Source organism: Actinoallomurus iriomotensis, assembly GCF_030269445.1.
Classification (GTDB): Bacteria; Actinomycetota; Actinomycetes; order Streptosporangiales; family Streptosporangiaceae; genus Actinoallomurus; species Actinoallomurus iriomotensis.
In genome coordinates this window covers 1-113,320 of record NZ_BSTJ01000018.1, presented here as the reverse complement: position 1 = coordinate 113,320, position 113,320 = coordinate 1, and the positions used below count along the sequence as shown (strand labels likewise).

The 113,320-nt window shown below is 72.2% G+C and carries 104 protein-coding genes and 2 pseudogenes (1 of these 106 cut by a window edge); 59 read left to right on the top strand and 47 right to left on the bottom strand.

Annotation, left to right across the window (positions count from 1 at the left end; genetic code table 11):
- Positions 1 to 199, bottom strand: the 5' end (the start) of a protein-coding gene (locus tag QSK37_RS47615) for a hypothetical protein (protein WP_285635623.1). Its footprint begins 203 nt before the window's first position; the window shows 199 of its 402 coding nt (coding positions 1–199); the start codon lies at positions 197 to 199; its stop codon lies beyond the left edge, outside the window.
- 173 nt (positions 200 to 372) lie between these two features.
- Here QSK37_RS47615 and QSK37_RS47610 point away from each other — a divergent pair, with 173 nt between their 5' ends.
- Both QSK37_RS47610 and QSK37_RS47605 read left to right on the top strand, forming a co-directional pair.
- On the top strand, positions 373 to 924 hold the full coding sequence (locus tag QSK37_RS47610; protein ID WP_285635619.1) for a hypothetical protein: 552 nt from the start codon (positions 373 to 375) through the stop codon (positions 922 to 924).
- A gap of 129 nt (positions 925 to 1,053) precedes the next feature.
- Positions 1,054 to 2,346, top strand: a complete 1,293-nt coding sequence (locus tag QSK37_RS47605) for an MFS transporter (protein ID WP_285635616.1) — start codon at positions 1,054 to 1,056, stop codon at positions 2,344 to 2,346.
- On the opposite strand, the gene QSK37_RS47600 is transcribed toward QSK37_RS47605, so the two are convergent.
- Positions 2,297 to 2,737: a PaaI family thioesterase gene (locus QSK37_RS47600; RefSeq protein WP_285635613.1), complete on the bottom strand. Its 441-nt coding sequence runs from the start codon at positions 2,735 to 2,737 to the stop codon at positions 2,297 to 2,299. The two genes, QSK37_RS47605 and QSK37_RS47600, sit on opposite strands and share 50 nt — an antisense overlap.
- Positions 2,738 to 2,944: 207 nt before the next feature.
- Between QSK37_RS47600 and QSK37_RS47595 the strand changes: the two genes are divergently transcribed.
- From QSK37_RS47595 to QSK37_RS47585, 3 genes are read left to right on the top strand one after another with little or no spacing between them, the layout of a single operon-like run.
- On the top strand, positions 2,945 to 3,532 hold the full coding sequence (locus QSK37_RS47595) for a hemerythrin domain-containing protein (RefSeq protein WP_285635610.1): 588 nt from the start codon (positions 2,945 to 2,947) through the stop codon (positions 3,530 to 3,532).
- Between the two features lie 30 nt (positions 3,533 to 3,562).
- On the top strand, positions 3,563 to 4,927 hold the full coding sequence (locus QSK37_RS47590; RefSeq protein WP_285635607.1) for a cryptochrome/photolyase family protein: 1,365 nt from the start codon (positions 3,563 to 3,565) through the stop codon (positions 4,925 to 4,927).
- The gene (locus tag QSK37_RS47585; protein ID WP_285635605.1) at positions 4,924 to 6,384 is read left to right on the top strand and encodes an SDR family oxidoreductase; all 1,461 of its coding nucleotides are present in this window, start codon (positions 4,924 to 4,926) and stop codon (positions 6,382 to 6,384) included. The genes QSK37_RS47590 and QSK37_RS47585 overlap by 4 nt, the downstream gene beginning before the upstream one ends.
- Here QSK37_RS47585 and QSK37_RS51585 read toward each other — a convergent pair.
- Complete coding sequence (locus tag QSK37_RS51585) at positions 6,381 to 7,934, bottom strand: epoxide hydrolase family protein (protein WP_432705675.1); 1,554 nt, start codon at positions 7,932 to 7,934, stop codon at positions 6,381 to 6,383. The two genes, QSK37_RS47585 and QSK37_RS51585, sit on opposite strands and share 4 nt — an antisense overlap.
- Positions 7,935 to 8,266: 332 nt before the next feature.
- Between QSK37_RS51585 and QSK37_RS47565 the strand changes: the two genes are divergently transcribed.
- From QSK37_RS47565 to QSK37_RS47545, 5 genes are all read left to right on the top strand, one after another.
- Positions 8,267 to 9,049, top strand: coding sequence for an EI24 domain-containing protein (locus QSK37_RS47565; protein WP_285635602.1), 783 nt, complete (start codon positions 8,267 to 8,269; stop codon positions 9,047 to 9,049).
- Between the two features lie 102 nt (positions 9,050 to 9,151).
- Entirely contained in the window at positions 9,152 to 10,918 is a 1,767-nt protein-coding gene (locus QSK37_RS47560) for a hypothetical protein (RefSeq protein ID WP_285635599.1), read from the top strand.
- Positions 10,919 to 11,088: 170 nt separating this feature from the next.
- Positions 11,089 to 13,287 carry an acyl-CoA dehydrogenase family protein gene (locus QSK37_RS47555; protein WP_285635597.1) on the top strand — a complete coding sequence of 733 codons (2,199 nt, stop codon included), beginning with the start codon at positions 11,089 to 11,091 and terminating at the stop codon, positions 13,285 to 13,287.
- Between the two features lie 159 nt (positions 13,288 to 13,446).
- Complete coding sequence (locus tag QSK37_RS47550; protein WP_285635594.1) at positions 13,447 to 14,589, top strand: hypothetical protein; 1,143 nt, start codon at positions 13,447 to 13,449, stop codon at positions 14,587 to 14,589.
- Positions 14,590 to 14,904: 315 nt separating this feature from the next.
- A complete protein-coding gene (locus QSK37_RS47545; RefSeq protein ID WP_285635591.1) occupies positions 14,905 to 15,870 on the top strand; it encodes a hypothetical protein in 966 nt (321 codons plus the stop codon).
- Between the two features lie 18 nt (positions 15,871 to 15,888).
- Here the strand turns inward: QSK37_RS47545 and QSK37_RS47540 are convergent, their stop codons facing one another.
- From QSK37_RS47540 to QSK37_RS47530, 3 genes are read right to left on the bottom strand one after another with little or no spacing between them, the layout of a single operon-like run.
- A complete protein-coding gene (locus tag QSK37_RS47540) occupies positions 15,889 to 17,202 on the bottom strand; it encodes a serine/threonine-protein kinase (protein WP_285635588.1) in 1,314 nt (437 codons plus the stop codon).
- Positions 17,203 to 17,247: 45 nt separating this feature from the next.
- Complete coding sequence (locus tag QSK37_RS47535; protein ID WP_285635585.1) at positions 17,248 to 18,117, bottom strand: DMT family protein; 870 nt, start codon at positions 18,115 to 18,117, stop codon at positions 17,248 to 17,250.
- A complete protein-coding gene (locus QSK37_RS47530) occupies positions 18,114 to 18,839 on the bottom strand; it encodes a class I SAM-dependent methyltransferase (protein ID WP_285635582.1) in 726 nt (241 codons plus the stop codon). The genes QSK37_RS47535 and QSK37_RS47530 overlap by 4 nt, the downstream gene beginning before the upstream one ends.
- A 142-nt stretch (positions 18,840 to 18,981) precedes the next feature.
- Between QSK37_RS47530 and QSK37_RS47525 the strand changes: the two genes are divergently transcribed.
- The 10 genes and pseudogenes from QSK37_RS47525 to QSK37_RS47480 form a co-directional block, all read left to right on the top strand.
- Positions 18,982 to 19,746: a class I SAM-dependent methyltransferase gene (locus QSK37_RS47525; RefSeq protein ID WP_285635579.1), complete on the top strand. Its 765-nt coding sequence runs from the start codon at positions 18,982 to 18,984 to the stop codon at positions 19,744 to 19,746.
- Complete coding sequence (locus tag QSK37_RS47520) at positions 19,743 to 20,048, top strand: Trm112 family protein (RefSeq protein ID WP_285635577.1); 306 nt, start codon at positions 19,743 to 19,745, stop codon at positions 20,046 to 20,048. The genes QSK37_RS47525 and QSK37_RS47520 overlap by 4 nt, the downstream gene beginning before the upstream one ends.
- 41 nt (positions 20,049 to 20,089) lie before the next feature.
- Positions 20,090 to 21,262 (top strand): DUF5005 domain-containing protein, encoded by a 1,173-nt coding sequence (locus QSK37_RS47515; protein WP_285635575.1) that lies wholly within the window; start codon positions 20,090 to 20,092, stop codon positions 21,260 to 21,262.
- Positions 21,263 to 21,300: 38 nt separating this feature from the next.
- Entirely contained in the window at positions 21,301 to 23,478 is a 2,178-nt protein-coding gene (locus QSK37_RS47510; protein ID WP_285635573.1) for an acyl-CoA dehydrogenase family protein, read from the top strand.
- A gap of 90 nt (positions 23,479 to 23,568) precedes the next feature.
- Entirely contained in the window at positions 23,569 to 23,970 is a 402-nt protein-coding gene (locus QSK37_RS47505; RefSeq protein ID WP_285635571.1) for a T6SS immunity protein Tdi1 domain-containing protein, read from the top strand.
- Positions 23,919 to 25,598, top strand: a complete 1,680-nt coding sequence (locus QSK37_RS47500) for an MmpA family trehalose lipid delivery protein (protein WP_490246511.1) — start codon at positions 23,919 to 23,921, stop codon at positions 25,596 to 25,598. Before QSK37_RS47505 ends, QSK37_RS47500 begins: the two co-directional genes overlap by 52 nt.
- Complete coding sequence (locus tag QSK37_RS47495; protein ID WP_285583051.1) at positions 25,598 to 25,729, top strand: hypothetical protein; 132 nt, start codon at positions 25,598 to 25,600, stop codon at positions 25,727 to 25,729. Before QSK37_RS47500 ends, QSK37_RS47495 begins: the two co-directional genes overlap by 1 nt.
- 3 nt (positions 25,730 to 25,732) lie before the next feature.
- Positions 25,733 to 26,509: a glycosyltransferase gene (locus QSK37_RS47490; RefSeq protein WP_285635567.1), complete on the top strand. Its 777-nt coding sequence runs from the start codon at positions 25,733 to 25,735 to the stop codon at positions 26,507 to 26,509.
- A 32-nt stretch (positions 26,510 to 26,541) separates the two neighbouring features.
- Complete coding sequence (locus tag QSK37_RS47485) at positions 26,542 to 27,786, top strand: glycosyltransferase family 4 protein (RefSeq protein ID WP_285635564.1); 1,245 nt, start codon at positions 26,542 to 26,544, stop codon at positions 27,784 to 27,786.
- Positions 27,774 to 29,777 (top strand): annotated as a pseudogene (locus QSK37_RS47480) (alpha-(1->3)-arabinofuranosyltransferase domain-containing protein); the annotation flags it as partial. The gene QSK37_RS47485 and the pseudogene QSK37_RS47480, both read left to right, overlap by 13 nt.
- 1,983 nt (positions 29,778 to 31,760) lie before the next feature.
- On the opposite strand, the gene QSK37_RS47475 reads toward QSK37_RS47480, so the two are convergent.
- From QSK37_RS47475 to QSK37_RS47465, 3 genes are read right to left on the bottom strand one after another with little or no spacing between them, the layout of a single operon-like run.
- Positions 31,761 to 33,056, bottom strand: coding sequence for an acyltransferase family protein (locus QSK37_RS47475; RefSeq protein ID WP_285635561.1), 1,296 nt, complete (start codon positions 33,054 to 33,056; stop codon positions 31,761 to 31,763).
- A gap of 39 nt (positions 33,057 to 33,095) precedes the next feature.
- Positions 33,096 to 35,051, bottom strand: a complete 1,956-nt coding sequence (locus QSK37_RS47470) for a zinc ribbon domain-containing protein (protein ID WP_285635558.1) — start codon at positions 35,049 to 35,051, stop codon at positions 33,096 to 33,098.
- Positions 35,048 to 35,671: an IS607 family transposase gene (locus QSK37_RS47465; RefSeq protein WP_285635554.1), complete on the bottom strand. Its 624-nt coding sequence runs from the start codon at positions 35,669 to 35,671 to the stop codon at positions 35,048 to 35,050. Before QSK37_RS47465 ends, QSK37_RS47470 begins: the two co-directional genes overlap by 4 nt.
- A gap of 151 nt (positions 35,672 to 35,822) precedes the next feature.
- Here QSK37_RS47465 and pgfA point away from each other — a divergent pair, with 151 nt between their 5' ends.
- Positions 35,823 to 36,839: a cell envelope lipid trafficking protein PgfA gene (gene pgfA / locus QSK37_RS47460; RefSeq protein WP_285635551.1), complete on the top strand. Its 1,017-nt coding sequence runs from the start codon at positions 35,823 to 35,825 to the stop codon at positions 36,837 to 36,839.
- A gap of 3 nt (positions 36,840 to 36,842) precedes the next feature.
- Here the strand turns inward: pgfA and QSK37_RS47455 are convergent, their stop codons facing one another.
- From QSK37_RS47455 to QSK37_RS47445, 3 genes are all read right to left on the bottom strand, one after another.
- Positions 36,843 to 38,027 carry a HEAT repeat domain-containing protein gene (locus QSK37_RS47455; protein ID WP_285635548.1) on the bottom strand — a complete coding sequence of 395 codons (1,185 nt, stop codon included), beginning with the start codon at positions 38,025 to 38,027 and terminating at the stop codon, positions 36,843 to 36,845.
- A 65-nt stretch (positions 38,028 to 38,092) separates the two neighbouring features.
- Positions 38,093 to 39,466: a M1 family metallopeptidase gene (locus QSK37_RS47450; protein ID WP_285635546.1), complete on the bottom strand. Its 1,374-nt coding sequence runs from the start codon at positions 39,464 to 39,466 to the stop codon at positions 38,093 to 38,095.
- 548 nt (positions 39,467 to 40,014) lie between these two features.
- Positions 40,015 to 42,459, bottom strand: coding sequence for a M4 family metallopeptidase (locus tag QSK37_RS47445; protein ID WP_285635543.1), 2,445 nt, complete (start codon positions 42,457 to 42,459; stop codon positions 40,015 to 40,017).
- Between the two features lie 494 nt (positions 42,460 to 42,953).
- On the opposite strand from QSK37_RS47445, the gene QSK37_RS47440 reads away from it, so the two are divergent.
- From QSK37_RS47440 to QSK37_RS47430, 3 genes are all read left to right on the top strand, one after another.
- Positions 42,954 to 43,646, top strand: a complete 693-nt coding sequence (locus QSK37_RS47440; RefSeq protein ID WP_285635540.1) for a DUF429 domain-containing protein — start codon at positions 42,954 to 42,956, stop codon at positions 43,644 to 43,646.
- A gap of 84 nt (positions 43,647 to 43,730) precedes the next feature.
- Entirely contained in the window at positions 43,731 to 44,138 is a 408-nt protein-coding gene (locus QSK37_RS47435; RefSeq protein WP_285635537.1) for a DUF1801 domain-containing protein, read from the top strand.
- A gap of 39 nt (positions 44,139 to 44,177) precedes the next feature.
- Positions 44,178 to 44,981 carry a helix-turn-helix domain-containing protein gene (locus QSK37_RS47430; protein WP_285635534.1) on the top strand — a complete coding sequence of 268 codons (804 nt, stop codon included), beginning with the start codon at positions 44,178 to 44,180 and terminating at the stop codon, positions 44,979 to 44,981.
- Positions 44,982 to 45,300: 319 nt separating this feature from the next.
- On the opposite strand, the gene QSK37_RS47425 is transcribed toward QSK37_RS47430, so the two are convergent.
- A complete protein-coding gene (locus tag QSK37_RS47425; protein WP_285635532.1) occupies positions 45,301 to 48,129 on the bottom strand; it encodes a helix-turn-helix transcriptional regulator in 2,829 nt (942 codons plus the stop codon).
- A 205-nt stretch (positions 48,130 to 48,334) separates the two neighbouring features.
- Here QSK37_RS47425 and QSK37_RS47420 point away from each other — a divergent pair, with 205 nt between their 5' ends.
- The 4 genes from QSK37_RS47420 to QSK37_RS47405 all read left to right on the top strand — a co-directional run bounded on the left by QSK37_RS47420 (position 48,335) and on the right by QSK37_RS47405 (position 50,985).
- Positions 48,335 to 49,447 carry an NAD(P)H-dependent flavin oxidoreductase gene (locus tag QSK37_RS47420; RefSeq protein ID WP_285635530.1) on the top strand — a complete coding sequence of 371 codons (1,113 nt, stop codon included), beginning with the start codon at positions 48,335 to 48,337 and terminating at the stop codon, positions 49,445 to 49,447.
- 128 nt (positions 49,448 to 49,575) lie between these two features.
- Entirely contained in the window at positions 49,576 to 49,917 is a 342-nt protein-coding gene (locus QSK37_RS47415; protein ID WP_285635528.1) for a YbaB/EbfC family nucleoid-associated protein, read from the top strand.
- Positions 49,918 to 49,921: 4 nt separating this feature from the next.
- Positions 49,922 to 50,290 (top strand): hypothetical protein, encoded by a 369-nt coding sequence (locus QSK37_RS47410; protein ID WP_285635526.1) that lies wholly within the window; start codon positions 49,922 to 49,924, stop codon positions 50,288 to 50,290.
- A 20-nt stretch (positions 50,291 to 50,310) separates the two neighbouring features.
- Positions 50,311 to 50,985, top strand: coding sequence for a hypothetical protein (locus QSK37_RS47405; RefSeq protein ID WP_285635524.1), 675 nt, complete (start codon positions 50,311 to 50,313; stop codon positions 50,983 to 50,985).
- On the opposite strand, the gene QSK37_RS47400 is transcribed toward QSK37_RS47405, so the two are convergent.
- The 5 genes from QSK37_RS47400 to QSK37_RS47380 all read right to left on the bottom strand — a co-directional run bounded on the left by QSK37_RS47400 (position 50,982) and on the right by QSK37_RS47380 (position 54,157).
- Complete coding sequence (locus tag QSK37_RS47400) at positions 50,982 to 51,680, bottom strand: hypothetical protein (protein WP_285635521.1); 699 nt, start codon at positions 51,678 to 51,680, stop codon at positions 50,982 to 50,984. The two genes, QSK37_RS47405 and QSK37_RS47400, sit on opposite strands and share 4 nt — an antisense overlap.
- A 10-nt stretch (positions 51,681 to 51,690) precedes the next feature.
- A complete protein-coding gene (locus QSK37_RS47395; protein WP_285635518.1) occupies positions 51,691 to 52,077 on the bottom strand; it encodes a hypothetical protein in 387 nt (128 codons plus the stop codon).
- Positions 52,078 to 52,081: 4 nt separating this feature from the next.
- Positions 52,082 to 52,417, bottom strand: coding sequence for a YbaB/EbfC family nucleoid-associated protein (locus QSK37_RS47390; protein WP_285635516.1), 336 nt, complete (start codon positions 52,415 to 52,417; stop codon positions 52,082 to 52,084).
- Positions 52,418 to 52,526: 109 nt separating this feature from the next.
- Positions 52,527 to 53,594 carry an adenosine deaminase gene (add, locus tag QSK37_RS47385; RefSeq protein WP_285635513.1) on the bottom strand — a complete coding sequence of 356 codons (1,068 nt, stop codon included), beginning with the start codon at positions 53,592 to 53,594 and terminating at the stop codon, positions 52,527 to 52,529.
- A gap of 89 nt (positions 53,595 to 53,683) precedes the next feature.
- Positions 53,684 to 54,157, bottom strand: coding sequence for a MarR family transcriptional regulator (locus tag QSK37_RS47380; protein ID WP_285635510.1), 474 nt, complete (start codon positions 54,155 to 54,157; stop codon positions 53,684 to 53,686).
- A 205-nt stretch (positions 54,158 to 54,362) separates the two neighbouring features.
- Between QSK37_RS47380 and QSK37_RS47375 the strand changes: the two genes are divergently transcribed.
- On the top strand, positions 54,363 to 54,794 hold the full coding sequence (locus QSK37_RS47375) for a hypothetical protein (protein WP_285635507.1): 432 nt from the start codon (positions 54,363 to 54,365) through the stop codon (positions 54,792 to 54,794).
- Positions 54,795 to 54,809: 15 nt separating this feature from the next.
- Here the strand turns inward: QSK37_RS47375 and QSK37_RS47370 are convergent, their stop codons facing one another.
- The 6 genes from QSK37_RS47370 to QSK37_RS47345 are packed head-to-tail and all read right to left on the bottom strand — an operon-like array spanning position 54,810 to position 61,748.
- Positions 54,810 to 55,448, bottom strand: coding sequence for a hypothetical protein (locus QSK37_RS47370; RefSeq protein WP_285635504.1), 639 nt, complete (start codon positions 55,446 to 55,448; stop codon positions 54,810 to 54,812).
- A gap of 22 nt (positions 55,449 to 55,470) precedes the next feature.
- Positions 55,471 to 57,060 carry an acyl-CoA synthetase gene (locus QSK37_RS47365; RefSeq protein ID WP_285635502.1) on the bottom strand — a complete coding sequence of 530 codons (1,590 nt, stop codon included), beginning with the start codon at positions 57,058 to 57,060 and terminating at the stop codon, positions 55,471 to 55,473.
- A 19-nt stretch (positions 57,061 to 57,079) separates the two neighbouring features.
- Positions 57,080 to 58,237, bottom strand: a complete 1,158-nt coding sequence (locus QSK37_RS47360) for a thiolase domain-containing protein (protein ID WP_285635499.1) — start codon at positions 58,235 to 58,237, stop codon at positions 57,080 to 57,082.
- A complete protein-coding gene (locus QSK37_RS47355) occupies positions 58,230 to 59,285 on the bottom strand; it encodes a thiolase family protein (RefSeq protein ID WP_285635496.1) in 1,056 nt (351 codons plus the stop codon). Before QSK37_RS47355 ends, QSK37_RS47360 begins: the two co-directional genes overlap by 8 nt.
- Positions 59,282 to 60,220: a Zn-ribbon domain-containing OB-fold protein gene (locus QSK37_RS47350; RefSeq protein ID WP_285635490.1), complete on the bottom strand. Its 939-nt coding sequence runs from the start codon at positions 60,218 to 60,220 to the stop codon at positions 59,282 to 59,284. The genes QSK37_RS47355 and QSK37_RS47350 overlap by 4 nt, the downstream gene beginning before the upstream one ends.
- On the bottom strand, positions 60,207 to 61,748 hold the full coding sequence (locus QSK37_RS47345; protein ID WP_285635489.1) for an acyl-CoA synthetase: 1,542 nt from the start codon (positions 61,746 to 61,748) through the stop codon (positions 60,207 to 60,209). Before QSK37_RS47345 ends, QSK37_RS47350 begins: the two co-directional genes overlap by 14 nt.
- A gap of 134 nt (positions 61,749 to 61,882) precedes the next feature.
- On the opposite strand from QSK37_RS47345, the gene QSK37_RS47340 reads away from it, so the two are divergent.
- A complete protein-coding gene (locus tag QSK37_RS47340) occupies positions 61,883 to 62,695 on the top strand; it encodes a crotonase/enoyl-CoA hydratase family protein (protein ID WP_285635487.1) in 813 nt (270 codons plus the stop codon).
- A gap of 9 nt (positions 62,696 to 62,704) precedes the next feature.
- On the opposite strand, the gene QSK37_RS47335 is transcribed toward QSK37_RS47340, so the two are convergent.
- The 3 genes from QSK37_RS47335 to QSK37_RS47325 form a co-directional block, all read right to left on the bottom strand.
- On the bottom strand, positions 62,705 to 62,977 hold the full coding sequence (locus tag QSK37_RS47335) for a DUF6406 domain-containing protein (RefSeq protein ID WP_285582982.1): 273 nt from the start codon (positions 62,975 to 62,977) through the stop codon (positions 62,705 to 62,707).
- 6 nt (positions 62,978 to 62,983) lie between these two features.
- Positions 62,984 to 64,177: a calpain family cysteine peptidase gene (locus tag QSK37_RS47330; protein WP_285635485.1), complete on the bottom strand. Its 1,194-nt coding sequence runs from the start codon at positions 64,175 to 64,177 to the stop codon at positions 62,984 to 62,986.
- 78 nt (positions 64,178 to 64,255) lie between these two features.
- Entirely contained in the window at positions 64,256 to 65,242 is a 987-nt protein-coding gene (locus tag QSK37_RS47325; RefSeq protein WP_285635484.1) for a helix-turn-helix transcriptional regulator, read from the bottom strand.
- Positions 65,243 to 65,304: 62 nt separating this feature from the next.
- On the opposite strand from QSK37_RS47325, the gene QSK37_RS47320 reads away from it, so the two are divergent.
- The 4 genes from QSK37_RS47320 (at position 65,305) to QSK37_RS47305 (ending at position 68,479) form a co-directional block, all read left to right on the top strand.
- Positions 65,305 to 65,892, top strand: a complete 588-nt coding sequence (locus QSK37_RS47320; protein ID WP_285635481.1) for a DinB family protein — start codon at positions 65,305 to 65,307, stop codon at positions 65,890 to 65,892.
- Positions 65,893 to 65,908: 16 nt separating this feature from the next.
- A complete protein-coding gene (locus tag QSK37_RS47315; RefSeq protein ID WP_285635479.1) occupies positions 65,909 to 66,940 on the top strand; it encodes an aldo/keto reductase in 1,032 nt (343 codons plus the stop codon).
- Between the two features lie 187 nt (positions 66,941 to 67,127).
- A complete protein-coding gene (locus QSK37_RS47310; RefSeq protein WP_285635477.1) occupies positions 67,128 to 68,222 on the top strand; it encodes a winged helix DNA-binding domain-containing protein in 1,095 nt (364 codons plus the stop codon).
- Between the two features lie 134 nt (positions 68,223 to 68,356).
- On the top strand, positions 68,357 to 68,479 hold the full coding sequence (locus QSK37_RS47305; RefSeq protein ID WP_285635476.1) for a hypothetical protein: 123 nt from the start codon (positions 68,357 to 68,359) through the stop codon (positions 68,477 to 68,479).
- A gap of 3 nt (positions 68,480 to 68,482) precedes the next feature.
- Here QSK37_RS47305 and QSK37_RS47300 read toward each other — a convergent pair whose 3' ends face one another.
- Positions 68,483 to 69,082 (bottom strand): TetR/AcrR family transcriptional regulator, encoded by a 600-nt coding sequence (locus tag QSK37_RS47300; protein ID WP_285635473.1) that lies wholly within the window; start codon positions 69,080 to 69,082, stop codon positions 68,483 to 68,485.
- An 83-nt stretch (positions 69,083 to 69,165) separates the two neighbouring features.
- On the opposite strand from QSK37_RS47300, the gene QSK37_RS47295 reads away from it, so the two are divergent.
- Positions 69,166 to 70,215, top strand: coding sequence for an aldo/keto reductase (locus QSK37_RS47295; RefSeq protein WP_285635470.1), 1,050 nt, complete (start codon positions 69,166 to 69,168; stop codon positions 70,213 to 70,215).
- Positions 70,216 to 70,225: 10 nt separating this feature from the next.
- On the opposite strand, the gene QSK37_RS47290 is transcribed toward QSK37_RS47295, so the two are convergent.
- Positions 70,226 to 71,113 carry a LysR family transcriptional regulator gene (locus QSK37_RS47290; protein WP_285582963.1) on the bottom strand — a complete coding sequence of 296 codons (888 nt, stop codon included), beginning with the start codon at positions 71,111 to 71,113 and terminating at the stop codon, positions 70,226 to 70,228.
- Positions 71,114 to 71,215: 102 nt separating this feature from the next.
- On the opposite strand from QSK37_RS47290, the gene QSK37_RS47285 reads away from it, so the two are divergent.
- Positions 71,216 to 71,755, top strand: coding sequence for a cysteine dioxygenase family protein (locus QSK37_RS47285; RefSeq protein ID WP_285582962.1), 540 nt, complete (start codon positions 71,216 to 71,218; stop codon positions 71,753 to 71,755).
- Between the two features lie 13 nt (positions 71,756 to 71,768).
- Here the strand turns inward: QSK37_RS47285 and menC are convergent, their stop codons facing one another.
- The 5 genes and pseudogenes from menC to QSK37_RS47260 form a co-directional block, all read right to left on the bottom strand.
- Positions 71,769 to 72,872, bottom strand: coding sequence for an o-succinylbenzoate synthase (gene menC, locus QSK37_RS47280; protein WP_285635467.1), 1,104 nt, complete (start codon positions 72,870 to 72,872; stop codon positions 71,769 to 71,771).
- Complete coding sequence (locus QSK37_RS47275) at positions 72,869 to 73,630, bottom strand: GNAT family N-acetyltransferase (RefSeq protein WP_285635464.1); 762 nt, start codon at positions 73,628 to 73,630, stop codon at positions 72,869 to 72,871. The genes menC and QSK37_RS47275 overlap by 4 nt, the downstream gene beginning before the upstream one ends.
- A gap of 98 nt (positions 73,631 to 73,728) precedes the next feature.
- Positions 73,729 to 74,206, bottom strand: a pseudogene (locus QSK37_RS47270) (RNA-guided endonuclease InsQ/TnpB family protein); the annotation flags it as partial.
- Between the two features lie 147 nt (positions 74,207 to 74,353).
- Entirely contained in the window at positions 74,354 to 75,394 is a 1,041-nt protein-coding gene (locus tag QSK37_RS47265; protein ID WP_285635461.1) for an MCE family protein, read from the bottom strand.
- A gap of 224 nt (positions 75,395 to 75,618) precedes the next feature.
- On the bottom strand, positions 75,619 to 76,875 hold the full coding sequence (locus tag QSK37_RS47260; protein WP_285635458.1) for an MFS transporter: 1,257 nt from the start codon (positions 76,873 to 76,875) through the stop codon (positions 75,619 to 75,621).
- Between the two features lie 72 nt (positions 76,876 to 76,947).
- Here QSK37_RS47260 and QSK37_RS47255 point away from each other — a divergent pair, with 72 nt between their 5' ends.
- Positions 76,948 to 77,826, top strand: a complete 879-nt coding sequence (locus tag QSK37_RS47255; RefSeq protein ID WP_285635455.1) for a LysR family transcriptional regulator — start codon at positions 76,948 to 76,950, stop codon at positions 77,824 to 77,826.
- Here QSK37_RS47255 and QSK37_RS47250 read toward each other — a convergent pair.
- Together QSK37_RS47250 and QSK37_RS47245 are read right to left on the bottom strand one after the other, a co-directional pair.
- Positions 77,816 to 78,796 (bottom strand): phosphotriesterase family protein, encoded by a 981-nt coding sequence (locus QSK37_RS47250; protein ID WP_285635452.1) that lies wholly within the window; start codon positions 78,794 to 78,796, stop codon positions 77,816 to 77,818. The genes QSK37_RS47255 and QSK37_RS47250 overlap by 11 nt on opposite strands.
- Positions 78,797 to 78,816: 20 nt before the next feature.
- Positions 78,817 to 79,611 carry an SDR family oxidoreductase gene (locus tag QSK37_RS47245; RefSeq protein ID WP_285635449.1) on the bottom strand — a complete coding sequence of 265 codons (795 nt, stop codon included), beginning with the start codon at positions 79,609 to 79,611 and terminating at the stop codon, positions 78,817 to 78,819.
- Positions 79,612 to 79,691: 80 nt separating this feature from the next.
- Between QSK37_RS47245 and QSK37_RS47240 the strand changes: the two genes are divergently transcribed.
- From QSK37_RS47240 to QSK37_RS47215, 6 genes are all read left to right on the top strand, one after another.
- Positions 79,692 to 80,465: an SDR family oxidoreductase gene (locus tag QSK37_RS47240; protein ID WP_285582952.1), complete on the top strand. Its 774-nt coding sequence runs from the start codon at positions 79,692 to 79,694 to the stop codon at positions 80,463 to 80,465.
- Positions 80,466 to 80,476: 11 nt separating this feature from the next.
- Positions 80,477 to 81,427, top strand: coding sequence for an LLM class F420-dependent oxidoreductase (locus tag QSK37_RS47235; RefSeq protein WP_285635447.1), 951 nt, complete (start codon positions 80,477 to 80,479; stop codon positions 81,425 to 81,427).
- 120 nt (positions 81,428 to 81,547) lie between these two features.
- Positions 81,548 to 81,841 carry an iron-sulfur cluster biosynthesis family protein gene (locus QSK37_RS47230; RefSeq protein WP_285583159.1) on the top strand — a complete coding sequence of 98 codons (294 nt, stop codon included), beginning with the start codon at positions 81,548 to 81,550 and terminating at the stop codon, positions 81,839 to 81,841.
- Positions 81,842 to 81,993: 152 nt separating this feature from the next.
- Entirely contained in the window at positions 81,994 to 82,263 is a 270-nt protein-coding gene (locus tag QSK37_RS47225; RefSeq protein ID WP_285635444.1) for an Lrp/AsnC ligand binding domain-containing protein, read from the top strand.
- Positions 82,260 to 83,519: a diaminopimelate decarboxylase gene (lysA, locus tag QSK37_RS47220; protein ID WP_285635441.1), complete on the top strand. Its 1,260-nt coding sequence runs from the start codon at positions 82,260 to 82,262 to the stop codon at positions 83,517 to 83,519. Before QSK37_RS47225 ends, lysA begins: the two co-directional genes overlap by 4 nt.
- Positions 83,520 to 83,575: 56 nt before the next feature.
- Positions 83,576 to 84,211 carry an MBL fold metallo-hydrolase gene (locus QSK37_RS47215; protein WP_285635438.1) on the top strand — a complete coding sequence of 212 codons (636 nt, stop codon included), beginning with the start codon at positions 83,576 to 83,578 and terminating at the stop codon, positions 84,209 to 84,211.
- Between the two features lie 49 nt (positions 84,212 to 84,260).
- On the opposite strand, the gene QSK37_RS47210 is transcribed toward QSK37_RS47215, so the two are convergent.
- The 4 genes from QSK37_RS47210 to QSK37_RS47195 form a co-directional block, all read right to left on the bottom strand.
- Positions 84,261 to 85,250, bottom strand: a complete 990-nt coding sequence (locus QSK37_RS47210) for a quinone oxidoreductase family protein (RefSeq protein WP_285635435.1) — start codon at positions 85,248 to 85,250, stop codon at positions 84,261 to 84,263.
- 101 nt (positions 85,251 to 85,351) lie between these two features.
- Positions 85,352 to 85,936: a hypothetical protein gene (locus tag QSK37_RS47205; RefSeq protein WP_285635432.1), complete on the bottom strand. Its 585-nt coding sequence runs from the start codon at positions 85,934 to 85,936 to the stop codon at positions 85,352 to 85,354.
- Positions 85,937 to 86,129: 193 nt separating this feature from the next.
- On the bottom strand, positions 86,130 to 86,447 hold the full coding sequence (locus tag QSK37_RS47200; RefSeq protein WP_285635429.1) for an L-rhamnose mutarotase: 318 nt from the start codon (positions 86,445 to 86,447) through the stop codon (positions 86,130 to 86,132).
- A 10-nt stretch (positions 86,448 to 86,457) separates the two neighbouring features.
- On the bottom strand, positions 86,458 to 87,177 hold the full coding sequence (locus tag QSK37_RS47195) for a FadR/GntR family transcriptional regulator (RefSeq protein WP_285635425.1): 720 nt from the start codon (positions 87,175 to 87,177) through the stop codon (positions 86,458 to 86,460).
- Between the two features lie 190 nt (positions 87,178 to 87,367).
- Here QSK37_RS47195 and QSK37_RS47190 point away from each other — a divergent pair, with 190 nt between their 5' ends.
- From QSK37_RS47190 to QSK37_RS47140, 11 genes are read left to right on the top strand one after another with little or no spacing between them, the layout of a single operon-like run.
- Complete coding sequence (locus QSK37_RS47190; RefSeq protein WP_285635422.1) at positions 87,368 to 88,207, top strand: fumarylacetoacetate hydrolase family protein; 840 nt, start codon at positions 87,368 to 87,370, stop codon at positions 88,205 to 88,207.
- Positions 88,204 to 89,487: an enolase C-terminal domain-like protein gene (locus QSK37_RS47185; RefSeq protein WP_285635419.1), complete on the top strand. Its 1,284-nt coding sequence runs from the start codon at positions 88,204 to 88,206 to the stop codon at positions 89,485 to 89,487. Before QSK37_RS47190 ends, QSK37_RS47185 begins: the two co-directional genes overlap by 4 nt.
- A gap of 16 nt (positions 89,488 to 89,503) precedes the next feature.
- Positions 89,504 to 90,235, top strand: a complete 732-nt coding sequence (locus QSK37_RS47180; protein ID WP_285635416.1) for an SDR family NAD(P)-dependent oxidoreductase — start codon at positions 89,504 to 89,506, stop codon at positions 90,233 to 90,235.
- A gap of 11 nt (positions 90,236 to 90,246) precedes the next feature.
- Positions 90,247 to 91,293: a sugar ABC transporter substrate-binding protein gene (locus tag QSK37_RS47175; protein WP_285635413.1), complete on the top strand. Its 1,047-nt coding sequence runs from the start codon at positions 90,247 to 90,249 to the stop codon at positions 91,291 to 91,293.
- Positions 91,290 to 92,840: a sugar ABC transporter ATP-binding protein gene (locus QSK37_RS47170; RefSeq protein WP_285635410.1), complete on the top strand. Its 1,551-nt coding sequence runs from the start codon at positions 91,290 to 91,292 to the stop codon at positions 92,838 to 92,840. Before QSK37_RS47175 ends, QSK37_RS47170 begins: the two co-directional genes overlap by 4 nt.
- Positions 92,827 to 93,840, top strand: coding sequence for an ABC transporter permease (locus tag QSK37_RS47165; protein ID WP_285582935.1), 1,014 nt, complete (start codon positions 92,827 to 92,829; stop codon positions 93,838 to 93,840). The genes QSK37_RS47170 and QSK37_RS47165 overlap by 14 nt, the downstream gene beginning before the upstream one ends.
- A 2-nt stretch (positions 93,841 to 93,842) precedes the next feature.
- Positions 93,843 to 94,760, top strand: a complete 918-nt coding sequence (locus QSK37_RS47160) for an aldo/keto reductase (RefSeq protein ID WP_285635407.1) — start codon at positions 93,843 to 93,845, stop codon at positions 94,758 to 94,760.
- Between the two features lie 5 nt (positions 94,761 to 94,765).
- Complete coding sequence (locus QSK37_RS47155; protein WP_285635404.1) at positions 94,766 to 95,557, top strand: amidohydrolase family protein; 792 nt, start codon at positions 94,766 to 94,768, stop codon at positions 95,555 to 95,557.
- Positions 95,558 to 95,561: 4 nt separating this feature from the next.
- A complete protein-coding gene (locus tag QSK37_RS47150; protein ID WP_285635401.1) occupies positions 95,562 to 96,263 on the top strand; it encodes a (Fe-S)-binding protein in 702 nt (233 codons plus the stop codon).
- A gap of 14 nt (positions 96,264 to 96,277) precedes the next feature.
- Positions 96,278 to 97,657, top strand: coding sequence for a lactate utilization protein B (locus QSK37_RS47145; protein WP_285635744.1), 1,380 nt, complete (start codon positions 96,278 to 96,280; stop codon positions 97,655 to 97,657).
- The gene (locus QSK37_RS47140) at positions 97,654 to 98,268 is read left to right on the top strand and encodes a LutC/YkgG family protein (protein ID WP_285635398.1); all 615 of its coding nucleotides are present in this window, start codon (positions 97,654 to 97,656) and stop codon (positions 98,266 to 98,268) included. Before QSK37_RS47145 ends, QSK37_RS47140 begins: the two co-directional genes overlap by 4 nt.
- A 3-nt stretch (positions 98,269 to 98,271) precedes the next feature.
- Here QSK37_RS47140 and QSK37_RS47135 read toward each other — a convergent pair whose 3' ends face one another.
- The 4 genes from QSK37_RS47135 to QSK37_RS47120 all read right to left on the bottom strand — a co-directional run bounded on the left by QSK37_RS47135 (position 98,272) and on the right by QSK37_RS47120 (position 102,144).
- Positions 98,272 to 99,456: a hypothetical protein gene (locus tag QSK37_RS47135; protein ID WP_285635395.1), complete on the bottom strand. Its 1,185-nt coding sequence runs from the start codon at positions 99,454 to 99,456 to the stop codon at positions 98,272 to 98,274.
- Between the two features lie 70 nt (positions 99,457 to 99,526).
- Positions 99,527 to 100,387: a haloalkane dehalogenase gene (locus QSK37_RS47130; protein WP_285635392.1), complete on the bottom strand. Its 861-nt coding sequence runs from the start codon at positions 100,385 to 100,387 to the stop codon at positions 99,527 to 99,529.
- Positions 100,388 to 100,401: 14 nt separating this feature from the next.
- The gene (locus QSK37_RS47125) at positions 100,402 to 100,845 is read right to left on the bottom strand and encodes a MarR family winged helix-turn-helix transcriptional regulator (protein ID WP_285635390.1); all 444 of its coding nucleotides are present in this window, start codon (positions 100,843 to 100,845) and stop codon (positions 100,402 to 100,404) included.
- Positions 100,846 to 100,893: 48 nt separating this feature from the next.
- Complete coding sequence (locus tag QSK37_RS47120) at positions 100,894 to 102,144, bottom strand: TIGR02679 family protein (protein ID WP_285635387.1); 1,251 nt, start codon at positions 102,142 to 102,144, stop codon at positions 100,894 to 100,896.
- Here QSK37_RS47120 and QSK37_RS51990 point away from each other — a divergent pair.
- A complete protein-coding gene (locus tag QSK37_RS51990) occupies positions 102,104 to 103,123 on the top strand; it encodes a GNAT family N-acetyltransferase (RefSeq protein WP_432705674.1) in 1,020 nt (339 codons plus the stop codon). The genes QSK37_RS47120 and QSK37_RS51990 overlap by 41 nt on opposite strands.
- A 7-nt stretch (positions 103,124 to 103,130) precedes the next feature.
- On the opposite strand, the gene QSK37_RS47105 is transcribed toward QSK37_RS51990, so the two are convergent.
- Entirely contained in the window at positions 103,131 to 104,474 is a 1,344-nt protein-coding gene (locus QSK37_RS47105) for a chymotrypsin family serine protease (RefSeq protein ID WP_285635384.1), read from the bottom strand.
- 146 nt (positions 104,475 to 104,620) lie between these two features.
- Between QSK37_RS47105 and QSK37_RS47100 the strand changes: the two genes are divergently transcribed.
- Positions 104,621 to 105,097, top strand: coding sequence for a CocE/NonD family hydrolase C-terminal non-catalytic domain-containing protein (locus tag QSK37_RS47100; RefSeq protein WP_285635381.1), 477 nt, complete (start codon positions 104,621 to 104,623; stop codon positions 105,095 to 105,097).
- 18 nt (positions 105,098 to 105,115) lie between these two features.
- Here QSK37_RS47100 and QSK37_RS47095 read toward each other — a convergent pair whose 3' ends face one another.
- Together QSK37_RS47095 and lysX are read right to left on the bottom strand one after the other, a co-directional pair.
- Positions 105,116 to 105,778: a hypothetical protein gene (locus QSK37_RS47095; RefSeq protein ID WP_285635379.1), complete on the bottom strand. Its 663-nt coding sequence runs from the start codon at positions 105,776 to 105,778 to the stop codon at positions 105,116 to 105,118.
- Positions 105,779 to 105,826: 48 nt separating this feature from the next.
- Positions 105,827 to 109,099 carry a bifunctional lysylphosphatidylglycerol synthetase/lysine--tRNA ligase LysX gene (gene lysX, locus QSK37_RS47090; RefSeq protein ID WP_285635376.1) on the bottom strand — a complete coding sequence of 1,091 codons (3,273 nt, stop codon included), beginning with the start codon at positions 109,097 to 109,099 and terminating at the stop codon, positions 105,827 to 105,829.
- Between the two features lie 161 nt (positions 109,100 to 109,260).
- On the opposite strand from lysX, the gene QSK37_RS47085 reads away from it, so the two are divergent.
- From QSK37_RS47085 to QSK37_RS47075, 3 genes are all read left to right on the top strand, one after another.
- The gene (locus tag QSK37_RS47085) at positions 109,261 to 110,292 is read left to right on the top strand and encodes a serine/threonine-protein kinase (RefSeq protein WP_432705673.1); all 1,032 of its coding nucleotides are present in this window, start codon (positions 109,261 to 109,263) and stop codon (positions 110,290 to 110,292) included.
- Between the two features lie 54 nt (positions 110,293 to 110,346).
- Positions 110,347 to 111,948 (top strand): serine/threonine-protein kinase, encoded by a 1,602-nt coding sequence (locus QSK37_RS47080; protein ID WP_285635370.1) that lies wholly within the window; start codon positions 110,347 to 110,349, stop codon positions 111,946 to 111,948.
- A gap of 148 nt (positions 111,949 to 112,096) precedes the next feature.
- Positions 112,097 to 113,182, top strand: coding sequence for an ATP-binding SpoIIE family protein phosphatase (locus QSK37_RS47075; protein WP_285582915.1), 1,086 nt, complete (start codon positions 112,097 to 112,099; stop codon positions 113,180 to 113,182).
- Positions 113,183 to 113,320 lie beyond the last annotated feature (138 nt).

Below are 113,320 nucleotides of genomic sequence, written 5' to 3'. Positions count from 1 at the left end.
CACGGGCGACGAAGGAGAACATCAGCAGGGAGGTGAGGGCGACGATCGTGCCCCGCACCCAGACGGCGGCGTTCACGACGGAGTGGTGGTCGCGGAGCAGGACGATGGCCACGAGGGTGGCCAGGCTGAGGAGGAGATAGCCGCCGACGAGCAGCCTCACGGTGCGGAGGGCGGTACGGGTCTCCGGCTGGGTGTTCATGCGATGCCCTTCTCTCTTGGCCAGGTGACCGTCAGCGTCGCAAGAGCGAGCGTGAGCGCACATCGCCCGGCCTCATGGGCCGGCGGCTGAACTCACGGACCGGCCGTACGGCCGAGCCGATCCACCGATCGGTTGATCCGGGGCACCGGGAGACCGTCGTTAGACTCCGATACATGCGGCGGCTGAGCAGCACGGTGGTCGTGGTGGCGGGTGAGCGGTCCGGCGCGGTCGTCTCCGGGCTGGACGGGCTGCACAACGTCCGGGCGATCACCCGCGAGCAGCGCTCCCCGGCGGAGGTCGAGGAGGCGGTGCACCGGTCCACGGCGACGTACGTCGTGCACGACGCGGACCCGCTGGCGGCGGTCGGCGACGCGTGGGTCGATCTCTTCGACGGCGCGGCGCCGGTGGGCGGCCTGGAGGTCGCCATCGAGACGGCCCTGGCCGGGCTGCGGTCGGACCGTCTGGCGCTGCCCGACTACTACCTCGTGCTCGACCCCGACGACATGTCGGTCACCCGGCGGCACTGGTGGCTCGGCGCCCTGGCGGACAGCGCCCCGTCGCGCGTCGTACCGGCCCGCGCGTCGGCCGCCGCGGTCACGGACGCGCTGGGCCGGCTCTCGTCCGGTCGCTGGTGGCCGTCGGACCTGGAGGGCTGGCTCCGCGGCCTGACCCGGGTCGTTCCCGACCGGGTGGGCCTGCCGTCGAGCTCTGGCCCCCACCTCTGACGCGCGTGGGAGCGCTCCCCTGACACCCCGTTTACAAGGCACCTCCGACGAACGAACGTTGTCGGCATGGGGACGAAACGGGGCCTTCGCCGTCTTACCGGTCAACGACCACGGTTCCGGGCATCGCGTGTGCGCAGGCTGATCCCGCCGTTGCTCACCGAACCGCCCTTCCGGCGTTACTGGACGGGCCAGACGATCTCCCTGCTCGGCGACGAGGTGTCGATGATCGCCCTGCCGCTGACCGGTGTACTCGTCGTGCACGCGGGGCCGGCGCAGATGGGGTACCTCATGACGGCCTGGCTGGCGCCGAGCCTGCTGTTCTCGCTGCCCGCGGGGGTGCTGGTCGACCGGTACGGCCACCGCCGGCGCACCATGGTCGCCGCGGACCTGGGCCGGGCCGCCCTGATGGCGAGCATCCCCATCGCCTACGCGGCCGGGGGACTGACCAGCGTCCAGCTGTACACCGTCGCGTTCGCCGTCGGCACGCTCAGCGTGCTGTTCGCCGTCGCCGACAGCACACTCTTCGTCTCACTCGTGCCGCCCGAACGGTACGTCTCCGGCAACTCCCTCCTGCACAGCAGCTACGCTCTGGCGGACGCCGGCGGGCCCGGCCTCGGCGGCGCCCTCGTCCAGGCGCTGTCCGCGCCCGCCGCGCTCCTGGCCGACGGCCTGTCCTACCTGGCGTCCGCGTTCTTCCTGCACCGCGTCCGGCCCCGCGAGCCGGCCGTCGCGCCGGGCCGGGAGAGCTCACCGGTCGGCGGGTTCCGGTTCATCGCCGGCTCGCGGGTGGTCCGCGCCGCGCTCGGCGCGACAGCGACGATCAACTTCTTCACCTACATGTTCGCCGCGTTGTTCGTGCTGTACGCGACCACCACGCTGCACGTGCCGCCGGGGCTGCTCGGGACCGTGCTCAGCGCCGGCGCCGCCGGGGGCCTGCTCGGATCGGCGATCACGGGCCGGGTGGCGGCGCGGATCGGCATCGGGCCGGCGTTCATCGCCGGGTGCGTGGTGTACCCGGCCCCGCTGTTCCTCATCCCGGCCGCGGGCGGCGGCCGGCACACCGTGCTGGCGCTGCTCTTCCTGGCCGAGTTCGGCTCCGGGATCGGCGTCATGATGCTGGACATCTCGGTCGGGTCCATCTTCGCCGCGATCATCCCGGACCGGGTGCGGGCGCGGGTGTCGGGCGCCTACCGCGCCGTCAACTACGGTGCCCGCCCGCTCGGGTCGCTGGCCGCCGGCGTCCTCGGCACGACGGTCGGCCCGCGTCCGACCCTCCTGATCGCCGTGGCGGGCGCGGTCGCGGGCGCCGCCTGGCTGCTGCCCTCGCCGCTGCCGCACATGCGCACCCTGCCGAGCCTGCCGGCCGAGAACGTCACGGCGTCGATCGGGGCGTCCTCGGAAAGACGATCTGAATGCCCGTGACCGAACACATCAGCGCGCCGTCGGCGTCGGTGAAGTCGACCTGGACGTGAACGGCCTGACGGGTCTTGTGCGTCACTCTGCCGGTGATCCACAGCACGCCCGCGCGCACCGGGCGGTAGAACGTGACGTTCATCTGGACCGTGCGGAAGGCGTTCTCGTCCTCCAGCACCGACATCGCGGTGTGGCCCATGACCTGGTCGGCGAGGGCGCCCAGGTACCCGCCGAACAGCTGGCCGCCGGTCGTGAAGAAGTCCTCGTCGGTCTCCCACTTGGTGACGACCTGGCCGGGCCGCCACGAAACGATGTCGGGCAGCCGGAGAATCTCCACGACCCGTGGCTTGGCGGCCTGACCGGCCTGGATCTTGTCGAGGCGATCCGTCCAGATGGTCATCTGACTCCTCGCGGCGCGTGGTGTCCCGATCCGGAGGATCGCCCACATCGCCGGCGGCCGCAAGGCATGGGAGAGATCGCCGGCCGGCTCGGCACGAGTCGAAGATGGCTCTCACCTGCGGATTCGCGTCGCGCGACGTTTGCCGTGCGGCGCAGCGGGCAGGGCGGGAACCAACCTGAGCGGCCACGGCGGAGAGAACCGCACGTCATGAACCCACCCGAGGATCTGATCACCGTCCTGACGGAGGATCATCAAGAACTGAACCAGCTGTTCACAGAACTGGAGGTGCTCTCCGGCGGGGAAGCGCTGCGACGCTCGCTGGCCGACCAGATGATCATCGAGACGGTACGGCACTCGGTGGCCGAGGAGGCCTACCTCTACCCGGCCGTCCGCGAGTACCTCCCCGACGGTGACCTGATCGCGGACGAGGCCCACGGCGAGCACGAGCATGCCGAGCAGATCCTCAAACGGCTCGCACGGACCGACATGCCCGACGATCACTTCTCGCTCCAGCTGTCCTGGCTGATCACCGATGCGCGGCGGCACATGACCGACGAGGAGGAGCGGATCTTCCCGGTGCTGGCCGCGAACGTGAGCAGGGAGACACTCGTCTCCCTGGGGGAGAAGGCGAAGCACGCCAAGGCGGGCGCGCCGAGCCGGGCCACGTCCGGCGAAACGCAGGTGCCCTTGCTGCACACGATCGTCAAGAGCGGCATCGGGCTGGTCGAACGCGTGCGGGACCACCTCTGCGGGCCGGGCAGGGTCTACCCTCTGGCGAGCCGTGACCCGGAGTGATCTGGGCCGGGAGCGGAAAGGGTCTGAGTGATGACCGTAGCGATCGCTCTGTTCACGGCCGATCTGCGGACGCACGACAGCCCGGTGCTGCGCGGCGCGCTCGACGCCGCGGATCAGGTCGTTCCCCTGTTCGTGCTCGATGAGGGGATTCGCGCGGCCGGCTTCCGCACGCCCAACCGTGCGACGTTCCTCGCCGACTGTCTCGCTGACCTCGACGCCGCGCTGCGCGAGCGCGGCGGGCGGCTCGTGGTCCGTTCCGGCGACGTCGTACGCGAGGTCCGCCGCGTCGCCGAGGAGACCGGCGCGGGGCAGGTGCACGTGGCGGGCGACGTCAGCGCCTTCGCCCAGCGCCGCGAGGAACGCCTGCGTGCCGCGCTGACCGAGATGCGCCGAGACCTGTGCGTCCACGCGGACGCCGTCGTCGTGATCCCGCCCGGCACGATGTCGCCCGCGGGCAAGGACCACGCGGCGGTCTTCACCCCCTACTTCCGCAAGTGGAGCGCCGTGGGAACGCGCCGGCCGCTCGGAGCGCCGAGGAGGATCTCCGTGCCCGGCATCGGCTCCGAACCGCTGCCCGAGGCCGCCGGGCTCGCCGGCGGGCCGCCGTCGCCCGACCTGCCCCGCGGCGGGGAGACCGAGGCGCGGCGCCGCCTGAAGACCTGGCTGGCCGGCCCGATCGACCGGTACGAGGACCTGCACGACGACCTGGCGGGCGACGCCACCTCCCGGCTGTCGCCGTACCTGCACTTCGGCTGCCTGTCGCCGGTCGAGGTGGTGCACCGCGCCCGGCAGCGCGGCGGAGCGGGCGCGGAGGCGTTCGTCCGGCAGGTGGCCTGGCGGGACTTCAACCGGCAGATGCTCGCCGACCGCCCCGACGTGGCGCGGGAGGACTACCGGCACCGGAACGACCGGTGGCGGCCCGACGGCGACGACGCCGAGGCCTGGCGGGCGGGCCGTACCGGCTATCCCGTGGTCGACGCCGCGATGCGCCAGCTCGCCACGGAGGGCTGGATGCACAACCGCGGCCGGTTGATCACCGCGAGCTTCCTCGCGAAGACGCTGTACGTCGACTGGCGGGTGGGCGCACGGTACTTCCTCGACCGGCTCGTCGACGGTGACGTGGCCAACAACCAGCTCAACTGGCAGTGGGTGGCCGGCACGGGCGCGGCCACCCGCCCGAACGTCGTCCTCAACCCGCTCCTCCAGGCGAAACGCTTCGACCCGACGGGCGACTACGTACGCCGCTGGGTGCCCGAGCTGCGGGAGGTCGAGGGCTCGGCGGTCCACCGTCCCTGGCTGCTGCCCGACGACCGGCGCCGCCGCCTGGACTATCCGGACCCCATCGTGGACCTGGACGAGGGGCTGGCCCGCTTCCGCAAGGGGCGGGCGGCGTGACGCGCTGTCTCGTCACCGGGGCCACGGGCTACATCGGCGGACGCCTCGTACCGGAGCTGCTGTCGCGCGGCCACGCGGTGCGCTGCGCCGCCCGGTCCCCCGAACGGCTGCGCGACCACCCCTGGAGCGGGCGGGTGGAGACCGTCCGCGCCGACCTGACCGACCCCGAGGCCACGCGGCGGGCGCTGGACGGCGTCGACGTCGCGTACTACCTCATCCACGCCCTCGGCACCGGCCGCGACTTCGGCGCGACCGACCGACGCATGGCCCGTACGTTCGCGGCCGCCGCCAGGGACGCCGGCGTGCGCCGCATCGTCTACCTCGGCGGTCTCCCGCCGTCCGGGCCCGAACGGGCGTCGGAGCACCTGCGTTCCCGCGGCGAGGTGGGGGAGATCCTGCTCGCGTCCGGCGTGCCGACCGCGGTGCTGCGGGCCGCGGTGGTGATCGGGTCCGGCTCGCTGTCCTTCGAGCTGATGCGGTACCTCACCGAGCGGCTGCCGGTGATGGTCACCCCGCGGTGGGTGCGTTGCCGGATCCAGCCGATCGCGGTCCGCGACGCGCTGCGCTACCTCGCCGAGTGCGCCGCGTTGCCGCCGGAGGTCAGCCGGTCGTTCGACATCGGCGGCCCGGACGTGCTCACGTACGAGGAGATGATGCGGAGGTACGCCGCTATCACCGGCCTGCGCCCGCGCCGGATCCTGCCGGTCGCGGCGCTCACGCCGAGGCTGTCCAGCCTGTGGATCGGCCTGGTCACGCCGGTACCCGCCCCGGTCGCCCGGCCGCTCGTCGAGTCGCTGCGCCACGAGGTGGTCTGCCGCGAGCACGACATCGCCGCGTACGTGCCGGACCCGCCGGAGGGGCTGGTCGGCTTCGACGAGGCGGTCCGCCTCGCCGTCGAACACGTCGGCACGGCGGACGTGGCGACCCGCTGGTCGTCGGCGTCCGTGCCCGGCGCGCCGAGCGACCCCCTGCCGACCGACCCGGACTGGGCCGGCGGCAGCCTGTACGCCGACGTGCGCGAGTCGCCGGTGAACGCGTCACCCGACGCGCTGTGGCGGGTGATCGAGGGCATCGGCGGGGAGAACGGCTGGTACTCCTGGCCGCTCGCCTGGGCCGCGCGCGGCCTGTTCGACCGCCTGGCCGGCGGCGTCGGCCTGAGACGTGGCCGGCGCGATCCGAACCACCTGCGCGTCGGCGACTCGCTGGACTTCTGGCGCGTGGAGGAACTCGACCCGGGACGGCTGCTGCGGCTGCGGGCGGAGATGCGGCTGCCCGGCCTCGCCTGGCTCGACCTGTCGATCGACGAGCGGGACGGCCGCACGTGGTTCCGGCAGCGGGCGCTGTTCCATCCTCGCGGCCTGCCGGGCCAGCTCTACTGGTGGGCCGTGTGGCCGTTCCACGGGATCGTCTTCGGCCACATGCAACGCAACATCCGCCGCGCGGCCGAACGCGCCTAGTCGCCCAGCACCTGGTGGAGCCGTTCCGCGGTCGCGCGCGGGCGGAACCGGTATCCGTTGTGCCCGCCGGGGAACGTCTCGTAGGGGAGGCCCAGCTCCTCGGCGAACAACCGGGCGCACCTGTGCGGCCAGATGTGGCTCGAGTTCGCACCGACGCCGGGCACGATACGGGCGGGTGAGTCCTTGAGCCCGGTCAGGTCGAGAGCGTGGGTCCGTACGGCCGGCGTGTCGTACGTGAGGAAGAACTCCGCGTTCGGCAGGTGTTCCGGTCCCGGAGGGCGCATCTCGACGTCGGGCTCACGGTCGGTCGGGTCGATGTCGGCGAACACCGCGAACCTGCGCAGGGCGGGGAGGGAGCCCTCCGTCCTGAACGTCTCCTCGACGTCGAGCAGGTCCTGGACGGCGACGGCGCGCTCCGGTTCCGGCAACAGCTGGATGACGGGCGGTTCGTGCGCGACGACGACGCCGACCTGCTCCGGGTGGCCGGTGGTGAGCTCAAGCGAGATCATGGCGCCGATGCTGCTGCCGAAGACGTAGGCGGGTTCCGTGGTGAGGGCGGACAGCAGGTGGGAGACGTCGGCGGCGTGCGTGGCCAGGGTCGGGCCGGGGCCGTCGGTGGTGCTGCCCGACAGGCCCCGGCGGTCGTAGGTGAGCACGGTGTACCTGTCGGCGAGGTGGGCGGCGAGGGCGTCGTTCACGGCGGCGTCCCCATGGCCTCCGGCGATGAGCACGAGCAGGGGACCCGAGCCACGTACGAAATAGCGCAGCCGCGCGCCGGGCACTTCCAGTACGGATTCCATCATCGCCTGATCACCGCTCTTCCTCGTTCGGGCGGGGCCTCGGACGGCCACACCGGAACCATGCCTCAGCCGTCGACGGTCCAGGAACGGAGCGGTCTCCCTAGGATCGACCGTCCGAGGATGCGCTCGTCGAGCGGGGCTCACTGAACGCCTGGGCGGGCTCGACGGCGCGGAAGCGACGGAAGAAGCCGCGCAGGTCGTCGACCAGCAGGTCGGGGCGTCGTGGGCGGCCCAGTGACCACCCCGGCGGTCCATGAGTTCGGCCCACGCGTCGGTGGTACGGGCGGCGTTCCCGCCCTTCGTGCGGGTGTGACCGGAGAAGCCGAAGCCCGGAAGGGAGGGGATCACCACGTCGAAGGCGTCGGCCGGGTCGCCGCCGTGCGCGGCCGGGTCGGTCAGGGGGCCGATGAGGTCCAGGTACTCCACGAAGGTGTTGGGCCATCCGTGGGTGAGGATGAGCGGCGTGGCCTCCCGCTCGGCCGAACGGACGTGCACGAAGTGGATGGTCTGGCCGTCGATCTCGGTGGTGAACTGCGGGAAGGAGTTGATCTTCGCCTCCCGGGCCCGCCAGCCGAAGCCCTCGAGCCAGCGCGCCACCAGGTCGCGTACGAAAGAGAGGCCATGCCGTCGCGCCCGCGCGGCCGGATCGGCACGTTGCAGGCCGCCATGGTGGCCGTGCCCAGGGACCGCCCGGGACCGGTGGTGGACCCGGACGCCCTGACGGCCGTGGCAGCGGCCTGCCGCGCCCACGAGCGCCTCCGCTTCGACTACACCATCCCGGTGCCGCCACCCGCCGCGAGGTCGAGCCGTACCGCCTGGTCAACTGGGGTCGCCGTTGGTAGCTGCTGGCCTGGGATCTGGGCCGCGCCGACTGGCGTACGTTCCGCGTCGACCGCCTTCGGCCGCGCGTGCCCACCGGCCCCAGCTTCACCCCCCGCGACCTTCCCGAGGAGGTCGTCGCCGCCTACGTCAGCCGGCGCGTGTCCTCCGCCGCCTGGCGCTACACCGCCGCCACGCCGTGAGGGCCGGTACGGCGAGGAACGCGCCGGACGTGGCGGGCGATCTACGCCTACTCTTGGCGCGTGAGGGATTTCTTCGCCGGCGTGCGCTACTTCGCCCGCGGTCTCGGCTGGGTGGCGCGGCGGCCGGGGCAGTGGCTGTTCGGCCTGATTCCGGCGCTGATCGTCCTGGTGCTGTACGTCGTCGCGCTGACGTTCCTCGGCGTCTACCTCTCTGACCTGGTGAAGGCGGCCAGCCCGTTCGCCGACCACTGGTCGAGCGGGCTGCGCGACACCGTACGCCTGCTGATGGGCGTCCTCGTCTTCGCCGCCGCCGTGATGCTCTCGATCGTCACGTTCACCGGCGTCACGCTCCTGGTCGGCGAGCCGTTCTACGAGAGCATCTCCGGCCGGGTCGAGGAGTCGGCGGGCGGCCGGCCGGCCGAGGTGGACGTCCCGCTGTGGCGGCAGCTCCTGCGCGGTCTCGGGGACGCGGTCGTCGTCGGGCTGATCACGGGCCTGTTCGCGGTGCTCTTCTTCGCGCTCGGGTTCCTGCCGGTCGTCGGGCAGACGGTGGTGCCGGTCGTGGCGGCCCTCGTGTCGGGGTACTTCCTCACGCTGGAGCTGACCTCGATCCCGCTCGAACGGCGTGGCCTGGGCCGACGCGAGAAGTTCGCGCTGCTGCGGCGTGAACGCGCGCTTTCCGCCGGCTTCGGGGCCTCGGTTTTTGTGGTGTTCCTCATTCCGCTGGGCGCGGTGCTGGCGATGCCCGGTGCCGTGGCGGGAGGCACGCTACTCGCCCGGGAACGCCTCGCTCACCAGGACGTTCTCGCACGTCAGGGCGTTTCTTCGGTCGATGTCGGGTGAGACGGCCGTAACCTGAGGGGCACGCGGGGGCTAAGAAGCTGTGGCCTGAGCGTAATTAGTGACGTAAGCGAGAAATGTTGATCTTCACGTACCCTGTGCGGCATGTCGGATCAGGGGGACGCCGGGACGTGGCGCCCGGCCACCAGCCAGAACGACCAGAATTCCGCGCCTGAGGAGACGACCGGGCCGCTACCGAAGATCTCCGAAGACGAGTCCGGCGGCCAGGGCTTTCCGTCCGTGAAGGGTTCGTCGTCCGGAGGCGGCACCTCTCCGTCGTGGTCCGCCGCGGATGACGAGGCGTCGACCGGGGGCTTCCCGGCCGTCTCGCCGTCGGATGAGCCGCCGGCTCCGGCGTCGCGCTCATCGCGCTCGCCGTTCGAGCCCAGCGAGAGCCCGCGCGAGCCCGTGGAGGAGATCGAGGACCCCGGGCCGAACGGCCCGACGCCGAAGTTCGGCACCGAGGTGCCCGACCCGAGACCGGGTGCGCGGCCCTACGGATCGTTCGACTCCTCCTCCTCCTCCTACGGCGACACCTCCTCCTACGGCGACGCCTCTTTCCGGAACACCTCCTTCAGCGACGCGTCGTTCGGCGACACCTCCTTCGACAACAGCTCCTTCGGCTCCTTCGGGTCCGGGTCGTTCGGCCCGACGAGCTTCGACGACAAGCCCGGCGGCGCCGCCGGATCCTCGAACGAAGCTCCGTACGGGCGCGAGGCGTTCTCCGCGGAGTCCTCCAACGAGTCCCCGTACGGGCGCGAGACGTTCTCCGCGGAGTCCCCGAACGAAGCTCCGTACGGGCGGGAGAGCTTCTCCGCCGAGTCCGCCGCGTCCCCGGGCGCCGGGGCGCCGGAGGGCGTCTCCTCGTCCACCGGCTCCTTCTCCCTGCCGCGCGCCGAGAAGCGCCCGACCGCCGCGGACGAGGCGGCCGAGGAGGACTTCTTCGCCCCCGACGACCACCCGCCCATGTGGGACAAGGTCGTCGCGCCCTCCGGCCCGCCGCCCAAGCCCGGCAAGCCGAGCAGCGGCAACCTGCGGCTCCCGGAGTGGATGCGGGAGGAGGGCGCCGCCGGCGGCGGTGGCGGAGAAGCGGGCGGCGCGCTCATCTCCTCCTACGAGGACGAGGACGGCCACTCCCGGCGTCCGCTCCTCATCGGGGTCGGCATCCTGGTCGCCGGTCTCGTCGCGGTCGCGGGCGTGTACTTCCTGAAGAACAACGGAGACAGCAAGGCCTCCACCGCGGCGGCTCCCACGACGGCGAAGACGCCCTCGCAGGGCCCGTCCCAGCCGGCTCAGGAGCAGCAGCCGGCGCGCAAGGCGCTCCCGCGGTTCAGGGGCGTGCACACGAAGGCTCTCGGCCGGGTCACGGACGTGCGGTCCGGCCTGTCGTACGCCCGGCTCTCCAAGCCGTGGGCCGCTGCGGCGAAGAACAGCCCGATGAACGAACTGGGCTTCACCGCGAGCCAGTTCGCCGTGACCGAGAAGGCCAGCGGGCAGCCCAAGCACTGGGCGCGGCTGATGAGCGCCGAGCTCTCCGGGGCGGCCAAGGACGCCTACACCGGCCCCGGCACCGAGCAGGCCGCCGCGGCCGAGGCCGCGCGGGTGTACGAGGCGCGGATGTTCGGGTTCCAGCACAAGAAGCGGGTCCTGGCCAACCAGCCGCTGACCGTCGGCGGCCACAAGGGATGGCTGGTCAGCGACTACCTGACGTACCGCCGTCCGGGAGTGAAGGCCACCGGTGACATCGTGGCCGTGGCCCTGGTCGACACCGGGAAGAAGACTCCCGGGATCGTGTTCATGACGCTGCCCAACACCAACAAGAAGCTCTGGCCGGACCTCAACTTCGTGGTCCGCTCACTGCGGGTCGGCTGACTCTCGCTCTGATACGCCCCGGTGGTCCTCCGCGACCGCCGGGGCGTTCGCGTGCGCGGCCGGACCCCCGTGAACCGAATCGCGTTCGAATCACACCGAATGCCATTCCAATACCCGCCCGGCGGCCTCTAGGGTAGGCCTCAGAGGACGTCGCGAATGGGGTGTTTCACATGGGGATCGGGCTGACCGAGGAGCACGAGGCACTGGCCGACGCGGTGCGCGGCTGGGCGATGCGTTACTCACCCGTCAGCGTCGTACGCGCGACGCTCGACGCCGAAGAGGAGACCCGCCCCGGCTTCTGGGCCGGCCTCGCCGAGCAGGGCCTGCTCGGGCTGCACGTCCCGGAGGAGTTCGGCGGGCAGGGGGCCGGGCTGCTGGAGCTCGCGGTGGCCGTCGAGACCCTCGGGCGCGCGATGGTGCCCGGGCCGTTCCTGCCGACCGTGCTGGCCGGCGCGGCCCTGCTGCGGGCCGACGAGTCCGCCAAGGCCCGCGCGGAGCTGCTCCCCGGCCTCGCCGACGGCAGCGTGATCGGCGCCCTTGCCCTGGCCACCGGCCTGACCGGGCACCGTACCGACACGGGCCTGACCGTCAGCGGCACAGTCGAGCCGGTTCTCGGCGGCGCCCTGGCCGACGTGATCGTGGCGCCGGTGAGCACCGACGACGGCGAACGCTGGGTCGCCGTGGACGCCTCCGCGCTGACCGTGACCCCGCTGGCGAGCCTGGACCGTACGCGCCGGGTGGCCCGGGTCGAGGCGGCGGACGTGGCCGTGCCCGCCGACCGGGTCCTGACCGGGCTGGAGGGCCAGGAGGTGCTCGACCTCGCCGCCCTGCTGCTCGGCGCCGAGGCGGCCGGCATCGCCGCGTGGTGCGTCGACACCGCCTCGGAGTACGCCAAGGTGCGTGAGCAGTTCGGCCGGCCGATCGGGCAGTTCCAGGGCGTCAAGCACAAGTGTGCGCGGATGCTGATCGAGCTGGAGAAGGCCCGCGCGGTCGTGTGGGACGCCGCCCGCGCCTCCGACGACCCCGCCGACGAGTCGGGCTTCGCGGCGGGCGTCGCCGCGGTCATCGCCCCCGACGCCGCGCTCCGCTGCGCCCGCGACTGCATCCAGGTGCTCGGCGGCATCGGCTTCACCTGGGAGCACGAGTCCGGTCTCTACCTGCGCCGCGCCTCGACGCTGCGCGTCCTGCTGGGTCCGGCGAAGGACTGGTCCGGCTCCGTCGCGACGCTCGCGCTCGACGGCGTACGCCGCGCGGTCGAGGTCGAGCTGGACGAGGACACCGAACCCCTCCGCAACCGCATCCGCGCCGAGGTCGCCGAGCTGGCCGCGATCGAGGACAACACGGCACGGTTCGCCCGGATGGGCGACGAGGGCTGGGTGTTCCCGCACCTGCCGAAGCCGTGGGGCAAGGCGGCCTCGCCGATGGAGCAGGTGCTGATCCTGCAGGAGCTGCGCGCCGCGAAGGTCAAGGGCCCGCAGCTCGGGATCGGCGCGTGGGTGGTCCCGTCGCTGGTCACGTACGGCACGCCCGAGCAGCAGGAGCGGTTCCTGGCCCCGACGCTGCGCGGGGAGATGGCGTGGTGCCAGCTGTTCAGCGAGCCCGGCGCGGGCTCGGACCTGGCGTCCCTGCAGATGAAGGCGGAACGCGTCGAGGGCGGCTGGAAGCTGACCGGCCAGAAGATCTGGACGTCGGTGGCCCGGCAGGCCGAGTGGGCGATCTGCATCGCCCGCAGCTCGAACGAGCCGAAGAAGCACGACGGCATCACGTACTTCATCGTCGACATGAAGTCCGAGGGCGTCGACGTGCGCCCGCTGCGGGAGCTGACCGGCGAGGCGATGTTCAACGAGGTCTTCCTCGACGGCGTGTTCGTCCCCGACGACCGGGTGGTGGGCGAGGTCGGCCAGGGCTGGAAGGTCGCCCGCAACACCCTGAGCAACGAGCGCGTGCAGCTGTCCAGCGGCTCGGGGCTCGGCGCCGGTGTGAAGGAGCTGCTGAACTTCTTCGGCGCCCGCGAGCTGGACCAGGTCAAGCGTGCCGAGCTGGGCGAGTACCTCTGTGAGGGCCAGGCGATCGACCTGCTCGGCCTGCGCCTGACGCTGAAGCAGATCTCCGGCCACGAGCCGGGCGCGGAGGCGAGCGTCCGCAAGCTGCTGGGCGTGCAGTTCAACCAGCAGGTCGCCGACTTCATCTGGGAGTCCCAGGGCGCCGTCGCGGCGGTGGAGGACATGACCGGCGCGACCGGCCTGTGGGCGCGCTACATGCTGTTCAGCCGCTCGATGACGATCTACGGAGGTACGACGGAGGTCCAGCTCAACGTCATCGCCGAGCGCATGCTCGGGCTGCCCCGCGACCCGGAGCCCGGCAAGTAGTTCGACGCCAGGCCCGTACGGAACCGGCCTGGATGGGCGAATGCCGGGAATTCGGCCGCCGCTCGTATCATCATGTTCCCGGAACGGGACGGTTGCCGGCAGCGTCGGATCAACGGTCGCGCAGGGCGGTGAGCGGGAAGGGACGGCGGTCGATCGGGGATGCTGACGCGTGTGATCGCCGGCTTCCGCAAGGAGGTTCCGGCCCGGACGCTGGAGTCGATCCAGCGGGCCGGTGTGGGGGTCTATCGCGCGCTCGACGACGCCGAGGCCGTACGCCGCGAGCTGGCCGGCCAGGGAGTCAGCGCTTGGCGCATGCCCGCCGCGGCGGCCGCACAGCAGCTGTACGCCTGGAACGCCTACGTCCTGCAGACGCTGGGCGACAAGATGATCGACGCGGACTACCGTGGCGACTCCCGCACGGCCGGCTACCTCCCCAAGGTCACGGCCGAGCAGGTGTGGGCGTTCTTCGGCCAGGTCGAGCGCTGGCTGTCGCTGAGCCGCCAGGCCGCGGCCAACCCCGGCTACCGGGTGGAGGAGCCGAGGTACCTGCCGGCCGACCTGCCCGGCTGGGTGGAGATCGAACCCTGCCCGGCCGCCCACCTGGAGGCGATGATCGCGGCGTGCGCCTCCGTACGGGAACACGCCGAGGTCGCGCTGGGCACCTTCGAGATCACCGCGTCCCAGGACGGCCGTCACGCCGAGATCGCCCGGCTGCGCCAGCTCGCGGCGGAGGCGGCCACGTCGTCCGACTACGCCATGCAGGCGTTCGACCGGACCGCCGGCCGGCGGTTGCACGAGGTCGTCGAAGAACGCCTGCGGCGAGCGCTGGAGATCTACTACCACCTCGGGCAGCTCATCGCGATGCCGATCCTGCTCAAGACCTACGGCCGGGGTCACGGAGCCGGGCCGATGGCCGGCCGGCTGCCGCTCCCGGGAAGCGGCGACTTCGACCCGTGGTGCCTGACCGAACGCGACGCGGTCCGACGCTGGCAACGCGATCCGCAGGCGCGCCGGGTCATCAACGACCTGTGGCGGGGCGATCCCGATCCGGCGGCGACCCTGGCGATCCAGGAGCAGCTCAACGCCGCGCTCCGGCGCGACGACATCAGGCGTACCGGTGCCATGTACTACGCACCGCCGTGGGCGCCGATCTATCGGGCGCAGCGCCCCGTGGTGATCGGCCGGCGCTGGTTGCAGCCCGGGCAGGACTTCACCTTCGAGGTCTCCGCCGAGCCGCTCCGCTACAACCGCCCCTTCCTCCGCCAGATCGTCACCGGCCCGTTCCACCAGGCCCGCCGGTAAGGCCTACATGCTCAGGGTTGACGATCTTCTGGGCGGACAAGGCCGGGAAGGTCAAGCCGGACGCTTCGCGGGACGTTCTTGAGCACCTTGTCGACAAGCTGTTGGTCGAGCAGCCGACTTCGCATCACTCTAGTATCAAAGGAACATCATTGTCTGTTGGAGCGCAAGCCTGGGCGGGGCTTCACCTTCGAGGTCTCCGCCGGGCCCCTCGGGGCGCCAGCACAGTAAGTAAAGATGCGATAACGCTGTGCGACGAACCGCTCTCCTGGGCCGTACGCCCAGGAAAGACTGCTATCCGGCAAAGAACCGTCATGCTTGAGGGGGCTGATCGTGCCTTCGTCACGGCCGAAGCGGATCGGCGCACGGCGGCGAGCGGCGAGAACGGCTGTGCGGAAGCCTTGGTACAAGCGGGCGACCACGCGACTATTGGCCGCTGCGGGGGCAATAGCGTTGAGCGTCGCCACGTCTGTGATCACCGGCGTCGCGCAGAAGTTGGTCGATGGCGACTCTCAGGCCTCGTCCGCGACGTCGCCGGCGCGCTCGGCGGCCAAGATTCCGCTGGTCACCGCCGCGGCGAGGGTGCTGGAGGACCTCGACCAGGACATCTGGGTGGCCGGTTCCCCGGTCGAACTCACCCCGGCCCGGATCGCCCGCATCCAGCAGGCGAGGAACAGGGGCGGAACACAGGGCGACCTCCACGACTACCTGTCCAGCATGGCGCAGGTGGGAGCCGTCAAGTCCGATGGCATCGCCATCGATCTCAACTTGGCCACCCGGGCGGCGAGCCAGGTGCGCGTCGACCGGATCAGGCTCGCGTCCCAGTGCCGGGATCCGCTCGCCGGAACCGTCTTCTACTCTCCGCCCGCCGGTCCGGCGATGCCGATCGGCAAGATCGGATTCGATCTCGACAGTCCGGCGCCGGTCGCTCGCAAACTGGTCGACGGTGACTCCGGGCAGCAACTGGGTGCCGACTATTTCGCCGACAACGTGCAGTACCTGAAAAAGGACGACGGGTTCGCCTATCGCGTCGTCGCGCGGACCAGCAAGCACTATTGCGAGTTCCGCATCCTGGTGGACGCGAGCGCCGATGGGGTGTCGCAGACGACGACCGTGGACGACCAGGGCCGGCCCTTCCGTGTGTCCGCCCTGGTCTGCGGCGACGGGCCGGTCCCGTGCCCGAGGTTCTCCGCCTACCGGCGGGTGTACTCGGGTGGCGTCGCGAACGCCGATGGAAACGGCTCCTGGACGGCCAAGGATCCGAAGACCTACAACGGTCTCTAGAGGTCGCGAGGCCCGCGATCAGGCGGCCTCGATCCGCAGGAGGGTCCGGCCGCTCTGGAGCACCACCTCGGCCTTGATGACGCCGGGGACGCGGACGGGCTGGATCCCGATGACGCAGCTCCTGCCGTCCAGGGCCAGCACGGGGGGACTCACGGCCGCGATGCCGTGTCTTGTCTTCAGCCAGCCGTTCACGGTCTGGCACGCCGCATACGTGGCAGAGGTCGGGCATCCCGCGCCGCACGTGTTCTCGGCGGTGAGCGTCACCTGCGCTCGGCCGCCCCCGGTGTTCTTCTCCGACGTGCGGGTGTAGCCGCTGGGCGCGCCCAGGTCCCTGGCGATGCGCAGGTTGTGGTCGTAGGTGGAGTCGGCGCCGGTACGGAACACGAACGCGAACGCCGCCGCGGCCACCACGACGGTCACCGCCGCGACGGCCAGTACGGGCCAGAGACGCCGGTCGCGCCGGGTCGAGGGTGGCGGAGGCGGCTGGTGGACGGGCGCTTGGCCGTGTGCCGGGTGACCGGAGACGAGCCCGGTCAGTGCGGCGTGGAGCTGGTCGCCGGTCGGGCGTTGAGCCGGATCCTTGCGCAGCAGAGCGCTGATGACCGGTTCGAGGAGGCCGGCGTGGACGGCGGTGGCGGGGTCCTCGGTCGCGACGGCGACGAAGGCCGCTCCCGAGCTGCTGCCGCCGAACGGGGGACGGCCTTCCACGGCCGTGTAGAGGGTCGCGCCCAGCGACCACAGGTCGGAGGCGGGGCCGGCCGGCAGGCCGCGTACCTGCTCGGGTGACATGAAGGCGGGGGTCCCCATGATCTCGCCGGAGCGGGTCAGGGTGGCGTCGTCGTCGACGGCGGCGATGCCGAAGTCGGTCAGGACGACTCGATCGCCCTCCAGCAGGACGTTGGCGGGCTTGATGTCGCGGTGGGTGACGCCCACCTGATGCGCCGCGCGTAGGGCGTCGAGGATCCGCAGGCCGATCCGGGCGACGCGCTGAGGCGGCAGCGGTCCTTCGGTCTTGAGGAGGTCGTGCAGGGACCGGCCATGGACCAGTTCCATGATGATCCAGGGCCGTTCGTCATCACCGACGACCAGGTCGTGGACGGTGATGATGCCGGGGTGTTTCAACCGTGCGGCCGCGCGTGCCTCGCGGTCCAGCCGCGCGATCCAGGTCTGCCGCTGGGCGGCGCTCAGATGCTCGGGGAACCGGAGCTCCTTGACGGCGACCTCCCGGTTCAGCTGCTCGTCGCGAGCGCGCCAGACGGCTCCCATGCCGCCCTGCCCCAAGAGATCGGTGAGCCGGTATCGGTGAGCGAGGAGCCGGCCGAGATCGTTCACGCGCCGACCCTAGCCGTCCCGCTCTCAGATGGACAATTGTGTATGTCAGCCCGTGGGGGTGCCGTCGTGCGGGAGGCGGAACAGGGCGATCGTGATGAGCGCCAGGCCCGCCAGGCGGAGGGTCAGGTCGGCCGGGTCCGGCGGGAGGTGTTCGCCGAACATCGGGGTGCCCGCCACCACGGTGTAGAGCGTGGAGACCACGGTCGACACCGGAGCGACGATCGACGCGCGTCCGCGCTGCAACGCCGTCTGGAAGACGACGAAGCCCGTCAGGGTCACCGGCACCAGCAGATACAGGTACGGCGAGGCCAGCGCCGAGGTGACGATCGGCGCCGGGCCGTGGAAGTCGATCGACGCCGACAGGCCCTTGGAGACCATCCCCGCGACGCCGTACACGATGCCGGCCGCCAGGCCGTACGGCACGTCACCGGCCGGGCGGGGCCGCGCCCGCCCGCGCGCGAACACCGCCACCCCGGCCAGCGTGGACGGCACCGCGACCAGCAGCACGCGTACCAGGTGGCCGCCCGTCCCGGGGACGTCCGTGCGCGGGTCCAGCGACGCGATGACGCAGGCGACCCCGGCCGCGATGCCCGCCAGCCCGGTCCACTCCCGCCCGGTCAGCCGCTCGCCCAGGACCGTCATGCTCAGCAGGAGCAGGAACACGATCCCGGAGGCGAACACCGGCTGCGCCACGGTCAGCGGGACGCGTGTCAGGACCACGAGCTGACCGGCCAGCCCCGCGAGGATCAGCCCGAACCCGGCCAGCCAGCGGGGGGCGGTCACCAGTGCCCGGACCAGCGTCAAGGGCAGCCGCACGTCCAGTGGCGGCAGCGCGGACAGCGCGCCCTTCTCCAGTACGAACCCGGCGTTGTAGGCGAGCGTGGCGACGAGCGCCAGCACCACGCCGAGGATCACGGTCGTTCCGGGCGCCGCGCCTGGACGAGCAGGATGCTGGCGGCCGACGGCCACCGGCACAGAAGCAGGTCCAGCGGGCGCAGGACGCCGGGCACGACGTGGGACGGCGCGCCGTCCACGCGCTCGCAGACGAAGCCCCGCGCGGTGAGGAACTCCGTCAGCGCCCGCTTGGTGAACATCCGCAGGTGACCGGCCACCTGGCGGCCCGGCCGCCCGTACACGCCGCGCATGCTGACCTCGGAGAAGATCGGCTGGACGCCGAGGGCGAGCAGGCCGCGGTTGTACCAGGCGGCGAGGTTCGGCGTGGAGAGGAGGAGCCGGCCGCCGGGGCGCAGCACGCGGTGGAGTTCGTCGACCGCGGAGTCGGTGTCGACGAGGTGCTCGATCACCTCGCTGAAGATGACCAGGTCGACGCTGCCGTCCGCCAGAGGAAGGCCGGGCGCGTCGAGCCCGCCGCGGATGAGCAGGAGGTCGTGGCGCCGGGCGGTCCGCAGCGCCGTCATCGACCAGTCGACGCCCACGACCGTGTGCCCGAGCCGCCGTACCAGGCGGGTGGCCGCGCCGTCGCCGCAGCCGACGTCCACGATGACCTGGGGCCGGTCCGCCCCGGCGAGAACGGCCTCGACCATCCGGAGCTGCCGCCGGGCTCGGCCGGCACCGGAGCTGAGGGGAACGCCCGGGTCCTCGTAGAACCGCTGCAGTGCGCCGTCGCCGGTCGTCACCCTGACCGCTCCCTCCCGCGCACCTGGGCGGTCTCGTCGCGGATCGATCGAGCCGTGGACCGATTTGCGCCATTCTGTGGCGGTTATCATCCACTGTCAACGCCGTCCCTCCACCCCCACCGGCCCCGACAGGAGAGAGCGCATGGCCGCACCCCGGACGCTTCCGCGCCGGCCGGTCGGGTCCGTCGCGCCCGGCCGGTTCCGCTCGTTGCGGCTGTTCCGCGGCTTCCTCGGTGAGCAGTCCGACCCGGACGGCTTCTACGCGCTGCTCGCCGGCGACGCGGTACGGCAGATCGAACGCCACGTGGACCTCGCGGGCCGTACGGTCCTGGACGTCGGCGGCGGCAGCGGGTACTTCACGGACGCCTTCGACGCCCGCGGCGCGCGCGGCCTCCTCGTCGAGGTGGACCCCGGCGAGCTGTCCGGACGCGGTGGCCCCCGGCCGGGCGCCCTGGTCGGCGACGGCTGCCGGCTGCCGCTGCGTGACGCCGGCGTCGACGTCAGCTTCTCCTCCAACGTGCTGGAGCACGTGCCGGATCCGGCCGCGTTCATCGACGAGCTGGTGCGGGTCACCCGGCCCGGCGGCATCGTCTACCTGGCGTACACGCTCTGGCTCTCGCCCTGGGGCGGTCACGAGACCTCGCCCTGGCACTTCCTCGGCGGGGGGTACGCGGCGCGCCGCTACGCCCGGCGGCACGGGCATCCGCCCAAGAACCGGTACGGCACGAGCCTGTTCGCGGTCGGCGCGGGGCGGGTGCTGCGGCTGGTCCGCGCCCGCGACGACGTCACGGTGCTGGAGGCGCGGCCCCGCTACTACCCGCGCTGGTGCGGCTTCCTCGTCCGGCTGCCGGGGCTGCGCGAGCTGCTGACCTGGAACCTCCTGCTCATCCTGCGACGCGAGCCGTGACGGCCACCGAGCCCCGCCGCGAGGAGGCCGCCACGCTCGACGCCCGGCTGCTCCCGCTGCTGGCGTGCCCGGTGGACAAGGAGGCGCTGCTGTACTTCCCCGGCGACGGCCTGCTCTACAACCCGCGCCTGCGCCTCGGGTACCGGGTCGAGGACGGCATCCCGGTCCTGCTCGCCGGCGAGGCCGAGCAGGCCGGCGCCGAACGCCACGCGACGCTGACCGCCCGCGCCCGGCGCGGCGAGGCGGCGGCCACGCTCGGACGGGGCGAGACGACCGGACGCGGCGAAAACGGCATCGAATAGCATTTCCCTCGTACGTACCGTTCCCGTCACGACGGTCGCCGATGTTCCGAGCACCTGACGCCTGGATCCTCGCGTGCGCCGCGGCCCTGCTGGCCGGGTGCTCGCCGGGCGGAGGGCAGCCCGCGGCGGTGCCGGACCGCGCGGTGAACGCCCAGTGGCGGCGGGCCGGTGACAGGGCCGGGCCGGGGCAGTGGGACGGCGCCGACGGCACCACGTCGGTACGGCTCCCCGACGGCCGGATCGCCTGGTTCTTCTCCGACACCTACCTCGGCCCGGTGAACGCCGACGGCTCGCGGACCTCAGCCCGCCTCGTCCACAACTCCGTCGTCGTGCAGGGCCGTGACGGGTTCACCACGGTGTCCGGCGACAGCCCGGTCAACCCGCCACCCGGCGTCCCGGGCTGGTACTGGGCCGGGGACGGCCGCGTGCGGAACGGCAGGGTCGTGGAGTTCTACCACCGGCTGAACGGCTCCGGCGCGGCGTGGGACTTCACCGAACAGGGCGTGGCGGTCGCGACGTTCTCGCTGCCCGGCCTCCGGTTTGAGAGCGTGCGCGAGCTGCCGGCCGGCCCGGTCCCGCCCGGGCGTACGCCGGTCATGTGGGGTGCGGCGTTGTCCGACGACGGGCCGTGGACCTATGTCTACGGCTACCGCGGCCATCTCGACCGGCCCGGCCGGCCCAAGTGGCTGTACGTCGCGCGCGCCCCGCGCGGGCGGCTCGCCGACCCGGCCTCCTGGTGGTACGACACCGGGTCCGGCTGGTCGGCGGACCCGGCCCGCGCCGCCGAGCTGCCGACCCGGGTCGACAGCGGGTTCGGGATCGCCCGGGTCGGCGACCGGTACGCGCTGGTCACCCGCCGCCCCTCGGCGGACCTCGGCGACGGCGACATGGTCGCCTACCTGGCCGGCTCGCCGGCCGGCCCGTTCCGCGCCGCGGACAGCGCGGTCGTCTACCGGGCGCCGGAGACCGCCTCGGGCTGGTTCGTCTACCAGGCGCGCGTCCATCCGGAGCTGAGCGGGCGGGGCCGCGTCGTGTTCTCCTACAACGTCAACACCTCGCTCGTGGACCGGCGGTGCGTGCCGCAGAACCTCCGGCAGGCGTCGGTCTACCGGCCGAGGTTCGTCTCCGCTCCGCTCGGCGTCTTCCGCCGTGGTTACTCCGCACCACCCGCGCGTCCGACGTCGATCGCCCCCGGCTGGTACCGCGCCTGCTGAGGACCGAATGGCATTCGGATTTGATCTATCGTGGGCGCATGGGCATAGGACTGACCGCCGAGCACCAGGAGCTCGCCGCATCCGTACGCGCCTTCACGGCGCGGCACATCCCGCGCGAGGCCGTCCGCGCGGCCCTCGGCCCGGACGCGAACGGGCGGCCGGACCACTGGAGGGCGCTCGCCGGTCAGGGCCTGCTCGGCCTGCACCTGCCGGAGGAGCACGGCGGGCAGGGCTTCTCGCTGGTCGAACTGGCGGTCGCCGTCGAGGAGATGGGACGCGCCCTCGCCCCGGGCCCGTACGTCCCCACCGTCTGGGCGAGCGCGGTGCTGCTCGCGGCCGGGGCCGGCGACCTCCTGCCCGGCCTCGCCGACGGCACCCGCTGCGGAGCGGTGTCCCTGGCGGGCGGCCTGACCGGGCGCCGCGACGGCGGCGCGCTCGTCGTGGACGGGGTCGCCGAGCCGGTGCTGGGCGGCCTGGCCGCCGACCTGTTCGTGCTGCCGGTCGCGACCGGCGACGGCGAGGAGTGGGTCGTGATCTCCGCCGCCGAGGTCGCGGCCGAGCCGCTGGAGAGTCTCGATCCGGTACGCCGGGTGGCGCGGGTCCGGCTGGACGGCGTGCCCGCCTCACGGGTGCTGACCGGGCTCGCCCGGCCGGACGTGCCGGCGATCGCCGCCGTGATACTCGGCGCCGAGGCCTGCGGCGTCGCCGGGTGGGCGGTCGACACGGCGGCGGCCTACGCGCGGACGCGGGAGCAGTTCGGCCGCCCGATCGGGCAGTTCCAGGGCGTCAAGCACAAGTGCGCCCGGATGCTGGTCGAGCTCGAACGCGCCCGCGCCGCCGTCTGGGACGCGGCGTACGCGGCCGGCCACGACTCCGGCGACCAGGTGGCGTACGCGGCCGGAGTCGCCGCCGCGCTGGCCCCCGACGCGGCCGTCTCCGCCGCCCAGGACTGCATCCAGGTGCACGGCGGCATCGGCTACACCTACGAGCACGACGCGCACCTGTACTACCGGCGGGCGCTGACCCTTCGGGCGCTGCTCGGCCGCGCGACGGAGCACCGCGCGTCGGTCGCCGCCCTCGCCCGGTCCGGCGTGACCCGCGACCACGAGCTCGACCTGCCCGCCGAGGCGGAGCCGTTGCGGCGCGAGATCCGGGCGGAGGTCGCGGCGCTTGCCGCGCTCGGCGAGGCGGAGCGGGTCGAGGCGCTGGCCGCGGGCGGCTGGGTCCAGCCGCACCTGCCCCGGCCCTGGGGCCGGGCGGCCTCGCCCCTCGAACAGGTCGTCATCCACCAGGAGCTGCGCGCCGCCGGAGTACGCCCGCCTGCTCTCCTCATCGGCGCCTGGGTGGTGCCCTCGCTCGCCGCGCACGGCACGCCCGAGCAGCAGGAACGCTTCCTGCCTCCGACCCTGCGCGGGCAGATCGTCTGGTGCCAGCTCTTCAGCGAGCCGGGGGCGGGCTCGGACCTGGCCGGGCTGCGCACCCGCGCGGAACGAACAGAGGGCGGCTGGAAGATCACTGGGCAGAAGATCTGGACGTCGCTCGCCCAGTACGCCCAGTGGGGCATCTGCGTCGCCCGTACCGACCCGGACGCGCCCAAGCACCAGGGCATCACCTACTTCCTGGTCGACATGGCGGCGCCCGGCATCGAGGTGCGCCCGCTGGCGGAGCTGACCGGGGAGCAGATCTTCAACGAGGTGTTCCTCGACGAGGTGTTCGTGCCGGACGCGATGGTGGTCGGCGCGGTGAACGCCGGCTGGCAGGTCGCGCGCGGCACCCTCACCGCCGAGCGCGTGAACCTGTCCACCGGCTGGCAACTCGGCGCCGACGTGCCGGGCCTGTTCGCGCTCGCCGAGGACCTCGGCGTCGCCGAGGACCCGGTCGTCCGCGACGCCCTGGGCCGGTTCGCCGCCGACGCGCACGTGTTCGCGCTGCTCGGCGACCGGGCCGTCCTCAAGCAGCTGTCCGGCGTGGACGCCGGGGCGACCGCGAACGTCGGCAAGCTCGTCGGCATGGAGCACGGCCAGCGGGTGACGGAGTACGGCTTCGGGCTGCTCGGCACGGAGGGCGCGCTGACCGGCCGGGACACGGACGGGCGGCGAAGGCACTGGACCCGCCTGCTCCTCGCCTCGCGCGCCATGACCATCGGCGGCGGCACCACCGAGGTCAACCTGAACGTCATCGCCGAACGCCTGCTCGGCCTGCCGCGCGACCCGTGAGATCCGGGCATCGTGCTCAGATCGGACGCACTCGCGTGTTTGGATGGCCGGGTGAGTAACGAATGTTTCCGGCTCATCGACCCCCTCCCCATGGCTGAGGCCGCGCCGGCCTGGGCGCCGCATTTCGAGCAGTTCGACATCGTCGTCGGTTACTCGGATCTGGGCCACGTCTTCATGGCGGGCCGCGACACCGGCGAGCACGGCGTGCTGCACCCGTACCGGTCGGCGGCCAAGAGCTACGGGGAGTTCGCGGATACGACGGAGTTCGCGAACACGATCCTGCGCGAGCCGGGCTTCGCGGAATACGTTCTGCGCCCCGACCACGTCCAGGAGATCCGCGACCGCCTCGGCTCCCTCGGCCCGGACCAGGTCTACATCGCCACCCCGTACCCGTTCGTCGGCGGCACCGAGGCCCCGGAGACCTACGACATCGGCGACGTCTGGGTGTTCCTCGACCTCGTCGCCCAGTTCCAGGCTCAGGTCGGCGGCTGAGCCGGCACACGGCGGTCGCGGCCGGCGCCGGGCTCCTGCTCGGCGTGCTGGCGCTGGGACCCGCGCTCGCCCCCGGGTTCGTGCTCGCCTACGACATGGTCTTCGTGCCGCGGCCGGCCCTGTCCGAGGCGACGTTCGGGCTGACGGGCATGCTGCCGCGGCACGTGCCCAGCGACGCCGTCGTGGCCGCGCTGTCCCATCTCGCGCCGGCGGACGCGGTGCAGAAGGCGATCCTGCTGGCGATCTTCGTGCTGGCGGGCGCGTCCGCGTCCACGCTGGTGCCCGGCGACCGGCTCCTGCCCCGGCTCGCCGCCGGTGTCGTCTACGCCTGGAACCCCTACGTCGCCGAGCGCCTCCTGCTCGGCCAGTGGGCGCTCCTGCTCGGCTACGCGGCGCTTCCGCTCGTCGTGACGGCGGCGGCGCGCGGGGATCGCCGGCGGCTGGCGCTCGCGCTGCTCCCGGCCGCGATCGGCGGCTTCGCGGCGCTGGCCGTGTCCGGCCTGGTCGCGCTCGTCGTCGCGGTGGCGCGCCGCCGGGGCGTCCGGCCGGTTCTCGCCACGGCGGTGATCCTGCTCCTGCTCGCGCTGCCGTGGCTCGTGCCGAGCCTGCTGCGCGCGTCGAGCGCGCCGGCCGACCCGGCGGGCGTGGCCGCCTTCGCCGCGCGCGCCGACACGCCGTTCGGCACGCTCGGCAGCCTGCTGCTGCTCGGCGGCGCCTGGAACGCCGAGACCGTGCCGGGCGGCTACGGCGGCGGGCTCACGGCCGCGATCTGGCTCCTCGTGGTGGTCGTCGCGATCGTGGCGTACGCCCGTGGCCGGCGGATTCCCGGGCTCGCCGCGGCCGCCGTGCTGGGGTTGGCCCTCGCGGCGCTCGGCGCGGTCGTGCCCGGCGTGCTGCGCGGCGCGATCGGGCTGTGGCCGGGCTTCGCGTTCCTGCGGGACGGCCAGCAGTACGTCGCGCCGCTGGCGGTGCTGGTCGCAGCCGGGGCGGGCCGGGCCACCGCCCGCCTGCCCGGCTGGACGGCGCCCGCGTTGCTGGTCCCGCTGCTCCTGTTGCCCGGGCTGGCCTGGGGCGCCGGCGGGCGGCTCCGCGCGGTGCACTACCCGGCGGACTGGGCGCGGGCCCGTACGGCGGTGGCCGCCGACCCCGGCGACGTGCTCGTACTGCCCTGGGCGGCCTACCGGAGCTACCCGTGGAACGGCGGGCGGCGCGTGCTGGACCCGCTGCCGCGGTACCTGCCCGCCCGGGTGATCGTCGACGACGGCGTGAGCGTCGCCGTGTCCGGCGGGCGGGACATCGGCCTGGCCGCCGAGGAGCCGCGCGCCCGCGAGCTCGACGCCCTCGTGCGCTCCGGCGACCCGCTGACCGCGCCGCTGGCCGCGCACGGCGTGAAGTACGTCGCCGTCGACGCCGGAGCGCCGGACGGCCGGCTCGCCGGCGCCGAACGCCTCGTCGCGGGCCCGGGCCTCACGCTGTACCGCCTCCCGGGCGCCGCCCCGGAGGATTCGTCCCACGTACCGCGATTGCCGATCTACATTGCGTGGTTTATTACATTTGCGACATTTATCTGGTCCGGGCGAGTACCGACTAGTAACCTCGAAAAACGATCAATTCCGAAGGAGTCATGATGCGGATCGCCGCCGCCGTGCTCGCCGGAGCCGTCCTCGCCCTGCTGACCTCTTTCGGCGTCGTGCGGGTCGTCACGACGTCCGAGAAGGATCCGGTCGCCAAGCCGCTGTACAACTACGGCACGCGGTGACCGGTGGGTCCGCGTCGCCGGCCCACTGAGGGAGCGCTGGACGTCGTCATCCCGGCGAGGAACGAGGCGGCGCGGCTCACCCATGGCCTGGCGACCCTGTCCGGCGCCCTCTCCGAGCTCCCCGTGCCCGCCACCATCACCGTCGTGGACAGCGCCAGCACCGACGCCACCGCCGAGATCGCCCGGCGATGGTCCGGGCCGGTGCCGGTGCGCCTGCTGCGCTGCCCCCGGCCCGGCAAGGGCGCGGCGGTACGGTCCGGGCTGCTCGCCACGACCGCGCCGTACGTCGGCTTCTGCGACGCCGACATGGCCACCGGCCTGGACGTCCTCCCGGACGTGCTCGCCATGCTCCGCTCCGGCACCGAGGTGATCATCGGGTCCCGTCGCCATCCGGAGTCGGACGTGGAGATCTACGGCCGCCCGCTCCGCCGCGTCGGCGCCCTCACCTTCAACCGGCTCTGCCGCGACCTCACCGGCGGCGTCACCGACACCCAGTGCGGCTTCAAGTTCTTCGCCGGGCCGCTGGCCCGGGCCGCCGCCGCGGAGCTGCGCACGGCCGGGTTCGCCTTCGACGTCGAGCTGCTGGTGCACTGCCGCCGGCGCGGCGCCGCCATCACCGAGATCCCGGTGACCTGGCGCGACATGCCCGGATCGACGTTCTCGATCACCCGGCACGCGGCCGGCTGCCTGCGGGACCTGCTCCGCGTCCGCGCGGCGGCACACCGGCCGGTGGCCGCGCCGCCACTGGTCCCGATCGCCGACGAACTCCGGGCCGGATGAGACGGGCGAAGAACCGGAACAGTGTCGCGGTCGTGAACTGGCGCGATCCGTGGCACCCGGCGGCGGGCGGCGCCGAACGCTACGCCTGGGAGCTGGCCCGGCGGTTCGCCGCGGACGGCAGGCGGGTCGACTACGTGACCGGCCGGGCGCGCGGGCAGCGCCGCCGGGAGACGGTCGACGGCGTCCGGATCGTACGCCTCGGCGGCCGGTTCACCATCTACCCGCTGGTGCTCGCGTGGATGCTGGCGCGGCGCCGGTCCTGGGACGCCGTGCTCGACTGCCAGAACGGCATCCCGTTCTTCACCCCGTGGGTGCTGCCGCGCGGCGTGCCGGTGTTCTGCGTGGTCCACCACGTGCACGACGAGCAGTTCGGCATGCACTTTCCCGCCGGGCCGGCCCGCGTGGGGCGGTTCCTGGAGGGCCCGGTGGCCCGCCGCGCGTACCGGCGTCACGCCTGCGTCGCCGTCTCCCCGTCCACGGTCACGGCCATGCGGGAGCGCCTCGGCTGGACCGGCCCGGTGTACGTCGTGCCGAACGGCGTCGTCCCGCCCGCGTCGCCGCCCGTGCCCGGAGACGGCGCCGGGCTGGTGTGCGTCAGCCGGCTCGTGCCGCACAAGCGGCTCGGCCGCCTCCTCGACCTGGCCGAACGCCTCCAGACGCCGGTGCACATCGTCGGCCGCGGACCCGATGAGGACCGGCTGCGGGCGGACGTGGCCGCGCGCGGCCTCGGCGACCTGGTGACCCTGCACGGCTACCTGCCCGAGGCCGAGAAGAACGCGCTGGTCGGCCGCTCCCGCCTGCACCTGAGCACGTCGCGCGGCGAGGGCTGGGGCCTCAGCGTCACCGAGGCGGCGGCGCTCGGCGTGCCGACCGTGGCCTACGACGTGGACGGCCTGCGCGACGCGGTCCGCGACGGCGTGACCGGCTGGCTCGTGCCCGCCGGGGAGGACGTCGAGGACACGGTCGAGCGCGCCCTGAAAGAGCTGGCCGACCCGCGGCGGCGCCGGGAGACGGCCGCCGCCTGCCGCGACTGGGCCGGCCGGTTCGACTGGGCGCGCAGCGCCGCGCGGATGGCCGCGCTGGTCGACGCCGCGGTCCGCCGCGGCACCGCGCACAGCGCCCGGCCGGAGGCGATCGTGGTCCGCGACGCGGACGGGGAGCGGGTCGTGGAGGGGCCGGTCCGCGACGAGGTGCTGGAGCGGTGCGAGGCGGAGCCGGTCCGTACGGCCACCGAGCTCGAGCGGCTGCTCGGACGGGCCGGTGGATGGCCGCGGTGACGCAGACGGCGGTCGCGGAGCGGCCGTCACGGGAGGAGGCCGGCGAGCCGGATCCGGTGCTGCGCGAGCGGCTGCGCGTCCTGCTGTGCTGCGCCTGCCTGTGCCTTCTCGCCACGGCCACGCGGCCCGGAAAGATCATCCCGGACACCAAGATCGACCTGCCCATCGACCCGGCGCGGTTCCTGGGCCGGGCGCTGCACCTGTGGGACGTCGAGCAGTTCGGTCAGCTGCAGAACCAGGCGGCCGGCTACCTGTTCCCGATGGGGCCGTTCTACGTGCTCGGACACCTGATCGGCCTGCCGGCCTGGATCGTCCAGCGGTTCTGGCTCGCACTGCTGCTGTGCGCGGCGTTCCTCGGCACGCGGCGACTCGCCGAACGGCTCGGCATCGGCTCGCCGGGCGCCCGGCTCGCGGGCGCGATGGCGTACGCGCTCAGCCCGCACGCGCTGGCCGTGATGGGTATCAACTCCTCGGAGTACCTGCCCCTGGCGATGCTGCCCTGGATCATCGTGCCGCTGGCCACCGCCACCCGCCGCGACGGCGGCCGGATCCGGGCGGCGGCGCGGTCGGGACTGGCGGTCGCGTGCTGCGGCGGCATCAACGCCACGGCCGTCCTCGCCGTCGTGGTCGTGCCCGCGCTGTTCGTGCTCACCCGGCCGCGCGGCACCGCGCGGGTCCGGCTCCTCGCGTGGTGGGCGGCGGCGGTGGCGTGCGCCACCGCGTGGTGGTCCGTGCCGCTGGTCCTGCTCGGCCGGTACGCCTTCTCCTGGCTGACCTACACCGAGAAGGCCGTCACCACGACCTCGTCCACGAGCCTGGCCGACATCCTGCGCGGCACCGAACGATGGACGAACATGCTCCTGGTCGACGGGAGCCCGTGGCTGCCGCTCGGCCACCTGTTCCTGAGCCGGACCCTGCCCGTCCTCGCCACCGCCATGGTGGCCGCGTTCGGCGTCGCCGGCCTTTCGCGGCGCGGGCTGCCGGAGCGCACGTTCCTGCTGGTCACGCTGCTGCTCGGTGTCACCGTCATCGTCTCCGGCCACGCCGGGCCGTTCGCGGGCGAGGTCCGGCAGTGGATCGACGGGCCGCTGTCGCCGCTCCGCAACCTGTACAAGTTCGACGGCCTGGTCCGGCTGCCGCTCGCCCTGGGCCTCGTCCACCTGCTGACGCCGCTCGGCGGAGAGAGACGCCGGACCCGGCCCGTGGCGGCGGCACTCGTCGCGCTCGCCGGGGTCGGCGTGTCCGCGCTCGGCACCGGCCTGTCCGTCAGCGGCGACTTCACGTCCGTGCCGCCGTACTGGCGTCAGGCCACGTCCTGGCTCAACGCCCACGCCGGGAACCAGGGAGTGATCACGGTCCCCGGCTCGCGCTTCGCCGAGTACCTGTGGGGACGGCCGCTCGATGAGGTCACCGAGCCGCTGATGACCGCCCGGTGGGCCGAGCGGCAGATCGTGCCGGCCGGCTCGGCCGGGCTGACCCGTCTGATGGACGCGATCGACCAGCGGCTCACCAGCGGCCAGGGCTCGGCCGGGCTCACCGAGGTGCTCGGCCGCATGGGCGTCCGGTACGTCCTGGTGCGCAACGACCTCAAGCGCGACGACCTGCGCGGAGCGTGGCCCGCCCGCGTCCACGAGGCGCTGGACTCCTCGCCGGGCATCAGCCGCGTCGCGTCGTTCGGCGGCGCCGCGGGCACGACCCTGCCCGGCGACGCGGTGAACACGGTCGACCAGCCGTACCCGGCCGTGGAGGTCTTCGAGGTCGCGGACGCGGACGGCGTCGTCGGCATGACGGGTGTCGACCAGGCGCTGCGGCTGTACGGTTCGCCGGAGGCCATGCTGACCCTGGCCGACAACGGGCTGCTGGACGGGCGGCCCGTCCTGCTGGACGACGACGGCCCGGGGGCGCCGGGACGTACGGCCGTGTCCGACTCGCTGCGCCGCGTCCAGCGCAACTTCGGTGAGCTGCGCGGGCAGACCTCCCCGACCATGACCGCGGACGAGAGACCGGGCCGGCCGGGCGACGAGCGCGACTTCATGGAGAACGCCTGGGACCGCTACTCGACGGTCGCCACGTACACCGGAATCAAGGACGTCACCGCGTCCTCCTCCGCCTCCGACATCGACTCGATCGCCCAGATCGACGACCCGGGCGCCCTGCCGTACGCCGCGATCGACGGCAACCCCTGGACCCGGTGGGAGACCGGCGGCTGGAACGGCCCGGTCGGGCAGTGGCTCAAGGTCGACTTCGGCCGGTCGGTGACGCCGAAGAACGTGACGGCGGTGTTCAGCCAGGACTCCTGGCTCGGGCCGCCGCCCAGCCGGATCGAGATCCTGACGCAGAGCGGCCGGGTCGAGCAGAACGTCGCGCGCACCTCGGCCGCCCAGCCGCTGGCGGTCGCGCCCGGCCCGACGACGTGGCTGCGCGTCCGCGTCCTGGCGCTCGCCGAGCAGCCGCTCGTGCCGTCCGGGGCGCGCGTCGGCCTGTCCGAGCTGCACGTCGACGGCGTCCAGGCGCTCCGCCAGTACCGGCTGCCCGCGGTGACCGGCGGCGGCACGGCCGTCATGACCCGAGCCCCGGGTCGGGTGCCCGCCTGCATGCCGGGACCGATCCGCTGGGTCTGCTCGCCGCAGTTGCAGCGGCAGGACGAGGAGGGCTTCGCCTTCGACCGGACCTTCACCGCGCCGGCGGCGGCCAGGGCGCGGCTGACCGGCACCGCGGCGCTCACCGACACCGCGCTGATCCAGCGGTACATGAGCACCGATCCCCGCGTCACGGTCGCGGCCAGTTCCGCGGCCACGAACGAACCCGCCGGGATGGCGCGCTCGGCCTTCGACGGCGACCCGGCCACCACCTGGATCCCGGCCGACGGCGACACCGACCCGGCGCTGGCCCTGAGGTGGCGGCGCGCGACCGTGGTGCGGAAGATCACGATCAGACGTCCGCCGGGCGCGAGCGGCCTGCTGACGGTGCGCGTCGAGGGCGACCGCGGCCAGTGGCGGGAGGGCGTGATCGGCGCCGACGGCGTGCTGACCATCGCCCCGATGCGCACGGCGCGCCTGACCCTGCGGTTCCCGGGGGAGACGCCGCAGGTCACCGACATCGTCATCCCGCACGTGCCGAACCTGCGGCGGCTGCCGGCGGCGAACCTGTCACTGCGGTGCGGACTCGGGCCGAAGCTCCGGGTGAACGGGAGGACCGTGCCGACGCGTGCGAGCGGCGGTTTCGCCGACGTGCTCGCCGGGCGGCCCCTGCGCTTCACCGCGTGCCGCACCGTGCGGCTCAGGGCCGGCGCGAACACCCTGGACCCGGTCGCCTTCGACTCCTTCCGCATCGACTCCGCGGTCGTGGACCCGGTGGCCGGCATCGCCTCGGTACCGCCCGCACGGCAGTCGTACGTGCGGGTCACGCGGTGGACCTCCCAGGCCCGCACCGTCGAGGTCGACGCCGAGCAGGAGTCGTACCTGACCGTCGACGAGAACTACAACGCGGGCTGGCGGGCGACGGTCGGCGGGCGGACGCTGCGCCCCGTACGGCTCGACGGCTGGCGGCAGGCGTGGATCGTCCCGCAGGGCACGGCCGGCGCCGTCCGGCTCACGTACGGGCCGGACCGGGTCTATCGGGCGGCCCTGTTCTCCGGGATCGGGCTGTTGCCGCTGCTCCTCGTCGCCGCGCTGTGGCCGATCCGGCTCACGCCCCGTACGGTCGTGGCCCGGCGCCGGGTGGGCGGGCGCGCGGGTGAGGCGGCGGCGGTGCTGGTCTCCGCGGCGATCGGCCTGTGGTCCGGAGGGGTCGTGGGCGTGTGCGTGGCGGCGGGCGCGGCGGCGGCGTTCGTGTGGACGCCGCGGCGGTGGCGGGCCTGGCCGCTGTCTCCGTGGGCGGCGGGCGGAGCGCTGTTCGCCGCGAGCGTGGTCGCGCTGGCCGGGGCACGGATGGACGGCCCGCACGCGGAGGTGTTCGCCGAGCTGCTGCCCCGGCTACTGTGCCTGGCCGTCGTCGCCCGCCTGGCCGTCGGGCTCAGCGGTGCTCCCGACCGGAGCGGCGCGCCACCGCCGCGAGGCGAGCCGGAGGATCGGCCGCTCGATGAAATAGAAGGAGACCGTCGCGACCGCGACGGTCAGCAGGGCGACCACGGGGAACTCGGTGACGAAGTGGCCGGTGAAGGGAGTGTGCCCGACGAGCTCGCTCCAGCCGATCAGGACGGGCACCTGCCAGAGGAAGACGCCGTAGGAGACGCGGCCGAGGAAGCGCATGACGCGGTTGCCGAGAACGGCGCGCATGACGGGATCGCCGGCCGGGGCGAGGGCGACCGGGCCCACGGCGAAGACGGCGACCAGCCCGTACAGCAGGAGACGGAACTCCGACGTCCAGACGGTGTCGATGGAGGTGAGGTCGGCCGGCCCGGTGAGCGGTGACGCGGCGATGCCGTACAGCACCGCCGCGATGAGCCAGCACGTGCCCCACGACCGCGCGACGGTGCGCGCGAACCGCGCCGCGCGGGCCGACCCGGTGCGGGCCCGTACCGACACGACCGCCAGGGCCATGCCGATCGCGAACCACGCGAAGTAGCGCGGCAGCCAGGCGCCGAGCAGCGGCCGGTAGGCCGGGTGGAACATGAGGACCGAGTAAATGAGCGACAGCGCGGCGTAGGCGGCGATCGCCCACAGCAGGCGCCGGGCCCGCCGGCCGGCGTCCGGCGCGCCGCGCTCGCGGAGCCGGGCGTACCACCCGAGGACGGCGGCGGTCACCGGCAGCAGGGCGTACCAGGCGACCTCGACGGTGAGGCTCCAGATCTGCCACAGGCCCTCCGGCCCGAGGCCGTTGCCCCACCACGGATGCGGGTCGTAGGTGTAGGTGAGCGTCAGCAGCCGCAGCCAGGTCCACACGTCGCCGAGGTGGGCGCCCAGGTAGACGATCATCACGTACAGGACGAGCGTCCAGTACGCGGGCAGGATGCGCAGCGCCCGGCGCCGGTAGTACCCGCCGACGCTCACTCCGCGGTCCGTGGCCACGTCGAGCGACCGCACCGCCCACGGGCGGTAGAGCAGCAGGCCGGAGAGCGTGAAGAAGATCGTCACCGCGATCGCGCCGCCGGACAGCAGCCATGCCCCGGCGTCGTGCCTGAGCGTGCCGCCGGTGTCGGCCCCGATGTGCAGCACGAGCACCCCGAACGCCGCGACCGCGCGCACGCCGTCCAGCGCGTCGTAGTGCTCCTCCGGCCCCGGACGGCCGGTCGCGCGCACGCCGGACGCGGACGGTGCGGGAGCTGTCACGGACCACCTCCGGGGGACGGAAAGAGTAAGCGTCTCTGATCAGCTAAGCGCTCCCATGCGAGACCTAGTGTCCGGCGTGGGTTCTGCCCACTTGGGTGGGGAAGCGTGAGCGTGGAGGTGGAAGCCCGCGCCCAGTGCTGCTCCTCGTGGCCGGTGGCCGGTAGTGGGTGTGCTGATCGTTGTCATGTCCTGGTGCCGGTGAGCTGCACGAGGCAGCCGGGTCCGGTCCGTTGGTGCATGTCCCTCCGGACGCTGGCCAGCTGGACCGCACGGGCGGGCCGCTGGGGAGGGAACCTCACGTCGCCTGGGCGCGAGGCGGTTGGTGTGTGGCCGGGTGGGGCCGGTCTTTGACCGGTCCGTCCGGTTGATTTTCCCGGCCGTGATGACGGCCTTGGCTTCGAGCTCGTCGGCTATGGAGCGGATCACCATCGCGCCGCTGGCGCGGTCCAGGAGGGTCTTGGTCTGGTGGGTGAGTCCGCGTGCTGCGATACGGCGCCAGGCGCCCTGGTCGCGGTCGCCCTGCCACCCACAGCCGGGGCAGATGGCCCACTTCCAGCCGGAGGTGGTGGGCCGGTCGGGGGCCTTGCGGTGCCGCAGCGGGCTCAGGCAGTGCGGGCAGTGCTTGGAGGTGTTACGCGCTGGCACGGTGACCACGGCGATGCCGACTTCGGCAGCGAGGTGACGTATGCGGTCGGCGATCTGCCCGCGCACGGTCTGTGAGAGGCGGGTGTTGTGGGTGCGGCCCATGCCGCCTGCTTCCATCGACCGCAGGTCTTCCAGATAGATGACCGTGGCACCGGCTGCAACGGCCTGGTCAACGGTCCATCGTGCGGCGGCCCGGGCAAGGGCGTCATTGAGGTTGGAGCGGCGCTCGGAGACGCGGCGGATCTCCTCGGCCAGCAGCGCGGCCTTGGCGTCCAAGGCGGGGTCGGTGAGTCGCTGGTAATGGTCGCTCTTGGCGTGCAGGCGCTCGGAGATGCGGCGGAGCCGGTACTGCTTGGCCAGCACTCCACGGGCCCGGAACTGGGTCCCGCAGCCCAGGGCGGTGATTTGCCCGTTGTCGTGGAGACGGGCCGTGCCTGCGCTGAGGAGGGTACCCAGGCCCCAGTCCACGCCGAGCGCTACGGTGTGACCGGTCCGCTTCGTCTGGGGGACGGGGTGGGTGTAGGCGAGGTCGGCCCGTGTCTTCCCGCCCGCGATGCGCAGAGTCGGAAGGTGGATCACCGCGTCCGCCGGAATAGTCGGCGGCAGGGTTATCGGGCACGCCACCCACGTCCAGTGCGCGTACTTGCGCGGGTCGGGACGGATTGGGAGTTGCAGCCGCAGCAGGGCCCTGTGCCCGTCATCACAGCGCTCAATGGTGGCCTGTTGCCCATCGCACGCGGCGAGCAGCAGCATGCGGGCCACACGAGGCGCGGGTTCCAACTCGAACACATTGGCCGGGAGACGGCTGTGTTTGCGCTCGAAGGAGACGATTTGACGGGTGCGGGAGCGGATGATGCTGGAGGGCAGGTACTCGCCGCCGGGGATCGCTCCGCGTACCCGATCCCATTCGGCGGCGGTGCGTTTCTTCGGATCAGCAGGCCACGTTGCCAGAACTCCGGCGGCCAGGTCGGCACGCCACTTCACCGAGCGGAGAACGCGTCCGGCCTGCTCTTGGGCCATGCGCACGATCCGGTCGTTGACCTTTACCCCGTCTGGGGCGGAGGCGGTCCAGCCTAGGCGGCGCAGCGCCATCCATGCGTTCGACGGCAGTTTCCTGCCCCCGGCATCCACTCCAGAGGCCAGCGTGTCCACCTCGGAGGTGTTCCAGCGCTCTATCAGCAGCGCGCTGGTCATCCCGGCAATGAGGTCGGCGCACCAGCCGACACGTTCGGTAAGGGCAGCGGCGGTGAGGACCTCACCGGTCTTCTCTTCCACGCCCGCCCGGATCAGGGCGCGGGCGCAGGCGGTGCGGGAGGTCTCGCCGTCGGCGAGCGGCAGCTTCCGACTCACGCGGCATGATCCTCGCTGCACTGACCGGACTCCGCCAGCAGCCGCTTGCGGTTCTGCGCGCTGCGCATCCCATACAGGCGCCCGGCGAACGTGGTGACCAGGGCGATGAAGTCCTCCAGCAGCTCATCCCGGCCGCCGAGCTTCTTCGGGTACAGCACCTCAACGGTGACCCCGTATACGGCGAACAGACGCTTGAGCCAGCCGACCCCGAACCGGGCCAGACGGTCCTCATGGGTAACACGCACCACGGTCACGCTGCCGTCGGACACCATCGTCAACAGCCGGTTCAAGCCCGGCCGGTTCTCCTTCAAGCCCGAGGCACGGTCGCGTACGACCTTGACTATCTCCCCCGTTGCGGTGGCCCGCAGCTCTGCCTCTTGGGCCTCAAGCGAGGACTCCTGCCCAGACGAGCCGGAGACGCGCACATACAGAACCTCCCGGCGAGGCCGAGAGGTTGCCAAGTCACTGCCACGCTTCATGTTCTCCACGTCGACCGAGGAGAACCGGCGCTCACGACCAACCCACGTGAACGGGATCTTGCCATCGTTAGCCCACTGGCGAAGCGTCATCGGATGTATCCCAAGACGCTTCGCGGCCTTGGACATGCGCAGCAACTCCACGCGACCGAACTATATATGCGCAACACTACGGATACCTAAGGAAGTTGGTAAGCCTACGCGTAGGTAACATGATCGTCACGAAGGGCGGCCCGTCTGCCGACAAATGCCGCATTCCCCTATGATTCAGGCAATTTCCCCTTGGAGGTGCGCGGTGCGTCGCAAGGTGGGCTTGATCCTCATCGGGGCCGGAGCGTTCTTTCTCGCACTCGCCCCGCTGGTGCGCTTCTATGTCGCGCGGCAGGTCGTCGCCGCGCCGCTCAACGTGTACGAGAAGACCACGCTCCGCGCCGACAACGCCACGTATCTGGACACCTCCAAATGGCGGATCCAGAAGGGCGCCACCGTCACCGCGACCAACACCACTCGCGGCGACGTCCGCGCTGGTGACGGCAAGATCGCCGTCTGGGACTCCTTCACCTCCATCGAGGACCCGGCCGGCAACGCGAAGATCGAGACGCAGTCCCAGCGCGCCGTGTTCGACCGCCGCACCGCCGAGATGCGGAACGGCCGGGGAGCCGCGGTGAACAGCGACTCGGGCGTTCGCCAGTCGGGCGTCGGCCTGTTCTGGCCTATTGGCGTAAAGCGGAAAACCTATCCCTATTTCGATATCACTACGAAGCGCACATGGCCGATGACCTACGAGGGTGAGGAAAAGGTCCACGGCATCACGACCTACCGCTTCGTACAGCAGATTCCGCCGACCATCACCGACTCGATCAAGCCCGGCGTGCCCGCCTCGCTCCTCGGGCTGCCGGCCAAGCAGGTCGCGCGACTGCCCGGCTACGACAAGAAGAACGACGCGGTCGCGGTGAACCGCGTCTACCAGGCGACCACCACGGTCTGGGTCGACCCGCGCACGGGCGCCCCGGTCAACCAGGAGCAGAAGGTCACCCAGACGCTGCGCACGAGCGACGGCGTCGACCGGCTCACCGTCGCCGACCTGGACCTGAAGATGGTCCCGAAGAGCCAGCAGGATCTCGTCGACCTGTCCGGCAGCGAGGCCGACAAGATCGCGCTGGTCAGGACCTGGCTGCCGTACGGCGGCGGCACCCTTGGCATCGTCCTGCTCGTCTCCGGCCTGGCCTTCGCCGTCTCCGGCCGCCGCGAGCCCGCACCGGGGGAGAGCACGGACGCTCCCCGGCCCGCCGGCGAGAAGCCGTCCGCCTGACCGCTACCCGGGCACCCGGCGCGGGGCGTCGCGGCCGTACGGGGTCAGCGCGCGCAGGCCCGCGCCGCGCATGGGGGTCTTGTCGCTCAGCTTCGTGGGGTCGATGCCGAGCGGCTCGTCCGTGTCGATGCCCTTGGTCGGGTCGGCGTCGCCCCAGTCGTCGTTCTGGGTGACCTCTCGCTCCCAGATGATCTCGCCGTTCTTGGCGCAGGCCCACGCGGCCGTGCCGCCGTAGCCGCGCCCGGCGAACCCCCACGCGACGCCGAACCGGTCGCTCAGCCGCCGCAGGGCGTCGCGCGTCCGGGCATACCACTCGTCGTCCCACGCCGGGTAGCACCAGCCGCTGACGACGAGCGTCCAGCCGTCCACCTCCGGCGTCACGAACGCCTCGGCGCGCTCCTCGTGCTCGACCTTCGGCACCGTCCACCACGATCCGCTCGCGACGGCCAGCCCCAGGTCGAAGTACATCGGACTGGCGTCGGAGAAGTCCAGGATCTCCAGGATGGCCTGCTGGTCGCCGCCGGGCACGGTGACGCAGCTGTTCTCCCAGATCTCCTGGGGACGGTCGGCGACGGCCTTCGCGCCGAGGTGGCGCCGCCAGAGCTCCTGGTCCTTGCCCGACAGGGCCGCCGGCCCGCCGATGTTCATGATCGCGCTGAAGGCGTTGGCGCGATACGCGCCCGGGCCGGACCTCCGCACCTCCCGCAGCGCGTCCAGCGTCCCGGGCCCCAGCTCCTCCAGGGCCCAGATCGCCCGCTGCTGTACGTCCGGGTCCGGGTCGCCGAACAGCCGGATCAGCGCGCCGGTCGCCGGCAGCGCCTCCGCGCCCATTCTCTGCAGGCACAGGGCCGCGCACTCCCGTACGTCGGCCGAGGGATGTTCCAGGGACTCCAGGAGACGGTCCCAGTACTCGCCGAAGAAGCCGCCGAACGTCCAGCGGGCCCTACGGGCCGGCTCTTTCGGCAGGTCGGCGGCGACCGCGTCACGTATCGCGCAGAACGCCGCGTCACCCAGCTCTCTCAACAGGAAGCCCGCCTGGGCCCAGTCGAGCGGCGACTCCTCATCGAGGAGCTCCGCCATCAACGCGGGAACCCCGGCGTCCCCGAGCTCCTTGAAGGTGCTCCGGGCCAGCCTCCAGATCGCCTCGTCCGGCGACGCGAGGTCGCTGATCAGCCCCTCGAAGTCCATTGCAGGGATCATAGGGAGCGGCTCCCCGCCGCCGTGACGGGGAGCCGCGCCGCGGACCGCTCCGGTCAGCCGTCGATGCGGTGCTGCGTCCAGAACGACGTCAGGTCGGTCGTGGTCAGGGACTGCGCCGCCGCCTTGAACTCGGCGGTCGTCGAGACGCCGTACCAGTGCGACTGGGCGTAGTCGTGGGTCAGCTTGGTCATGGCCGTGGTGCCGAGCACCCGGCTCAGGTCGTGCAGCGCGCACCTGCCGTAGCCGTACACGACCGTGGAGTACCGGCCGGAGTGGGCGTCCCAGTACGCCATCGAGTTGGTGATCTTCTCGGCCGACGACGCCCAGGACACGCTGTTCCAGCAGCCGCTGCCGGTGTTGCCCTGGTACAGGTCGGTGGCGTAATCGGCGAAGGACTCATCCAGCCAGGGGCTGTTGTACTCGTCGTCGCCCACGATGCCGTACCACCACTGGTGCGCCAGCTCGTGCGCCAGTGCCGTGGAGCTGACCAGGTCCAGCACGAACCCGGGGTACTCCATGCCGCCGAACCAGAAGTTGTTGTCCAGGACGACGTCGGCCTCGCCGTACGGGTAGGCGCCGAACCGCTGCGCGTGCGCGTCCAGCGCCGCCGTGGCCGTGTTCAGCATCGACGTGGCCGAGGTGGAGGAGATGCCGCTCACCCGGTACACGTTGACCTTCACGCCGCCCGGTGAGGTGCCCGACGTCACCGCGAACGGCCCGGCCGCCCACGCGAAGTCACGTACCTTCGCCGCGGTGGCGGTCGTCACCGTACGTCCCGACGTGCCGGCCCGGTCCGTGGAGGTGCCCGTCGCCGGAACCTTCAGCGAGGTCGGATGGTCGAGCGTGACGGTCCAGTCGCTCGCGAGCGAGTAGAAGGACTCGCCGTTGTTCGTGTACGGGTCCAGGTGCCAGCCCGACGCGTCGCGCACCGCCAGGACCGGCAGCGCGTTGCCGAGGAAGTAGTACGACCCGTCGTGGCCGAACCTGTCGGCGCCGCTCGGCACGACGATGCTCAGGTCGAAGCCCACCGTCCCCGACGCGCCCTGGGCGAGCGGCGCGGGCAGCGTGATCTTCAGGGCCGTGCAGCCGACCTCCAGCGCGCCGGCCGTGCCGCCGGTCACGTTCGTCACCGTGACCGGCGTGGACGGGCAGCTCCCGTGGTAGTTGTCCCACAGCCGCAGGTAGACCTCGGTCAGCGGCGTGGCGGCGGCGTTGGTGAAGCTCACCGACTCGTGCCCGGTCCAGGTGCCGCCCGTGGCGTTGCCGGTCAGGCTGACCGTGTACGACGGGGAGGCCGGCGTACGGGTCGGGTCGGCGGCGGCCTGGTGCGTGGTGGTCGCGACGCTCACGGGGCTCGCGGCGCGCGCGGCGGTGAGCGGCGCCATCGCCGCCACGACGGCGGCGACGATCGCGATCTTCGTTCTCAACATGAACTCCCGGGGATGCGAGGGGCTGGGGTGACAGTGCGTCCGGAGCCCTGCCGGATTACGGTCAGGACGTGTTCACCGTGACGCTGTGGTGGGCGAGCGACTCCCCATGTGTTGGTGGGGCGGGCCGCGGCCGGCCAGGGGACCCCTGATGCGGTGCCGTGATGGGGGACTGCCTGGGGTCACGCCGGGACCGTCCGGCACCGAGCAGGTGCCCGGTCGTGGTGTCCAGCTCCCCGAACGTGCCCGGGCACGCCGCCGACAGCTCCCGGCACAAACCCGCCGAGACCAGCGACCCGAAACACCGCCGTCGCCGCCCGGTCGAGACTCGCAGACCGACCTGGGCGGTCCGCGGCACCGCCCGCCCACCATCAAGAGCATCGTCACGTCGAGGCACCAGGCGATTACAGCAGGTGTCCACGACAAAACCAGCCACGTCGAGGTCCTCCCTCGGCCACATCTGATCGAGAAGGCCCGGTGAGCCGCACCGCGGCGACTCGCGCGCGGCTCACCGGGCCGTTCGTCCAGGGCCCTTCAGGCCGTACGGGTCAGGACGCGTTCACCGCGACGTCGTCGAGGACGAAGCTGGTCTGCAGGGACGAGTCCTCGGTGCCGCTGAACGACAACGTGACCGTCTGGCCGGCGTAGGAGGACACGTCGAAGGTCCTGGCCGTGTAGCCGGAGGCGGCGTTGGCGTTGCTGTAGGTGGCGAGGGTCGTTCCGCCGATCTTGACGGTGAACTTGTCGTAGGCGGTGGATCCGCTCTCGTTCGTGTCGATGTGCAGGTAGAACGTGAGGGATGCGTGGCATCCGGACGGGATGCTGATGGATTGGGTGGCGGTGTCGGTGTGGGTGGTGCCGTAGCCGTCGAACCACGCGAAGTAGCCGCCCGAGTGGGCGCTCTCACCGCTGCCGTTGGCCGAGACGACTCCGGAGCTCGTCGTCCACGGCGACGTGCCGCTCTCGAAGCCGCCGTTGGTGACCTTGTTGCCGGTCGAGGAGCAGCCGCCGCCGACCGGGTTCACCGTCCACGTGAACGTCGTCGAACCGGTCGCGTTCGAGGTGTTCTTCGCGGTCACCGTCACCGACGAGGTGCCCGCCGTGGTCGGCGTGCCGGAGATCAGGCCGGTCGAGGCGTTGATCGACAGCCCGGCGGGCAGGCCCGTGGCGCTGTAGGTGAGCGTCTGGCCGCCCGGGTCGCTCGCCTGGATCTGCAGGCTGACGGCCGTGCCGACCGTGCTCGTCTGGCTGCCGGGGTTGGTCACCGACGGGCTGCCGGGCTGGCCGGGGCAGGTGCCGGGGACCGGGTCGGTGCCGGTGACGCTGACGGCCGCCCAGGCGGCGTCCACGGTGTTGTACTCGGTGCAGTGGGTGCCGTACAGGTCGGCGGCGGCCTTCAGGGAGTCGGTGCGCGCGCGGGAGTAGTTCTCGCTGCTGGTCGCGTACGAGGCGAGCGCGCGGTACCAGATCTTGGCGGCCTTGTCGTTGCCGATGCCGGTGACCGTCGAGTTGTTGCAGGTCGGGCTGTTGCCGTACCCGTGGTTGCCGCTGCCGACGGCCAGCAGGAAGAACCAGTGCGCCAGCGGGCCGAGGGAGTAGTGCGGGTCCAGCGAGCCGTTGCTGCTCGTGTAGCAGTTCGGCGACGCGCCGTCGAGCGAGGGCTGGTACATGTACCGCAGCGGCGTGCCGTCACCGTTGATGTTGATCAGCTCGCCCATGGTGTAGTCGGGCGTGTCGTGGGAGTTGTTCGCGTAGAACTCCACCATCGTGCCGAAGATGTCGCTGGTGCCCTCGTTCATGCCGCCGGTCTCGCCGGTCTCGTCCCAGCCGGTGAGGGCGCCGCTGACACCGTGGCTCATCTCGTGCCCGGCGACGTCGATCTCGACGAGCGGACGGGCGTTGCCCGAGCCGTCGCCGTACGTCATCTGCGAGCCGTCCCAGAAGGCGTTGACGTACGCGTTGCCGTAGTGCGTCCGCGACGGCACGCCCGCGCCGTTGCCGAAGATGCCGTTACGGCCGTGCACGTTCTTGTAGTAGTCGAACGTCTCCGCGGCGCCGAAGTGCGCGTCGACGCCGGCCGACGCGGCGTCGCTGTTGGTGCCGTTGCCGAACGTCCCGGTGCTGTTGCTGAAGATCGTCCCGGTGCCGCTCGTGGAGTGGTTCAGGTTCGTGGTGTACCCGTTGCCGTGCGACGGGTCCTTCATCTGGTACGTGCTGCCCGACTGGGTCAGGTCGATCGGCACCGAACCGCTGTAGATCGAGTTGCCCGTGCCGGCGACCAGCGGCGTGACGCCCCTGCGCGCGGCGGCGGCCTTCTGCTGGGCGGGCGAGAGCAGGGTGTCGACCTCGTCCCGCTGCGTCACGACCTTGCCCTTGACCGCGTCGACCAGGACGTGCAGGACGCTCGGCGTCTGGTCGGCGCGCACGCCGCGTACGACGGTCTCCCAGACGAGCTGGGAGGAGCGTCCGGTGGCCCAGACCGCGAGGTGCGGCTTGCCGACCGAGGCGACCGTGCCGTGCAGCCGCGCGCGGGACGTGCCGGCGCCGGCGGACGCGGCGACCTTCGGGGTGGTGGACACCGAGGCGGCGGGCGTCGCGATGTTCAGCGCACGGTACGAACCGCCGGGCTTCAGGTGGACGACCAGGTCGCCGCCGTACACCGGCAGGCCGTGGAAGGTCCGGTCGAAGCGGACGTCGGCGGCCCCGTTCTTGGCGACGACGACCGTACGAGGCGTGAACGCGTCCCCGGACTTCACGTGGGCGGTGCCCTTGTGCGCCGAGAGAGCCTTGCGCGCGTCGGCGATCGCCTGCTTGCGCGTGCTCGCGGACGGATCGGTGGTGAAGTCGTCCGGCGTGAACGCCGAACGGCCCGCGTTCGGCTTGGGCGCGGCGGGCCGCTGCGGTGAGGCACCGGCGGCCGGGGTGGCCAGTAGCGCGGCCGCGACGGTGAGTACGGCGGTCGCCGACACCATCGCGATGCGAGGTCTGGACATGGGCGGAGGGTTCCTTTCGCCGTTGAGCGATGCGCCCGCGGTGGCGGGCAGACGGAACGGAGCAGGGGCCGGCGGCCGTCCCGGAGGACGGCCGCGGTGCGGGGCCTGGCGGTCCTGCCCGATCCGGAGGGCCTTGGCGGGGAAGGTCCACGGGAGCGGGCGCCGCGGCGGCGACCCGGACACCACCCGCGACCCCGGCGCGCGATCCGGGCCCGGCGGGCGTGTTCCGGCGGCGAGACCTCCTTCCGGGTTTCGGCGAAGTGTCGCTTTCGCCGCCTCCTGGTCAGGAGTTTCCGTACGAAGGCCGGGCGGGTGAACCCCCCCGGGAGAGCCGTAGGGATATCCCTACGGCGGGGGGACCGATGCGGACGGCCGGGGTCAGGCGCCGGAGTGCGGGTAGGCGGCCCACAGCGAGGGGTGATGGGGAGCGGGCCCACCTGGAGCGGCGACCGCATCACCTGGAGGATCGTGGAAACGGTGAGGTGACCGGCCACATGGACGACCAGCGGGTGATCGGCGTCGACGGGTGCGCGGGCGGATGGGTGGGCATCGCTCTCGACGGCGGTCGTCCGGCCGCGTACTTCGCCACCGGCATCGAGCGGCTCCTCGCGGACGCGGTACGAGACGGACCGGTCGCGGTCGTGGGCGTCGACATGCCCATCGGCCTGCCCGACCGCGGGCCACGGCAGGCGGACCTGCTCGCGCGCGAGTACGTCGGCGCGCGGCGGGCCTCGGTGTTCATGACGCCCGTACGGGCCGCCATCGAGGCGGAGACGCATGCCGAGGCCGTCCGGATCAACCGCGGTCTGGGCGGTGCGGGAGTGTCGGCGCAGGCGTTCGCGCTGGCAAGGAAGATCCTGGAAGTGGACGTATGGGTGCGGCAGGTCTCGTTCCGCGTCGTCGAGGTGCATCCCGAGGTCTGCTTCGCCCGTATGGCGAACCGCCGTCCGCTGGCCCGCAAGATGACCTGGGCGGGCGCGGAGACCCGCCGGGCGCTGCTGGCCGACGACGGCGTCGTCCTCGCCGGCGACCTCGGACCGGCCGGTGCGGCCGCCAAGGTCGACGACGTCCTCGACGCCGCCGCGGCCGCCTGGACGGCACGGCGCGTCCTCGCGGGAACCGCCGAGAGCCTGCCGGGCACCCCGGAGGTCTTCGGCGACGGGCTCCCGTGCGCCATCTGGGTCTGAGCGTCCGCGCTGTCGTACCCCCGGGATAGAAAAGGAGTCCGGGGGGCGCCGGCCGCCCGTGTCGAGACCCGAGGTGGATGCGCCATGGCCTACGTCACCGATCCCCGCGTCGACGCCTACATCGAGGCCCTGCCGGGCTGGCAGCAGGCCGTCTGCCGTGAGGTCCGCGAGCTCGTCCACGCGGCCGACGAGGAGGTGGCCGAGACGATCAAGCGCACCGACCGGCCGTACTTCGTGCTGCAGGGCAACATCTGCGCGCTGCTGGCGACCAAGGACCACGTCAACGTCTTCCTCTACGACGGCGCGATCGTGCCCGACCCCGAAGGCATCATCACCGGCGGCCACGACAACAAGACCGCCCGTACGGTGGCCTTCTACCAGGGCGATCCCATCAACGCGCCCGCCCTCACCGCCATGTTCAAGCAGATCATCGCCAACAACCGGGCGGGTGGCTGGCGCAGGCTCAAGCGCGAGGGGCTGACCCGGTCGTGACGGTGGAGAGCGGCCCGTCGCGGGGGTAGCGTCGGCCGCGTGCGTACGGTGACGCCGGTCACGGCCGGGGACGGGTTCCGGGTCGAGCGGGTGGTGATCCGGGCCACCACCGAAGACTGGACCGACCCGGATCCGCCGTCCGGTCACCGGCTGACGCTCGTGTGCGGCGGCGTGTTCCGGGCGAGGGTCGGCGGTCACGCGTTCCCGGCCGATCCGGTCACCGCCTATCTCGGCGGGCCGGCCGACGAGCAGAGCATCGCCCACCGCGTGGGGGCCGAGGACGTCTGCACCGTCCTGTCGCTGTCGCCGTCATTCATGATCGAGCTGACCGGCGGCGTCCCGGTACGCCCGACCGCGGCGGTGACCGGCCGCCTCGCCGTCACGCACCGGCTCCTGCTCGCCCGGGCCCGCCGCAGCGCCGACCCGTTCGCGCTGGCCGATCTCACCGCGGACCTGGTGGGCGGCCTGTTCGACGACCGGCGGGCGCACGTGGCCGAGCCGTCCACCCGCCCCGCCACGGGGGCGGCGCGGCGCGCCCTGGCGGACGCGGCACGGGAACTGCTGACCCTCGACCCGGTCGCGCTCGGCCTGCGGGAGACGGCACGGCGCCTCGGCTGCTCGCCGTACCACCTGAGCCGGGTCTTCCACCGGCAGACCGGGCTGACCCTGAGCGCTTACCGCACCCGCGTCCGCGTGCTGCGCGCGATCGAGGCCGGCCGTGCGGACCTGGCCGGCCTCGCCGCCGACCTGGGGTTCGCCGACCACGCCCACCTGACCCGCACCGTACGCGAGGAGTGCGGCCACACGCCGCGTGCGCTGCGCCGGCTGCTCGTCGCGGACTGAGCAACCATCTTCAAGCGCCGCTCTCGCGCGCGGGCCGAGACTCGTCGGCAGACGGCCCGTACGAGAGGAGAAGGCGCGGCATGATCGCACGCATCTGGCAGGCACGGACCCGCGGCCCCGAGGACGCCGAACGCTACCGCGAGGTCTTCACGACGGAGGTGCTCGGCCACCTCCGCGGCCTGGAGGGCTTCCGCAGCGCGTACCTGCTCGCCCGCGAACACGACGAGGCGATGGAAATCCGCACGCTGACCCCGAGGATGAGAACGGTCACCCCGATGCCCGCACCGGCTTGCCGATCCTCACTCTTCGCACCGCCGTGTCAGGCCGGACGGTCGCCGGTGCGGTGGGCGGCGGCGAGGCGGGCGAGGTCGACGCGGGAGCGGATGCCCAGTTTCCGGTACGTCCGAGTGAGAGCGGCCTCCACCGTCTTCACGCTCACGAACAGGCGGGTCGCGATCTCGCGGTTCGTCGCGCCGTCGGCGACCAGCATCGCCACGCGTCGTTCGACGCCGGTCAGTGTGTGCAGCGCGTCCGCCTCGGCCGTCGGCCTGGGGGCGCCCACGTCCAGGTGGTCCAGTTCGGCGGTCACCGCCGCCACCCACGGTGCGGCCTTCGCGCGGGTGAAGACCCGGTGCGCCGCGCGCAACGACTCGCGTGCGGGCGCCGGGGCGTCCATCCGGACGCGCAGGCGGCCGAGTTCCAGGCGGGCGCGGCCCTCCTCCAGTGGGTACGGCGAGGCGGCCAGCGTCTCCACGGCCCGGGTCAGGCCCTCCACCGCGCCGTCCAGATCGCCGCGTGCCGCGGTCACCAGGGCCGACGCGCGTTCCAGCACCGCCAGCACCCCGCGCCGGCCGAGGCGTACGGCGTCGCGCCGGGTCTCCTCGATCACCTCGGCCGCCTCGCCGGACGCGCCGGTGGCGACGAGTGCCTCGGCCAGGTCGGCGTGCCAGCGGCGCATCGCCGGTTCGACCAGGCCCTGCCCGCGCTCCAGCCGGCGGACGCGGCGCAACGCGTCGGCGGCTCCGGCCGCGTCGCCGCGCAGCAGCCGGATGTGCCCGGCCGCGTGCAGCGAGTGCGGCAGGAAGAGCAGGTCGCCGTCGTCCTCGCTGTGCGCGACGGCGCGCTCGGCCGCGGCCAGCGCGCGGTCGAGCGCGCCGCCGGCGGCCTCGGCGAAGGCCACCGCGCACCAGGCCGGCCCCCGGCTCAGCTCACTGTCCTCGGCGAGCCGCAGGCACTGCTCGGCCAGGTCGAGCGCCCGGTCGCAGCGGCCACGGAAGATCTCCACCTGCGCGGACCCGTACAGGCACATGAACAGGTCCTCCACCGCGCCCCGCTGCCGCACCGCGTACGTCAGTGAGCGCAGTTCCGCCCGCGCCTCCTCCAGCCGGTCGTGCAGCAGGTGATGCCGGTGGCGGAGGTACACCGGGCCGTTGTGGTCGAACCGGATGGCCGGGTCCTGCGGGCCGCTCAGCGCGCGTTCGAGGGTCCGTTCGGCCTCCAGCCGTCCGGTGTGGAACTCCGCGAGGGCCTGCTTGGTCAGCGCCAGCACCTCGGTACGGCGGTCGCCGGCCTCGGCGGCGAGCCGGGCCGCGGTGGCCGCCTCGTCGCGCGCCCGTGGCGCCGAGCCCTTCACCAGCCACGCCCGCCAGGCGAGCCGGTAGCGCAGCGGGGCGAGCAGCGCGGGGTCGTCCCGCGCGTCGGCGAGGGCGCGCGGGAAGACGTCGTCCAGTTCGGCGAGCGCCTGGCCGCCGGAGTCGAGCAGCACGATCCAGGCCCGTACGCGCTCGGCCGGGATCGAGGCGTGGGCGAGGACCTCTTCGGCGATGCCGCGGGCCAGCGCGAACTCACCCGAGGCGAGGGCGTCCTCGGCGGCGGTGAGCCGCAGCCCGGTCTCCTCATCCGCCCGCGGCGTACGGTCGGCGGCCAGCAGGCCGAGCCGCGCCGCCGCCGCGGGGGCGCCACGCCGCCGGGCGGCCGCGGCGGCCTCGTCCAGCGTGGCGGCCACCTCCGCGTCGCGGCCGGGCGCGACGAGGGCCAGGTGGCGGGCCCGTTCGACCGGGTCGGTGACCACGTCGGCCAGCGCGGCGTGCACGGCGAGCCGGTCGCGTTCGGGCGCCTCGGCGTACAGCACGGCCGCCAGCAGGGGATGGGTGAACCGCACGACCTCGCCCGGCGCGACGATGCCGGCCTCCCGCGCCTCGGCGAGGTCGGCGTCCGCGTCGGGGCGCCCGGCGCCGCGCAGCAGGGCCAGGGTCGGGCGGGCCGCCGCGCAGGCGGTGAGCAGGGTGCGCCGGGCCCCGGACGACAGGGCCAGCAGCCGGCCGAGCATGAGGGAGCGCAGGCCGTCGGGTACGGGCAGCGGCGCCGCCGGGTCCAGCGGCCCGTCGTGTTCGGCGAGCGCGCGGCCCAGCTCGACCGCGAAGAACGGGTTGCCGCCGCTGGCGCGGTGCACCTTCGCCAGGACGGCACGTGGCAGCTCGAGCTCGCCGAGCAGCCGCGTGACCTCGGCCGCGGTCATCGGCGGCACGTCGAACGCGCGAACCGGCGGGGGACACAGGCGGGGCTCCGGCCGGGAACCTCCCGCACCGGTGCGCTGCCCGACCAGGGCCCGCAGCGGCAGCCCGCGGGCGCGGCGGGCGATGAACGCCAGTAGCTCCGCGCTGGGCGCGTCGAGCCACTGGGCGTCGTCCACCACGATCAGCACCGGGCCGCTCGCGCACAGGGCGCGGAAGGTGGCCAGCACGGCCATCCGCAGACTGAGGCCGTCGCGTTCGCCGACCGGGTCGGTATGCCGGAGCAGCGCGGACTCCAGGGCGGCGCGCTGCGGCGCGGGCAGCGTGTGCAGGATCTCGTCGCCGGTGTCGGCCAGCAGGTCGATGAGGCCGAGGAACGGCAGGTGGTGCTCGGTCTGCGATAGCGAGCAGCGCAGGATCCGGTGGCCGGTGACCTCGGCGGCCAGCGCGGACAGGAGAGTGGACTTGCCGATGCCCGCCGGGCCGGTCAGCAGCACGCTGCCGGCCGCGAGCTGTGCGCGAGCCGCCTCCAGCAGCGGTCCGCGGCCCACGAGGGCATGCGCCGAGAGCTCGCCGACCGGTCCCGCCACCTGCGGGCCGGCTCTGCCCCGGACCACTCCGATCGCTTCGGTCATCCGCGTCGGCCCTCCGGACGCCGCACTCTCAGCGAGAGCCCAGGCGCGAAAGTTAACAACGGGTCATACCGCCGTCAACACCCCAGTTGCGGACAGATGGCGCATGGGTTTCTGATACGTGTTCCACCTGGCGTACGGGCGTACGCTCCGGCTGGCCACGATTGGAACTAGAACGCGTTCCACTTCTGTGTGTATTGTCGGAGACGTGCGGACACGAGTCACCGAGCTCTTCGGCATCGAGTATCCGATCTTCGCGTTCAGTCACTGCCGCGACGTGGTCGCGGCGGTGAGCCGCGCGGGCGGCATGGGCGTCCTCGGCGCTCTGTACTTCACCCCCGACGAGCTCGAGACCGAGCTGGCCTGGATCGACGAGCACGCGGGCGGCCGGCCGTACGGCGTCGACGTCGTCATGCCGGCCAAGTACGAGGGCGCGGACCTCGGCGACGCGGGCGAGATGCTCAGCGGGCTGCAGAGCATGATCCCCGAGGAGCACCGGCGATTCGTCAACGACCTGCTCGAACGGCACGGCGTCGCCCCGCTCACCGAGGAGGGCGTCGGCCGTTACCTGCTCGGCTGGACCGACGCCACGGCCCGTCCCCAGGTCGAGGTGGCGCTGAAGCATCCGATCGCGCTGCTCGCCAGCGCGCTGGGCCCGCCCCCCGCGGACGTGGTCGAGGAGGCGCACCGCCACGGCGTGACCGTCGCCGGCCTGGCCAGCAGCGCCCGGCACGCGCGCAAGCAGGTCGACGTGGGCGTCGACGTCATCGTCGCCCAGGGCACCGAGGCCGGCGGCCACACGGGCGAGATCTCCACGATGGTGCTGCTCCCCGAGGTGGTCGACGCCGTCGGCCCGGACACGATGGTGCTCGCCGCGGGCGGCATCGGGCGGGGCCGTCAGATGGCCGCCGGGATGGCGCTCGGCGCCGACGGAGTCTGGACCGGCTCGGTCTGGCTGACCGTCGAGGAGGCCGACACGCCGGAGGCGTCGCGCGACCGGCTTCTCGCCGCGACCTCACGCGACACCGTACGCTCGCGCTCCTGGACGGGGAAGCCGGCGCGGATGCTCAGGACGGCGTGGACCGACGCGTGGGAGTCGCCCGAGTCGCCCGGCACGCTTCCGATGCCGATGCAGTTCATGCTGATCTCCGACGCGCTCCAGCGCATCAACCGCGCCGGCGCGGGCGATTTGACCACCTTCCCGGTCGGCCAGATCGTCGGCACCATGAACCAGGTGAAGCCCGTCTCACGGGTGATCTACGAGATGGTCGAGGAGTACATCGAGACCATGGAGCGCCTCCGCGCGTTCACCGAAGACTGACCTGTCGACTGCCCGGGTTATTCGTCATTGCGAGATATCCCACCAAATGCGTGACTGGCGTCGTTAGCATGATCCTTTTCAGGATCGGGTCGGCTTCCGCTGCCGCCCGCCCGGCAGAGATGGAACCGATGGGCAAAGCTTCCGAGCGCCAGGACTCGCCGGTCACCGGGACCGCGGCCGACGGCATGGTCCGTGTCTCCTTCGGCGCCGACGGTCTGATCAAGTCCGTGACCATCGCTCCCCAGGCGAAGCGCCTCGCCATGGGCGACATCGCCGACGCCGTCCTCGAGGCGCTGTCGGCCGCGCAGGAGGAACTGCTGCGGCGAGTCGCCGACGGCAGACGCGAGGCGGATCAGGAGGCGGCGCAGCGCCTGTCCCGCGAACTCGAGGAGATCAACGCCGAGTACCTCCGCCAGACGGCCGTCTACCAGCAGATGGGCGCCGAGATCCTCAAACGAATGGACGGTTGACGCAATGGGAGATCACGGGCGGTCGTTGACCAACGACCCCAAGATGCTGCGGAACACGAGCGACGCGGTGATGTGGGGGGTGGACGGCAACTACCTGCAAGATCGGGACGACCTGCTGGCCATCGAGATTCCGTACTATCCCGAGTCGAACACGGAGTTCGCCTCCGACAAGGACGCCAGGACGCAGAACTTCTCGCAGGCCTACAGTCGCCTCAGCTACAGCCTTTTCCGGGCCGATCAGATTCTGACCATCAATGAACGGCTGGAGATAAAGGAGTGCTTGGAGAAGATGGCGAATATCTTCGAGGCCACCGAAGACGACAACAAGCGTGATGTCTTCAATGTGAAACTCCCGCCGAGACTGGACGGCTGAAGGGCTGCCTGATGATAAAGATGCCGGATGATCTCGTCGAGACGGCGCGTCTCGTCGGATACACGCCGATCGCCATCAACGAGGACAAGCTCACTTCTCTGGCCAAGAGTTGGGGTGTGGCCGAGAAAACGTTCAAGAACATGGTGGATCAGCCCATGAAGGCGCCCGGGAGTGTTTGGGACCCCACCACCACCTGGGAACGAGGGAACGATCGCCCGCTCGACGCGTTCACCGATTTCTGGGAGAACTACCCGCGTAAGCATTTCCACACCGTCGCGGCGCAGGGGCCGGTGGTGGCCGGAGCACTGAACAACATCGCCGGCATCATCGCCGGCCACAAGAAGGCCGCGTACGAGACGCTGAAGTCCACCAAGGACGTGCTCTCTCGCGGCGGGCACATGCTGGGCGGCGCCTACCACACGGTGCTCTTCTTTCACGTCAAGGGTGAAAGCGAGTCCGACGTGGACACCGACTCGGCGGCGATCAATGCCGCGATGGACTCGCTCAAGAAGCTGAACCGGCACACGCAGGACCTGATCGACGCTCAGGTCAAAATCATCACCGCCGCCACGAGCGCGCTGGACGGGGTCTCCGACAACGCCACGAAGACGACCGGTGCGCTTCCCGGCGGATCCGACTACGCGAAGAGCACGCCTGACGACTACCAGTACTGGGTCTCCCACGGCGGCCGTTAGCGGCCGTGCTCCACCCAGTGCTCGTAGCTGCTGGGAACGCCGGACGAGACGTACTCCGGCCCGTTCGGCAGTGGGGCGGTCGCCTTGGCCGCGTTGTCGGCGACCCGGTCGAGCGCCGCGCCGGCCTGGTCGATGATCTTCACCTGCGCGTTGATCGACTGTTGCGTCTGCTGGTTCAGCCGTCCGAGCTGGTCCTTCAGGGCGTCGACCGTCCCGAAGTCCTCGTCGACGAGGTCGCTGTCCTCGCCGGTGAGGCCGGGAAGGTAGAGGTGCATGCCGAGGACGGTGACGTACTTGGCGCCGAACATGTGGCCGTCGCGGGAGAGGTTCTTCCGGGCGGCTTCGAGGGCGGCGTAGGCGGCCTTCCGGTGGGTGAGGATGATCCCGGCGATGCTGTTCAGCGCCCCGGCCACCGGCCCGGTCTGGGCGGCGACGGTGTGGTAGTGCTTGCGCGGATAGTTTTCATAGAACTCGACGAACGCGTCCAGCGGCCGGTCCTTGCCGCGTACCCACGACGCGTCCGGATCCCACACCGTTCCGGGCTGCTTCATGGGCCAGTCGGCGTTCGCGGTGAAGTCACCGGCCGCCGACGTCCAGGCCGTGGCGAGCTCACGCAGGATGTCCTCGTCGACGCCCGGGGGCTGGTACCCGGCGAGTTTCGCCGTCTCCGCCAGTTCGTCCGGCATCTTCAGCACCGCACGCTCCTCAGTCGGTCAGCTTCGGCGGGAGCGGCACGTCGAACACGGCGCGCAGGCTCTGGTCCTCGGCCGCCGTGTACCGGGAGCCCATCAGGCGAAGGCTGTCGGCGGTGATGAATCGTTCCTGGGAGATCCGCTGGTCGGCCCAGTAGAGGCTGTAGAGCAACCGGCTGTACCGCTGGGAGAAGTGCTGCGTACGGAAGTCGGGGTCGGACTCCCAGGTCTCGGTCCCGTATCCCTTGTGAGTCGGCAGAGCGGCGCGGGTGGCGGGGTCCTCGATGGTGGTCAGCGCGACGTGCGCGTCATAGGCCCCCTCGGGGGTGCTACGAAGCGCCCATTCGGTCTTGCCGAGCATGGTCTGGTCGGCGGTGAGCGTCCGCTGGTCCTCTCCCATCCCGTCAGCCCTCCATTCGCTTGAGGATCTCGGTGCCGAAAGCGTCGTAGACCGCCGTCCTGCGCAGGTACTCGGCGTTGATGTGGTCGAACTCCGCCGACAGGCGCTCGGCCGCGTCGCGGCTCGCCTCGCGCCGCGCCTCGGCGACGCGGCGGAGGAGCTCTTGCTGCGCCGTCGACACCGCCTCCACGATCGCGTCGGCGAGCTCGGTGACGGGAAGGCGCTTCACCTGCGGGGCGAGCGTGATCGCCTGGACGCGGCCGTCGGTGCGCAGGGCGACGCGCACGAGACCGTCGGCCGCGGTGGCGGTGATCGATGAGTCGCTGACGGCCTCGGCCACGGTTCCATCCCGGTAGGTCGGTGATTGGAGGTGACGCTAGCGACGTATCCGGGCGGACAGTGACATTTCAAATTTTCTTCGGGCATCTCGGCTCAGGGGGATGCCGGCCTCACTCCGCTCCGGCGGCCTCGATCGGCCCGGCGGCCCGTACGGCGTCCAGCTCGTCGAGGATCGCCTGCTTGCGGTTTTCGGCCAGGAACGACGCGCGTACGGTGTTGCGTGCCAGTTCGGCCACGCCGTCCGCGCCGAGACCGAGGTCGCGCGCGGCGACGCGGTACTCATTGGTCAGCGTCGTGTTGAACATCGGCGGGTCGTCGCTGTTCAGCGTGACGTACAGCCCCTCCTCCAGCAGCCGGGGGAGCGGATGCGCGGCGATGGAGGGCACCTGCCGGGTGCACACGTTCGAGGTCGGGCAGACCTCCAGGGGCAGCTGCGTCTCCCGCAGGTGGGCCATCAGCTCCGGGTCCTCGACGCAGCGGATGCCGTGGCCGATCCGCTCGGCGCGCAGCTCGCGGACGGCCTCCCAGATGGTCTCCGGCCCGCTCATCTCGCCGGCGTGCGGCACACTGTGCAGACCGGCCGCGACGGCAGCGCGGAACGCGTCGCGGATCGCCTCCTCGTGTCCGGCCCGGTCCTGCTCGACGCCGCCGATCCCGAAGCCGATGAGGGCGCGCGGCGGATGGGTGAGCGCGTGGTCGATCGTCGCCCGCGCCGCCTCGTCGCCGTACTCGCCGGGGATGTCGAAGACGTACGCGACCTCGATCAGGTCCGCGACCTCACGGGCGGCGATGTCCAGTGCCTCGGTGACCCCGGTCGCCGGCATGCCCATCGTGACGACGTGCGTGTACGGCGTGACGGTCAGCTCGAAGTAGCGGACGTTCTGCGCGGCGAGGTCGCGGGCCGCGCCGACGACGAGGGCGGCGACGTCCTCCGGCTCGCGGATGAGGCCGTTGACCGCGAGGTAGACCTGGGCGAAGTGCGGGAAGTCGCGGAACTCATAGAACCTCCGCAGCGACTCCTCATCCGTCGGGATCATGTGGCCGGTGTGCCGGCGGGCCAGTTCGAGCACGGTCGGCACTGAGGCGGAACCGACCAGATGAACGTGAAGTTCTACTTTGGGCAGGGCGTCGATGAAGGCGTCCAGCGCCGTCGCGGGCGCTCCCTCGCTGGGTGTCATGGAATCCGAAGCTAACAGCGGCAAATCCGCCTAGGCGAGGGAAAAGCGCCCTATCTGACACAAAGATGGCAGATTCCCGGAGGCGGAGATCAGCCGAGCTGCCGGACCTGCTCGATCATCTCCGGGGACCCCTCGTTGGTGCGCTTCAGGTAGTCGAGGATCACCGCGAGGTGCTCGTCGGAGTAGGACTCGAGGAGCTTGCCGTACTGCTCGGCCACCGGCGCGAAGCGGGCGCTCAGCGCCGCGGTCGCGCCGCCCTCGGCCGCCTCCACGATGACCCGGCGACGGTCGTCCTCGTCGCGGCGGCGGCGCACCATGCCGGCCTTCTCCAGCCGGTCGATCACCGCCGTGATCGCCCCGCCCGTGGTGAGGAACATCGCGTCCGCCAGCTGCCCCGGCGTCATCGGGCCGCGCAGCTGGAGCAGGTTGATGCACTGCATGTCGGTGACGTTGATCCCCGACCTGCTGGCGATGGCGTTGTGGAGCAGAACCGTCCACAGGGTGCTCGCGCGCGCTTGGTGGCCCAGCTCTTCGATGAGGCGCTCCCGGTCGGGCGCCGGCATGGGACCCACCTCGTCTCTCGGAGATAGAGAGTGTCGCCTTCGAGTTTACCGGCGTGCGGACCGCTCCGAGTGCACGCGCCCGTACGGTGCGTCGCCCTCGCAACCGTGGTCTCTGACGCCGCTCGGGTCACGCTGTCGGTGGAATATCCGCAGGTCAGTGCGGGTTATGTTAATTAGGCTGCCTAACTGAATCGAGGTGCGTCGCATGACCCGACCCATCACCCTCACCGACGATGTGACGTCCGCCACCTGGCTGCCCCTGAACGGCGTCGAGCCCGGCAAGCGCGGTGCCGTCTCCGTCACCGTCACCTTCAACGGCCCCGCCGACGCCGGCGTCGCGATGTACTCCCAGGGCGACGCGACCGGCCCCCTCGCTCAGCGTCTGCGGCTCTCCATCTTCGAGAGCACCCCGTCCCTCATGCCGTTCCCCGTCTTCACCGGAACCCTGGCCGACTTCACCGGCCGGACGTGCTACGACCAGGGCGTCGGCCGCTGGACCGGCCACGGCGACGGCCGCGACCACACGGTGACGTACGAGGTGATCTGGAGCCTGCCGAAGGACGCCGACGTCCCGGACGACGAGCCGAAGCTCGGCCTCGTCTGGGAGGCCCGCGCCGCGGAGGCGACCGCCGCCTGAGCGCCGGCCCCCGGTTCAGGCCGGTGGCACGAGGCGCCCGGCGATCGTGGCCAGGCGCTCCAGCGCGGCGTCGACCTGGTCGAGTGGAACGCCGGGCACCGGTCCGGCCCAGGTCCACGTCAGGATGGCCGTACCCGAGATCCGCCACGCGGGCCCGTCGAGCAGGACCGGGGCCAGGCCCCGCAGTGCCGAGCCCGCCCACGCGGGGTCGTCGGTGTGGACGTGGAACCGCTCGTCCACGCGCGGATCGCCGATCGTGACACCCGGCCGCGCGGGGAGCACCGCTGTGCGCGGCGTCACCTGCAGGCGTGGTACCGGAGCCGGCAGGTCCAGCAGGGCGGCGATCCAGTGACGCGAGTGCTCCCACCCGCGGCGCCCGAAGCCGTCATCGAGGATCTCCTGCTCACGCGTGTACGCGAAGACGACCGCGGACCGGTCGCGGTACGCGCCGCGCATCGCGTCCGACAGCCGGTGGCGATGACGGCCGGGCACCGGGTACGGGAACGCGTCCGGAGGCCACTCGGGCGGGTGGAACGGCTCGCCCCGCAGCTGATCGAGGAGCACGCCTTCGTCCGCGCCCGAGGCGGCCAAGGTCCAGCCGCGCTCCGCCGCGAACGTCCGTGTCGCGCGAAGTCTCCGGCCGAAGCCGTCCATGCGTCCCCGTCCACTCGCGGTGTCACGCCTCTTCGGCGACCTTACGGGCCCAGCGGTAGTCGGCCTTGCCCGCGGGGGAGCGTTCGATCCGCTCCACGAAAGCGTACGTGCGGGGGACCTTGTAGCCCGACAGCCGGGCACGGCAGTGGGCGTCCAGGTCCGCCGTCGCGGGCGCCTCGTCGTACGGCTGGACCACGGCGGCGACGCGTTCGCCGAAGCGGTCGTCCGGTATCCCGGTGACGACCGCGTCGAAGACCGACGGGTGGCCCTTCAGCACCGCCTCGACCTCTTCGGGGAAGACCTTCTCCCCGCCCGTGTTGACGCACTGCGACCCCCGTCCGAAGATCGAGATCGTCCCGTCGGCCTCGACCGTGGCGATGTCGCCGGTCAGCAGCCAGCGCGTGCCGTCGACCTCCACGAAGGTCCGTGCCGTCTTCTCCGGGTCGTTCCAGTACCCCAGGGCGATCGGGCCGCTCTTGGCGACCTGTCCGATGACGCCCGAGCCGGGCGCGACCGGGCGCAGGCTCTCGTCCAGCACCTGAATATGCGCGTTGTTCGGCCGGTATCGCAGGCCCGACTCGGGCGTGGAGCCCTCCACCCCCGAGGCCGTGTAGCCCGACTCCGACGAGCCGAAACTGTCGATGATCATCACGTTGGGCAGCAGGGTCTGCAGCCGTTCCCGTACGGCGCCGGACAGGATCGCGCCGGTCGAGCTGATGGCCGCCAGCGAGGACAGGTCGTACTCACCCGTGGCGATCTCCTCGGCGAGCGGCCGGGCCATCGCGTCGCCGGTGATGCCGACCGTGACGACCCTCTCCCGCTCGACGGTCCGCAGCGTCTCCGCGGCGGTGAACCGGCGGTTGAAGACCATCGTCCCGCCCATCCACCAGGTCAGGAACGTCGTCATCTGGGCCGCGCCGTGCATGAGCGGCGCGGTCGTCATCATGGTCACGCCGCCCGAGGCGCGCGCGGCGTCGATCACCTCCTGCGGCGTCGCGCGGGGCTCCCCGTACGGGTTGCCGCCGCCGAACGCCATGAACAGGTCCTCGGACCGCCACATCACGCCCTTCGGCATTCCCGTCGTGCCGCCGGTGTAGATGATGTAGAGATCGTCGCCGCTACGCGCCGCAAAGCCGCGCGCGGCGGATGACGAGGACAGCGCGTCCGCGTACCGGACCGCCGACGGCGACGACCCGCCGCAGACCACCCGGTGCCGCAGGGTCGGTGCCTTCCGCGCCGCGGCGGTCACCCGGTCCTCGAACACCGTGTCGTAGACCAGCGACACCAGCGACGCGTCCCGGTACAGGTACGCCAGCTCCGCCTCGACGTACCGGTAGTTGACGTTGACCGGCACGGCGCGGATCTTCAGGGCCGCCAGCACGGTCGCGACGTACTCCAGCCCGTTGTACAGGTGCACGCCGACGTGGTCGGCGGGGCCGACGCCCGCCTCCGCCAGATGGTGGGCCAGCCGGTTGGCGTGCGCGTCCAGCTCGCCGTAGGTCAGGCGGACGACGCCGTCCGCGGCGTCCGGCCGACCTACGGCGACCAGAGCCGTACGGTCCCCGATCGCGTCCGCGAGTCCCTCGAACAGGTCGGCGTGGTTGAACTCCATCGCGTCCTCCGCCGGTCGCTCAGGGCCGGTCCGAACCGACCACCCACATCGCGTAGAACTGCGCGCCGCCGCCGTACGCGTGGCCGAGCGCCCGTCGCGCGCCGTCCACCTGGTGCTCGCCGGCGAGCCCGCGCACCTGCTGCGCCGCCTCGGCGAACCGGATCAGCCCCGACGCGCCGATCGGGTTGGAGGACAGCACGCCGCCGGAGGGGTTCCAGGGGATGTCGCCGTCGAGCGCGGTCGCGCCGGCCTCCGTCAGCTTCCAGCCCTCGCCCGCGCCGCAGAAGCCGAGGTTCTCCAGCCACATCGGCTCGTACCAGGAGAACGGGACGTACACCTCGGCGCAGTCGAGCTCGTAGCGCGGGTCGGTGATGCCCGCCTGGGCGTACACGTCGGCCGCGCAGTCCCGTCCGGCCCGCGGGCTCACCGTGTCGCGCCCGGCGAAGAAGATCGGCTCGGAGCGCATCGCCCCGCCGTGCACCCACGCGGGCGGGTTCGGCGCGCGGCGCGCCGCGTCCGCGGAGGCCAGCACCATCGCGGCGGCTCCGTCGCTGGACGGGCACGTCTCCAGGTAGCGGATCGGCTCCCACAGCATCGGCGTCGACTCGACCATCTCACGTGAGATGCCGGGGATGCGCAGATGGGCGTACGGGTTCTTCAGCGCGTTCTGCCGGTCCTTGACCGCGACGAGCGTGCCGATGTGGGCGGGCGCGCCGGTGCGCCGCATGTACGCGCGGATGTGCGGCGCGAAGTAGCCGCCGGCGCCCACGACGATCGACGGCGTCAGCGGCGGATGCGTCGACAGCGCCCAGGTGGCGTTCGACTCCGACTGCTTCTCCCACGCGACGACGAGCACCCGGTCGTGCACCCCGCCCTGGACCAGCCCGGCCGCGACCAGCGCGGTGGACCCGCCGACCGAGCCCGCCGTGTGCACGCGCATCATCGGCTTGCCCCGGGCGCCGAGGGCGTCCGCGAGGTAGGACTCGGGCATCATCACGCCCTCGAACAGGTCGGGCGCCTTGCCGACCACGACGGCGTCGATGTCGCCGAACGTCAGCCCGGCGTCCTCCAGGGCCCGCAGCGCCGCCTCCCGTACGAGCCCGGCCATCGAGACGTCATTGCGCCGCGACCGATAGTGGGTCTGCCCGACGCCGATCACGGCGCACGCCTCACCCATGGTTCTGCGCCTCCATCACGCACACGAGGTTCGACTGCAGGCAGGGTCCGTGCGACGCGTGGGCCAGGACCCGGCCCGCCTCACCGCTCCGGATCCGGTTCGCCGCCTCGCCGATCCGGATCAGGCCCGTCGCCATGACCGGGTCGGCGGCCAGCGGCCCGCCGGACGGGTTGACGCGCACGTCGTCGCCGAGGCCGAGCGCGTCGCGCAGGATCAGCTCCTCGTGGCTGAACCGCGCGTGCAACTCGGCCACCTCCACGTCGCGGGCGCCCGCCCTCTCCCCGGCGAGCGCGGCCGACTCCGACCGGGCCAGGTCACGGGCGCCGAACGCGTGCGCGTCCGTACGGTGGTCGATCCCGCGGATCCAGGCGGGCCGTTCGCACAGCTCGCGGGCCCGGTCGCCGGCGGCCAGCACGATCACGGCCGCGCCGTCGGTCACCGGCGGGCAGTCCGACGGACGCAGCGGCGCGACCTCGTACTCCTCCTCACCCGGCTCGGCCAGGTCGAGCGCGTACGGGTTGGCGCGCCCGGCGGCGCGCGAGCGCACGGCGACGGCGCGCAGGTCGTCCTCCTTGTGCCCGGCATCGAGGTACGCCCGCGCCTGGAGTGCGGCCAGGGAGGTCTGGTCGGGGCCGAGCGGCGCCAGGTAGTACGGGTCGAGCTGGAGCGTCATCAGCTCCGGCAGGCCCGATTCGCCGTCCTCGCGTACGACCTGCGAACACTTGCCGAACCCGTACACGAGCGCGGTGTCGACGTCGCCGTGCCGCAGCCGCACCCACGCCTCGTACAGGGCCCAGGCGGCGTCCATCTCGACGTGGCTCTCGGAGATCGGCGGCCACGCGCCGACCGCGTCGAGCGCCGAGACGAACGAGAACGGCGCCCCTGCGAGGTAGTCGAGCGACCCGGAACAGGTGAAGCCGAACCGGCTCAGGCCGGTGCTCTGCTTCACCTCGGTGATGACCGGGGCGAGCAGCTCGACCTCCGACAGCCCGGAGTCCTCGCCCTGGTGCTCGGTCTGCGCGAACGCCACCACCGCGATGTCCCTCATAGATGGTCCTTGATGTCGTCGAACGGGACGTCGGGTTCGCCGGTGGGTTCGAACCACTTGATGTTCGCCATCGTCTGGCCCCACTCCTCGCGCGGGCGCCACGCGGCGCGTACCCGCATGCCCATCCGCACCTCATCGGCCGGTAGGCCCGCCACCAGCGCGACCATCGCGATGTCGGAGCCGTCGAGGAGGACGTACGCCGACACGAACGGCACGTCGGGAGCGCGCGGGTCGGGGATGTTGTTGACCGCGAACGTGGTGACCGTGCCGGTGTCGGGCACCTCCACCTCCTCGGTGGTCGGTACGCCGTCGACCGGGCACATTCCCTTCATCGGCACGTAGACCTTGCCGCAGACCCCGCAGCGGTGGCCCAGCAGGCGGCCCTGGGCGACGCCGCCGAGGAACCGGCTCAGCGCCCGCCCCGCGCTCAGCCGGTAGTCCGCGCGGACCGGAGCGTTGATCATCGTCACGTCGGGGCGGAAGGACTCGATGTCGCCGACCGTGCCGGTACGCTCCGCCCGCCACTTCGGGCGTACGCGCAGCCCGGCGCGCAGCGTCTTCGGCGGCTTCGCCCCGGCCTCGAAGACGCCGAGGTCCAGCACGTGCAGCATCGCGGTGTCCGCGCCGTCCGGGGTGATCAGCGCCCACGCGAACGGCCGGTCGAGGGGATGACCGGGGCGCGGACGCGGCACCCAGGCGTACGCCCCGACCGTGCACTCGGGCCCGACATCGACGAACTCCCCGGTGACCGGAGTGCCGTCGGTGTCGTACTCCACGGGCGGGAACAGCACCCGGCCGCCGGCCGTACGGACCCCGACGAGCCGCCCGTCGCGCAACTCGGTCAGGAACCGCCCGATGACCGGCCCGACCGAGCGCGTGTAGCCACCGGGGAATTCGAGCGCGTGATCCGCGGTCAGCGAGTCAAATTGGGGCATCCCGATCCTTCCAGTACGGATCGCGCAGGCGGCGCTTGAGGAGTTTGCCGTTGGGTTCGCGTGGCATGTGCTCGACGAAGTCGAACGATCTGGGCCACTTCATCCGGGCCAGCCGTCCTTCGAGCGAGGCGAGGATCTCCTCGGCCAGCGCCGGGCCGGGCGGTACGCCGGCGGCCGGCTCGACCACGGCCTTGATCTGCTCGCCCCAGTCCTCATCGGGGATGCCGAAGACCGCGACGTCGGCGACCTTGGGGTGGACCATGATCTCGTTCTCGATCTCGGCCGGGTAGATGTTCGCCCCGCCGGAGATGATCAAGTCGGCCTTGCGGTCGGACAGGAACAGGAAACCGTCCTCGGTGAGATGGCCGATGTCGCCGACGGTGAAGTGGTCCTTGAGCCGGCTCGCCCGCGTCTTCTCCTCGTCGCCCTTGTACTCGAACTCGATCCCGGCCATCTTCATGTAAATCGTCCCGGGCGTCCCGGTGGGCACCTCGGCGCCGTCGTCGTCCACGATCAGCAGTTCGCTGATCGGCCACGCCTTGCCGACGGTGCCCGGATGCTCCCGCCAGTCCTGCGGGCTCGCGATGGTGCCGCCGCCCTCGGTGGCCGCGTAGTACTCCCAGACGCAGTCGCCCCACCAGTCGAGCATCGCCTGCTTGATCGGTACCGGACAGGGCGCGGCGGCGTGGATCGCCCACCGCATCGAGGAGACGTCGTAGCGCTCCCGCACGTCGCGGGGAAGGGACAGGAGCCGCTTGAAGTGGGTCGGCACCATGTGGGTGCTGGTGATCCCGTACCGCTCGATGAGCCGGAGGGTCTCCTCGGCGTCCCACTGGTCCATGTAGACGAGCGTGTGGCCCATGTGCAGCGCCGAGCCGCCGAACTGGGTCACCGCCGTGTGGTAGTTCGGCGAGGTCACCAGGTGCGCGTTGGGCGGGCCCGGAGTGAAGCCGAAGAACGTCAGCAGGAACGTCATCAGCTCGGCCGCGTCGTCGGGGTCGATGCCGGACAGCGCCCGGCGTACGCCCTTCGGCCGTCCGGTGGTGCCGGAGGTGTAGTGCATGGTCGCGCCGGCCGTACGCCGGTCCGGCGGCGTGTCGGGCCGTCCGTCGACCAGGTCGTCCAGCGGCCGGAACCCCGGCAGCTCACCCGCGATCGCGAACCGGCTCTCGATCCCGGCCGCGCCGGATACGCCCTGGGCGGCGTAGCGCGTGTGCACGAAGAAGGCCTTGGCCTCGCTGTCGGCGACGATGTACTCGATCTCGGGCCCGGTGAGATGCCAGTTGATCGGGGTGTAGTACCAGCCGGCCTGGAGCGCGGCGAGGTAGAGGACGAGACCGTCGACGCCGTTGGGCACCAGACCGCAAATGCCGTCGCCGTCTCTCAGGCCGAGGCCGCGCAGGCCGTGGACGAGGCGGTTGGCGCGCGCGAGGAGCTCTCCGGCCGTGTACGTGGTGCCGTCCGGATCGACCGCCGCGACCCAGCCGGGATCGTTCGCGGCCAGCCGCCAAAAGCCCAGCGAACCCATCGAATCCCTCCCACGCGTGGAGGTGCCTGGAACCGCAGTAGATCACGTTCTCGTTTTGGTGAGCAAGGCCTGTTCGATGCGCATGCCTAATACTAGAATCCGTTCTTGTTTGCCGGGCGGCGAAGGAGACGGGCATGGCCGAGCTGCTGCCGATCAGCACCGCACACTGCACCGTCGAACGCGACGGGCACGTGGTCACGGTGACGATGCGCCGCCCCGAGGCGCGCAACGCGCTCAGCACCGAGATGCTCGTGGGCATGGCCGACGCCTGGGCCTACATCGACGCCACCGACGAGGTACGCGTCGGCATCCTGACCGGCGCGGACGGCCAGTTCTGCGCGGGCGCCGACCTGAAGGCGATGGGAGAGCCCCCAGCGGACGAACGGGTCCGCCGGCGGGCGGCGGAGCTGACCGACTTCCACTGGAAGGGCCTGCTGCGCGACACCCGGCCGGGCAAGCCGTTGATCAGCGCGATCGAGGGCCACGCGGTGGCCGGCGGCACCGAACTCCTGCTGGGCACGGACATCCGCGTGGTCGCCGAGGGCGCGACGCTGGGGTTGTACGAGGCGAGACGCGGCCTGTTCCCGATGGGCGGCTCGGCGGTGCGGCTGCCGAGGCAGATCCCGTACACGTGGGCGATGGACATCCTGCTGACGGGCCGCTCGGTGACCCCGGAGGAGGCCTTGAGGATGGGCCTGATCACCCGTGTGGTGCCGGCCGGGGAGGCACTGCGGGTGGCGCGGGAGGTCGCGGACCAGATCGCCGCCTGCGGCCCACTGTCGGTCCAGGCGATCCTGCGCACCCACCGCCGCACGGAGGGCCTCGACGAGGACCAGGCCCTGAAGATCTCCGACGAGATCGGCTGGCCGGTCTTCGCCTCGGAGGACGCCAAGGAGGGAACCCGCGCCTTCCGCGAGAAACGCCCACCCGACTTCAAAGGCCGGTGAACGCGAGGGCTATTCGACCCTGGAAAGGGTCGCGATATGCGACCGGCCGCCCATGGCCGGCCCGGAAATCCTCGCTACGCGCCAGTCCGCACCGGCGAATTCGAAGACATCCCCTTCGTGCCGCCGGATGCTGCGTTCTCCGGCATCATCCTTGATGGCGAGACGGATCTCCAGCCGGCCCTCATCGTCAACATAGGTGTCCCCACCGATGACAACTCCACGCCCGAGCCGGTCTGGAACGGTTTCGCGAAGTTCGATCGTGTCAGGCAGATGATCGGTCATCATCGCTCATTTCAGTGTCGTGTAGTTGCCATCGCGAGTGCCGTCGGGGTTGTATCCACGGTAGTACTCCCAGAAGGTCTCCGGAGTCATCGGCTCCGGGTGATCAGAGCCCCAAGGATTGCGCACATGGATCCTGCCGTTCTCCACTTTCGTCACTTCGTACGCGTGGCCGGCGATGATCCCATCCGGCAGTCGCTCCGTGGCCGCGCGTCGGTTTCGCGTACCGACGAGCACGGGTTTGCCCGCGTCCAACTGGTTTCCGAAGGCTCCCAGCAGCGCGTCTTCGCCCTGCCGTTCGCCGGGGATCGGGCGTACTTCGGCTTCTTCGCCGGTCAGCCTGGTGAGAAGGTCGGCGCGTTCGTAAGCGGTCGAGCCGATGTCGAGACGGTTGTACCCCGTCGGTGCCTCGTCGGGAGCCGGGCCCAGTCCGGCCTCAGCCCGGTCCCGATCGACCGAGAGCTTGTGCCATCCGGTCCACGCCTGATCCCAGTCGTCTTTCTTCGGCGGGTCCCAGGTCTGATCCTCCGCGGCGATCACCTTCTCCATCAATGCGGGCCATCCGCATGACTCCACGTCGATTCCGGCAGGCGGCCGAGTGGAGCGGTCGGTCCTGACGGGGAGTTCGTCGTTCACCAGAAAGGTTCTCGTTCGCCCGGCGGGCCGGGCGACGGGATCGCCGGGAGTGGCTTCGGCTATCTCATGCAGAGTGATCTCGTACGTACCTTCACCGATCTGCTCAATGGCGTTTCTGATCGCCTCAGGCCGGTGCGCGGCCACCGCACCGATGGTGGCGACGACGCCGCAATCGCCGACCTGGCCTTGGATGACTTGGTCGCGTGACGGGTCGCCGTCGAACAGCGGCACCGGGTTCAACTGGTCGCGGACGAAATAGCGGTCTTGCGCGGTGGGCGGTATCTCCGGGTAGTAGTCACGGACGATCTCCGGAGGCTTGACCTCGTACGGCTCGTCGGTTCGTTCCAGGGGCCGATCTTCGGCCCGGGCGTCCGGCGGGCCTCCTGGGGCCGCCCGGTCGTTTTCTCGGCTCACGCCCTCTGCGGCGGCCAGTGCTCTGCGGGCCTCCCTCCGAGAGGGAGCACCTTCTGGTTCTTGGCCGGGGTGATCTGGTGGGGGCGGTGGGCGATCGGCTGCTTTGCCGTTTTCGACCTGCTCGGCGTCGGTGGTGCCGTCTGTCGCCGCCATTTCTCCCCCGGGGGTACGAATGGAGCGGGACACCAACGTAAGCGCACCGGCCCCGGGTCGTCACCCGGCCGGGGACCTTCACGGGTGCGGGAGTTCGGCCGCGGCGGCGTACCGGTGGGCCAGGCGGGCGAAGGCGTCCTTGAGTTCGGGTGGTCCGACGACCTCGATGTCGGCGTCGAATCTGCCGATGGCGGCGGCCAGGCCCGGCCAGGACCACGAGCCCAGGATGAGCCGGCAGTGGTCCGGACCGAGTTCCTCCACGACTCCGTCGCGGACGTAGGGGGACACGTCCGCCGCGGGGAGGCCGAGGATCACCTCGCCGCGGCAGGGCGAGCCGCCGGAGTCGTGGGAGCCCTGGAATCTTCCGGCCACGAAGGCGGCCACCTCTCCTCCGGGCGGTTCGCGTGGAGTGAAGCGAGGGCCGGTGGGAGTGCGCGGGGTGATCCGGTCGGCGCGGAAGGTGCGCCAGTCGTCGCGGTCCAGGTCCCAGGCGACGAGGTACCAGCGTCCGCCCCAGGTGACGACATGGTGGGGCTGCACCCGGCGCGGCGGGCCGTCGGCGTCGTCCTCGCCCGCCGGGAACGCGGGGGCGTAGTCGAAGCGCAGCACCTCGCACGCGTGGACGGCGGCGCTGAGCGCCATGAGAACCCCGCTGTCGACCTGCGGACGGGCCGCGGGCCGCTCGACGGCGGTGACCCTGAGGGTGTCGATCCGCCGGCGCAGCCGTGCGGGCATGACCTGCCGGACGGTGGTCAGCGCGCGCGCCGCGGCCTCCTCGATTCCCGCGCCGCTCGTGGTGGCGACCTGCAGCGCGACGGCGAGCGCGACGGCCTGCTCGTCGTCGAACAGCAACGGGGGCAGATCCGTGCCGGCGCCGAGCCGGTACCCACCGTCGGGGCCTTTCGCGGCCACGATCGGATAGCCGAGTTCGCGCAGGCGGTCGACGTCGCGGCGCACGGTACGCGGGCTGACCTCCAGCCGTTCGGCCAGCAGCGCCCCCGGCCAGTCGCGGCGCGCCTGGAGCAACGAGAGCAGTGACAGCAGGCGGGCTGAGGTCTTCGGCATGTCTCCGATATTGCCGCGAGTAGCGGCCACACCCTGTCCTCTTCCCCTGCGATCGTCCTCTCGTGCCGGACAACGACAACGACCAGAAGGAGTCGATCATCATGGACGCCGAACGCACCGACCTGCTCGCCCAGCTCGCGACCGCGCGGGCCGCGCTGATCAACACGACGCGTGGGCTCGATGACGAGCAGGCCGGCGAGCGGCCGACGGTCAGCGCGCTGTGCCTGGGCGGCCTGATCAAACACGTCGCGTCCACCGAGGAGGCCTGGACACGCTTCGTGCTGGAGGGCCCGTCGGCGATGCGCTACGACCTGCCCTCAGGTGTCACCTGGGCCGACATCGCGGCCGGTACGGCACGCGAGTTCCCGCAGTGGATGATCGACCACCAGAACGAGTTCCGGATGCTGCCCGGAGAGACGCTGGCCGGGATCCTCGAGCGTTACGAGCAGGTCGCCGCCAGGACCGAGGAGGTCATCGCCGCCGTCCCCGACCTGTCGGCGGCGCACCCGCTGCCGGAGGCCCCCTGGCACGAGTCCGGAGCGGCACAGAGCGTACGCCGGACGCTCATGCACATCATCGCGGAGACCGCCCAGCACGCCGGACATGCGGACATCCTGCGCGAAACGCTCGACGGGCAGAAGTCCAGCTGACCGGAAGGACGTCACCGTGAACACACGCGCGCTGGGACGGACCGGCATCCAGGTCAGTCCCTACTGCCTGGGCACCATGATGTTCGGGCGGTCCGGCAACACCGACCGCGACGCCTGCGTCCGCATCATCCACCGGGCACTGGACTCGGGGATCAACGTCATCGACACCGCCGACGTGTACTCCTACAGCGAGTCCGAAGAGATCGTGGGCGAGGCCCTGAAGGGACGGCGCGACGACGTCGTGCTGGCCACCAAGGTCAACGGCCCGATGGGCGAGGACCCCAACCGCGGCGGCAGCTCACGGCGCTGGATCGTCACCGCCGTCGAGCACTCGCTGCGGCGCCTGCGGACCGACCACATCGACCTCTACCAGATCCACCACCCCGACCCGCGGACCGACATCGAGGAGACCCTCTCCGCCCTGACCGACCTCGTGCGCAGCGGCAAGGTACGCGCCATCGGATCCTCGAACGTGCCGGCCGCGGAGATCGTCGAGGCGCAGTGGGTCGCCGACCGGCGCGGACTGCAGCGCTTCCGCACCGAGCAGCCCACGTACTCGATCCTCAACCGGGGCATCGAGCGTGAGGTCCTGCCCACCTGCCAGCGCTACGGCATGGGCACGCTGGTGTGGAGCCCGTTGGCGATGGGCCTGCTCACCGGCCGCTACCGCAAGGGCCGGACGAACCCGCGGAACGCCCGGATGAACTGGGTGCCTCGGCACCTCACCGACGAGCGCAAGCTCGACGCCGTCGAGCGGCTCATCCCGCTGGCCGAGGAAGCGGGTCTGTCGCTGACCCACCTGGCGATGGCGTTCGCCATCACCCACCCCGGAGTCTCGTCGGCCATCATCGGGCCCCGCACCATGGAACACCTCGAGGACCTCCTGGCCGGCGCCGCGACCACCCTCGACGATGAGGTCCTCGACCGGATCGATCAGATCGTGCCATCCGGCACCGACGTCGGCCCGATCGACGTGTCCTACACACCGCCGGCCATCGAACGCCCCGCACTACGCCGGCGACCGCCCACCGACCGCGCCGCGACGTGACCGAGCGGAGCGAGGGAGCCGGAGGGCGTGGTCTGGTGGTGGCTTCCGTCGGTGGGGGTGGGCCGGTGGCGGGGTGGAGTGGGGGAGCCGGAGGGCGTGGTCTGGTGGTGGCTTCCGCCGGTGGGGGTGGGCCCGTGACCGGGCGAAGCCCGGGAACCGAGGACACGCCCCCGGCGGAGGAGGAGCCGTGACCCGGATTCTCGATGCACGGACGCTGGGGCGGGCGACGCTCGCCCGGCAGTTGCTGCTCGACCGCGCCGACGTGCCGGTTCTCGACGCCGTCGCGCGTCTCGGGGGACTGCAGGCGCAGGAGCCGCAGGAACCGTTCGCCGGGCTCTGGTCGCGGCTGCGCGCGTTCGACCCGGTGGTCCTCTCGGACCTGCTGATCCGGCGGAGGCTGGTGCGGACCCACCTCATGCGCCGCACCGTCCACCTCGTCACCGCCGAGGACGCCCTGGCCTGGCGCGCCCGCCACGACGCCATGCTGCGGCAACGGGTGCTCGGGAACCATCGCCGCGAGCTCGACGGGGTCGACCTCGACGAGCTCGCGGCGGCGGGCCGGGCGGTGATGGCCGACGGCGCGCCCCGCTCGATGGCCGAGCTCGTGCGGGAGCTCGCCGGGCGCTGGCCGGCGCCGGCGCCGCGGGCCCTGGGCGAAACGCTGGTCGCCGCCCTCGTCCCGGTGGCGCAGGCGCCGCCGCGCGGGCTGTGGCGCACCAGGGCGGGAGTGCGGAACGTCCTGCTCTCGTCCTGGCTGGGGCGCGAGATCGACCCGCCGGCCCTGGACGGATCCGACCCGGTCGGCCAGGCGCTGGTACGGCGCTACCTGGCCGCGTTCGGCCCGGCGACCTCGGCCGACCTGCGCGCCTGGTGCGGCCTGGCCGGACTGCCGGCCGCGGTGGCCGCGATACGCGAGGAGCTGGTCACCTTCCGCGACACTCGCGGCCGTGAGCTGTTCGACCTGCCGGACGCGCCACGTCCGGACGCCGGCACGCCCGCCCCGGTGCGGTTCCTGCCGGCGTTCGACAACGCGATCCTCGGGTACCACGACCGCGGCCGGATCATCGACGACGCCTACCGCGGCCTCTCGGTCGCCGGCGAGCGCGTCGTACTGGTCGACGGCCGGGTCGCCGCGACCTGGCGCGTCGACGCCGGGACCGTGGCCGTCACCCCGTTGCGCCGCCTTTCCGGCGCCGACCGCGCAGCCGTGGCCGAGGAGGGGCGGGAGCTGGCGGGGTTCCTCTCCGGCGGTGAGAGCCACCGCGTACGAGTCGCCGTGTAACGGGAGCGGTCACCTGACGAAGGCGCCCGCTCGGGCGGCCGGCGGCCCGAACGGGCGGTAGTACAGCGGGGCGGAGACCGCCCGGACGACCTCCTCGGCGCCCGTGCCCGCCGGGAGTTCGCCTCGTCGACGCCGTGGCCGTCACCCCGTTGCGCCGCCTTTCCGGCGCCGACCGCGCCGCCGTGGCCGTGGAGGGGCGGGAGCTGGCGGGGTTCCTCTCCGGCGGTGAGAGCCACCGCGTACGAGTCGCCGTGTAACGGTCACCTGACGAAGGCGCCCGCTCGGGCGGCCGCCACGGCGGCGTTCGCCGCCTGGTCGGCGGTGGCCTCGTCCAACGGGCCGCCGGCGGCCAGCAGGCGGTAGTACAGCGGGGCGGAGACCGCCCGGACGACCTCCTCGGCGTCCGTGCCCGCCGGGAGTTCGCCCCGGTCGATCGCCTCCTCGACACACGGGGCCCACTCGCGGACGCGCGTGTCGTAGAAGCGGTGCAGGGCCTCGGTCGTACGGGGCTCGCAGGTGGCCGCCGCGATGACGGCGCGGAACAGATTGCCCTGGCGTGGGTCGGCCAGTGTCCGTTGAACGAGGCGGGCGTTCGCCCGCAGGTCGCCTTCCAGCGAACCCGTCCGCGCCCGGGGCAGGGACTGGTCGGCCATGTCGGTGAGCAGGTCGGCGACCAGGCCGGTCACCGTGCCCCAGCGGCGGTAGACGGTCGTCTTGCCGACCTCCGCGCGGCGGGCGACGTCGGTCAGGTCGAGGTGGGCGAAGCCGCGCTCGGCCAGGATGTCGCCGGCCGCGCGCAGCACCGCCGCCCGGACGCGGGCCGTACGGCCGCCAGGGCGGATCGAGCCAGGTTCCTCCATAACGGGTCCATAGTTCCATTAAGAGCCTCCTCCGTGCTACCGTCCAGCGTTAACGGGACCAGAGAACCGTTAAGGGAGAAGACATGGAATATCGACGGCTGGGTGCGTCCGGGCTTCAGGTGCCCGCGCTGAGCTTCGGCGCGGGCACGTTCGGCGGCCGGGGTGAGCTGTTCGGCAACTGGGGCGACACGGACGCGCGGGAGGCGCGGCGGCTCGTGGACATCTGCCTCGACGCGGGCGTCACGATGTTCGACACCGCGGACGTCTACTCCGATGGCGCGTCGGAGGAGGTGCTCGGTGCGGCGATCAAGGGCCGCCGCGACCAGGTGATCATCTCCACCAAGACCGGCCTGCCGATGGGCGAGGGCCCGTACGACGCCGGCACGTCGCGCTCCCGCCTGATCAGGGCCTGCGAGGACGCGTTGCGCCGGCTCGGCACGGACCACATCGACCTGTTCCAGCTGCACGCCTTCGACGCCGGCACCCCGATCGAGGAGGTGCTCGCCACGCTGGACGACCTCGTACGCGCGGGCAAGATCCGCTATTCGGGTGTGTCCAACTTCTCCGGCTGGCAGCTGATGAAGTCCCTCGCGGTCGCCGACCGCGACGGCCGTTCGCGGTACGTCGCCCACCAGGTCTACTACTCGCTGGTCGGGCGCGACTACGAGTGGGAGCTGATGCCGCTCGGGCTGCGGGAGGGCGTCGGCGCGGTCGTGTGGAGCCCGCTCGGCTGGGGCCGGCTGACCGGCCGGGTCCGCCGGGGCCGGCCGCTGCCGGAGGGCAGCCGCCTGCACCGTACGGCCGACTTCGGGCCGCCCGTGGACGAGGAGCGGCTGTACGACGTCGTCGACGCGCTCGACGAGATCGCGGAGGAGACCGGCCGGGCGATCCCGCAGATCGCCATCAACTGGCTGCTCCGGCGCCCGACCGTGGCGTCGGTCCTCATCGGCGCCCGCGACGAGCACCAGCTGCGCCAGAACCTCGGTGCCACCGGCTGGTCCCTGACGCCGGACCAGGTCGCCCGCCTCGACCGGGCCGGCGCGACGCCCGCTCCGTACCCGTACTTCCCCTACGAGCGTCAGGAGGGCTTCGCTCGCCTGAACCCTCCGCTCATCGGCGGCGGCACCCGCTGAGCGCGGCCCGTCAGGCGGAGGGGAACCCGCCGGTCGCGGCGCCCGCCTCGGCCAGCGCGTCGAGCAGGGCGACGGTGGCCGGGGGCTCGGGCGGCTCGCCGTACGTCGCGGCCAGCACGTGGCGGGTCGAGCCGGGCAGCACGGCCGTGTGCACCGCGTCGTTGCGGGCGGCCAGCAGCGGCAGGCCCGGCAGGGTCGTCACGCCCAGGCCTGCGGCGACCATCGCCTGGACGGCGACGAAGTCGTCCGTCGTGAACGACACGCGTGGGGTGAACCCCGCCCGCGCGCACATGGCGAGCAGGTGGGTGCGGCAGCGGTCGCAGCCGGCGATCCACTCCGCGTCCGCGTGGGCCGTCAGGTCCGGCGTGGTCTCCTCCGCCGTGACCAGGTAGCTCGGCTCGTCGAGCAGCCGGCGGGCGGTGATGCCGTCGTCCTCCTCCTCCCGGTCGTACCGGAAGATCACGGCGACGTCGACGTACCCGGCCCGCAGCATGCGGACGGCCTCCGGCGGCTCGGCCTCGCTCAGGCTCAGCCGCAGGCCGGGATGGCGGCCGGCCAGCAGCGCCGCCGCCCGTGGCACGAACGTGCCCAGCGCTGACGGGAACGCGGCCAGCCGTACCCGTCCCTGGCTCAGGCCGACGTGCGCGGAGAGCTCGGCCTCGGCGGCGTCCAGGCGGCCCAGGATCTCGGCGCCGCGCTCGGCGAGGGTGCGGCCGGCCTCGGTCAGCCGGATGCCGCGGCCCGCCCGGCGTACGAGCTGCGCGCCGGTCTCGGCCTCCAGCCGGGCGAGGTGGTGGCTGATCGACGGCTGGGAGTAGTGCAGCTCCTTGGCCGCCGCCGTCACCGACCCCGTACGGGCGATCGCCACGAGCACGCGAAGGCGGGAAACATCCAGCACAGAGCCAACATATCAATCATGTCTATCGTTCGGCCCGGATGTTGGCATTGGACCGATGATTGGCCGTGGAGGGACTATGAGGTGAAGAAGGAGGTGTCCGAAATGGCAACCCTGGTGCGCGGAGACGTACGGCCCGGACTGCGGGACCTCGTGACGGGCGTGCGCGGCGCCGTGGACCGGCACGTCGGCTGGCGGGAGACCGCACTGATCGTCGGCGGCGAGCTGCGTCGGCACCTGCCCACGCCCGACGTGCTGACCGCCGAGGAGCGGATCGGCGACCCCGACCAGTATCAGTGTCACACCCTGTACGCGGCGCCCGACGGCGCGTTCTCCATCGTCGGGCTCGTCTGGCGCCCCGGCCAGATGACGCCCATCCACGACCACGTGACCTGGTGCGTCTTCGGCGTGCTCCAGGGCATCGAGCACGAGGAGCTGTACGTCCACGAGGGCGACCACCTGCTCAGCGCCGGCGTGAACGACAACCTGCCGGGAGACGTCAGCGGCTTCGCCCCGCCCGGCGACATCCACCGGGTGCGCAACTCCGGCGACACCACCGCGATCTCGATCCACATCTACGGGACCGACATCTCCCGCATCGACTCCAGCGTCCGGCGCGTCTACGAGCTCCCCGTACGCGGCTGAGCGCGCGAAATGATCAGGCGTCGAGGCGTATGAACCGCTTGGACTCGGTCAGCTCGTCCAGGTAGTCCATGATCGGCTCCACTCCGAGCCCGGGCCCGGACGGTACGGTCATCAGGCCGTCCACCAGCCGGAACGGCTCGGTGATGTCCCGCGTGTAGTAGCGCTCGGAGGCGGAGACGTCGCCGGGCAGGGTGCATCCGGGCAGCGCGGCGAACGCCAGGTTCGCCGCGCGGCCCAGGCCGGTCTCCAGCATGCCGCCGCACCAGACGGGCACGCCGTGCGCGGCGGACACGTCGTGGATCCGGCGCGCCTCCAGGTAGCCGCCGACCCGGCCGGCCTTGACGTTGACGATCGAGCACGCGCCGAGCGCGAGCGCGTCCGCGGCGGCGCGCGCCGACACGATCGACTCGTCCAGGCAGATCGGCGTGGTCAGGAGAGAGGCGAGCTTCGCGTGCCCGAGCAGGTCGTCCTCGGGCAGCGGCTGCTCGATCAGCAGCAGCCCGAACGGCTCCAGCTCCGCGAGGTGCCGCGCGTCGGCCCGCGTGTACGCGGTGTTCGCGTCCACCTGGAGCAGGATGTCGCCGAACCGCTCGCGTACCGCCCGTACCGGCTCGACGTCCCAGCCCGGCTGGATCTTGAGCTTGATCCGCGCGTACCCCTCGGCCAGGTAGCGGTCCACGTGGTCCAGCAGTTCGGGGATCGAGTCCATGATCCCGACCGACACCCCGGCGGGCACCCGGGCCACCGTGCCGCCGAGGTAGGTCGCGTACGACATGCCCGCGGTGCGCAGCTCCGCGTCCAGCACCGCCATCTCGACCGCGGCCTTGGCCATCTCGTGCCCCTTGACCGGCGCGAACGCCGGACCGAGCGCCCCGGCGGTGACGTCCGCGGGCAGGCGGGGCAGGAGGAAGTCGCGGATGACCTGCTCGGCGCCGTCGACGTACTCGGGGGAGTACAGCGGCTCAGTGATGGCCACGCACTCGCCCCAGCCCTCGGTCTCCGTCCCGACGACCCGCACCAGCAGGATCTCCCGCTCGGTCTCGGTCGCGAAGGATGTGCGGAACGGCGAGACCAGCGGGAGACGGATCCGCCGCAGCTCGACGCCGGAAAGCTTCATCGGGAGACCTCCAGCAGGTAGTGGCCGGACCGGTCGAAACCGGTCACGTGGTATCCGGCGTCCAGCGCCCCGGCGAGCGCCGTCCGCTGGGCCCGCCGCCACGCGAGGGCGAGCGGCGGATCGCCGGCGCGCAGCGCGGCGATGTCCGCGGGTGTGCCCACCGCGATCCGGGTCACGCCGCCCGGGTCGCGCTCGACCGGTCGGCCCTCCGCGTCGTCGGTGAGCGCGGTGACCTCGGCGGGCTCCGGCTCGGCCGGCGGCCCGCCCTTCATGGCCGCGGCCACCTCCGGGGCGTCGAGGTCCCAGGAGAGCAGCAGGCGGTCGCTCGGATCGCCCGCGTTCAGCTCGTCCGGCATCTCGCCGTAGAAGTCCGGCAGGTACTCGGTCGGCCGCGCCGCCAGCTTCGCCAGGTTGAAGTACGCGTTGCGCCGGACCAGCGGATCGAACGTCCAGGTGATCGTCCGGATCCCGTGGGCGAGCGCCCACTCACGCTGGTGCCGTTTGATCGCGAAACCGGCGCCCCGGCCGCGGGCGGCGACGCCGGTGATGTGGGAGTGCAGGCTCCCGTCGGCCGCCGGGAAGGCCGCGCAGGCTCCGACCATCGCTCCGCCCTCGAACACTCCCGAGATATATCCGCCCAGGTGCTGCAGGACGCGCATCATCTCGTACGGCATCGGGTCGGTGGGCCGCCAGATCCCGGCGAGCACCTCTGAGGCCGTGCGCAGGTCATCGGGCGTGGTCAGCTCGCGTACGTCCATAACCCGATCGTGCCGCGTCAGCGGATCGAGCGCACGACCGGGCTCACTTGTTGGCTTCCTCCCCCTCGTGAACGTGAACGAGGGGGATTCCTACGGCGCCGGAACTCACTCCATGCGGCATCGGAGATGGCGCGGGCCAGTTTGTGGTTCTTCAGCATGTTCTTGACGGTCAGGTCCTCGATCACGACCACTTGGTCATCGCGGGCGAGTCGAGTGGTGAGCTTGTGCAGACTGTCGCGGCGCCGGTCGGCGATCCGGGCGTGGATCCGGGCGACCTTACCCGGGCCTTGGCCCGGTTCGACCCAATCGCCCTTGGCCTTACGCGACAACTGAGACACCGTCACCGTTGAAGGCTTGGCGCCCTGCGGGAGGGGCCGGGACCAGACGATGTCCCCACGCCGTCAACATCGCCGAGGCGGCGTTGTAGCCGACGCGTTCCCGCCGCGACTTCCAGGCATCGGTGCGGGCCTCCAACGCCAGGTTGTAGACCTTCCGCACGCACCCGAACGTGCGCGACAGCTCCGCTGCCTGCGCATCGGTGGGATACAAGCGGTACGGGATGGTCACAGTCCGCAAACCATCGCGTCAGAGTGTGACCGCCTGAGGGTTTTCGGGAGGTGGACGCCGGATCGCCATGACGGCGATCCGGCTAGCCATCCCCTGCTCCGCAGGGGTCCGATTCGTCCCCGCCCTGAACTGAACGGCGAAGTCTCCTCGGAGGATTCACTTGATGATGGGCAGCGGGTTGCCGTCCGCTGGGCTGGACGGGCGCGGAGTGGCCGTGGACCTGCTCTTTCCGTTCGACGCGCCGGGGAGCTTCACCGACGCCGGCAGCGGGATGAGGTTCTGCAGGTAGACGTCGAACCAGCGCCCGGTGCCGGTGAAGTCGGCCACCTCACCGGTGAACGGCGCCATCGCCTTGAGGCTCTTGTCGAGGTTCTCCTGGTTGCGCGTCAGGATGTTCACCGTGCGGTGGAGGTTCTTCAGCGCGGGGCCGAGCGTGGCCTGGTTCTCCTGGATCGTTCCGGTGATCTGCTGCGACAGCGTCACCGTGCCGGCCAGGAGCTGGCTGATCACCTGCCGGCGCTGGTTGATCTCCTGGAGCAGCAGGCCGCCGTCGCTGACGAGCGCGGCAAGGTCGCCGCTGCGGTCGGCGAGCAGCTTGGTCACGTTGTTGGAGTGCTGGAGCAGCTGGGACAGCTCGTCGTCGCGGGAGGCGACCGCACGCGAGATCTTCTGCAGCCCCGCCAGGGTGCCGCGGACGTTCTCCGAGGACCCCTGCATCGTCTGTGACAGCGTGTCGAACGACTGGGCCAGCTGCTTGGTGTCGATCTTGCCGAGCTGTTGGCTGGCGTCCTGGAGGGCGGGCACCACCTCGTACGGCGCGGTGGTGCGCGACACCGGGATCTCCCGGCCCGGCGACTGGCGTCCGGGACCCTTCGGCTCCAGCGCCAGGTAGTGCGAGCCGAGCAGAGTCTTGATCTTGATCTGCGCGCGGGTGTCGGTGCCGAACGACCGGCCGCTGGTGAACTTCACCTTCACGTGGTCGCCTTCGAGGCCCACGCTCTCGACCTTGCCGACCTTGACGCCCGCGATGCGCACCTCTTCGCCCGACTTGAGCCCGGCGGCCTCGCTGAACGCGGCGGAGTAGGTGGTTCCCCCGGAGAAGTGCTGGAGATTGAAGGCGAGCGCCGCGAGGACGCCGACGGTCGCCAGTCCGGCGATACCGATCGGCAGCGGGTTGCGTTCACGGAAGGGACGCATGCGGGGGCACCTCGCGTCGATTCTCAGAGCCAGCGACGCGGCGGGGACCTGCCCGGTGACGTGAGCCCTTCACGCCCCGTCGCGGTCACCATCGCGTCCGTGAACCCTACTGACGCGTATTTTCTCACGACAAGGACGCGAGCCAGGAAAAATGCGAAAGAAAGTGAGGGCGCGGCGTTCGTCCAGGTCAGCAAGCCTTTACTGGCATAGGGAAGTGATGGACATCACGCTCGTCCGGCCTCCGACGCGACCGTGTCCGGCGTTCGCGCCCGGCTCCCACCGGCGGAAACGCGCACTCCCAGCGCCGCGACGAGGGCGACCGCGAGCAGCGCCACCCCGTACCCGACGGTCGCCGGCCAGTGTCCGTGCTCGTACGCCAGGCCGCCGGCCGAACCGCCGACGCTGCTGCCGAGGTAGTAGGCGAACAGGTAGAGCGCGGACGCGTGGGCCTTCGCGGTGGCCGCGCGGCGCCCCACCCAGCCGCTGGCGACCGTGTGCCCGGCGAAGAAGCCGGTGGTCATGATCAGGAGACCGGCGGCCACCACCGGCAGCGAGTCCGGCAGGGTCAGCAGCAGCCCGCAGGCGGTGAGCGCGCACGCGCCGAGCAGCACCCGCCGCCGTCCGATCCGGTCGGCGAGCGAACCCGCGGCGGGCGAGCCGAACGTGCCCGCGAGGTACATGACGAACACCAGCGCGACCACCGACTCCGGCAGGTCGAACGGCGCCGCGATCAGGCGGTACCCCAGGTAGTTGTAGACGGTGACGAACATGGCCATCAGGACGAGCCCCACCACGTACAGGCGGCGCATGCCCGGGTCGGCCAGGTGGCGCGCCAGTCCGCCGAGGCCCGGCCGCGACGGCGTGAAGAAGCGCGAGCGCGGCAGCAGGGCCCAGAACGCCACGGTGAGCAGCGTCGCCGCGACCGCCGTCGCGGCCAGGCCCCAGCGCCAGCCGGCCAGATCGGTGACGAAGCCGGGCAGCAGCCGCCCGGCCAGCCCGCCGACGGTGTTGCCGGCGATGTAGCGGCCCATCGCGCCGCCGAGCGCCTCCGGATGGACCTCGTCCGCCAGGTAGGCCATGGCGACCGCCGGGACGCCCGCGAGGGCGACGCCCTGCACCGCGCGCACCGCGGCCAGAGCCGGGAACGACGGGCAGAGCGGGATCAGCAGGCCCAGCGGTGCCGCGATCGCCGAGGAGACCAGCATGACCCGCGTCCGGCCGAACCGCTCCGACAGCGCGCTGACCGGGATCACCGCGAGGGCGAGCGTGCCGGTGGTGAGGGAGACGAGCAGGCTGGAGGTGGTCGGGGAGACGCGGAAGGACTGGGAGAGGGCCGGCAGCAGCGCCTGGGTGCAGTACAGCGACATGAACGTCGTCAGCCCGGCGACGAAGAGCGCCAGGTTGACGCGGCGCAGCCCGGGGGAGCCGCGGCGGTGCCGTTCGCGGGGTTCGTCGAGGCGGAGGGCGGGAGACGAGAGCACGTCCTCCACGGTGCGGCACTCAGGGTTGATGCGTCCAATGAAACTTCTTCCGGAAAGCTATGCTTCGTGCGCATGGATCTGGTCACCGTTCGCTGGTTCCTCGCCGTGGCGGAGATCGGCAACGTCACGCGGGCGGCCGAGGAGCTGCGCATCTCCCAGCCGGGCCTGTCCCGCGCGCTGGCCCGGCTCGAACGCGAACTGCACGCCCCGCTGTTCGACCGGGAGGGCCGTACGCTCCGGCTCAACGCGTACGGCGAGACCTTCCGCGCGCACGCCGAGCGGCTCGTCGACACCGAGAAGGCGGCCCGGCGGGCGCTCGCCCAGGCCGCCGACCCCGAGCACGGCGAGGTCGGCCTCGCGTTCCTGCACACCCAGGGCACCGCGCTCGTCCCGGAACTCCTCCGCGCCTACCGGTCCGCGCACCCGAGGGTGGGCTTCCGGCTGACCCAGGGCAGCGCCGAGCACCTTGAGGCGGAGGTCGTCCAGGGGCGCGCGGACATGGCGATCACCAGTCCACGCCCGGAGGGGCTGGCCTGGCACCCGCTGACCGTCGAACGGCTGCGCCTGGCGATGCCCGCCGGTCACCGGCTCGCCGAGACGGCCCGCGTGAGCCTCGCGGAGGTGGCGGAGGAGCCGTTCATCGCGATGCGGCACGGGTACGGCCTGCGCTCCATCGCCGATGCCCTGTTCCGCGAGGCCGGGATCCGGCCGGAGATCGCCTTCGAGGGCGAGGAGGCGACGACTCTGCGCGGCCTGGTCGCGGCGGGCCTGGGCGTCGCGCTGGTGCCGCCGGGCGACCCGGTGGCGGGGGTGGTGGAACGCGAGATCCCGGGCGCGCGGCGGACCATCGGCCTGGTGTGGGTGGACGGGCGCACCCGTCCGCCGGTGGTGGAGGACTTCCGCCGCTTCGTCATCGAACGCTCCGAGCAGGCGCGCCCGGCTACCGGGTGAAGTAACGCCGCGGGTTGTCGATCAGCATGGTGTCGATGTCCTTCTCGCTCACGCCCGCCTCGCGCAGGGCCGGCAGGACGTCGTTATGGATGTGCTCGTAGTGCCAGTTCGGCATCAACTGGTCCCGCATTCCGGTGAAGTCCTCGCCGAACCAGTCGATCCAGCACATCGCGTCGTGACTCAGCACCATCCGCTCGGCGTAGCCGCGCTCGCACAGGGCCGTGATCGTCTCGACGCGTTCGGGCGTCGTGCGGTACACGTCGATGCCGAACCGGTCCATGCCCAGCAGCGCGCCCGAGTCGGCCAGCCACGTCAGGTAGTCCAGGTCGCCCGAGTCGCCGCTGTGCCCGATGACCACCTTGGTCAGGTCGGCGTGCTCGGCGCGGAGCAGGTCCACCACCCAGCGGCCGGTCTGCCGGTGGGCGTTGGTGTGCACGGTGATCGGCGCGCCGGTCTCCCGGTGGGCGTACGCCACGGCGCGGCAGACGCGTTCGACGCCCGGGGCCGGGTCGGGGTGTTCGACGGCGCACTTGAGGAACGCCGCCCTGACCCCGGTGTCGGCGATCCCCTCGGCGATGTCGCGGACGAACTCCCGGCCGAGCGGGTCCGGCGTCTCGTCGAAGAGCAGCCCGGGTCCGCGGTTCGAGAACTGGATCGGCGCGTCGGTGTAGTGGTAGTAGCCGGTCGCGGCGATGATGTTCAGCTCCGGGACCTGCTCGTTGATCCGCTGGATGCGGGGGATGTAGCGGCCACCGCCCCACACCGTCGGGTCCACGAACGTACGGACGCCGCGGGCCGCCACCGACCGCAGGCGCTCGATCGCGTCCGCGACCCGCTCCTCCTCGTCCCACCAGCCGGAGCCGTAGTTCTGCAGATACTCCGTGCCGACGAAGAACACGTGCTCGTGCATGAGCGTGGGCCCGAGCTCGGCGACGTCGACGGCTCCGCGGACGGTCTCGACCGTGGGCATGCGGCCTCCTTGATCCAGAACTACTCCCGATTCTGGACCCCGGCCACCATTCTGCGAAGGCCCGCGAGCCAGCGATCGTGGTCGGAGGCCTTCCGCCGCACGTACTCGGCCACCTCCGGGTGCGGGAGGATCAGGAACCGCTCCGCCTCCAGCCCGGCGATCACCGCGTCGGCCACCTCCTCGGGCTCGAGCACCTTGCCCGCCGCGGCGACCGCCTTGGCCGCGAGGTGTCCGTCGAGGCCGCCGGTGAGCAGCGGCGTCCGCACGCCCTGCGGGCACAGTGCGCTCACCCGTACGCCCTGGTCGCCGTACGTCAGCGCCAGCCACTCGGCGAACGCCACGGCGGCGTGCTTGGTCACCGCGTACGGCGCGTCGCCCGGCTGGCTGAGCAGGCCCGCCGCCGAGCACGTGTGCAGCAGGTACCCCTCGCCGCGTTCGAGCATCGCCGGCAGCACGGCGCGCGCGGCGTAGACGTGGGCCTGGACGTTGACCGCCCACGCGGCCGCCCACTGCTCGGCCGTGGCCTCCAGCCCGGCCCCGGTGCCGATGCCCGCGTTGGAGCACATCAGGTCGATCGGGCCCAGTTCGCCGGTGGCGGCCTCGACCATGGACCGCACCTGGGACTCCTCGCCCACGTCGGTGCGGCGCACGACCGTACGGCACTCCAGCCCGGCGGCGACCCGCGTGGCGGCGTCCTCGTCGAGGTCGGCGAGGCAGATCCCGGCGGCGCCCTCGGCGGCGAACCTCCGGGCCAGCGCGGCGCCGATCCCGCTCGCGGCGCCAGTGATCACGATGTTCTTCCCAGTCACCCGCATGGCAGGAACGTAACATTTGTCACTAGGCTGAACCCGATTCGGGTATCAGCCTGAGAGGCCTGAAGCGAGAGGGCGGAAGCATGGGACTGGAGACCGGCCTGGCGGGCAGAACCGCGCTGATCACCGGGGCGTCACGCGGCATCGGCAAGGCGACCGCGGTGGCGCTCGCCGCGCAGGGGTGCAACGTCGTCCTGTCCTCGCGCAAGCAGGACGCGCTGGAGGAGGTCGCGGCGGAGATCCGGGCCGCGCATCCGGACGCCGGGGTGCTGCCCAAGGCCGCCCACGTCGGCGACGAGGACGCCGCGCGGGCCTGTGTGGGGGCCGCCGTCGAGGAGTTCGGCGGCGTGGACATCCTGGTCAACAACGCGGCCACGAGCCCGTACTACGGCCCCATGGTCGACCTGGACGCCGCGCGGGCGGCCAAGACCGTGGAGGTCAACCAGTTCTCCATCGTCCTGTGGACCCAGCTCGTGTGGAAGCTGTCGATGGCCGAGCGCGGCGGGTCGATCGTCAACATCGCCTCGGTCGGCGGCATGGTGACCGAGCACGGCATCGGGTACTACAACGCGACGAAGGCCGCCGTCATCCACCTCACCCGGCAGTTCGCCATGGAACTGGCGCCGAAGGTCCGCGTCAACGGCGTCGCCCCCGGCCTCGTACGGACCCACCTGGCCAAGGCGCTGTGGGAGGAGAACGAGGCGCAGATCAACAAGTTCATGCCGCTCGGCCGGATCGGCGAGCCCGAGGACATCGCGAACGCGATCGTGTTCCTCGCCGGGGACGCCTCGGCCTGGATGACCGGCCAGACCATCGTCGTCGACGGCGGCGGCACGGTCCGCCCCACGATCGCCTGAGGAGGCCCCGCATGTCGCGATGGGGACTGACGATCCCGCTCACCGGCGTGCCGCTCGCGCGGCACCAGAAGATCGTCGCCGAGCTGGAGGACCTCGGCTACACCGACGCGTGGTCGGCGGAGACCAACGGCGCCGACGCGTTCACGCCGCTCGCGCTGGCCTCGCAGTGGGCGCCCGGGCTCCGGCTGGGACCGGCCATCGTTCCGGTGTACACCCGCGGCCCCGGCCTGCTCGCCCAGCAGGCCGCGACGCTCGCGGGCCTCGCGCCGGGCCGGTTCGTGCTCGGCATCGGCACGTCCTCGCCGGCGATCGTGCAGCGGTGGAACGGCATCCCGTTCACCGAGCCGTACCAGCGGGTGCGCGACACCCTCCGGTTCCTGCGCCGTGCCCTGGCCGGGGAGAAGGTCACCGACGAGGCCCTGAACGTGAAGGGCTTCAAGCTGGACAACGTCCCGGAGACCCCGCCGAAGATCGCACTCGCCGCGCTGCGGCCCGGCATGCTGCGCCTCGCCGCCCGCGAGGCCGACGGCGCGATCACCAACTGGCTGTCGCCGGCGGACGTACGCGCGGTCCGGGCCGAAGTGGGCACGGAGAAGGAACTGCTCGCACGGATCTTCGTCTGCCCGACCTCGAACGCCGACGAGGCGCGGGCCCTCGGCCGCTGGATGATCGCCGCGTACCTGACGGTGCCCGCGTACGCGGCCTTCCACGAGTGGCTCGGCCGTGGCGACCGCCTCGCGGCGATGAACAAGGCGTGGGCGGAGGGCGACCGCAAGGCGGCCCTGGCGGCCGTGCCGGACGACGTCGTGGACGAGCTGATCGTGCACGGTCCGCCGGAGGCCTGCCGGGAACGGGTCGAGGAGTACGCCGCGGCGGGGCTGGACACCCCGATCCTGGCCGTCCTGCCCGCCGAGGGCGTCGACCTGGTCGAGGCGGTGCGCGCGCTCGCGCCACGAACGTGAACCGCGTCACTGATTACGGGGAGGATTCCGACGTTTGCGGGTCGTGATGCGGGGCATGGCAGGCGCAAGCACGGCCCCGGTCGTGTAGCTCACGAAATCGACCAGAAGGAGCTGTTGACAGTGCTGACTCTGACCGACTCGGCGGTTCAGGTGATCCGTACCGTCACAAGCCAACCCGAGCTCTCTCCGCAGACCGGGCTGCGGATCGCGACACAGTCCGAGCCAGAGCAGGCGGGCACACTGGCCCTCGCGGTGGCCGAGGGACCTCAGGCGGGCGACGAGGTCGTCGAGGAGCAGGGCGCAAGGGTCTACCTGGAACCGGACGCCGCGTCGATCCTCGACGAGATGACGCTCGACGCGAGCGTCGACGAGCAGGGAGACGTGACGTTCCGCCTCGCCGACAAGGCCGTCTGACCGAAACGGAGCCGATCGCCCCGCACCGCCGCAGCGGTCCGGGGCGATCGGCTTTTCCCGGCCGTTAGGAACGCGTCAACGATGGGCCCGCGGGCGTGAAGGACCCGTACGCGGCCGTCTGATCTGCCGGTTTCGTCCCTAACGTCGAGCGCATGGACGTCATGGGACCGCCGATCACGCTGGAGGCGCTGGTCCGCGTACGGCTGGTGGGCGGCGCCGAGCACGAGGTGTTCGAGAAGCACCTGCGCGCCGAACCCGCCGTCGTGGACGCCTGGCGCCTCGCCGGCGACTGCGACTACGAGGTACGGCTCACCTGCCGGGCCCTCGCCGACCTCGACAGCGCCGTGAACGAGCTGCGGCACGCCGGCGGTCACACGTCCACCACCCTGGTCCTGCATCGCGTACCCCTGGACGACCGATGAACATCTGGCCCCTCACCGCCGAGCCCGCGCGGTCCGTCGGCGGCATGCCCCTCACCGAGATCGCCGAGCGCTTCGGCACGCCCGCCTACGTCCTCGACGAGGAGCACGTACGGCACCGGTGCCGCGAGTACCGCAAGGCCCTGCACCCGCACCGCGTCGCGTACGCGGGCAAGGCGTTCCTGTGCCGGGCCATGGCCCGCTGGGTGGATGAGGAGGGCCTGTGGCTCGACGTGTGCTCCGCCGGCGAGCTCGCCGTGGCCCGGTCGGCCGGCTTCCCGGCGGACCGGATCCTGCTGCACGGCAACGGCAAGACGCCGGAGGACCTGACCGCCGCGCTGGAGTACGGGGTCGGGCGGATCGTGGTCGACTCAGCGGGCGAGGTGGCGCGCCTGGCCGCGCTGGCCGGCGACCGCCGTCACCCGCAGAAGGTCCTCCTGCGGGTGACACCCGGCGTCGACCCGCACGTCCACCGCGCCGTGGCGACCGGGGTCGAGGACCAGAAGTTCGGCCTGTCCCTCGCCTCGGGGGCCGCCGCCGACGTCGTACGCCGCGTGCTCCTGCAACCCTCGCTCGTCCTCGCCGGACTGCACTGCCACATCGGCTCCCAGATCGGCGAGCCGGACGGGTACGAGACGGCGGCGCGGCGGCTCGTCGCGTTCATGGCGGAGTTCGGCGGCCTGCCGGAGCTGGACCTCGGCGGCGGCCACGCGGTGGCGTACCGGCCGGAAGAGCACGGCCTGGACGTCCCGGCGTTCGCCGACCGCGTGGAGACGGCCGTCGCGGAGGAGTGCTCCGCACGCGGGATCCCCGAGCCGTCGCTGACCGTCGAGCCCGGCCGCGCGATCGTCGCGGCCGCGGGCGTGACGCTCTACCGGGTCATCGCGGTCAAGCACGGCACGCGGACGTTCGTCGTGGTCGACGGCGGGATGAGCGACAACCCCCGGCCCGCCCTGTACGGCAGCCGCTACTCGATCGCCCGGGTCGGACACCGTACGGGCGCGGCCGAGACCCCGGTGACGGTCGTCGGGCGGCACTGCGAGGCGGGTGACGTGATCGCCGCGGACGTTCCGCTGCCCGCGGACGTGCGGCCGGGCGACCTGCTCGCGGTGCCGTGCACCGGCGCGTACCACCACTCCATGGCGTCCAACTACAACCAGGTCGCCCGCCCGCCGGTCGTCGCCGTACGCGGCGGACGCGCCCGTCCGCTGGTCCGCCGCGAGACGCCGGAGGACCTGATGCGCCGCGACGTCGGCTGAGCCGGGGCCGGAGCGGCGTGAAAAGATCGTTGGAGCCGAAGGATGAGGTGAGAGGAATGCAGCTGACCAAGCTGGGCCACTCCTGCGTGCGCCTGCGCAAGGACGATCGCACTCTCGTCATCGACCCCGGCGGCCTCACGCCGGAGGACGACGCGATCACGGGCGCCGAGGCCGTGCTGATCACGCACGAGCACTTCGACCACCTGGAGGCCGAGCGCCTGCGCCGGGCACTGGTCGAGGATCCGCGTCTCACCGTCTACACGTGCCGGGCCGTCGCCGACATCCTGAGCGACGTCGGCGACCGGGTCCGCACGGTGGGGGAGGGTGACGCGTTCACCGCCGCGGGCTTCGACGTGGCCGTCGTCGGGCAGAAGCACGAGATCGTCCACCCCGACGTACCGCCGGTGGAGAACGTCGGCTTCCTCATCGACGAGGAGGTCTTCCACCCGGGTGACGCGTTCACCGTCGTGCGGGCGCCGACGCTGCTCGTCCCCGGCCAGGCGCCGTGGATGAAGGCCCCGGAGATGATCCAGTACCTGCGGGAGGTCTCCCCGAGGCGTGCGTACGCGGTGCACGACGGCCTGCTGAACGATGCCGGCCTCGGCCTGCTGGAGAGCCAGCTCTCCGGCGAGGGCAAGCAGCAGGACGCGGAGTTCCGCCGCCTGAAGCCGGGCGAGTCGGTGCCGCTCTAGCTCGGGGTCGCCGGGGTTCGTTCCGTGCCGGGCGCGAGCGACGCCGGCGTCAGCGTCCGACGGCCAGCACCGTCTTGGGTGGCGCGGAGCGGTTCTCCAGCGCCCGGTGGACGCCGGCCACGTCCTCCAGCGGTACCACCGACGGAGCCGGCTCGCGGAGCACGCCCCGGTGCGTCGAACCGACCACGGCCGAGATCGCCGTCTGGACCTGTTCGGGCACAAGGTGGGCGACCGTACCGAGGCTGAGCCCGATCAGCTGCCGGGTGCCGTGCCAGACCGCGTCGCCCGACAGGGCCGGATCCCGGCCACTGGCGTTGCCGAGTACGAGAAGACGGCCGAAGGGAGCGAGCCGTTCGAACGCCCGGGTGCGCAGTTCGCCACCGACAGGGTCGACGACGACGTCGACACCACGGCCATCGGTCAGTTCGTCGACGGCCGCGGCGAGATCGGCTGCCACGATCACGTCGGTGCACTCCTCGGCGGCGGATGCGCGTCTGGCCTCACTGCCGACGACGCCGATCACCCGGCGGGCCGGACGCACCGCGGCCAGGCGGCTGATGGTGTTGCCGAGCCCTCCGCTCGCCCCCAGCACGAGCACATCGTCGTCAACGCCGAGGCGGGCCAGGTCGTGCAGGGCCATCCAGGCGGTGACACCGTTGACCAGGACGCCCGCGACGCCCGCGAGGTCGGCGCCCTCGGGAAGGGGGACCGCCATCGAGGCGTGCGCGACTGCGATCTCGGCGTAGCCGCCGGCCCGTGGTCCTCGGCCGAAGTCGTTGAGCAGCGCGCCGACCGGCTGCCCCACCGCGAATCCGGTCACCCCGGCGCCGACTTCGCGTACCCGCCCACTGACCTCGATCCCCGGGACGAACGGAGTGGGCAACGCGAACACGCCGGCGCGGAACAGGGTGTCGACGAAGCCGACTCCGGCGAATTCCACGTCGATCGACAGCTCGCCCTGGGCAGGGACGGGATCCGGCACGTCGACGATCTCAAGCGACTCGGCCGGGCCGGGCGTCTTGACGACGGCAGCGCGCATCATGCTCCTTCGATACTGATCAGCTCCCGATGACCGCAACTCGCGTCGGCCCCCAACGATTCCTGCAGGGTGGCCCTGATCCGTGCCCGGCGGTGGGCGGTTCAGGCGGCCTCCCGGCCCGTGGCGGGGAGTCGCTCGGTGTGGATGAGGACGCGTCGCAGCACGCCCGCGCGGGTGGCGTTCTCGCGGAGGCGCGGCGCCCACAGCGTGAGCGCCGCCGTGACCGCGGCGGTCAGGCCGTACGCGACCAGTGCGGCGACGAGTCCGCCCGCCAGGACCAGAACGGCCATGACCGCGCCGGTCAGCGCGATGAGCGGGGGAACGGTGAGCCGGGGCTCGGCCGAGGCCCGCCGGGTCCGCGGGTCGGACGGGCCCCAGGGATCGTCGCCGAGGGCGGACACGAGAGCCCGCAGCCGCGGAAGGCCCCACGCCAGAGTCACGGCGGCGGGAACCACCAGCAGCGGCGCGGCGGCCAGGGCGCGCGGCGTCGACACGAAGGCGCTCGCGACGGCGGTGAGCGGCCCGGCGGCGGCCGCGGCGAGCAGCGTCGCACGAGCGCGGGAGGCGTTCCGCCGCACCGCCATCCGGCCCCGGCGTACGGCGAGCGAACTGGTCTGAACGGCCGCGACCGCCCAGAGCGCGGCGACGGCCCACACGGCCGTGATCAGCGCGGACATCGAACTCATACCCTGAGAGTGAGCGCGCCCGGTGACGCGGGGAAGACGTTGAGGCTCATGTTAGGGAAAGCTAAGGGCTCGTCCCGGAGAAGTCGCTGGGGGCCGCCCCCCGATCCGTAGTGCGGCTACCTCCACCCCGGCTCGCGGAAACTTCGAACCTTCTCGCTGCGGGGACCGTGCTCGGCGGGCCGTTGGGCGGAGGTCAGGCTTCCGGTGGGAGGCGCCAGACCTCGGGGAGGCTCTGGTCGGCGTCCGAGTAGTCGTGGATCACGTCGAGGTAGCCCGCCATGCGTGCCTGCCAGGCGACGTTGACCGGGAGGTTCTCCAGGGCGGCGAGCATGGCCGCGTAGTCGTCGCAGTCGATCACGTGGAACAGGTCCAGGCCGTCGCGCCAGATCGTCCAGTCGTGGGCGCCCGCCGCCCTGATGGCGGCCACGAGTTCGGCCGGCACCGACCGGTGGGCCTCTTCGTACTCCTCCTCACGCCCCGGTGCGAGGCGTGTGTGCAGCGCGATCCGCAACGATCCTCCTTCACTCGGTCTCTGACGGGTCCTCGTTCGCCTGGCGGCGGGCCCATTCCTCGACCGCGCCGATGTGGACGGCCGCCGCGACGCGGGCGCCGTCCGGGTCGCGTTCGGCCAGGGCGCGGTAGATCTGGTCGTGCTCGTGGAACGTTCGCGGGAACACGCCGTCCTCCCGGTACCCCCGCCAGACCCGGGCGCGGAACGTACGGCTGTTCAGCCCGCCGAGGATCGCGGCCAGCACCGGGTTCGCGGCGGCCTCGGTGATGATCCGGTGGAACTCCAGGTCGTGGCCGACGATCTCCTCGGCGGTCGTGCCGCGCTCCATGGCGTTCATCTCGGCGCGGAGGCGGGCCAGGCCGGTCTCGTCGATGCGCGCCGCCGCGGCGGCGGCCGCCGCCGGTTCGAGGATCTTGCGGACCTGGACGAGGTGCAGCAGCGTCGAGCCCCGCGAGATCTCCGCCACCACGCCGAACGTCTCCAGCAGGTCGCCCGGTTCCAGCCGGGTGACGTAGATGCCGGCGCCGTGCCGGGCCTCCAGTACGCCCATGACGGTCAGCGCGCGGATCGCCTCGCGCATCGAGCTGCGCGACAGGCCGAGTTCGGCCGCGAGGTCGCGTTCGGTCGGCAACCGCTGCCCAGGTTCCAGCTCCCCGGTCGCGATCTTGGCCTTGATCTCCTCGATCGCCCGCTCGGTAACCGTGGTCCTGGCGGCGGTCTCATCCGGCACTCGCTCCTCCGTTCCTGCGCCTGATCTGCATTCTGTACGAGCGTGACAGATCCGACCAATCCGCACAATGTAACAAGTCAGTAACGAGGTATTGCCAGAAGATCGGCGGTTGATGGTGTCATGTCCGTATGAATGGTCCGATGACTCGGTCAGAGGTCGGACCAGTAACCGATCCAGGAAGGACGGCTCCGTGAAGCTGCTGCGTGTCGGACCGGAAGGTGCCGAACGGCCCGCGATCCTGGCCGAGGACGGGACGCTCCTCGACCTGTCCGGCGTGACCCGCGACATCGACCCCGCCTTCCTCGCGACCGGCCTGGACGACCTGCGGGCCGCGTACGAGGCGGGTGAGCTGCCCCGGATCCAGAACACCAAGCGGGTCGGCGCCCCCGTCGCACGGCCCGGCAAGGTCGTCTGCATCGGCCTGAACTACCGCGACCACGCGGAGGAGACCGGCGCCGAGATCCCGGCCGAGCCGATCATCTTCATGAAGGCCGTCAACACCGTCGTCGGCCCCGACGACGACGTCCTCATCCCGCGCGGCAGCACCAAGACCGACTACGAGGTCGAGCTCGCCGTCGTGCTGAAGGGCCGCGCCCGCTACCTCGACTCGCCGGACGAGGCGCGCGCCCTCATCGCGGGCTACGCGATCGCCAACGACGTCTCCGAGCGGGAGTACCAGCTCGAACGTGGCGGCACCTGGGACAAGGGCAAGTCGTGCGAGACGTTCAACCCGCTCGGGCCCCACCTCGTCACCGCCGACGAGGTCCCCGACCCGCAGAACCTCGGCCTGCGGCTCTGGGTCAACGGAGAGCTGCGCCAGGACGGCAACACCAAGAACATGATCTTCGGGATCGACCACCTGATCTGGTACCTCAGCCAGTTCATGGTGCTCGACCCCGGCGACGTCATCAACACCGGAACCCCGGCCGGAGTCGCGATGGGCCGCCCCGGCACCTCGTACCTCCGCACGGGCGACGTCGTCGAGCTGGAGATCGACGGGCTCGGCCGGCAGCGGCAGAGGCTGGCATGAAGGTCACCGCGCTCGACGTCCACGACGTCCGGTTCCCGACCTCGCGCCGGCTCGACGGCTCCGACGCCATGAACCCCGACCCCGACTACTCCGCCGCGTACGTCGTGCTGCACACCGACACGGGCGCGGAGGGTCACGGCTTCTGCTTCACCATCGGGCGCGGCACCGAGCTGTGCACGGCGGCGATCGAGGCGTACGCGCCCCTCATCGTGGGCCGTGAGCTGGACCCGGCCGACCTTGGGGAGTTCGCCCGGCGGCTGACCCACGACTCGCACATGCGCTGGCTCGGCCCGGAGAAGGGCGTCGTGCACATGGCCGCCGCCGCCCTGATCAACGCCGCGTTCGACCTGGCCGGGCGCGTGGCGGGCGCGCCGGTCTGGCGGCTGCTGGCGGACCTGTCGCCCGAGCAGGTCGTCGACCTGGTCGACTGGCGGTACCTCACCGACGCACTGCGCCCGGACGAGGCCCTCGACCTGCTCCGGACGGCACGGAACGGTCGGGCCGAACGCGAGGCCGCGCTGCTCGCCACCGGCTACCCGGCGTACGCGACCACGCCCGGCTGGCTCGGCTACACCGACGACAAGCTCGTCCGCCTCTCCCGCGAGGCGGTCGCTGAGGGCTTCACCCTGATCAAGCTCAAGGTCGGCAGCGACCTGGACGACGACCTACGCCGCATGCGCCTGGCCCGCGAGGCGGTCGGCCCGGACATCCGGATCGCGATCGACGCCAACCAGCGCTGGGACGTCGAGCAGGCCATCGCGTGGGTCAGGGCGCTCGAACCGTACGACCCGTGGTGGATCGAGGAGCCGACCAGTCCCGACGACGTCCTCGGCCACGCCGCGATCCGTACGGGCGTGCGCCCGGTGCGGGTCGCGACCGGCGAGCACGTCGCCAACCGGGTGATCTTCAAGCAGATGCTCCAGGCCGACGCGATCGACTTCCTGCAGCTCGACGCCTGCCGGGTCTCCGGCGTCACCGAGAACGTCGCGATCCTGCTGCTCGCCGCCAAGTACGGCGTGCCGGTCTGCCCGCACGCCGGCGGCGTCGGCCTGTGCGAGGTCGTCCAGCACCTGTCGATGTTCGACCATCTCGCGGTCAGCGGCTCCACCGAGGACCGCGCGATCGAGTACGTCGACCACCTGCACGAGCACTTCACCGACCCCGTACGGGTGCGCGACGGCCACTACCTCGTGCCGGACGCCCCCGGGATGTCGGCCGAGATCAAGGCCGAGAGCCGAGCCGAGTACGCCTATCCCGACGGCCCCGTCTGGAGGTCATGACGTGGAGTTCACCGGCATGAGAGCGCTCGTCACCGGAGGTGCGTCCGGCATCGGGCTCGCCACCGCGCAGCTGCTCGCCGAACGCGGCGCCTCCGTCGCCTGCCTCGACCTGTCCGGCCCGCCCGAGCCGCTGTACGGGCTCAAGGCGGACGTACGGGACGACGCGCAGGTCCGCGCGGCGGTCGAGGACGCGGCCGGGCACCTCGGCGGCCTCGACGTCCTCGTCAACAACGCGGGCATCGGCGCGCAGGGCACGGTCGAGGACAACGACGACGACGAGTGGCGCAACGTCTTCGACGTGAACCTGTTCGGCATGGTGCGGGTGAGCCGGGCCGCCCTGCCGTACCTGCGCCGGTCCGAGCACGGCGCGATCGTCAACACCTGCTCGATCGCGGCCACCGCCGGCCTGCCGAGCCGGGCGCTGTACTCGGCGACCAAGGGCGCCGTGCTGTCGCTCACCCGCGCGATGGCCGCGGACCACCTGCGGGAGGGGATCCGCGTCACCTGCGTGAACCCCGGAACGGCGGACACACCGTGGATCGGCCGGCTGCTGGACGCGGCCGACGATCCCGAAGCGGAACGGGCCGCGCTGGCGGCCCGCCAGCCGACCGGGCGCCTGGTCAGCGCGCAGGAGGTCGCCGCGGCGATCGCCTACCTGGCCAGCCCGCTCGCCTCGGCGACGACAGGAACGGCGCTGGCGGTCGACGGGGGCATGGACGGCCTGCGACTGCGACCGGACAACTCCTGAGAGGAATCGCGATGAAGCGGAAGACCCTCGCGGCCTGCGCCTCGCTCGCCGCCGCCGCGTTGCTGGTGTCGGCCTGCAACGACAACAGTGGTGGCGGCGGAGGCGGCAAGATCGTCGGAGTCGACTACCCCCGCTCGGACACCGACTTCTGGAACTCCTACATCAAGTACGTTCCGCAGTTCGGCAAGCAGCTCGGCCTCGACCTGAAGACGACCAACTCCGAGAACGACATCGCCAAGCTCACCGCCAACGTCCAGACGCTCATCGGCCAGGGGGTGAAGGGCGTCGTCCTCGCCCCGCAGGACACCGCCGCGGTCGCCCCCACCCTCAGCCAGCTCAAGCAGAAGAAGATCCCCGTCGTCAGCGTCGACACCCGGCCCGACAAGGGCGACGTGTACATGGTCGTCCGCGCCGACAACGTGGCGTACGGGCAGAAGGCCTGCAAGTTCCTCGGCGACACGCTGAAGGGCAAGGGCAAGGTCGCCATGCTGGAGGGCGACCTGGCCTCGATCAACGGCCGCGACCGTACCGACGCCTTCAACCAGTGCATGGCGCAGAACTACAAGAACATCAAGGTCATCGGCCTGCCCACCGAGTGGAAGGGCGACGTCGGGGCGAACAAGCTGCAGACCGCGCTCGCCGCGAACCCCGACATCAACGGGATCTACATGCAGGCCGGCGGCGCGTTCCTCGCCCCCACGCTGAACGTGCTCAAGCAGAAGGGCCTGCTGGTCCCGCCGGGCGACCCCAAGCACATCGCGATCATCTCCAATGACGGCATCCCCGAGGAGATGAAGGCGATCGCCGCCGGGCAGATCGACGCGACCGTGTCCCAGCCCGCCGACCTGTACGCCAAGTACGCGCTGTTCTACGTGAAGGCCGCCATCGCCGGGCAGAAGTTCGCCCCCGGCAAGACCGACCACGGCTCGACGATCGTCGCGCCGCGGCCCGGCGTGCTGGAGGACCAGCTGCCCGCGCCGCTGGTCACCAAGGACGGGTCCTACCCGGGCTCGCTGAAGTCCACCGACCCCTCGCTCTGGGGCAACCAGATCAAATGACGGCTCCCGAAGGCGCCCCGGCCGGCCGTGCGGAGACGACACGGCCGGTCGCGGCGGCACACGCGATCAGCAAGCGGTTCGGAGTGACCGTCGCGCTGGATGAGGTGTCGCTGGAGGTGACCGGCGGGCAGGTGCACGCGCTCGTCGGCCGCAACGGCGCGGGCAAGTCGACGCTCGTGTCGGTCCTGACCGGCCTGGTGCCGCCGGACTCCGGATCGGTGGAGTTCGGCGGCGAGCCCGCGCCGCCGGTGGCCGACCGCGAGGCGTGGCGAAGCCGTGTCGCCTGCGTCTACCAGCGGTCCACCGTCATCCCCTCGTTGTCCGTCGCCGAGAACCTTTTCTTGAATAGGCAGGGCTTGAACAGGCAGGGGTCGGGGCTGATCTCCTGGGGCGGGCTGCGCCGCCGGGCCCGCGAGCTCCTCGACGCCTGGGAGGTCGACGTCGACGTACGGGCCCCGGCCGAGCGGCTCAGCGTCGAACACCGCCAGCTCGTGGAGATCGCGCGGGCGCTGTCGCACGGCTCCCGCTTCATCATCCTGGACGAGCCGACCGCGCAGCTCGACGGCAGCGCGATCGAGCGGCTGTTCACCCGCATGCGGTCGCTGCGCGAGGCCGGGGTGACGTTCCTGTTCATCAGCCACCACCTCGACGAGGTGTACGAGGTGTGCGACACCGTCACGGTGATGCGCGACGCGCGCCACATCGTCACCTCGCCCGTGGCCGAGCTGGACAAGCCGGCGCTCGTCGCCGCGATGACCGGAGAGGCGACCGGCCTGATCGAGCCGCCCGCCGAACGCCCGGCCCCGCCGGAGGGCGCCACACCGGCGCTGCGGGTCGACGGCCTCGGCCTGCCGGGCGCCTTCCACGACGTGTCCCTGACGGTCGCGGCCGGCGAGATCGTCGGGCTGGCCGGGTCCGGCGGCTCGGGGAAGATGGCCGTCGGCGAGGCCATCGTCGGCCTGCGCCGCGCCGGGTCCGGCACCGTCGAGATCGGCGGCGTACGGCCCCGGCCGGGCAGCGTGCCCGCCGCGCTGCGGGCCGGCGCCGGGTTCGTCCCGCAGGACCGCCACCGCGAGGGCCTCGTCCCGGAGCTGTCCATCGCCGAGAACGCCACGCTGACCGTGCCCGAGCGGCTCGGCCGGTTCGGGTTCGTCGGCGCGCGGCGGCGCGACCGGCTCGGCGCCGAGGCGATCGAGCGGCTGACCATCAAGGCGGCCGGCCCCGGGCAGCCCGTCGCCGCACTGTCCGGCGGGAACCAGCAGAAGGTCGTCATGGCCCGCGCGCTCGCGGGCGACCCGACGGCGCTGGTGCTGCTCCAGCCGACCGCCGGCGTCGACGTACGGGCCAAGGAGACGCTGCTCGGCGCGGCCTCGGACGCCGCCGCGCACGGCGCCGGCGTGCTCGTCGTCTCCGACGACCTCGACGACCTGCGGCCGTGCGACCGGGTGATCGTCCTGTTCAAGGGCGAGATCGTCACCGAGATGCCCCGGGGCTGGGCCGACCACGAGCTGATCGCCGCAATGGAGGGCATCCGTGACGGAAACTGAGACGGTCGTCGCCGCACCGGCCGGGAGCCGGATCGCCGCGCCCCGGCTGGCGCGCCTACGTGACCTCGCGCTGGTGCCGGCGATCATCGTGATCGCGATCGTCGGCTACTTCGTCAGCCCGGTGTTCCTGCACTGGGACAACCTCGTCAACGTGCTGCAGCAGCAGTCGGAGATCTCGCTGCTGGTACTGGCCGAGGCGCTCGTGCTGATCTGCGGGCGGATGGACCTGTCGCTGGAGTCGACATTCGGCCTCGCGCCGGGCATCGCGGCGTGGCTGACGCTCGCGCCCGGCGTCGCCCACGGCCTCGGCTGGCTGTCCGGCGCCTGGTCGATCCCGCTGACGCTGGTCGTCGGCGCGGTCATCGGCACGGTGAACGGCCTGCTGATCGTGCGGTTCCGCCTCAACGGCTTCATCGTCACGCTCGGCATGCTCATCGTGCTGCGGGGCCTGCTCACCGGCATCACCGGCGGCAAGACGTTCTTCAACCTGCCGAGCTCGATGATCTACCTGGGCAACGCCGTGTGGATCGGCCTGCCGGCCTCGGTCTGGATCTGCCTGATCCTGTACGCCGTCGCGATCGTGGTGACCGGCTACACGCGGTTCGGCCGGTCGCTGTACGCCGTCGGCGGCAACGCCGACGCATCGCGCGCGGCCGGCATCCGGGTCGACAGGGTGCTGTGGTCCACGCTCGTGCTCGGCAGCGTGCTCGCCGCGCTCGGCGGCCTGCTCCTCACCGGCCGTCTCGCGTCGGTCGCCGCCAGCCAGGGCAACGGCGCGATCTTCACGGTGTTCGCGGCGGCGGTCATCGGCGGCGTGTCGCTGAACGGCGGGCGCGGCACGGTCTTCGGCGCCTTCACCGGCATCCTGCTGCTCTACATGATCCAGAACGTGCTGACCCTGGCCGGTGTCCCGGCCCAGTGGATCAACGCGCTGAACGGCGCGATCATCCTGATCGCCCTGATCATCAGCCGGATCACGTCGGGCCAGGCGCAGGAGTAGCGATGGAACAGCGCCGACTCGGTGACACGACGGTCGAGGTCAGCGCCTTGGGCCTCGGCGGTGCCGGGATCGCCGGCCTGTACCAGGGGGTCTCCGACGCCGAGGCCACCGCGACCGTACGGCGGGCGTACGAGCGGGGGATCCGGTACTTCGACACCGCGCCGCACTACGGCGCCGGGCGGAGCGAACGCCGGCTCGGCGCCGCCCTGCCCGGCGACTGTGTGATCTCCACGAAGGTCGGGCGGCTGCTCGTCCCGCTGGGTCCCGGCGAGCCGCCGGAGCCGGAGGGATTCGCCGACCCGCCGCCGCTGCGCCGCGTCTGGGACTGGAGCGCCGAGGGCGTCCGGCGGTCGCTGTGCGGGTCGCTGGAGCGTCTCGGGGTCGACCACGTGGACGTCGTCTTCCTGCACGACCCCGACGACCACGAGGAGGAGGTGTACGCCTCGGCGTACCCGGCGCTGGCGGCGCTCCGTGAGGAGGGCGTCGTCCGCGCCATCGGAGCGGGCATGAACCAGTCCGCGATGCTGACCCGGTTCGTCGAACGCCTCGACCTCGACGTGGTCCTGTGCGCCGGCCGCTACACACTCCTGGACCGGTCGGCGCTGGAGGACCTGCTGCCCGCCTGCGAGCGCCGCGGCACGTCGGTCGTGGTCGGCGGCGTCTACAACACCGGGCTGCTCGCGGGCGGCACCCGGTACGACTACCACCCGGCCCCGCCCGAGGTGCGGGCGCGGGTGGCCCGGCTGGAGGAGGTCTGTGCCGGGTACGGGGTGCCGCTGCGCGCGGCCGCCCTGCGGTTCCCGCTGCGGCATCCGGCCGTGGCGTCCGTGCTGGCCGGCTGCCGGTCCGCCGCCGAGGTCGACGACAACGCCGACCTGCTCGAACTCGACATCCCCGACGCCCTCTGGGACGAACTTTGATTGCTGTGGACGCGCATCACCACCTGTGGGACACGGCCGTACGGGACTACTCCTGGATGGACGGGCCGTGGGCGGACCCCATCCGCGGACGCTTCGACCTCGCCCGCTACGCCGAGGCCGTCCCGGCCGCGCGGAGCGTCGTCGTGCAGGCGGTGGCGGACGAGGCCGAGACCCGTGAGCTCCTCGCCGCGCCCGTGGCGGGCGTCGTCGGCTGGACCGACCTGACCGCGCCGGACGTGGCCGAGCGTCTCGCGGAGCTGAAGGCCGCCGGGCCGCTCGTCGGCGTCCGGCACCTGGCGCAGGACGAGCCGGACCCCGAGTGGCTGACCCGCCCGCCGGTGATGCGCGGCATCGCGGCCGTCGGCGCCGCCGGGCTCGTCTACGACCTGCTGGTCAGACCGCCGCAGGCGGCCGCGGCCCTCGCCGTGGCGCGCCGGCTGCCGGAGGTGTCCTTCGTCCTCGACCACGCCGGAAAACCGGACATCGCGCATGGCATGTGGGAGCCGTGGGCGGGCTGGATCGCCGAGATGGCGGCCCTGCCGAACGTCACCGTCAAACTGTCCGGCCTGGTCACCGAGGCGGCACCGGGCTGGGAGCCGGCCGACATCCTGCCGTACGCGCGTCACGTGCTGGCCGCGTTCGGCCCGAGCCGGACGATGTACGGCTCCGACTGGCCGGTGTGCACATTGGCGGCCACGCCCGCCCAGGTGACCGCCCTGGTCGAGGAGGTGATCTCGGCCGACGAGGCGGCCGAGGTCATGGGCGGAACCGCCCGCCGCGTCTACCGGCTAGGTTGATCTCATGCGCGTCGCGCTCTTTCTCACCTGCGTCAACGACACGCTGTTCCCCGAGACGGGGAAGGCGGTCGTGCGCCTGCTGGAGCGGCTCGGCTGTGAGGTCGACTTCCCGGCCGGCCAGACGTGCTGTGGCCAGATGCACTTCAACACCGGCTACCGCGACGACGCGCGGCCGATGGCCCGGCGTTTCGTCTCGACGTTCGGCGGTTACGAGGCCGTCGTCGTGCCGTCCGGCTCGTGCGCGGCGATGGTGCGCGAGTGGTACCCCTCGCTCGGGGTCACACCGCCCGGCGGGGTGTTCGAGCTGACGGAGTTCATCGTCGACGTGCTCGGCGTGACCGACGTCGGCGCGTACTTCCCGCACACCGTCACGTACCACCCCACCTGCCACTCGCTGCGCTCGCTGAAGGTCGGGTCGCGTCCGCTGGACCTGCTGGCCTCGGTGCGCGGGCTGACGCTCGTGCCGCTCGGCGGGGCGGAGGAGTGCTGCGGCTTCGGCGGGACGTTCGCGCTGAAGAACCCCGCCGTCTCGGCCGCGATGTGCTCCGACAAGGTGCGCGGCGTCCTCGACACCGGCGCCGAGGTGCTCTGCGCGGCCGACAACTCCTGCCTGATGCACATCGGCGGCGCGCTGTCGCGGCAGCGTACGGGCGTCCGCGTGATGCACCTCGCGGAGATCCTCGCCGCCACCGAGGAGGCCTCGTGAACACCTTTGTGGGGATGCCCGCTTTTCCCGAGGCGTCGTCGGCGGCCGTGTCGGACGCGCAGCTGCGGTACAACCTGCGCAAGGCCACCCATACGATCCGCGCCAAGCGGGCCGCCGTCGTCGGCGAGCAGCCCGACTGGGCCGCCCTGCGCGCGGCGGGCGCCGCGATCAAGGACCGTACGCTCCGGCATCTGGACGTGTACCTGGAGCGGCTGGAGACCGCGGTGACGGAGGCGGGCGGCACCGTGCACTGGGCCGCCGACGCCGCCGAGGCCAACCGCATCGTCACCGGCCTGGTGAAGGCCACCGGCGAGACCGAGGTCGTCAAGGTCAAGTCGATGGCCACCCAGGAGATCGGCCTGAACGAGGCGCTGGAGGCGGCGGGCATCCGGGCGTACGAGACCGACCTCGCGGAGCTGATCGTGCAGCTCGGCGACGACCTGCCCTCCCACATCCTCGTCCCCGCGATCCACCGCAGCCGCTCGGAGATCCGCGAGATCTTCCTGTCGAAGATGGCGGCGTGGGGACGGCCGGCGCCGGCGGGCCTGGCGGACGACCCGCGCGCGCTCGCCGAGGCGGCCCGGCTGCACCTGCGCGAGCGCTTCCTGTCCGCGAAGGTCGGCATCTCTGGGGCCAACTTCGCCGTCGCCGAGACGGGCACCCTCGTGGTGCTGGAGTCGGAGGGGAACGGGCGGATGTGCCTCACGCTCCCCGAGACGCTGATCTCGGTGGTCGGCATCGAGAAGATCGTGCCGACGTGGCGCGACCTCGAGGTGTTCATGCAGTTGCTGCCGCGCTCGTCCACCGGCGAGCGGATGAACCCTTACACCTCGACGTGGACCGGCGCCACCGAGGGCCAGACGTTCCACCTCGTACTCCTCGACAACGGGCGCACGTCGGTGCTCGCCGACGAGGTGGGGCGGCAGGCGCTGCGGTGCATCCGCTGCTCGGCGTGCCTCAACGTCTGCCCGGTGTACGAGCGCGCGGGCGGCCACGCGTACGGGTCGGTCTACCCCGGCCCGATCGGCACGATCCTGACGCCGCAGCTGCGCGGCATGGCGAGCCCTCTGGAGGAGTCGCTGCCGTACGCCTCGACGCTGTGCGGAGCCTGCTACGAGGTGTGCCCGGTGGCGATCAACATCCCGGAGGTGCTGCTCGACCTGCGCTCCAAGGTGGTCGCGCACGGGCACGTCGGGCAGCGGGTCGCGATGGGCGCGGCCCGGCGGGTGCTGAACTCCCCGCGGTGGCTGTCGGTGACGCAGCGCTCGGCGGGCCGCCTGCGCCGCTGGACGCCGCGCCGTCTTCCCGGCCCGCTGTCGGCCTGGTCCGACACCCGGGACGTGCCCCGGCCGCCGAAAGAATCATTCAGGCAGTGGTGGGCGGCGAACCGATGAGCTCTCGCGACCGCATCCTGGCCCGCGTACGTTCGGCCCTGTCGGACGTCCCACGCGAGGAGAATCCCGGCGACGTGCCGGTGCCGCGCGAGTACGAGCGCTCGCGGACCGGCGTGGACGTGGTCGAGCTGCTGGTGGACCGGCTGACCGACTACCGGGCGCAGGTGCACGAGGTTTCCGACGTCGCGGCGGCCGTGGCGGAGGCGCTGACCCGCCGGGAGGCGCGGCGGCTGGCCGTACCTCCGGGCGTGCCGGACGCGTGGCTCCGCTCCGTCGAGGCGGTCCACGACGACCCGCCGCTGCCGAACGTGGAGCTGGACAGCCTGGACGGCGTGCTGACCGGTTGCGCCGTGGCCATCGCCGAGACCGGCACCATCGTCCTGGACGCCGGCCCGGACCAGGGCCGCCGCGCGCTGACCCTGGTGCCGGACTACCACCTGTGCGTGGTGCGCCGCGACCAGATCGTCCGCACCGTCCCAGAGGCGGTCGGACGCCTTGACCCGTCCCGCCCGCTGACCTGGATCAGCGGTCCTTCCGCGACCAGCGACATCGAGCTGAACCGCGTCGAGGGCGTCCACGGCCCGAGAACCCTCGAAGTCCTCATCGTGTGACGCTCAGCCGGTCTGCAGCGCGCGGAACTCGTCGGCCCAGGTCCGGTTCTCTCCGATTTTTCCGTTCTCGTCGGGCTGGACCGTGTACGGGCAAAGGAGGCTGTTGAGGAGCCACGGCGTCGACTCGGGGCCGAAGTCCTTCGCCATGGCGGAGTCCTGGGCCATGCCGTAGGCGGCCACCGCGAGCCGTCCCGTCGCGCGGAATCTCGTGACCTGGTCGGACAGGAAATTCTTGTTTTCGGCGAACCACGGACACGCCAGCAGGAAATCGTTCCATTTCCGCTGCGGGAACGGGCGGGCGACGGCCTGGCGGATGACCTGCCACACCGGGATGCCCGGCCGCATGCCGTAGCGGCGGGTGAACTCCGGCGGGGCGGCGTCGCTCAGGTGCTTCTTCCAGAACAGGACCAGGGAGAACTCGGTGGCCAGGAAGCTCTGGTCGGCGCGCATGCGAGGGAGGACGTAGTCGAGGTAGGCCCGGCCGGCCTGAGGGGCGGGCAGGTGCGGATGGATGTCGACGCCGTCGACGGCCGGGGTGCCGCGCACGAACTCCATCCAGCGATCGGTCGCGGGTGTGCGCCAGGCCGGCCGCTCGAGGTGGTTGAGCGCCCCCATGTAGATCCGGGTCCTGCACCGCGCGCCGAAGTGCCGGTTCCGGTGGTCGATGACGTGCCGGGCGAGCGCCTGGTAGAAGGCGTTCAGACGGCCGTGGTCCTCGACACGGCTCTCGATGAACGGCTCATTGCCGACGGCCAGGATGTCGACCTTGTTCATCACGGCCGGGAGCAGCCTGTCCAGGCGCCCGAGTTCGGTGTTCATGGCGGACCCACCGGGCGACGGGAGGGGCCGGTGGTTGTAAGGGAACTTCAGCGACAGGACGGTGCCGTAGCCGCGTTCGCCGGCCGTCAGCAGGTTCCGGATCGCGGGCTGTCCGGCCGGGTCGCTCCGGTCGGCTTCGGGCATCGGGAAGAAACCCCGCAGCCATGTCGCCGACACGTCCCGCAACGCGGCGAGGTTCACGCTGCCGAGGGTCCCGTTGACGTTCGCCGCGAGGACGCCGCGCGCCGCCGGTGAGGGAGCGGCGGAGCCCTCCTTCCGGGAGGCGCACCCCGACGCGAGACCGGCGGCTCCGGCCAGACCGAGCAGCCGGCGCCGCGAGAGCCCCGGTCCGTCCGGCCGTACGGTCAAAACGCCATGTCCTTCCCGTGGGCTGCCCGGCCGTCACGTTACCAATGTGACGGCCGTGGCATCGAACCGGTCAGCGCAGCCCGTGGCGGTCGGCCCAGGCGGACAGGGCCAGGGCGATCTCCTCCGGGCGGTCCTCGGCGGCGTGGTGGCCCGCCTTGCCGCAGTGGACGGTCTCCAGGGCGGCGATGGTGTCCGCGCACCAGCCCGCCATGTCCTCGCCGATCAGCAGGGTGGGGGAGCCTTCGAAGGTCATGAGCAGCTTGGGCACGTCCGGGCTGGTCGCCAGCCACCTGTCGTACGCCTCGATGCGGGACACCAGCTCGGCCGGTTCTCCGCCGAGCGGCATCTGGCGGGCCCAGGCGAGGATCGGCCGGCGGCTCTCGCGGGTCGGGTACGGGGCGAGGTAGCGCGCCAGGTCCTCCTCGCTCACCGGGTTGAGGACGCCGCCGGTGAACGCCTGGCGGACGAAGAGGTTCTGGTCGAGCACCAGTTCCTCGCCCTTGCCGGGGGTGCGGATGGTCTCCGAGCGCTGCCGTGCCTGCGGGGAGAGATCCTCCCAGGCCATCGGCTTGACGATGCTCTCGAAGAACGCCAGGCCGGCGACCCGCCCGGGATGCCGCGCCGCGTGGTCGAAGGCGAGCGCGCCGCCCCAGTCGTGGCCGACGAGGACGACGCGATCCAGGCCGAGGGCGTCGAACCAGGCGTCGAGGTAGCGGGCGTGGTCGGCGAAGAGATAGGGGATGTCGGGCTTGCCGGAGCGGCCCATCCCGATCAGGTCGGGAGCGAGCAGCCGGCCGCCGCCCACGGCGGGCAGCACCTTGCGCCACAGGTGTGAGGAGCCGGGGTTGCCGTGGAGGAACACGAACGTCGTCTCCCCGGCACCGGAGTCTTCGTAGTGGATGGTCGAGTCGAGCACGTTGATCTCGGGCATGAGGGGTCCTCTCGTCAGAGTGGGGCGTCCAGCAGGGTCTCCAGGTCGCGGACGAACTGTGCCGCGCGCGGAGCGTCCCGGCCGCCCAGCGGTCGCAGGAGCCGGTCCAGCAGCGCCTGGACGGTGCCGATGGCGGGGGTGACGGCCTCCCGGCCGCGAGCGGTGAGGCTGAGCCGTACGGTGCGCGTGTCGCCCGGGTCGCGGGCGCGCTCGATCAGGCCGTCGGCCTCCAGCGCGCGGGCCAGCTTGGAGATGTAGAGCGCCTCCAGGCCGGTGTGGTCGGCCAGTTCGCGCTGGCTGGGCCGCGCTCCGGCTCGCTCTCTGCCGTACAGCGAGGCGAGCAGGACGTACTGGGCGTGCGTCAGCCCCAGGGGGGCCAGCGCGCGGTCGACCGCGACCCGCCACCGGATGGAGAGCCGCCAGACCAGGTAGCCGGGCGTGGGTCCTTCGGACGTCATGGCCGATACTGTACATGGCTATAGTAGCCATGGCTACTAATTAGGCCGTCACGACGACCGCAGGTCGGAGAGCAGGGCCGGGAGCAGCCACTCCTCGCGGGCGGCGCGGCGTTCGCGGGCCATCGCGTCCGCCAGCCCGGGGTCCCAGGGGGTCGTCGTCCGGCTGCCCGCGAGGGGCTCCCCGCCGCCGGCCGCCAGGGCGTCGGCGTAGTCCCCGGCGCCCATCCGCCACGGCGTCGCGGCGTACCGCTCCGTCGCGGCGGCGGTCATGCGGACGCCCGGCCAGTCGAAGTCGTTCCGCCAGTGGATCCGGGCGCCCTCCGCGGCGCCGAGCAGCCGGTCGCAGGCCGCCGACGGCCGGCCCTCCGTGCAGACCAGCGCGGCGCCCGCGCCGCCCGGCTCCGCCGCCGCGCGCACCACCGCGGGACTCTCGCAGACGAAGATCAGGCGGTCGCGCGGGGTCACCGGGGCGGCCATCAGCTGCTGCAGAGTCAGCCGGAACGGCATGCCCGCCGCGGCGGCGTCGTCCAGCCACCGGGCGACGGTGTGCTCCTCCCGCGCCCGCAGGCCGAGGACGAGCACCTGGCTGGCCAGGTCGTCGGGGACCACCCCGGCGTCGCGCCAGATCCGGCGTTCGTCCTCGCGACCGGCCGGCGGCGGCGCGCCCTGCCAGAGCACGAGAGCCCGCATCACCAGGCTCGCCAGCGGCGTGCCGGACAGCGCGGCGGCGTCGCCGGTCGCCCACTCGGCGAGCACCGGCAGCGGTACGTCACGCGCGGGCAGCCGGTCGAGCACCGCCGCCGCCCAGCCGGGCAGGTCGCCCCGCCCCTGCCGGACCAGCCGCCCGACCGTGCCGTCGCGGGTCAGCGCGCCGAGCCAGGCCGCGAACCAGCCCTCCGCCGCGTGCCGGCAGCGCATCGCCGCCGCCAGCGCCGCCCGTACGTCCTCGGGCCGGCCGGGACCGTCCAGCCACGCGAGCACACGGCACAGCCCCGCGCCGTACGCTCGGCGCAGCGCCCCGTCCAGCTCGCGCAGCGACACGACGGCTCGCCGGGAGGACTCCCGCCGCCCGGTGATCCGCGTGACCACACGGGACTCGGCGTCGGAGGGGTAGGCGAGCGTGACCGAGCCGGTCACCTCGCCGCCGGTCTTGGCGAGCCTGCGGCGTGCCGCGGCGAGCAGCCGCCGCCACTCGTCGCCGCGCAGCTCGTCCAGCCCCGCAGGTCCGCGAGGCGACGGTGTGTCGTCGCCCGGTTCCGTGCCGCCGGCTGCGGCCGCGTCCCGAGCCTCGTCGTCCACGCCGCGTCCGTACCCAGGGTCCGCGTCCGCCAGTCGCCGGTTCCGTGGCACCATCGAACCCGGACCACGGGAGGCGACCATCGCGGCACGACACCAGATCCGGCCCCTGGCACCCGCCGCGGCCGACGACGACGCCATCGTCACCGCGCTCACCGGCCTGGTCAACGAGGTGTACGCGGAGTCGGAGAAGGGCCTGTGGGCCGACGGCGCCGTCCGGACGACCGAGCGGGAGCTCGCCGGGCTCGTCCGCGCCGGCGAGATCGCCGTGGCGCGCCTCGACGGCCGGATCACCGGCTGCGTCCGCGTCCACCGGCTCGACCCCGCGACGAGCGAGTTCGGGCTGCTCGCCGCCGACCCGCGCCATCGTGGCCTCGGCGTGGGCCGGGAGCTCGTACGCTTCGCCGAACGCCGTGCCCGCGCACAGGGCGCGGGCCGCATGCGGCTCGAACTCCTCGTGCCGCGGGAGCGGCCGCACCCGTCGAAGGAGTTCCTGGCGGCCTGGTACGGCCGTCTCGGCTACGTGGTGGCCGGCAAGGGCACGATGGAGGACTCCCACCCGCACCTCGCGCCGCTGCTGGCCACACCCTGTGACGTGATGATCTACGAGAAGGACCTGCGGGCGGGGACGCCGATCGACGACCTCGCCGCCCGCCTGCGGGAGTTCGCGGCGGACCGGGAGTGGGAGCCGTTCCACACGCCGAAGAACCTCGCCATGGCCGTGGCGGGGGAGGCGGGCGAGCTCCTGGCGGAGTTCCAGTGGCTGACCCCGGAGGAGTCGGCCGCGGTGATGACCGACCCGGCGGCCGGCGCCCGCGTACGCGGGGAGCTGGCCGACGTGATGACCTACCTGGTCCGCCTGGCCGACACCCTGGGCGTCGACCTCATCCAGGCCGCCCACGCCAAACTGGATGAGAGCGAACGCCGCTACGACCCGGAGACCTACCGCGGCACGGCCCGCAAGGCCCCGCCGCTGCCCTGAGGTCTCATCAGTCGGCGATCAGCTCGTAGGTTCTGCCCTTCGCGGCGTGCGCCGCGGCGAGGGCCTCGGAAAGCGGCGTGTAGTACGTCTTCTGGTCCTCGGCCTTGACGCACGGGCCGGTGTCGTCGCCCTCCACCGCGCTCTCGATGCCGTACGCCTTGTGCGTGGACTGGTCGAACAGCGGTGATCCGCTGTCACCGCTCTTGGCGCAGATGTTGGTCTGGATGCCCCCGGCCGGCTTGTCGGTGATCTCGCCGCAGCGGGTGCCCGGCTTGACGTCGCCGATGCGCGGGCTGGCTCCGGCCATGCAGACCACGTCGCCCTTGATCATGCCGCCGTACGGCTTGATGCCGGTGATCTTGAAGGTGGGGTCCTCATTGCGCGTCTTGCACTTCTTCGGCTGCGGTTCGGCGCTGCACTTGAAGTAGAGCGCGTTCTTCGAGTGGCCGGACGGGAACCACATGCCCGGATCCGTCACCCGGGCGAACGCGTAGTCGAGGCGAGGGGTGCGGGTGTTCGCGTAGACGGAGCGGTCGTTCTTGATGTCGCCGATGATCGCGTGGTCCTTCGCGCTGACGATCGTGGCGGGCTTCTTTCCCTTCCGCTCCAACTCGGTGAAGCAGTGGCCGGCGGTGGTCGTGTAGAGGCCGCCGTCGTCGTCCTTGAGGTTGAAGGCGGAGGAGCAGTAGTCCAGGCGCCGTCCGCTCTTCTTGCCGATCCCGATCGAGATCCCGGCGCGCATCGGCGGGTCGCATTCGAAGACCGAGCACTCGGTCAGGGTCTCCTCCGGCTCCGTACGGACCACGACGGGGCCGAGCCCGGTCAGCGCGCGCGTGACGCGGGCCCGGTGGGCGGTCCACACCTCGACCCGGTTCGACGCCTCGTTCACCTGGGCGTACGCCTCCCTGCCGGTCAGGGCGGCGGCGCGGTCGCGGACGCGCGCCAGGTCGCGCAGCGAGTACGCGGCCGGCACGACCTTGATCTCGTCGTGGTGCTCCAGCCCGTGGACGACCCGGCGGGCCCGGGCCGGCCGGGTGGCCGCCACGACCAGGACGCCGCCGTCGCGCTGATCGATCCGCGCGCCCGCGTACTCGTCGGGCAGCGCGGCCGAGAGCCGCCGGATCAGGCCGTCACCGGCCGCGGCCAGCCGCAGCCGCCTCATCGCGTCGGCCGCGCTGACGTGGTACGCCGCGGTGAGATAGCCGACGGACTCGCGGATCCCCGCCGGAACCGGGGCGTCCACGGTCCGGCCGGCGGGTGCGCAGCCGGACGCGAGGAACGCCGGGAGCGCCAGGGCGAGTCCGGCCGAAGAAACGGCGCGGACCCCCGCGCGGCGGGTGCTTGTGATCATCGGCCTTCTCCCCTTCACGGCTTCACGGTCGAGTGCGACGCCCGATGAGTAAAAGCGATGACCAACGTCCTGCGGAGCACAAACGCGCTGGTGGGGCGCGTGTCGCTGCGCGATGCCGGTAATGGGGCGATAGGCCGGAGCCGCCGGTGCGGTGCGCGGGAGTCGTGGTGGCCGGCGCCTCCGGCCCGCCGGACGCGGCCGTGTACGCCCGCGCGACCACCACGGACACCGAGTCCGCGGCGGAGATCGAAGACGTCTCACCGGACGGGACCGCGCGGCCGCTGACCGAGGGCGCGCTGCTGGGGTCGTTCCGCGCCGTGGACGCGGCCAGGAGCTGGACCGGCGGCGACGGGCACGATCTGATGCCGTACCACCCGTACACGAACACGTCCGCGAGGCCGGTCGTGCCCGGCGCGGTCACCCGTTACGACATCGAGATCTTCCCGACGTTCGCCACGATCGCCGAGGGCCCCTCGCTGCGGGTGACGCTGTCCACCGCGGACGTGCCGCACCTCCTGCCCGACCTCGCGCAGATCGGGCGTCGGGTGGGCGGCGTCTACAGCGTCCAGCGCGGTGGTGGCGCGGCGTCCGCGCTGGAGGTGCCGCTGCAGCCGTCGACGTAGCCCCCGGGCGGGGCCGGGTTACTCCTCGTCCAGGGAACCGTCCCATGCCCAGGCGAGGGCCCGGGGCAGGCCCCAGCGGCCCAGAGGTGTCAGGCGGCGGTGTTCGTCGAGCGCGCCCAGGGCCTCCCAGATCGGCACCATCAGCTCGAACGCGAACTCGATCGGCTCACGGTCGTCGTCCTCGTAGGAGCCCTCGATCTCCGGGCACTTGTCGGCCAGCTCGAACAGGTCTCCCGGCCAGGCACGCGTGCCCACGCCCGCCCGGGCCAGGCCGATGATCGCGCCGGCCCAGTCGGCGTGCTGGAGGGCCATCAGCGAGCTCTCCTCGTGGCTGCCCAGCCCGGACTCGCCGTGCATCGACACGAGCGCGCCGGCGGCCTGGACCCAGAGGGTCTCGTCGTCGGCCGGGAGCCGGCGGCCCCAGTCGGCGGCCGAGGCGAGGTGGCGGTACGGCCAGTCGGTCAGGTGCTCGCGGACGCGCTGGACCGCCGTGGCCAGCGCCTCCTGCGGCGCGGTGGCCTCGACGACGTCCGGCAGCGCCTCGCGGATCAGCTCCACCGCGGTGCGGTCGGCCTCCTGCCACTCCTGCAGGAATCCGTCGGCGTCGAAGTCTTCGAGGTCGTCGTAGCCGTCCAGGTCGGCGGCCGGCGTCGGTGTGACGTTTCGCTCAGAGTCACTCACGCCTGACGACTGTAGTGGCGTCCGGGCCGTGCTGCGTGCGGTCGAACCTCAGGATCCCGGCCGAGTCAGGGGGAACGCGATGGTGTCGCGGATGTTACGGCCGGTGAGCGTCATGATCAGCCGGTCGACGCCCATGCCCATGCCGCCGGCGGGCGGCATGCCGTACTCCAGGGCGCGCAGGAAGTCCTGGTCGAGGTCCATCGCCTCCGGATCGCCGCCGGCGGCCAGAAGCGACTGCTCGGTGAGGTTGCGCCGCTGGACGATGGGGTCGATCAGCTCGGAGTACGCCGTGCCGAGCTCGAGGCCGAACACGATCAGGTCCCACTTTTCGGCCAGTCCCGGCGTGTCGCGGTGCGGCCGGGTCAGCGGCGAGGTGGCGGCCGGGTAGTCGCGGACGAAGGTGGGCGCCCGCAACGTGGACTCCACCAGCGTCTCGAACAGCTCCTGCGTCAGCTTCCCCTGGTCCCACTCGGGATCATGGCTCAGGCCGACCCGGTCGGCGTGTTTCTGCAGCGTGCGCAGTGACGTGGTCGGCGTGACCTGCTCGCCGAGGGCCTCCGACACCGACTCGTACACGGTGATCTCCCGCCAGGGCTCGGCGAGGTCGTACTCCACCCCGTCGCGTACCACGACGGTGCCGCCGATGCCCGCGCGCGCCGCCGCGAGGACCAGTTCGCGGGTCAGCGCCGCCATGGTGTTGTAGTCGCCGTACGGCTCGTAGGCCTCCAGCATCGTGAACTCGGGGTTGTGCCGAACCGAGACGCCCTCGTTGCGGAAGTTCCGGTTGATCTCGAAGACCTTGCCGATGCCGCCGACGAGCAGCCGCTTGAGGTACAGCTCGGGCGCGATGCGCAGGAAGAGGTCCAGGTTGTAGGCGTTCATCCGGGTCGTGAACGGCCGGGCGGCCGCGCCGCCGTGCACCGGCTGGAGCATCGGCGTCTCGACCTCGAGATAGCCGCGTTCGCGCAGCGAGTCGCGGAGCGAGGTCACGACGTCGCCGCGAAGGCGCAGCATCCGCCGCGCGTCGTCGTTGACGATCAGGTCGACGTACCGCTGGCGGACCCGTGACTCCTCGTTCAGCGCGTTGGAGGCGTGCGTCGCGGGCAGCGGATGCAGGCACTTGGCGGTGAGCCGCCAGGAGGAGACCAGCACCGACAGCTCGCCGGTACGCGAGGTGATCACCTCACCGCGCACGCCGACCTGGTCGCCGAGGTCGATGAGCTGCTTCCACTGCCGCAGCGCCTCGATGTCGACGGAGTCGGCGGCCAGCATGAGCTGGATGTCGCCCGACTCGTCGCGCAGCCGTACGAAGATCAGCTTTCCGTGTTCGCGCGCCAGCACGACCCGGCCCGCGATCGCCACGGTCTCGCCCGTGTGGGTGTCCGGCGCGAGGGCGCCGAACCGCTCGCGCACCTCGGCCGCCGTGGCGGTGCGCTCGAAGCCCAGCGGGTACGGGTCGATGCCCGCCTCGCGCATGCGGTCGAGCTTGTCGTGGCGTACGCGCTCCTGCTCCGACAGGCGGCGCGCGGGCAGCCGGGCGGCGTCCGCGGCCTCCTCGATCTGCTTGATCTTCCCGACCAGCGTGGGCGACGGCGAGGGCGTGTCCAGCCGCGGCTTGAACAGCGTCGGCAGGAACCCCTCGGCCCGCGCGGCGGCGAGCCCGATGCGGACCAGGTCGCGGCTCTGCGGGAAGCACATGAACCGCGGCGTCCAGACCGGGTTGTACTTGGCGTTGGCCAGGAACAGCGACTCGAGCTGCCAGAATTTCGAGGCCACCGACAGCAGCCGGTACAGCAGCCGTGAGATCGGCCCGGCGCCGATCGCCGAGCCCCGCTCGAACACCGACCGCAGCATGGCGAAGTTCAGCGAGACACGCGTGACGCCGACCGCGGCGGCGTTCTCCGCGAGCTTGGCCACCATGAACTCGTTGAGGCCGTTCTCGGCGTCGCGGTCGCGGCGCATGAGGTCGAGGGAGAGGCCGGGCCGGCCCCACGGCACGAAGCTCAGCAGCCCGCGCCGCGCCCCGGCGCCGTCGAACGCCTCCACCATGACGCAGCGCTCGTCGGTCGGGTCGCCCAGGCGGCCGAGCGCCATCGAGAACCCGCGCTCGGTGTGCCCGTCACGCCACCGGTCGGCGTCCGCGACCAGCTCGGCCATCTCCTCACGGTCGATCGCGCCGTGCCGCCGGATCCGCACGGTGTAACCGGCACGCTCGACCCGGCGTACGGCCTGGCGCACCTGGCGCATGTCGCGGCCCTCGAGGTTGAACTCGCGCAGGTCCAGGATGGCCTCGTCGCCCAGTTCGAGGGCGTCCAGCCCGCAGCGCCCGAAGGCGGCCGCGGCGCGCTCGCTGGCGCCCAGCACGCCGGGGATCCACGCGTGCGCCCGGCACTCGGCGAGCCAGGCGCTGATCGCCGCGTCCCAGGACTCCGGATCGCCGAGCGGGTCGCCGCTGGCGAGGCTGACCGAGCCCTCGACCCGGTACGCGATGGCGGCCCGGCCGTTCGGCGAGAGGATCACGTCCTTGTCGCGGCGGAGGGCGAAGTAGCCGAGCGAGTCGCGCTCGCCCCATTCGGCCAGGAGGGCGCGGGCCGGCAGTTCCTCGTCGGGCGTGAGCACGGCGAGCCGCTGGCCGGGCCGGAACAGCGCCCAGACCGTGATCACGAGCAGGCCGCTGCCGAGGATGCCGAGGATGCCGTCGACCCAGACCGGGACGTCGACGTTGAGGTCCCAGCCGTTGTCGCCGGCGCCGAGGAGGGTCTGCAGCCCGGCGTAGACCAGGTGGGTCCAGGCGGCGCCGCGCGGGTCGCGGTCGGTGAGGAAGACGAGGTTGGTGCCGATCACGCCGCCGACGACCAGGAGCACCGAGAAGACGACGAGCGCGAGGCGCCGGTTGGCGCGGTCCGGCAGCGCGTAGAACTCCTGGCGGGCCGCGACGAGCAGCGCGACGACGAGGCCGAAGGCGCCCGCCGTGACGAGCTCGCCCCACCCGCCCCAATCCGACAGCCCGGCCAGCGCCCACACCGCGAAGAACAGCAGGAACAGCACGACGCTGATCCGCCAGGCGGCCTTCTTCCGGCGCCGGACGCCGACGGACACGAGGATCAGCAGCAGACCGTACGGGAGGCTCGGGTACCAGCCGAAGTAATTGATGGAGCGGAGTACCCAGACGTTGAACATCCACTCGATCAGGCCGTAGGAGAACCAGGCCAGGACGGAAAGGATTCCGGAGACGCGGAGGTACCAGAACAGGACGTTCGGGACGGCCTCGACGACCCGCCGAGCCCATGGCCGTCCCGCGCCCGCCGCCTTCGTCGTCATCTCGCTCCTGAGGTCGCGCGCCATATTCTTTCTTTGTACCGGTGATTGGGTGAGCGTCAGGCCAACGGAGGCCTCGCGGTGGGTATCGTGGGCGAACTATGCCGGAAAACCCCCTTCTTGCGCAGCGTTATCGCCTGCTCACCGAGGTAGGCCGCGGTGGCATGGGAACCGTCTGGCATGCCCGGGACGAGGTTCTCGGCCGTGACGTCGCGGTCAAGGAAGTGATCCTCCCGCACGGCTTCTCCGACGAAGAGCGCGAGGTTCAGCACAAGCGCACGTTCCGGGAGGCGAGGACCGCTGCGCGGCTGAGCCACCCGGGCGTCGTCACGGTCTATGACGTGGTCGAGGAGGACGGCCGGCCCTGGATCGTCATGGAGCTGATCCGCGCCCGTTCGCTGCACGAGCAGATCAAGAAGGACGGCCCGCTGCCGCCCCGGCGTGTCGCCGAGATCGGGCGTCAGATGGCCGGCGCGCTGCGCGTCGCGCACGAGGCGGGGATCCTGCACCGTGACGTCAAGCCGAGCAACGTCCTCGTCGGCGGCTCCCGAGCGGTCCTCACCGACTTCGGGATCGCGCGGGCGCAGAGCGACGCGACGCTCACCCAGACGGGCATGCTCATCGGTTCCCCGGCCTACATCGCGCCCGAGCGGGCGCGCGGGCGCGTCGCCGTGCCCGCCTCGGATCTCTGGTCGCTCGGCGTCACGATGTACGCCGCGGTCGAGGGCAAGTCGCCGTTCGAGCGCCCGGACGCGATGGCGAGCCTGGTGGCCGTGCTCACCGACGATCCCGAGCCGGCGCCGAACGCCGGTCCGCTGCGCCCCGTCATCGAGGGCCTGCTGCGCAAGGACCCGGCTCAGCGCCTGACCGTCGACGAGGTCGCGGTGATGCTCGACCGCGTCCTGGCCGGTGACGCCGAGGCCGAGCCCGACGATCCGCCCGCGGACGCGCCCGACGGGGCCACCCGGCGGCTGCCGCCGAGCGTCCTGAGCGCCGTGAAGGACGCGGAGCCCTCGCCGGCCGAGGCGCACGCCGACGACGTCGATGAGGAGGCCGAGCCGCCGACGGCGGCGGTGACGGCGCCGGATCCGGGCGCGCAGATCGGCGCGTCGCCGTATCCGATCCGCTCGATCGTTATCGTCGCCGCAGTGCTGCTTGTCCTTTTTGGCGTGTTCTTTTTCGCGACATTTAGCTGAATTACGCGGTCAACACGGCCGAACCGTCACCGACGGTCGGTATGGTCCTCAGCTATGCCGTTCGGGGAGGGTTCGGTGCTCGCGCGCCGCTATCGACTGCTGGGCCAGGTCGGTCGTGGTGGCATGGGCCGGGTGTGGCGCGCACACGATGACCTGCTGCACCGCGAGGTCGCGGTCAAAGAGGTGATATTTCCGCCGGGGTTGACGGACTCCGACCGCGAGGTGCTGGTCGAGCGCACCCTGCGCGAGGCCCGGTCGGCGGCCCGGCTGTCCCACCCCGGCATCGTGACCGTCCACGACGTGGTCGAGGAGGACGACCGCCCGTGGATCGTCATGGAGCTCGTGCGCGCGCGGTCGCTCCAGGAGGTCATCGACGACGACGGCCGGCTGCCGGCCGCGAAGGTGGCCGACATCGGGTCGCAGATGCTCGCCGCGCTGCGGGTGGCGCACGCGTCCGGGGTGCTGCACCGTGACGTCAAGCCCGCCAACGTGCTGCTCGACGCCGGCCCGGACGGCACCAACCGCGTCGTGATCACCGACTTCGGCATCGCCCGGGTGTCGGGCGACGCCACGCTCACCCAGACCGGCCTGGTCCTCGGCTCTCCCGCCTACATCGCGCCCGAGCGCGCCCGCGGCGAGGGGGCGAGCCCGGCCTCCGACCTGTGGGCGCTCGGCGCCACGCTCTACGCCGCCTGCGAGGGCCGCAGCCCGCACGACCGCGTCGACGCGATGGCGGCGCTGGCCTCCGTGCTGCACGAGCAGGCCCCGCCGCCGCGCTACGCGGGGCCGCTCACGCCCGTCCTCGTGGGCCTGCTGGCCAAGGAGCCGACCGAGCGGATGACGGCCGACCAGGCGGCGGCCGACCTGGCGCGCGCCGCGCGTGGCGAGACGCACGCCTCCGGCGAGACGCGGCGCGACGGCCCCGGCTCCACGGTTCGCGTGTCCCTGCCGACGCCGGCGGACCCCGCGGCCCAGAACGGCGACGCGACCCGGCACGCGTTCGGCGGGCCCGTGCCCGGCCCCGCGAGCGGACGCTCGAAGACGTGGCTGATCGTCGTGGCGGCCGTGCTGGTGGTGGCGGTGGCCGCCGCTGTCGTGCTCATCACGCACCATTCCGCGGGCGGCACGAAACCGTCGCCCACCCCCAAGCCGACGACTCCGACGACTCCGGCGCCCACACCCACGCCGACGCCCAGCGCGACCGTGCCGGCCGGATACCACCGTTCCGCCGGCCCGGTGGGCTCCTCGATCGCCGTGCCCGACGGCTGGACCCACCAGCCGCGCGGCACCTCGTCGGCGCTGTGGAAGGACCCGTCCACCGGCGCCTACATCCAGGTCGACGCGATCCCCTGGGGCGTCGAGGACCCCGTCGAGCACTGGCACATCTTCGAGCAAGAGGTGCAGGCCAAGCACGTCCTGCCCAACTTCCGCGAGATCCGCCTCGGCGGCCGTTTCTCCCCGCGTGGCTGGCCCGCCAGCGACCTGGAGTACACCTGGACGACCGCCGACCACGGCACCATGCGGGCGGTCGACCGCGGGTTCACCGCGAACGGACGGCAGTACGCCATCCTCGTCGCCGCCCCGGAGGGCCAGTGGGGGCAGCACTCCCAGGTCATGAACAAGGTATTCGGGTCATTTCAGCCCGCTGGGGACTGACCTTCGTCACTCTGGGTGACCGGCGGCGCGGTCCCGGCGGTCCTGCGCCTCTTGTTTTCCTCACAATGTGTAATCGGTGGCCCGCGTTCTGTCACGATGGGGAGCGAGAGACGTCGACCGAGCGGCACATCTCGCGAAGGGAGCTCCCGTGCATCCCATTGTGCGGGCGGCCTACCCGGCGGACCGGACCGCAGTCGCGCAGGCACGCCGGTTCGTCCGGGAGACGCTCATCGGGTGGGGCGCCGATGACGCGATCGACGACGCGGTCCTGCTGACCAGCGAGCTGGCCACCAACGCCGTCATCCACGCGCGCACCCCGTTCGAGGTGGTGTGCCGGGCCGCCTGCGCGTCGGTGCAGATCGAGGTCGTCGACGGCGACGCGACGCACGTGCTGCCCGCGCCGGGCGCGGGCGACGACCCGGACCGCGTCAGCGGCCGCGGGCTCCTCATGCCCGTCATGCTCGCCGCCGAGTGGGGCGTGTCGTACGCCGCCGGGACCAAGACGGTCTGGTTCCGCCTGCGCACGCGGGCCGTGCCGCCGCCGTCCGAGACGCCGGCGTACGCCCTGCCGAGGATCCCGGGGGTCGAGCACAGCCTGGTGCGCCGGCCACGGGACGAGACGTACGACGGCGGCCTGTACGACGTGTTCGAGGCGGCGCCGGACCGCTGGCGCTTCGCCCTCGGCGGCGCGTGCGGCACCGGCCCGGAGGCGGCCGCCGTCACCGGCCTCGCCCGGCACGGCCTGCGCCTGCTCGCCGCCGAAGGCCACGGCGTCGCCGACGTCGTCACGCGCCTCAACCACGCCGTCGTCCGCGAGGGCGTGCACGGCCGGCTGATGACCCTCGTCCACGGTGAGCTCGTACGCCGCCGGGACGCCGGCGTGCGGGTGACGCTGGTCTCCGCCGGTCACCCGGCGCCGCTGCGGCTGAGCTCGTCGGGCGAGGTGACCTCGGTGACGGCCGTGCAGCTGTCCCTGGGGGCGGTCCGCGACACCCGGTTCGAGGAGCACACCGTCGACCTCGACCCCGGTGACGCGCTGCTGTGCGTCACCGAGGGGAGCGCCGACGGGGTCGTCCAGGGCAACGGGGACACCGAGCCGGGCCCCGGCGCCGGGACGCGTGCGGACGGCCTGGCGCGCCTCCTCGCCGGCCGTACGGACCTGAGCGCCGAGACGGCGGCCGAACACCTGTCGTACGCCGGCGATCTCGCGGTGCTCCTCCTCCGCGTCCTGTGACCCCACAGGCCCTAGTAGTGCTTTGTTACGTTTGTGATCTTGGTGGCGATGATCGTGTGTGAGGTCTGGGGAGATCACCGCGGTCCGGTCGCGGTTGGAGGAGTTCGCGGCTGAGGTGTTCGCGGGATTGCCGCGGTC

Bases quoted from the DNA above. Each gene is read 5' to 3' on its own strand.
- QSK37_RS47610 (WP_285635619.1), top strand. From the start codon at position 373: ATGCGGCGGCTGAGCAGCACGGTGGTCGTGGTGGCGGGTGAGCGGTCC.
- QSK37_RS47600 (WP_285635613.1), bottom strand. From the start codon at position 2,737: ATGACCATCTGGACGGATCGCCTCGACAAGATCCAGGCCGGTCAGGCC.
- QSK37_RS47595 (WP_285635610.1), top strand. From the start codon at position 2,945: ATGAACCCACCCGAGGATCTGATCACCGTCCTGACGGAGGATCATCAA.
- QSK37_RS47590 (WP_285635607.1), top strand. From the start codon at position 3,563: ATGACCGTAGCGATCGCTCTGTTCACGGCCGATCTGCGGACGCACGAC.
- QSK37_RS47560 (WP_285635599.1), top strand. From the start codon at position 9,152: ATGTCGGATCAGGGGGACGCCGGGACGTGGCGCCCGGCCACCAGCCAG.
- QSK37_RS47555 (WP_285635597.1), top strand. From the start codon at position 11,089: ATGGGGATCGGGCTGACCGAGGAGCACGAGGCACTGGCCGACGCGGTG.
- QSK37_RS47550 (WP_285635594.1), top strand. From the start codon at position 13,447: ATGCTGACGCGTGTGATCGCCGGCTTCCGCAAGGAGGTTCCGGCCCGG.
- QSK37_RS47525 (WP_285635579.1), top strand. From the start codon at position 18,982: ATGGCCGCACCCCGGACGCTTCCGCGCCGGCCGGTCGGGTCCGTCGCG.
- QSK37_RS47515 (WP_285635575.1), top strand. From the start codon at position 20,090: ATGTTCCGAGCACCTGACGCCTGGATCCTCGCGTGCGCCGCGGCCCTG.
- QSK37_RS47510 (WP_285635573.1), top strand. From the start codon at position 21,301: ATGGGCATAGGACTGACCGCCGAGCACCAGGAGCTCGCCGCATCCGTA.
- QSK37_RS47505 (WP_285635571.1), top strand. From the start codon at position 23,569: ATGGCTGAGGCCGCGCCGGCCTGGGCGCCGCATTTCGAGCAGTTCGAC.
- QSK37_RS47495 (WP_285583051.1), top strand. From the start codon at position 25,598: ATGCGGATCGCCGCCGCCGTGCTCGCCGGAGCCGTCCTCGCCCTGCTG.
- QSK37_RS47455 (WP_285635548.1), bottom strand. From the start codon at position 38,027: ATGGACTTCGAGGGGCTGATCAGCGACCTCGCGTCGCCGGACGAGGCG.
- QSK37_RS47445 (WP_285635543.1), bottom strand. From the start codon at position 42,459: ATGTCCAGACCTCGCATCGCGATGGTGTCGGCGACCGCCGTACTCACC.
- QSK37_RS47440 (WP_285635540.1), top strand. From the start codon at position 42,954: ATGGACGACCAGCGGGTGATCGGCGTCGACGGGTGCGCGGGCGGATGG.
- QSK37_RS47435 (WP_285635537.1), top strand. From the start codon at position 43,731: ATGGCCTACGTCACCGATCCCCGCGTCGACGCCTACATCGAGGCCCTG.
- QSK37_RS47425 (WP_285635532.1), bottom strand. From the start codon at position 48,129: ATGACCGAAGCGATCGGAGTGGTCCGGGGCAGAGCCGGCCCGCAGGTG.
- QSK37_RS47415 (WP_285635528.1), top strand. From the start codon at position 49,576: ATGGGCAAAGCTTCCGAGCGCCAGGACTCGCCGGTCACCGGGACCGCG.
- QSK37_RS47410 (WP_285635526.1), top strand. From the start codon at position 49,922: ATGGGAGATCACGGGCGGTCGTTGACCAACGACCCCAAGATGCTGCGG.
- QSK37_RS47405 (WP_285635524.1), top strand. From the start codon at position 50,311: ATGCCGGATGATCTCGTCGAGACGGCGCGTCTCGTCGGATACACGCCG.
- QSK37_RS47395 (WP_285635518.1), bottom strand. From the start codon at position 52,077: ATGGGAGAGGACCAGCGGACGCTCACCGCCGACCAGACCATGCTCGGC.
- add (WP_285635513.1), bottom strand. From the start codon at position 53,594: ATGACACCCAGCGAGGGAGCGCCCGCGACGGCGCTGGACGCCTTCATC.
- QSK37_RS47380 (WP_285635510.1), bottom strand. From the start codon at position 54,157: ATGCCGGCGCCCGACCGGGAGCGCCTCATCGAAGAGCTGGGCCACCAA.
- QSK37_RS47375 (WP_285635507.1), top strand. From the start codon at position 54,363: ATGACCCGACCCATCACCCTCACCGACGATGTGACGTCCGCCACCTGG.
- QSK37_RS47370 (WP_285635504.1), bottom strand. From the start codon at position 55,448: ATGGACGGCTTCGGCCGGAGACTTCGCGCGACACGGACGTTCGCGGCG.
- QSK37_RS47365 (WP_285635502.1), bottom strand. From the start codon at position 57,060: ATGGAGTTCAACCACGCCGACCTGTTCGAGGGACTCGCGGACGCGATC.
- QSK37_RS47360 (WP_285635499.1), bottom strand. From the start codon at position 58,237: ATGGGTGAGGCGTGCGCCGTGATCGGCGTCGGGCAGACCCACTATCGG.
- QSK37_RS47355 (WP_285635496.1), bottom strand. From the start codon at position 59,285: ATGAGGGACATCGCGGTGGTGGCGTTCGCGCAGACCGAGCACCAGGGC.
- QSK37_RS47350 (WP_285635490.1), bottom strand. From the start codon at position 60,220: ATGCCCCAATTTGACTCGCTGACCGCGGATCACGCGCTCGAATTCCCC.
- QSK37_RS47345 (WP_285635489.1), bottom strand. From the start codon at position 61,748: ATGGGTTCGCTGGGCTTTTGGCGGCTGGCCGCGAACGATCCCGGCTGG.
- QSK37_RS47340 (WP_285635487.1), top strand. From the start codon at position 61,883: ATGGCCGAGCTGCTGCCGATCAGCACCGCACACTGCACCGTCGAACGC.
- QSK37_RS47335 (WP_285582982.1), bottom strand. From the start codon at position 62,977: ATGACCGATCATCTGCCTGACACGATCGAACTTCGCGAAACCGTTCCA.
- QSK37_RS47330 (WP_285635485.1), bottom strand. From the start codon at position 64,177: ATGGCGGCGACAGACGGCACCACCGACGCCGAGCAGGTCGAAAACGGC.
- QSK37_RS47325 (WP_285635484.1), bottom strand. From the start codon at position 65,242: ATGCCGAAGACCTCAGCCCGCCTGCTGTCACTGCTCTCGTTGCTCCAG.
- QSK37_RS47300 (WP_285635473.1), bottom strand. From the start codon at position 69,082: ATGGAGGAACCTGGCTCGATCCGCCCTGGCGGCCGTACGGCCCGCGTC.
- QSK37_RS47295 (WP_285635470.1), top strand. From the start codon at position 69,166: ATGGAATATCGACGGCTGGGTGCGTCCGGGCTTCAGGTGCCCGCGCTG.
- QSK37_RS47285 (WP_285582962.1), top strand. From the start codon at position 71,216: ATGGCAACCCTGGTGCGCGGAGACGTACGGCCCGGACTGCGGGACCTC.
- menC (WP_285635467.1), bottom strand. From the start codon at position 72,872: ATGAAGCTTTCCGGCGTCGAGCTGCGGCGGATCCGTCTCCCGCTGGTC.
- QSK37_RS47275 (WP_285635464.1), bottom strand. From the start codon at position 73,630: ATGGACGTACGCGAGCTGACCACGCCCGATGACCTGCGCACGGCCTCA.
- QSK37_RS47265 (WP_285635461.1), bottom strand. From the start codon at position 75,394: ATGCGTCCCTTCCGTGAACGCAACCCGCTGCCGATCGGTATCGCCGGA.
- QSK37_RS47255 (WP_285635455.1), top strand. From the start codon at position 76,948: ATGGATCTGGTCACCGTTCGCTGGTTCCTCGCCGTGGCGGAGATCGGC.
- QSK37_RS47250 (WP_285635452.1), bottom strand. From the start codon at position 78,796: ATGCCCACGGTCGAGACCGTCCGCGGAGCCGTCGACGTCGCCGAGCTC.
- QSK37_RS47245 (WP_285635449.1), bottom strand. From the start codon at position 79,611: ATGCGGGTGACTGGGAAGAACATCGTGATCACTGGCGCCGCGAGCGGG.
- QSK37_RS47240 (WP_285582952.1), top strand. From the start codon at position 79,692: ATGGGACTGGAGACCGGCCTGGCGGGCAGAACCGCGCTGATCACCGGG.
- QSK37_RS47235 (WP_285635447.1), top strand. From the start codon at position 80,477: ATGTCGCGATGGGGACTGACGATCCCGCTCACCGGCGTGCCGCTCGCG.
- QSK37_RS47225 (WP_285635444.1), top strand. From the start codon at position 81,994: ATGGACGTCATGGGACCGCCGATCACGCTGGAGGCGCTGGTCCGCGTA.
- lysA (WP_285635441.1), top strand. From the start codon at position 82,260: ATGAACATCTGGCCCCTCACCGCCGAGCCCGCGCGGTCCGTCGGCGGC.
- QSK37_RS47215 (WP_285635438.1), top strand. From the start codon at position 83,576: ATGCAGCTGACCAAGCTGGGCCACTCCTGCGTGCGCCTGCGCAAGGAC.
- QSK37_RS47210 (WP_285635435.1), bottom strand. From the start codon at position 85,250: ATGCGCGCTGCCGTCGTCAAGACGCCCGGCCCGGCCGAGTCGCTTGAG.
- QSK37_RS47205 (WP_285635432.1), bottom strand. From the start codon at position 85,936: ATGAGTTCGATGTCCGCGCTGATCACGGCCGTGTGGGCCGTCGCCGCG.
- QSK37_RS47185 (WP_285635419.1), top strand. From the start codon at position 88,204: ATGAAGGTCACCGCGCTCGACGTCCACGACGTCCGGTTCCCGACCTCG.
- QSK37_RS47180 (WP_285635416.1), top strand. From the start codon at position 89,504: ATGAGAGCGCTCGTCACCGGAGGTGCGTCCGGCATCGGGCTCGCCACC.
- QSK37_RS47175 (WP_285635413.1), top strand. From the start codon at position 90,247: ATGAAGCGGAAGACCCTCGCGGCCTGCGCCTCGCTCGCCGCCGCCGCG.
- QSK37_RS47170 (WP_285635410.1), top strand. From the start codon at position 91,290: ATGACGGCTCCCGAAGGCGCCCCGGCCGGCCGTGCGGAGACGACACGG.
- QSK37_RS47160 (WP_285635407.1), top strand. From the start codon at position 93,843: ATGGAACAGCGCCGACTCGGTGACACGACGGTCGAGGTCAGCGCCTTG.
- QSK37_RS47150 (WP_285635401.1), top strand. From the start codon at position 95,562: ATGCGCGTCGCGCTCTTTCTCACCTGCGTCAACGACACGCTGTTCCCC.
- QSK37_RS47145 (WP_285635744.1), top strand. From the start codon at position 96,278: ATGCCCGCTTTTCCCGAGGCGTCGTCGGCGGCCGTGTCGGACGCGCAG.
- QSK37_RS47140 (WP_285635398.1), top strand. From the start codon at position 97,654: ATGAGCTCTCGCGACCGCATCCTGGCCCGCGTACGTTCGGCCCTGTCG.
- QSK37_RS47130 (WP_285635392.1), bottom strand. From the start codon at position 100,387: ATGCCCGAGATCAACGTGCTCGACTCGACCATCCACTACGAAGACTCC.
- QSK37_RS47125 (WP_285635390.1), bottom strand. From the start codon at position 100,845: ATGACGTCCGAAGGACCCACGCCCGGCTACCTGGTCTGGCGGCTCTCC.
- QSK37_RS47105 (WP_285635384.1), bottom strand. From the start codon at position 104,474: ATGATCACAAGCACCCGCCGCGCGGGGGTCCGCGCCGTTTCTTCGGCC.
- lysX (WP_285635376.1), bottom strand. From the start codon at position 109,099: ATGACGACGAAGGCGGCGGGCGCGGGACGGCCATGGGCTCGGCGGGTC.
- QSK37_RS47085 (WP_432705673.1), top strand. From the start codon at position 109,261: ATGGGAACCGTCTGGCATGCCCGGGACGAGGTTCTCGGCCGTGACGTC.
- QSK37_RS47080 (WP_285635370.1), top strand. From the start codon at position 110,347: ATGCCGTTCGGGGAGGGTTCGGTGCTCGCGCGCCGCTATCGACTGCTG.